At 73.0% G+C, this 115,343-nt stretch carries 99 protein-coding genes, 1 tRNA gene and 5 pseudogenes (1 of these 105 running past the window's edge); 69 read left to right on the top strand and 36 right to left on the bottom strand.

The window, feature by feature from the left end; genetic code table 11:
* Positions 1–202 precede the first annotated feature (202 nt).
* The 3 genes from QSK45_RS00795 to QSK45_RS00785 all read left to right on the top strand — a co-directional run bounded on the left by QSK45_RS00795 (position 203) and on the right by QSK45_RS00785 (position 3,160).
* Positions 203–1,540, top strand: coding sequence for a 6-phospho-beta-glucosidase (locus QSK45_RS00795; RefSeq protein WP_285552160.1), 1,338 nt, complete (start codon positions 203–205; stop codon positions 1,538–1,540).
* 83 nt (positions 1,541–1,623) lie between these two features.
* The gene (locus tag QSK45_RS00790; protein WP_285552157.1) at positions 1,624–2,529 is read left to right on the top strand and encodes a metallophosphoesterase family protein; all 906 of its coding nucleotides are present in this window, start codon (positions 1,624–1,626) and stop codon (positions 2,527–2,529) included.
* On the top strand, positions 2,477–3,160 hold the full coding sequence (locus QSK45_RS00785) for a 4'-phosphopantetheinyl transferase family protein (RefSeq protein WP_285552156.1): 684 nt from the start codon (positions 2,477–2,479) through the stop codon (positions 3,158–3,160). Before QSK45_RS00790 ends, QSK45_RS00785 begins: the two co-directional genes overlap by 53 nt.
* Positions 3,161–3,900: 740 nt before the next feature.
* On the opposite strand, the gene QSK45_RS00780 is transcribed toward QSK45_RS00785, so the two are convergent.
* The gene (locus QSK45_RS00780) at positions 3,901–4,131 is read right to left on the bottom strand and encodes a hypothetical protein (protein WP_285552153.1); all 231 of its coding nucleotides are present in this window, start codon (positions 4,129–4,131) and stop codon (positions 3,901–3,903) included.
* Between the two features lie 119 nt (positions 4,132–4,250).
* A complete protein-coding gene (locus QSK45_RS00775; protein ID WP_285552152.1) occupies positions 4,251–4,907 on the bottom strand; it encodes a helix-turn-helix domain-containing protein in 657 nt (218 codons plus the stop codon).
* A gap of 257 nt (positions 4,908–5,164) precedes the next feature.
* Here QSK45_RS00775 and QSK45_RS00770 point away from each other — a divergent pair, with 257 nt between their 5' ends.
* From QSK45_RS00770 to QSK45_RS00760, 3 genes are all read left to right on the top strand, one after another.
* A complete protein-coding gene (locus tag QSK45_RS00770) occupies positions 5,165–5,836 on the top strand; it encodes an MmyB family transcriptional regulator (RefSeq protein ID WP_285552151.1) in 672 nt (223 codons plus the stop codon).
* Positions 5,837–5,951: 115 nt separating this feature from the next.
* A complete protein-coding gene (locus QSK45_RS00765; protein WP_285552149.1) occupies positions 5,952–8,000 on the top strand; it encodes a phosphocholine-specific phospholipase C in 2,049 nt (682 codons plus the stop codon).
* Between the two features lie 66 nt (positions 8,001–8,066).
* Positions 8,067–8,939 carry an LURP-one-related family protein gene (locus tag QSK45_RS00760; RefSeq protein ID WP_285552147.1) on the top strand — a complete coding sequence of 291 codons (873 nt, stop codon included), beginning with the start codon at positions 8,067–8,069 and terminating at the stop codon, positions 8,937–8,939.
* Positions 8,940–9,071: 132 nt separating this feature from the next.
* Here the strand turns inward: QSK45_RS00760 and QSK45_RS00755 are convergent, their stop codons facing one another.
* Both QSK45_RS00755 and QSK45_RS00750 read right to left on the bottom strand, forming a co-directional pair.
* Positions 9,072–10,031, bottom strand: coding sequence for a DMT family protein (locus tag QSK45_RS00755; protein WP_285552145.1), 960 nt, complete (start codon positions 10,029–10,031; stop codon positions 9,072–9,074).
* Positions 10,028–10,828, bottom strand: coding sequence for a phosphatase PAP2 family protein (locus QSK45_RS00750; RefSeq protein ID WP_285552143.1), 801 nt, complete (start codon positions 10,826–10,828; stop codon positions 10,028–10,030). The genes QSK45_RS00755 and QSK45_RS00750 overlap by 4 nt, the downstream gene beginning before the upstream one ends.
* A gap of 233 nt (positions 10,829–11,061) precedes the next feature.
* Between QSK45_RS00750 and QSK45_RS00745 the strand changes: the two genes are divergently transcribed.
* Positions 11,062–11,676: a TetR/AcrR family transcriptional regulator gene (locus tag QSK45_RS00745; RefSeq protein WP_285552141.1), complete on the top strand. Its 615-nt coding sequence runs from the start codon at positions 11,062–11,064 to the stop codon at positions 11,674–11,676.
* A 169-nt stretch (positions 11,677–11,845) separates the two neighbouring features.
* On the opposite strand, the gene QSK45_RS38275 is transcribed toward QSK45_RS00745, so the two are convergent.
* The 4 genes and pseudogenes from QSK45_RS38275 to QSK45_RS00730 all read right to left on the bottom strand — a co-directional run bounded on the left by QSK45_RS38275 (position 11,846) and on the right by QSK45_RS00730 (position 15,661).
* Positions 11,846–12,601: a hypothetical protein gene (locus tag QSK45_RS38275; RefSeq protein ID WP_490993489.1), complete on the bottom strand. Its 756-nt coding sequence runs from the start codon at positions 12,599–12,601 to the stop codon at positions 11,846–11,848.
* Between the two features lie 370 nt (positions 12,602–12,971).
* A pseudogene (locus tag QSK45_RS38270) lies at positions 12,972–13,115 on the bottom strand (DUF2510 domain-containing protein); the annotation flags it as partial.
* 93 nt (positions 13,116–13,208) lie between these two features.
* Positions 13,209–14,375 (bottom strand): anhydro-N-acetylmuramic acid kinase, encoded by a 1,167-nt coding sequence (locus tag QSK45_RS00735; RefSeq protein ID WP_285552139.1) that lies wholly within the window; start codon positions 14,373–14,375, stop codon positions 13,209–13,211.
* Complete coding sequence (locus QSK45_RS00730; RefSeq protein WP_285552137.1) at positions 14,366–15,661, bottom strand: MFS transporter; 1,296 nt, start codon at positions 15,659–15,661, stop codon at positions 14,366–14,368. The genes QSK45_RS00735 and QSK45_RS00730 overlap by 10 nt, the downstream gene beginning before the upstream one ends.
* A 20-nt stretch (positions 15,662–15,681) precedes the next feature.
* Here QSK45_RS00730 and QSK45_RS00725 point away from each other — a divergent pair.
* Positions 15,682–18,246: pseudogene (locus QSK45_RS00725) on the top strand (ATP-binding protein); the annotation flags it as partial.
* Between the two features lie 13 nt (positions 18,247–18,259).
* Here QSK45_RS00725 and QSK45_RS00720 read toward each other — a convergent pair.
* Positions 18,260–19,183, bottom strand: coding sequence for a DUF3048 domain-containing protein (locus tag QSK45_RS00720; protein WP_285552136.1), 924 nt, complete (start codon positions 19,181–19,183; stop codon positions 18,260–18,262).
* A gap of 267 nt (positions 19,184–19,450) precedes the next feature.
* Between QSK45_RS00720 and QSK45_RS00715 the strand changes: the two genes are divergently transcribed.
* Positions 19,451–20,641: a zinc-dependent alcohol dehydrogenase gene (locus tag QSK45_RS00715; RefSeq protein ID WP_285552134.1), complete on the top strand. Its 1,191-nt coding sequence runs from the start codon at positions 19,451–19,453 to the stop codon at positions 20,639–20,641.
* A gap of 1 nt (position 20,642) precedes the next feature.
* Here QSK45_RS00715 and QSK45_RS00710 read toward each other — a convergent pair whose 3' ends face one another.
* Entirely contained in the window at positions 20,643–21,719 is a 1,077-nt protein-coding gene (locus QSK45_RS00710) for an ATP-dependent DNA ligase (RefSeq protein ID WP_285552132.1), read from the bottom strand.
* A 74-nt stretch (positions 21,720–21,793) separates the two neighbouring features.
* On the opposite strand from QSK45_RS00710, the gene ligD reads away from it, so the two are divergent.
* Entirely contained in the window at positions 21,794–22,813 is a 1,020-nt protein-coding gene (ligD, locus tag QSK45_RS00705) for a non-homologous end-joining DNA ligase (protein ID WP_285552130.1), read from the top strand.
* Between the two features lie 64 nt (positions 22,814–22,877).
* Positions 22,878–23,969 (top strand): LacI family DNA-binding transcriptional regulator, encoded by a 1,092-nt coding sequence (locus tag QSK45_RS00700; protein ID WP_285552128.1) that lies wholly within the window; start codon positions 22,878–22,880, stop codon positions 23,967–23,969.
* Between the two features lie 49 nt (positions 23,970–24,018).
* On the opposite strand, the gene QSK45_RS00695 is transcribed toward QSK45_RS00700, so the two are convergent.
* A complete protein-coding gene (locus tag QSK45_RS00695; protein ID WP_285552126.1) occupies positions 24,019–24,798 on the bottom strand; it encodes a VOC family protein in 780 nt (259 codons plus the stop codon).
* A gap of 255 nt (positions 24,799–25,053) precedes the next feature.
* Between QSK45_RS00695 and QSK45_RS00690 the strand changes: the two genes are divergently transcribed.
* The gene (locus QSK45_RS00690) at positions 25,054–25,299 is read left to right on the top strand and encodes a WhiB family transcriptional regulator (RefSeq protein WP_285552125.1); all 246 of its coding nucleotides are present in this window, start codon (positions 25,054–25,056) and stop codon (positions 25,297–25,299) included.
* 90 nt (positions 25,300–25,389) lie between these two features.
* On the opposite strand, the gene QSK45_RS00685 is transcribed toward QSK45_RS00690, so the two are convergent.
* The 4 genes from QSK45_RS00685 to ssgD form a co-directional block, all read right to left on the bottom strand.
* The gene (locus QSK45_RS00685; RefSeq protein WP_285552124.1) at positions 25,390–26,367 is read right to left on the bottom strand and encodes an acyl-ACP desaturase; all 978 of its coding nucleotides are present in this window, start codon (positions 26,365–26,367) and stop codon (positions 25,390–25,392) included.
* A gap of 231 nt (positions 26,368–26,598) precedes the next feature.
* On the bottom strand, positions 26,599–27,375 hold the full coding sequence (ddaH, locus tag QSK45_RS00680; RefSeq protein ID WP_285552123.1) for a dimethylargininase: 777 nt from the start codon (positions 27,373–27,375) through the stop codon (positions 26,599–26,601).
* A gap of 98 nt (positions 27,376–27,473) precedes the next feature.
* Positions 27,474–29,138, bottom strand: coding sequence for an ABC-F family ATP-binding cassette domain-containing protein (locus QSK45_RS00675; RefSeq protein ID WP_285552122.1), 1,665 nt, complete (start codon positions 29,136–29,138; stop codon positions 27,474–27,476).
* A 738-nt stretch (positions 29,139–29,876) separates the two neighbouring features.
* The gene (gene ssgD / locus QSK45_RS00670) at positions 29,877–30,290 is read right to left on the bottom strand and encodes a spore wall synthesis regulator SsgD (protein WP_285552120.1); all 414 of its coding nucleotides are present in this window, start codon (positions 30,288–30,290) and stop codon (positions 29,877–29,879) included.
* A 286-nt stretch (positions 30,291–30,576) separates the two neighbouring features.
* Here ssgD and QSK45_RS00665 point away from each other — a divergent pair, with 286 nt between their 5' ends.
* From QSK45_RS00665 to QSK45_RS00655, 3 genes are all read left to right on the top strand, one after another.
* Complete coding sequence (locus QSK45_RS00665; protein ID WP_285553351.1) at positions 30,577–31,635, top strand: WD40/YVTN/BNR-like repeat-containing protein; 1,059 nt, start codon at positions 30,577–30,579, stop codon at positions 31,633–31,635.
* A gap of 77 nt (positions 31,636–31,712) precedes the next feature.
* Positions 31,713–32,051: a plasmid stabilization protein gene (locus QSK45_RS00660; protein ID WP_285552118.1), complete on the top strand. Its 339-nt coding sequence runs from the start codon at positions 31,713–31,715 to the stop codon at positions 32,049–32,051.
* A gap of 65 nt (positions 32,052–32,116) precedes the next feature.
* On the top strand, positions 32,117–32,851 hold the full coding sequence (locus QSK45_RS00655; RefSeq protein ID WP_285552116.1) for an endonuclease V: 735 nt from the start codon (positions 32,117–32,119) through the stop codon (positions 32,849–32,851).
* A gap of 99 nt (positions 32,852–32,950) precedes the next feature.
* Here QSK45_RS00655 and QSK45_RS00650 read toward each other — a convergent pair whose 3' ends face one another.
* A complete protein-coding gene (locus QSK45_RS00650; RefSeq protein WP_285552114.1) occupies positions 32,951–34,120 on the bottom strand; it encodes a saccharopine dehydrogenase family protein in 1,170 nt (389 codons plus the stop codon).
* A 217-nt stretch (positions 34,121–34,337) separates the two neighbouring features.
* On the opposite strand from QSK45_RS00650, the gene QSK45_RS00645 reads away from it, so the two are divergent.
* The 3 genes from QSK45_RS00645 (at position 34,338) to QSK45_RS00635 (ending at position 38,995) form a co-directional block, all read left to right on the top strand.
* Positions 34,338–35,492 (top strand): CaiB/BaiF CoA transferase family protein, encoded by a 1,155-nt coding sequence (locus QSK45_RS00645; protein WP_285552110.1) that lies wholly within the window; start codon positions 34,338–34,340, stop codon positions 35,490–35,492.
* Between the two features lie 63 nt (positions 35,493–35,555).
* On the top strand, positions 35,556–36,770 hold the full coding sequence (locus QSK45_RS00640; protein ID WP_285552109.1) for an acetyl-CoA C-acetyltransferase: 1,215 nt from the start codon (positions 35,556–35,558) through the stop codon (positions 36,768–36,770).
* Positions 36,771–36,811: 41 nt separating this feature from the next.
* Positions 36,812–38,995 (top strand): 3-hydroxyacyl-CoA dehydrogenase NAD-binding domain-containing protein, encoded by a 2,184-nt coding sequence (locus tag QSK45_RS00635; protein WP_285552108.1) that lies wholly within the window; start codon positions 36,812–36,814, stop codon positions 38,993–38,995.
* Here the strand turns inward: QSK45_RS00635 and QSK45_RS00630 are convergent.
* The gene (locus QSK45_RS00630) at positions 38,981–39,700 is read right to left on the bottom strand and encodes a MerR family transcriptional regulator (RefSeq protein ID WP_285553350.1); all 720 of its coding nucleotides are present in this window, start codon (positions 39,698–39,700) and stop codon (positions 38,981–38,983) included. The two genes, QSK45_RS00635 and QSK45_RS00630, sit on opposite strands and share 15 nt — an antisense overlap.
* A gap of 314 nt (positions 39,701–40,014) precedes the next feature.
* On the opposite strand from QSK45_RS00630, the gene QSK45_RS00625 reads away from it, so the two are divergent.
* Positions 40,015–41,481: an amino acid permease gene (locus tag QSK45_RS00625; protein WP_285552107.1), complete on the top strand. Its 1,467-nt coding sequence runs from the start codon at positions 40,015–40,017 to the stop codon at positions 41,479–41,481.
* A gap of 99 nt (positions 41,482–41,580) precedes the next feature.
* Here the strand turns inward: QSK45_RS00625 and QSK45_RS00620 are convergent, their stop codons facing one another.
* Both QSK45_RS00620 and QSK45_RS00615 read right to left on the bottom strand, forming a co-directional pair.
* On the bottom strand, positions 41,581–42,294 hold the full coding sequence (locus tag QSK45_RS00620; protein WP_285552105.1) for a sirohydrochlorin chelatase: 714 nt from the start codon (positions 42,292–42,294) through the stop codon (positions 41,581–41,583).
* A gap of 239 nt (positions 42,295–42,533) precedes the next feature.
* Positions 42,534–43,682, bottom strand: a complete 1,149-nt coding sequence (locus tag QSK45_RS00615) for a uroporphyrinogen-III synthase (RefSeq protein ID WP_285552103.1) — start codon at positions 43,680–43,682, stop codon at positions 42,534–42,536.
* Between the two features lie 191 nt (positions 43,683–43,873).
* Here QSK45_RS00615 and QSK45_RS00610 point away from each other — a divergent pair, with 191 nt between their 5' ends.
* Genes QSK45_RS00610 through QSK45_RS00590 form a run of 5 tightly spaced genes read left to right on the top strand, consistent with a single transcriptional unit; the run spans position 43,874 to position 51,682 of the window.
* On the top strand, positions 43,874–45,976 hold the full coding sequence (locus QSK45_RS00610; RefSeq protein WP_285552100.1) for a molybdopterin oxidoreductase family protein: 2,103 nt from the start codon (positions 43,874–43,876) through the stop codon (positions 45,974–45,976).
* Entirely contained in the window at positions 45,973–47,190 is a 1,218-nt protein-coding gene (locus tag QSK45_RS00605) for an NAD(P)/FAD-dependent oxidoreductase (RefSeq protein WP_285552098.1), read from the top strand. The genes QSK45_RS00610 and QSK45_RS00605 overlap by 4 nt, the downstream gene beginning before the upstream one ends.
* The gene (gene nirB, locus QSK45_RS00600; RefSeq protein WP_285552096.1) at positions 47,190–49,721 is read left to right on the top strand and encodes a nitrite reductase large subunit NirB; all 2,532 of its coding nucleotides are present in this window, start codon (positions 47,190–47,192) and stop codon (positions 49,719–49,721) included. The genes QSK45_RS00605 and nirB overlap by 1 nt, the downstream gene beginning before the upstream one ends.
* Positions 49,721–50,101 carry a nitrite reductase small subunit NirD gene (gene nirD / locus QSK45_RS00595; RefSeq protein WP_285553348.1) on the top strand — a complete coding sequence of 127 codons (381 nt, stop codon included), beginning with the start codon at positions 49,721–49,723 and terminating at the stop codon, positions 50,099–50,101. Before nirB ends, nirD begins: the two co-directional genes overlap by 1 nt.
* Positions 50,102–50,152: 51 nt before the next feature.
* Positions 50,153–51,682 carry an MFS transporter gene (locus QSK45_RS00590; protein WP_285552094.1) on the top strand — a complete coding sequence of 510 codons (1,530 nt, stop codon included), beginning with the start codon at positions 50,153–50,155 and terminating at the stop codon, positions 51,680–51,682.
* Between the two features lie 559 nt (positions 51,683–52,241).
* Here the strand turns inward: QSK45_RS00590 and QSK45_RS00585 are convergent.
* Positions 52,242–53,738 carry a M1 family metallopeptidase gene (locus QSK45_RS00585; RefSeq protein ID WP_285552090.1) on the bottom strand — a complete coding sequence of 499 codons (1,497 nt, stop codon included), beginning with the start codon at positions 53,736–53,738 and terminating at the stop codon, positions 52,242–52,244.
* Between the two features lie 228 nt (positions 53,739–53,966).
* On the opposite strand from QSK45_RS00585, the gene QSK45_RS00580 reads away from it, so the two are divergent.
* Positions 53,967–55,940, top strand: a complete 1,974-nt coding sequence (locus QSK45_RS00580; protein WP_285552088.1) for a Xaa-Pro dipeptidyl-peptidase — start codon at positions 53,967–53,969, stop codon at positions 55,938–55,940.
* A 96-nt stretch (positions 55,941–56,036) separates the two neighbouring features.
* On the opposite strand, the gene QSK45_RS00575 is transcribed toward QSK45_RS00580, so the two are convergent.
* Positions 56,037–56,987, bottom strand: a complete 951-nt coding sequence (locus QSK45_RS00575; protein WP_285552085.1) for an FAD-dependent oxidoreductase — start codon at positions 56,985–56,987, stop codon at positions 56,037–56,039.
* A gap of 70 nt (positions 56,988–57,057) precedes the next feature.
* Between QSK45_RS00575 and QSK45_RS00570 the strand changes: the two genes are divergently transcribed.
* The gene (locus QSK45_RS00570; protein WP_285552084.1) at positions 57,058–58,698 is read left to right on the top strand and encodes an ABC-F family ATP-binding cassette domain-containing protein; all 1,641 of its coding nucleotides are present in this window, start codon (positions 57,058–57,060) and stop codon (positions 58,696–58,698) included.
* Positions 58,699–58,752: 54 nt separating this feature from the next.
* Here the strand turns inward: QSK45_RS00570 and QSK45_RS00565 are convergent, their stop codons facing one another.
* Entirely contained in the window at positions 58,753–59,424 is a 672-nt protein-coding gene (locus tag QSK45_RS00565; RefSeq protein ID WP_285552083.1) for a hypothetical protein, read from the bottom strand.
* Positions 59,425–59,644: 220 nt separating this feature from the next.
* Positions 59,645–62,083, bottom strand: a complete 2,439-nt coding sequence (locus QSK45_RS00560) for a Tex family protein (protein WP_285552082.1) — start codon at positions 62,081–62,083, stop codon at positions 59,645–59,647.
* Between the two features lie 1,196 nt (positions 62,084–63,279).
* On the opposite strand from QSK45_RS00560, the gene QSK45_RS00550 reads away from it, so the two are divergent.
* Together QSK45_RS00550 and QSK45_RS00545 are read left to right on the top strand one after the other, a co-directional pair.
* Positions 63,280–63,600 (top strand): hypothetical protein, encoded by a 321-nt coding sequence (locus QSK45_RS00550; RefSeq protein ID WP_285552078.1) that lies wholly within the window; start codon positions 63,280–63,282, stop codon positions 63,598–63,600.
* A 193-nt stretch (positions 63,601–63,793) separates the two neighbouring features.
* Positions 63,794–64,000 carry a hypothetical protein gene (locus tag QSK45_RS00545; RefSeq protein WP_285552076.1) on the top strand — a complete coding sequence of 69 codons (207 nt, stop codon included), beginning with the start codon at positions 63,794–63,796 and terminating at the stop codon, positions 63,998–64,000.
* Positions 64,001–64,070: 70 nt separating this feature from the next.
* On the opposite strand, the gene QSK45_RS00540 is transcribed toward QSK45_RS00545, so the two are convergent.
* Positions 64,071–64,262: a hypothetical protein gene (locus QSK45_RS00540; RefSeq protein WP_285552073.1), complete on the bottom strand. Its 192-nt coding sequence runs from the start codon at positions 64,260–64,262 to the stop codon at positions 64,071–64,073.
* Between the two features lie 92 nt (positions 64,263–64,354).
* Here QSK45_RS00540 and QSK45_RS00535 point away from each other — a divergent pair, with 92 nt between their 5' ends.
* The 4 genes and pseudogenes from QSK45_RS00535 to QSK45_RS00520 all read left to right on the top strand — a co-directional run bounded on the left by QSK45_RS00535 (position 64,355) and on the right by QSK45_RS00520 (position 67,625).
* Entirely contained in the window at positions 64,355–65,464 is a 1,110-nt protein-coding gene (locus QSK45_RS00535; protein WP_285552072.1) for a hypothetical protein, read from the top strand.
* A 97-nt stretch (positions 65,465–65,561) separates the two neighbouring features.
* Positions 65,562–65,630, top strand: a pseudogene (locus QSK45_RS38265) (hypothetical protein); the annotation flags it as partial.
* A gap of 368 nt (positions 65,631–65,998) precedes the next feature.
* Positions 65,999–66,958, top strand: coding sequence for a GlxA family transcriptional regulator (locus QSK45_RS00525; protein ID WP_285552068.1), 960 nt, complete (start codon positions 65,999–66,001; stop codon positions 66,956–66,958).
* A gap of 31 nt (positions 66,959–66,989) precedes the next feature.
* Entirely contained in the window at positions 66,990–67,625 is a 636-nt protein-coding gene (locus QSK45_RS00520; RefSeq protein WP_285552066.1) for a DJ-1/PfpI family protein, read from the top strand.
* A 123-nt stretch (positions 67,626–67,748) separates the two neighbouring features.
* Here QSK45_RS00520 and QSK45_RS00515 read toward each other — a convergent pair whose 3' ends face one another.
* From QSK45_RS00515 to QSK45_RS00505, 3 genes are all read right to left on the bottom strand, one after another.
* On the bottom strand, positions 67,749–68,036 hold the full coding sequence (locus QSK45_RS00515; protein ID WP_285552064.1) for a hypothetical protein: 288 nt from the start codon (positions 68,034–68,036) through the stop codon (positions 67,749–67,751).
* 279 nt (positions 68,037–68,315) lie between these two features.
* Positions 68,316–68,852, bottom strand: coding sequence for an AAA family ATPase (locus tag QSK45_RS00510; protein ID WP_285552062.1), 537 nt, complete (start codon positions 68,850–68,852; stop codon positions 68,316–68,318).
* A 26-nt stretch (positions 68,853–68,878) separates the two neighbouring features.
* Complete coding sequence (locus tag QSK45_RS00505) at positions 68,879–69,628, bottom strand: enoyl-CoA hydratase/isomerase family protein (RefSeq protein WP_285552061.1); 750 nt, start codon at positions 69,626–69,628, stop codon at positions 68,879–68,881.
* A 127-nt stretch (positions 69,629–69,755) separates the two neighbouring features.
* Between QSK45_RS00505 and QSK45_RS00500 the strand changes: the two genes are divergently transcribed.
* Positions 69,756–70,331: an HdeD family acid-resistance protein gene (locus QSK45_RS00500; protein ID WP_285552060.1), complete on the top strand. Its 576-nt coding sequence runs from the start codon at positions 69,756–69,758 to the stop codon at positions 70,329–70,331.
* Positions 70,332–70,485: 154 nt separating this feature from the next.
* A complete protein-coding gene (locus tag QSK45_RS00495) occupies positions 70,486–70,977 on the top strand; it encodes an ATP-binding protein (RefSeq protein WP_285553347.1) in 492 nt (163 codons plus the stop codon).
* A gap of 19 nt (positions 70,978–70,996) precedes the next feature.
* On the opposite strand, the gene idi is transcribed toward QSK45_RS00495, so the two are convergent.
* The 3 genes and pseudogenes from idi to galE all read right to left on the bottom strand — a co-directional run bounded on the left by idi (position 70,997) and on the right by galE (position 73,886).
* Positions 70,997–71,590: an isopentenyl-diphosphate Delta-isomerase gene (idi, locus tag QSK45_RS00490; protein ID WP_285552058.1), complete on the bottom strand. Its 594-nt coding sequence runs from the start codon at positions 71,588–71,590 to the stop codon at positions 70,997–70,999.
* A 229-nt stretch (positions 71,591–71,819) separates the two neighbouring features.
* The gene (locus QSK45_RS00485) at positions 71,820–72,761 is read right to left on the bottom strand and encodes a cation diffusion facilitator family transporter (protein WP_285552057.1); all 942 of its coding nucleotides are present in this window, start codon (positions 72,759–72,761) and stop codon (positions 71,820–71,822) included.
* Positions 72,762–72,912: 151 nt separating this feature from the next.
* A pseudogene (gene galE, locus QSK45_RS00480) lies at positions 72,913–73,886 on the bottom strand (UDP-glucose 4-epimerase GalE).
* A 358-nt stretch (positions 73,887–74,244) separates the two neighbouring features.
* On the opposite strand from galE, the gene QSK45_RS00475 reads away from it, so the two are divergent.
* The 18 genes from QSK45_RS00475 (at position 74,245) to QSK45_RS00395 (ending at position 94,456) form a co-directional block, all read left to right on the top strand.
* On the top strand, positions 74,245–76,047 hold the full coding sequence (locus tag QSK45_RS00475) for a DUF5941 domain-containing protein (RefSeq protein WP_285552055.1): 1,803 nt from the start codon (positions 74,245–74,247) through the stop codon (positions 76,045–76,047).
* A complete protein-coding gene (locus QSK45_RS00470) occupies positions 76,044–76,796 on the top strand; it encodes a phosphocholine cytidylyltransferase family protein (protein WP_285552053.1) in 753 nt (250 codons plus the stop codon). Before QSK45_RS00475 ends, QSK45_RS00470 begins: the two co-directional genes overlap by 4 nt.
* Positions 76,784–77,845 carry an iron-containing alcohol dehydrogenase family protein gene (locus QSK45_RS00465; RefSeq protein WP_285552051.1) on the top strand — a complete coding sequence of 354 codons (1,062 nt, stop codon included), beginning with the start codon at positions 76,784–76,786 and terminating at the stop codon, positions 77,843–77,845. The genes QSK45_RS00470 and QSK45_RS00465 overlap by 13 nt, the downstream gene beginning before the upstream one ends.
* Positions 77,823–78,602, top strand: a complete 780-nt coding sequence (locus tag QSK45_RS00460) for a CDP-alcohol phosphatidyltransferase family protein (RefSeq protein WP_285552049.1) — start codon at positions 77,823–77,825, stop codon at positions 78,600–78,602. The genes QSK45_RS00465 and QSK45_RS00460 overlap by 23 nt, the downstream gene beginning before the upstream one ends.
* Before the next feature lie 8 nt (positions 78,603–78,610).
* Positions 78,611–79,483: a glycosyltransferase family 2 protein gene (locus QSK45_RS00455; RefSeq protein WP_285552047.1), complete on the top strand. Its 873-nt coding sequence runs from the start codon at positions 78,611–78,613 to the stop codon at positions 79,481–79,483.
* A 55-nt stretch (positions 79,484–79,538) separates the two neighbouring features.
* Positions 79,539–80,468, top strand: a complete 930-nt coding sequence (locus tag QSK45_RS00450; protein ID WP_285552046.1) for an ABC transporter permease — start codon at positions 79,539–79,541, stop codon at positions 80,466–80,468.
* On the top strand, positions 80,461–81,273 hold the full coding sequence (locus tag QSK45_RS00445; protein ID WP_395484424.1) for an ABC transporter ATP-binding protein: 813 nt from the start codon (positions 80,461–80,463) through the stop codon (positions 81,271–81,273). The genes QSK45_RS00450 and QSK45_RS00445 overlap by 8 nt, the downstream gene beginning before the upstream one ends.
* 361 nt (positions 81,274–81,634) lie before the next feature.
* Positions 81,635–82,531 carry a squalene synthase HpnC gene (gene hpnC, locus QSK45_RS00440; protein ID WP_285552045.1) on the top strand — a complete coding sequence of 299 codons (897 nt, stop codon included), beginning with the start codon at positions 81,635–81,637 and terminating at the stop codon, positions 82,529–82,531.
* The gene (gene hpnD, locus QSK45_RS00435; protein ID WP_285552044.1) at positions 82,528–83,490 is read left to right on the top strand and encodes a presqualene diphosphate synthase HpnD; all 963 of its coding nucleotides are present in this window, start codon (positions 82,528–82,530) and stop codon (positions 83,488–83,490) included. The genes hpnC and hpnD overlap by 4 nt, the downstream gene beginning before the upstream one ends.
* Entirely contained in the window at positions 83,490–83,618 is a 129-nt protein-coding gene (locus QSK45_RS38260) for a DUF6380 family protein (RefSeq protein WP_395484426.1), read from the top strand. Before hpnD ends, QSK45_RS38260 begins: the two co-directional genes overlap by 1 nt.
* The gene (gene hpnE, locus QSK45_RS00430; RefSeq protein ID WP_285552043.1) at positions 83,615–85,039 is read left to right on the top strand and encodes a hydroxysqualene dehydroxylase HpnE; all 1,425 of its coding nucleotides are present in this window, start codon (positions 83,615–83,617) and stop codon (positions 85,037–85,039) included. Before QSK45_RS38260 ends, hpnE begins: the two co-directional genes overlap by 4 nt.
* Positions 85,039–86,166, top strand: a complete 1,128-nt coding sequence (locus QSK45_RS00425; RefSeq protein WP_285552042.1) for a polyprenyl synthetase family protein — start codon at positions 85,039–85,041, stop codon at positions 86,164–86,166. The genes hpnE and QSK45_RS00425 overlap by 1 nt, the downstream gene beginning before the upstream one ends.
* Positions 86,167–86,282: 116 nt before the next feature.
* On the top strand, positions 86,283–88,346 hold the full coding sequence (gene shc / locus QSK45_RS00420; protein WP_285552041.1) for a squalene--hopene cyclase: 2,064 nt from the start codon (positions 86,283–86,285) through the stop codon (positions 88,344–88,346).
* 1 nt (position 88,347) lies between these two features.
* Entirely contained in the window at positions 88,348–88,989 is a 642-nt protein-coding gene (locus QSK45_RS00415) for a phosphorylase family protein (RefSeq protein ID WP_285552040.1), read from the top strand.
* 6 nt (positions 88,990–88,995) lie between these two features.
* Positions 88,996–90,018, top strand: coding sequence for an adenosyl-hopene transferase HpnH (hpnH, locus tag QSK45_RS00410; protein WP_285552039.1), 1,023 nt, complete (start codon positions 88,996–88,998; stop codon positions 90,016–90,018).
* 3 nt (positions 90,019–90,021) lie between these two features.
* Positions 90,022–91,137 carry a flavodoxin-dependent (E)-4-hydroxy-3-methylbut-2-enyl-diphosphate synthase gene (ispG, locus tag QSK45_RS00405; RefSeq protein WP_285552038.1) on the top strand — a complete coding sequence of 372 codons (1,116 nt, stop codon included), beginning with the start codon at positions 90,022–90,024 and terminating at the stop codon, positions 91,135–91,137.
* 38 nt (positions 91,138–91,175) lie between these two features.
* A complete protein-coding gene (dxs, locus tag QSK45_RS00400) occupies positions 91,176–93,074 on the top strand; it encodes a 1-deoxy-D-xylulose-5-phosphate synthase (protein ID WP_285552037.1) in 1,899 nt (632 codons plus the stop codon).
* Positions 93,071–94,456, top strand: coding sequence for an aspartate aminotransferase family protein (locus QSK45_RS00395; protein WP_285552036.1), 1,386 nt, complete (start codon positions 93,071–93,073; stop codon positions 94,454–94,456). Before dxs ends, QSK45_RS00395 begins: the two co-directional genes overlap by 4 nt.
* Positions 94,457–94,460: 4 nt before the next feature.
* Here QSK45_RS00395 and QSK45_RS00390 read toward each other — a convergent pair whose 3' ends face one another.
* On the bottom strand, positions 94,461–94,748 hold the full coding sequence (locus QSK45_RS00390) for a hypothetical protein (protein WP_285552035.1): 288 nt from the start codon (positions 94,746–94,748) through the stop codon (positions 94,461–94,463).
* Positions 94,749–94,864: 116 nt separating this feature from the next.
* Between QSK45_RS00390 and QSK45_RS00385 the strand changes: the two genes are divergently transcribed.
* Positions 94,865–95,491, top strand: a complete 627-nt coding sequence (locus QSK45_RS00385) for a helix-turn-helix domain-containing protein (protein ID WP_285552034.1) — start codon at positions 94,865–94,867, stop codon at positions 95,489–95,491.
* Positions 95,488–95,610: a DUF6126 family protein gene (locus QSK45_RS00380; protein WP_285552033.1), complete on the top strand. Its 123-nt coding sequence runs from the start codon at positions 95,488–95,490 to the stop codon at positions 95,608–95,610. Before QSK45_RS00385 ends, QSK45_RS00380 begins: the two co-directional genes overlap by 4 nt.
* A gap of 43 nt (positions 95,611–95,653) precedes the next feature.
* On the opposite strand, the gene QSK45_RS00375 is transcribed toward QSK45_RS00380, so the two are convergent.
* Positions 95,654–96,451, bottom strand: coding sequence for a tyrosine-protein phosphatase (locus QSK45_RS00375; protein ID WP_285552032.1), 798 nt, complete (start codon positions 96,449–96,451; stop codon positions 95,654–95,656).
* A 170-nt stretch (positions 96,452–96,621) separates the two neighbouring features.
* Between QSK45_RS00375 and QSK45_RS00370 the strand changes: the two are divergent.
* From QSK45_RS00370 to QSK45_RS00320, 11 genes and pseudogenes are all read left to right on the top strand, one after another.
* Positions 96,622–98,768, top strand: a pseudogene (locus tag QSK45_RS00370) (alpha-galactosidase).
* A 161-nt stretch (positions 98,769–98,929) separates the two neighbouring features.
* On the top strand, positions 98,930–99,715 hold the full coding sequence (locus tag QSK45_RS00365) for an SGNH/GDSL hydrolase family protein (protein WP_285553344.1): 786 nt from the start codon (positions 98,930–98,932) through the stop codon (positions 99,713–99,715).
* Between the two features lie 506 nt (positions 99,716–100,221).
* The gene (locus tag QSK45_RS00360) at positions 100,222–101,388 is read left to right on the top strand and encodes an MBL fold metallo-hydrolase (protein WP_285552031.1); all 1,167 of its coding nucleotides are present in this window, start codon (positions 100,222–100,224) and stop codon (positions 101,386–101,388) included.
* Between the two features lie 398 nt (positions 101,389–101,786).
* Positions 101,787–103,664 carry a sensor histidine kinase gene (locus tag QSK45_RS00355; RefSeq protein ID WP_285552030.1) on the top strand — a complete coding sequence of 626 codons (1,878 nt, stop codon included), beginning with the start codon at positions 101,787–101,789 and terminating at the stop codon, positions 103,662–103,664.
* Between the two features lie 72 nt (positions 103,665–103,736).
* Positions 103,737–104,171: a roadblock/LC7 domain-containing protein gene (locus QSK45_RS00350; RefSeq protein ID WP_285552029.1), complete on the top strand. Its 435-nt coding sequence runs from the start codon at positions 103,737–103,739 to the stop codon at positions 104,169–104,171.
* A 2-nt stretch (positions 104,172–104,173) separates the two neighbouring features.
* Positions 104,174–104,545, top strand: a complete 372-nt coding sequence (locus tag QSK45_RS00345) for a DUF742 domain-containing protein (RefSeq protein ID WP_285553341.1) — start codon at positions 104,174–104,176, stop codon at positions 104,543–104,545.
* Positions 104,523–105,125, top strand: coding sequence for a GTP-binding protein (locus QSK45_RS00340; protein WP_285552028.1), 603 nt, complete (start codon positions 104,523–104,525; stop codon positions 105,123–105,125). The genes QSK45_RS00345 and QSK45_RS00340 overlap by 23 nt, the downstream gene beginning before the upstream one ends.
* A gap of 62 nt (positions 105,126–105,187) precedes the next feature.
* The gene (locus QSK45_RS00335) at positions 105,188–105,763 is read left to right on the top strand and encodes a GAF domain-containing protein (protein ID WP_285552027.1); all 576 of its coding nucleotides are present in this window, start codon (positions 105,188–105,190) and stop codon (positions 105,761–105,763) included.
* A 175-nt stretch (positions 105,764–105,938) separates the two neighbouring features.
* A complete protein-coding gene (gene tdh, locus QSK45_RS00330) occupies positions 105,939–106,967 on the top strand; it encodes an L-threonine 3-dehydrogenase (RefSeq protein ID WP_285552026.1) in 1,029 nt (342 codons plus the stop codon).
* Positions 106,968–107,014: 47 nt separating this feature from the next.
* Positions 107,015–108,208, top strand: coding sequence for a glycine C-acetyltransferase (locus QSK45_RS00325; protein ID WP_285552025.1), 1,194 nt, complete (start codon positions 107,015–107,017; stop codon positions 108,206–108,208).
* 31 nt (positions 108,209–108,239) lie between these two features.
* Positions 108,240–109,142, top strand: a complete 903-nt coding sequence (locus tag QSK45_RS00320; RefSeq protein ID WP_285552024.1) for a LysR family transcriptional regulator — start codon at positions 108,240–108,242, stop codon at positions 109,140–109,142.
* Here the strand turns inward: QSK45_RS00320 and QSK45_RS00315 are convergent.
* Positions 109,099–109,332 (bottom strand): hypothetical protein, encoded by a 234-nt coding sequence (locus QSK45_RS00315; protein ID WP_285552022.1) that lies wholly within the window; start codon positions 109,330–109,332, stop codon positions 109,099–109,101. The genes QSK45_RS00320 and QSK45_RS00315 overlap by 44 nt on opposite strands.
* Positions 109,333–109,624: 292 nt before the next feature.
* Between QSK45_RS00315 and QSK45_RS00310 the strand changes: the two genes are divergently transcribed.
* Together QSK45_RS00310 and QSK45_RS00305 are read left to right on the top strand one after the other, a co-directional pair.
* A complete protein-coding gene (locus QSK45_RS00310) occupies positions 109,625–109,984 on the top strand; it encodes an MmcQ/YjbR family DNA-binding protein (RefSeq protein ID WP_285552021.1) in 360 nt (119 codons plus the stop codon).
* A 497-nt stretch (positions 109,985–110,481) separates the two neighbouring features.
* Complete coding sequence (locus QSK45_RS00305) at positions 110,482–111,648, top strand: MFS transporter (protein WP_490993488.1); 1,167 nt, start codon at positions 110,482–110,484, stop codon at positions 111,646–111,648.
* Between the two features lie 69 nt (positions 111,649–111,717).
* On the opposite strand, the gene QSK45_RS00300 is transcribed toward QSK45_RS00305, so the two are convergent.
* Both QSK45_RS00300 and QSK45_RS00295 read right to left on the bottom strand, forming a co-directional pair.
* Entirely contained in the window at positions 111,718–112,641 is a 924-nt protein-coding gene (locus QSK45_RS00300; RefSeq protein WP_285552020.1) for a transketolase family protein, read from the bottom strand.
* Between the two features lie 44 nt (positions 112,642–112,685).
* Complete coding sequence (locus tag QSK45_RS00295; RefSeq protein ID WP_285552018.1) at positions 112,686–113,393, bottom strand: thiamine pyrophosphate-binding protein; 708 nt, start codon at positions 113,391–113,393, stop codon at positions 112,686–112,688.
* A 126-nt stretch (positions 113,394–113,519) separates the two neighbouring features.
* Here QSK45_RS00295 and QSK45_RS00290 point away from each other — a divergent pair.
* A tRNA-Pro gene (locus QSK45_RS00290) sits at positions 113,520–113,593 on the top strand.
* A gap of 528 nt (positions 113,594–114,121) precedes the next feature.
* On the opposite strand, the gene QSK45_RS00285 is transcribed toward QSK45_RS00290, so the two are convergent.
* Entirely contained in the window at positions 114,122–114,634 is a 513-nt protein-coding gene (locus tag QSK45_RS00285) for a TspO/MBR family protein (protein WP_285552017.1), read from the bottom strand.
* Positions 114,635–115,061: 427 nt separating this feature from the next.
* Between QSK45_RS00285 and QSK45_RS00280 the strand changes: the two genes are divergently transcribed.
* Positions 115,062–115,343, top strand: partial view of a SpoIIE family protein phosphatase gene (locus tag QSK45_RS00280; protein ID WP_285552015.1) — the start only. 1,263 nt of this gene lie beyond the right edge of the window; only the first 282 of its 1,545 coding nucleotides appear in the window; its start codon is at positions 115,062–115,064; its stop codon lies beyond the right edge, outside the window.

Raw genomic sequence — 115,343 nt, 5'->3', positions numbered from 1 at the left:
CCTGTCACGGCTGTCGAGTCGGGGTCCGCATGCAACCACGGATCGGCGGACGGCGGGTTGCGGCCACGCGTCCGGAGCGCCGGTTCCGGCCGATGCCCGGGTGCTTCCGCGAGACAGGAGGGTCGGGAGCGTGCGCCGGGCGGCGGTGCCGGGGATGATGGGGGCGACGGCCGGTCGGGACTCGGGGAAAGGCGCGTGGGACGTGAGGCTGACGATTCTGGGCGGTGGCGGCTTCCGCGTGCCGCTCGTGTACGGCGCGCTGCTGACCGACCGGGGCGAGGGCCGGGTCACCGAGGTCGTCCTGCACGACCTGGACGCCGACCGGCTGCACGCGGTCTCCCGGGTGCTGGCCGAGCAGGCCGCCGGGACCCCCGACGCACCCCGGGTGAGCACCACCACCGACCTCGACGAGGCCCTCGGCGGCGCCGACTTCGTCTTCTCCGCGATCCGTGTCGGCGGCCTCTCGGGGCGGGCGGACGACGAGCGGATCGCGCTGGCCGAGGGCGTCCTCGGCCAGGAGACGGTCGGCGCGGGCGGCATCGCCTACGGGCTGCGCACCGTGCCCGTCGCGACCGACATCGCCCGCCGCGTGGCCCGCCTCGCCCCCGACGCGTGGGTCATCAACTTCACCAACCCGGCCGGCCTGGTCACCGAGGCGATGTCCCGGCACCTCGGCGACCGCGTCATCGGCATCTGCGACTCGCCGGTCGGCCTCGGCCGGCGCCTCGCCCGCGTCCTCGGCGCCGATCCCCGGGAGGCCTTCGTGGACTACGTCGGCCTCAACCACCTCGGCTGGGTGCGCGGTCTGCGCGTCGCCGGGCGCGACGAACTCCCGCGGCTGCTCGCCGATCCCGCGCTGCTCGGCTCCTTCGAGGAGGGCCGGCTCTTCGGCCCCGACTGGCTCCGCTCGCTCGGCGCGATCCCCAACGAGTACCTGCACTACTACTACTTCAACCGCGAGACCGTCCGCGCCTACCAGGAGGCCGAGCGGACCCGCGGCGCCTTCCTGCGCGACCAGCAGGCCCGCTTCTACGAGGAGGCCCTGCGCCCGGACGTCTCCGCGCTCGACGCCTGGGACCGCACCCGCGCCGAGCGCGAGGCGACGTACATGTCGGAGAACCGCGAGACGGCGGGGGCCGGCGAACGCGAGGCCGAGGACCTCTCCGGCGGCTACGAGAAGGTGGCCCTGGCCCTGATGCGCGCCATCGCCCGCGACGAACGTACGACGCTCATCCTCAACGTCCGCAACAGCGGCACCCTCCCCACCCTCGACGCCGACGCCGTCGTCGAGGTCCCCTGCATGGTCGACGCGAACGGCGCCCATCCGCTGGCCACCGACCCCCTGCCCGCCCACGCGGCGGGCCTGGTCGGCGCGGTCAAGGCGGTGGAACGCGAGGTCCTCTCCGCCGCCGAGTCCGCCTCCCGGGCGACGGCGGTCAAGGCCTTCGCCCTGCACCCCCTGGTCGACTCGGTGAACGTGGCCGGCAGGCTGACGGACGGCTACATCGCGGCCCACCCGGGCTTGGCCTACCTCAAGTAGGCGCGGGCGAGAAGCCCTTGAACGCCGCTCGCAATTATGTTCTTGTGGATCCGACGAATCGCTGATCGGAAGGGGGACACGGGGTGGAGCCCACGGCCGGTACCGGCCAGTTGCTGGCCATCAGCGATCTGCACATCTCCTATCCGGAGAACCGCGCCCTGGTCGAGCAGCTGCACCCGACCGACGACGAGGACTGGCTGATCGTCGCGGGCGACGTCGCGGAGACCGTCGAGGACATCCGCTGGACCCTCTCCACCCTCGCCGACCGCTTCCGCAAGGTGCTGTGGGCGCCGGGCAACCACGACCTGTGGACCCATCCGAAGGATCCCGTACAACTGCGCGGCGTCGCCCGTTACGAGCACCTGGTCGAGGTCTGCCGCGGCCTCGGTGTCCTCACCCCCGAGGACCCCTACCCGGTGTGGCACGGCCCCGGCGGCCCGGCCGTCGTCGCCCCGCTGTTCCTCGGCTACGACTACACCTTCCTGCCCGCCGGCTGCTCCACCAAGGCCGAGGGCCTCGCCTACGCCGAGGGCACCGGCATCGTCTGCAACGACGAGTACCTGCTGCATCCGGACCCGTACCCGAGCCGTGAGGCATGGTGCCGCGACCGGGTCGCGGAGACCGAGGCGAGGCTCGCCGCGCTGCCCGGTGACCTGCCGACCGTGCTGGCCAACCACTACCCGCTGGACCGGCACCCCACCGAGGTGCTGTGGCACCCCGAGTTCGCCATGTGGTGCGGCACCGAGCTGACCGCCGACTGGCACCGCCGGTTCCGCGTCGCCACCATGGTCTACGGCCATCTGCACATCCCCCGCACCACCTGGCACGACGGAGTCCGCTTCACCGAGGTCTCCGTGGGCTACCCCCGTGAGTGGCGCAAGCGTCCGGAGACCCCGGGAAGGGCGCGCCGCGTTCTGCCGATGGAGGTGGAAGCCGGTGATCGAGGAACTGCTCCCGGAGTCGGTCGTGGCCGTGGAGGCACTCCGTGACGACCCGTTGTGGGACACCCCGCTCCACCCGGAGGAGGAGGTGCTCGTCGCCCGCGCCGTGGCCAAGCGGCGCCGAGAGTTCGCCGCCGTACGCGGCTGCGCCCGGCGCGCCATGGAGAAGCTCGGCATCCCGGCGCGGCCCGTGGTCAGCGGGGAGCGCGGCGCCCCGCAGTGGCCGGCGGGCATCGTCGGCAGCATGACCCACTGCGACGGCTACTGCGCCGCCGCGCTGGTCCGCGCCACCGACCTGGTCTCCCTCGGCATCGACGCCGAACCGCACGGCCCGCTGCCCGACGGCGTCGGCGCGTCCGTCTTCCTGCCCGCCGAGGCGGCACGCCTGGAGCGACTCGCGGGGCAGCGGCCCGAGGTGCACTGGGACCGGATCCTGTTCAGCGCCAAGGAGTCCGTGTACAAGGCGTGGTTCCCGCTCACCCGGGAGTGGCTGGACTTCTCCGAGGCCGACATCACCCTGTGTCCGGCCCCGGACGGCGCCCCGCACGGCACGCTGCACGCCGAACTCCTGGTCCCCGGCCCCCTCGTCGGCGAGCGCCGCCTCCAGGTCTTCGACGGCCGCTGGGCCGTACGGGACGCCTTGGTGACCACCGCGGTCGTCATCCCGCACCCCGCCTGACCCACCCGCGAAGCCCCCGCCCGCGTCCCCGCTGGCGGGCTCACGCCGCCGCGCCCGCGTCCCGGCCGGCGGCCCCGCCGCCCCCGGAACCCGACGACGCCGCCGCGTCCTCGGTCGCGGGAGCCCCGGTCGCGTGGTGACCGGTGGTCCGCCGTCATCGTCCGTGTCCTGTGGCCGGTGGCTCGCCGTCGAGGTGCCCGTGTTCCGGGCGTGACGACCCGGTCGCCGTGTTCGTGTTCGGGTTGGGTGTTCTGGGCGTCGTGTCCGCGTAGTGGTCCGGCCGTCCTGTGGTCGCGTCCTCGGTCGCGGGAGCCCCGGTCGCGTGGTGACCGGTGGTCCGCCGTCATCGTCCGTGTCCTGTGGCCGGTGGGTCGCTGTCGAGGTGTCCGTGTTCCGGTCGTGACGACCCGGTCGCCTCGCCGGTGTCCCGGTTCGGTGTCGCGGTCGTCGTATCCGCCCAGCGGTCCCGCCGGCCCGCCCTCGCGGCGGCACCGCCGGCCCCTGGTCGTGCGGCTCCCGGGTGAGCGTGCCGGTTGCCGGTCCGGGCGTCCTGGTCGCTCCCGGAGCCTGGGGACGACGCGCGCCGGCACCGTCCCGGTCCGGCGGCCGGTGGGTCGCCGGCGCCGCGTCCGCGTTCCGGCCGCGGCGAGTCGTGCCACCGCATCCCCATGCCGGCGGCAGCCCCCGTCGCCGTACCCCCACACCGGCGACGGGGGCGCCGGGTTTCCGGTCCTGTCCGTTCACGCGGACGGCGGGCACCAGCCGCTCAGCATCCGGAAGAACTCCTCCTCGTTTCCCGCGAGGCCGGCCTCCGCGAGGGCCGTCTCCGCCTCGGCGAGCACGGAGGGCGGCACGAGGGCGGGCGGCGCTCCGTCCGGTGGACCGTCGAAGGCGGCGCGCACCGTGTGCAGCAACCGCAAGTAGGCCTGGACGGCAATGCGCTCATGGTCGGTCAGTACGGCGGTGGGCATCGGTCGGCTCTCCCCGAGTAGGCGTCACGGTCACGCGCGCTGCGGCGCACGCATCCAGCTTGCCGCCCACCACTGACAATCGGGCGAAACCGCACCCCGGCGGCCCGCCCGGTACACCGTCAGGCCTCGGGCCGCTTCACGCTCTCCAGCAGCATGTCCAGCCATTCCGCGACCTTGTCCCGGTGCTGGTCGGTCGGCAACTGCGCGGCCCGCCAGGCGATTCCGCGCACCCCGTGGTCCTGGAGCAGCCGCTCCAGCGGATCCTCGACGGGCCCGGCCGCGGCCCGCTCCCGGTCGGCGAGCTTCTGCAACAGCTCCTGCTCGGTGCGCTGGAGCGTGCCCGCCAGCGCCTCCGGGTCCTCCGCCGTCAGGAAACCGGCGTGCACCCGGAAGAAGCGCTGCAACGCGTCGCAGTGCTCCATGGTGGGCCGCCGGTCGCCGTTGATCAGCGCACCGGCCTGCTGCCGTGACATGCCCGCGCCGTCGGCTATCTCCTGCTGCGTGTACTTGCGGCCGTTCGGCTTCAGCCGGGTGCGCCGCAGCAGCCCGAGGCGCTGAAGGAACCGCGCCTGGACATCGGGCTCGCCCGCAGGGCGCCCGCTGAGCAGCGCCTTGACGACCGGCTCCGGCACCCCGCAGGCGACCGAGAGCCGCGCGACGTCGAAGACCTCGCCCTGGGGCACCCCGAGTCGCTCGGCGAGCGCGGTGACGCGGGCGACGACGGCCGGCAGCTGGGCGGTCGCCGCGGCGCCCGGATCCTCGTAGCCATCCGTCACCGACAGAACTCCTACGTCTCTCAAGGGCAACAGGTGCGTCCGTGCATCCCGCATGCTCGGTACCAGGACCGGCGGTCGCCGTGAACTTCCCGGAGATTAGCCGGTGCGTCGAACCCACATCCAGGTGTCGCCACAACTGTGGCGAATTTCAGCCGTCAACCGGCGTGGAATGCCACGATAGTTGACATCACTCCTCGTGGGGAAGCAGGATCGCATCGCCGCGTGAAGGCCGCAGAGGCAAGAGGGGTGACCTCCCGATGGCACATCAGGCAGGAGGGCAGTGGCCGGCGCCGCGGCCCGTCCCCGAGACCTCCGAGACCCAGTCGTACCTACAGGACTACGGCGCGCTGCTGGACGCCGTGCCCTTCCCGTCCCTGGTCGTCGACCACCGCTGGGACGTGGTGCTGGCGAACGACGCCTTCGCCACGCTCTTCGGCGGGGCGCGCCCGCACCCCACGGCCATGCCCGGGGACAACTTCCTGCGATTCGTGCTGTTCCACCCCGACGCGGGGCTCGTCCTCGGCGACCACGAGGCGGGCTGGTGCCTGCCGATGCTGGCCCAGCTCAAGGGCGCCCTGGACGCGTACGGCCACGATCCCGAACTCCAGTCGATCCGCCGTGACATCGGGCAGGACCCGCTCATGGAGGCCGCCTACCGGCAGGGCCTGCCGCACTGGATCGGCGCCGTCGGCGAGCGCGGCACCCGGCTCGACGGCGCCGTGCGGCTGCTGCTCCACCCCGATCCGCGTCGTGGCCCCACCGAGTGCCGGATCGTGGACGAGACCCCGCCCGCCCTGCGCGAGCTGGGCTGCCGACGGCTGACGCTGGTCCTGCGCGACTCCCGCCGGGCCACCGCGCCGGTCCGCCGCCCGCGGGGGCAGCGCGCCATGCCCGCGCACCTCACGGTCGTCCCGGCGCCCGAAGGCTGACCCCACACCAGTCCCGTAGTTTCACATCGGCGTCACCTCACCCTTCCCTGACGTTCGCCGCGCTTGGAACACTCGGCGCGGCAGCACGGACGTCAGACGAGAGGACCCACCCCCCATGCCCGAAGTCAACCGGCGGCACTTCCTTCGGATCGCGGGCGCCACCACGGCGTTCACGGCGCTGTCGAGCAGTGTCCAGCGCGCGGCGGCCCTGCCCGCGAACCATCGCACCGGATCGCTGGAGGACGTCGAGCACATCGTCGTCCTGATGCAGGAGAATCGTTCCTTCGATCACTACTTCGGCTCGCTGCGCGGTGTCCGCGGCTTCGGCGACCCGCGCCCGGTGAGCCAGAACGGCCGCTCCGTGTGGCAGCAGTCCGACGGCACCCGGGACGTCCTGCCCTTCCGGCCGGACGCCGACGACCTCGGCCTCGCGTTCATCCAGGACCTGCCGCACGGCTGGAACGACGGCCACGCCGCCTTCAACGGCGGCAGGTACGACAAGTGGGTTCCCGCCAAGTCCGCGACGACGATGGCGTACCTCACCCGCAAGGACATCCCGTTCCACTACGCCCTGGCGGACAGTTTCACCATCTGCGACGCCTACCACTGCTCGTTCATCGGCTCCACCGACCCCAACCGCTACTACATGTGGACGGGTCACACCGGCAACGACGGCAAGGGCGGCGGCCCGGTCCTCGGCAACGACGAGAAGGGCTACGGCTGGACGACGTACCCCGAGCGCCTGGAGCAGGCGGGCGTCTCCTGGAAGATCTACCAGGACGTCGGCGACGGCCTGGACGCGAACGGCGGCTGGGGCTGGATCGAGGACGCCTACCGGGGCAACTACGGCGACAACTCGCTGCTCTACTTCGACCAGTACCGGGGCGCCCAGCCCGGCGACCCGCTGTACGACAAGGCCCGTACCGGCACCGATGCCCGGCAGGGCGAGGGCTTCTTCGACCGGTTGAAGGCGGACGTCAAGGCCGGGACGCTCCCGCAGGTCTCCTGGATCGTCGCCCCCGAGGCCTTCACCGAGCACCCCAACTGGCCCGCGAACTACGGCGCCTGGTACGTCTCGCAGGTCCTCGACGCGCTCACCTCCGACCCCGAGGTGTGGTCGAGGACGGCCCTGTTCCTGACCTACGACGAGAACGACGGCTTCTTCGACCACGTCCTGCCGCCCTTCCCGGCCGCCTCCGGGGCCCAGGGCAAGTCCACGGTGGACGTCTCGGCCGACGTCTACCCGGGCGGCTCCGGGTACTCCGCGGGACCCTACGGCCTCGGCCAGCGGGTGCCGATGCTGGTCGTCTCGCCGTGGAGCAAGGGCGGGTACGTCTGCTCCGAGACCTTCGACCACACCTCGATCATCCGCTTCATCGAGCGCCGCTTCGGGGTGCGCGAGCCGAACATCTCGCCCTGGCGGCGGGCTGTGTGCGGCGACCTCACCAGCGCCTTCGACTTCTCCCGCAAGGACACCAAACCCGTCGCGCTGCCCTCGACGGCCGGTTACCGGCCGCCGGACCACGACCGGCACCCCGACTACGTGCCCAAGCCGCCCGCGAACCCCGAGCTGCCCCGGCAGGAGCGCGGCAGCAGGCCCACCCGCCCGCTGAAGTACGCGCCCGCGGTGGACGGTTCGGCGGACACCTCGGCCGGCACGTTCACGCTCGCCTTCGCCTCCGGGGCCAAGGCCGGCGCGGTCTTCCTCGTCACCTCCGGCAACCGCGCCGACGGACCCTGGACCTACACCACCGAGGCCGGCAAGTCCCTGTCCGACACCTGGAACTCGGCGTACTCCGGCGGTTCCTACGACCTCGCCGTGCACGGCCCCAACGGCTTCCTGCGCGTCTTCAAGGGCGGCAACAAGACGGCGGGTCCCGAGGTCACCGCCCGGCACACCGGCGACCGGGTCGAACTGGCCTTCACCAACAAGGGCTCGGGGACCGCCCGGCTGAAGCTGGTGAACGGCTACGGCGGCGCCCCGGTCACCGTGTCCGTACGCCCCGGCGCGACCGTACGGCGCACCGTGGACCTGACGCGCAGCCGGCTCTGGTACGACCTGACGGTGACCTCGGCCGACGACCCGGCCTTCCTGCGCGGCTTCGCCGGGCACGTGGAGAACGGGCGGCCCGGCGTGAGCGACCCGGCGCTCGCGACGGAGTGAGCGGGCGATGAACAGCGCCCCCGGCGGGCTGGTCAGGTACCGGTCAGGGCAGGGTAGTGTGCCCCGGTGACCACGCAATCAAACACTCCTCCAGGCTGGTACCCGGACCCGCACGGGGCGCCTCAGACGCTCCGTTACTGGGACGGCAGCCAGTGGACCGAGCACACGAACAACCAGGCCCAGCAGGGCCAGCAGACGCCGGGGGCCCAGCAGGGCATGCCGCAGCAGGCCCAGCAGGCGGCGCCGCAGCAGCAGTTCCCGCAGCAGCAGGCACCCGACGCCCGGGTGCAGCGCCAGGTGCAGCAGCAGGCCGGGGTCGTGGCAGGCGGCCCCGGCGGCGGCACCCTGTTCACCGAGCCGGTGCTGGTGGTGAACCAGAAGGCCAAGCTGATCGAGCTGACCAATGAGTACAAGGTCATGGATCAGAACGGCCGCGAGCTCGGCTCGGTCACCGAGGTCGGGCAGGGCGCGCTGCGCAAGATCCTGCGCTTCGTCTCCAGCTGGGACCAGTTCCTGACCCACAAGCTGGAGATCCGCGACGCCTACGGCCAGCCGCAGCTGCTGCTGACCCGGCCCGCGAAGATCTTCAAGTCCCGGGTGATCGTGTCCCGCCCGGACGGCTCGCAGGTCGGCGAGATCGTCCAGCAGAACATGATCGGCAAGATCAACTTCGCGATGAACGTGAACGGCCAGCAGGTCGGCGCGATCAAGGCGGAGAACTGGCGGGCGTGGAACTTCGCGATCGTCGACCACGCGGACAACGAGGTGGCCCGGATCACCAAGACCTGGGAGGGCCTCGCCAAGACGCTCTTCACCACCGCGGACAACTACGTCCTCCAGATCCACTACCAGCTGCCCGAGCCGCTGCTGAGCCTGGTGGTCGCGACGGCCCTGACCGTCGACACCGCGCTCAAGCAGGACTCGCGGGGCTGGAACTGAGCCCGTCCCGTACGGGGGCACGCAACCGCACGGTAGAGAAGGTAGAAAACGTAGAGAACACGGAGTACGGCGACGGCGGTCGGTGCGCGCGAAGGCGCGCGCACCGACCGCCGACGTCTGCGGGCACCGCGGTCACAGCGCCGTGAGATGCCCCGGCTGTTCGGGCTGCTCCGGCAGCCGGGACCGCAGGCACGGTTCGGCCGCCGCCGTCTCGGGTTCCAGGGCGAGTACCGCGGCCACCGGGTGGTCGTGCGGCTCCGCCCCGGCCGCTTTCGCGGTGACCCGGGTGAGCAGCGTCACGCCCCGGGCCGCGAGACCCGCGCCCGCCAGCGCCAGCAGCACACCGCCGGCGCCGCCGGTGAGGCCCTGCCCGAGCAGGGTGAGTCCGATCAGCGCGGCGGCCACCGGGTTGGCCAGCGTGACGACCGCCAACGGGGCGCCGAGGCCGCCGCGATAGGCGGTCTGCGACAGCAGCAGGCCGCCGACGGCGAACGCCGCGACCAGCACCGCGACCACGATCACCTCGGTGCTCGGCACCGGCCCCGAACGGTCGGTGGCGGCCACGGTCACGGTCTGGGTGAGCGCGGAGGCGACGCCCGACGCGAACCCCGAAGCGGTCGCGTGCCGCAGCCCTGGGCGGGCACCGGGCCAGGACAGGGCACCCACGAGCGCGGCCGTCGTACCGGCGACCGCGAGGGCCTCCGGCAGGCTGAGCACCCGGGAGGGCGCGGGTCCGGACGCGGTCACCAGCACCGCGCCGAGACCGAGCAGCGTGAGCGCCGTACCGCGCCACTCCACCGCGCTGACCCGTCGCCCGGCCGCCCGTGCGCCGAGCGGCACGGCCGCCACCAGCGTCAGCGCGCCGAGCGGCTGTACGACGGTCAGCGGACCGTACTTGAGGGACACGACGTGCAGCAGCGCGGCGGCGGCGTTCAGGCCCACCGCCGACCACCAGGCGCCCGTGCCGAGCAGCCGCAGCAGTCCGGCGCCGGTGTCGCGGGCGGCCAGTCGCTCCTGGGCGACGGCGGCCAGCGCGTAGGCCACGGCCGAGACGAGGGACAGCGCGACGGCGGCCGGGGCGGCGGCGCTCATCGGTTCGCTCCCGCCAGGACCCGCTGGCGCGGGACGACGGGGCCGGTGCCGCGGTCCGCCCTGCGGGCGGTCCGGCGCGGCGGATGGATCAGCGCGAGGGCGGTGCCGAGCATGGCGGTCGCGGCGAGCGCGTCGAGCCAGTAGTGGTTGGCCGTGCCCACGATCACCAGCAGGGTGAGCAGCGGGTGCAGCAGCCACAGGCCGCGCCAGCGGGAGCGGGTGGCGGTGATCAGGCCGATCGCCACCATCAGTGCCCAGCCGAAGTGCAGCGAGGGCATCGCCGCGAACTGGTTGGAGAGATGGTCGTGGGCCGGCGGGCCGTACACGGAGGGGCCGTAGATCCGGGCGGTGTCCTCCAGGCCGGTCCCGGCGAGCATGCGCGGCGGGGCCAGCGGGAACGTGAAGGGCAGTACCAGGGCGGCCGTGGTGACCACGGCGAGGACCCGGCGGGCCCAGACGTAGTGCGCGGGCCGTCTGACGTAGAGCCAGACCAGGAAGGCGAGCGTGGCCGGGAAGTGGACGGTCGCGTAGTAGGTGTTGGCCACGCGGACGAGGGTGTCGCCGTGCAGCAGCGCCGACTGGACGGCGGTCTCGGGGGGGAGGCGCAGGGCCCGTTCGAGGTCCCAGACGCGGTGGGCGTTGTGGTAGGCGCGCGTGGTGTGGCCGGTGGCCAGCTGACGGCCGAGCTTGTAGACGAGGAAGAGCCCCGCGACGAGCAGGAACTCGCGTATGAGACCCGGACGCGCGGACGCGTCCGGCTCCGTTTCTGCCTCGGCAGGCTCGGTGAGCGCAGTCATCCCCCGGCCCCTTCGCTGACGGTCTTGACGTGTGGCAGTGCTTCGGTGGTGCGTGGCGACGCCCCGGTACGGCACGGTCGTTGGAGTACGCGTCCGTACCGATACGTTTGTGTACCGATACGCCAGTGTACCGATACGATGGAGTACCGGTACACTGGCGTATCGATTGAAGTGCGACACACTGGAACCTGGGCACAGGGACGCCGGCGCCCACGAGCGAGGGGAAGCAGCACATGACGTCGCAGGCCGCGGAGGGACCGGAGACGGTCGTCGCCTCGCGCCGCTCCAAGATCACGCCGGAGCGTGAGCGGGAGTTCTTCGACGCCGTGCTGGAACAGATCCGCGAGTGCGGCTACGAGTCCGTGACCATGGAGGGCGTCGCCTCCAGCACCCGGTGCAGCAAATCCACGCTCTACCGGCAGTGGAAGAACAAACCCCAGTTCGTGGCCGCCGCGCTGCGCGCCCGCGGGCGGGTGCGCTTCGCCGGCATCGACACCGGATCGCTCGCCGAGGACCTGCGCCGTGCGGCGCGGGCCGCGGGCGATTGGTCCGGCAAGGACACCAAGCTGCTCCAGGCGCTCGGTTCCGCGGTCACCCAGGACGAGGAGCTGGCCCAGGCGCTCCGCGAGGCACTGGTGTACCCGGAGATCGCCGCGCTCCAGGAGATCCTCGACCGCGGCGTGGCGCGCGGCGAGATCGGCGCGGACCACCCCGCGCTGGAGTTCGTCCCCGCCATGATGTTCGGCGTGCTGCGCGTGCGGCCCGTGCTCAGCGGTCAGTACGCCGACGCCGACTACCTGGTCCGGTTCGTGGAGGCCGCCGTGCTGCCCGCACTCGGACTGGAGTGAGACCCAGGCCGCCGTTCACGGGATGACTGAACGGCGGTCTGCCCGCGCCGCACCGTGGGGACGGGGGCGGCGCGCACCCCCGGCCGGGCGGGGTCCCCCCTTGAGCGGAGGGGGACCCAGCCCGGCCGGACTCCTCGGGTCCGGGGGCGATACGGGTACCCGGGCCGGGTCAGACGTTCTGGCCGCTCCCGCCGCCGGCGAAGACCTTGATCCCCTTGAGGATCTCGTCGATGACCGACGGGTCCTGTCCCACGTCGATGCCGAAGCGCACGACGACCATCTGCCGGGCGTCGTTCGGCGAGGGGAAGGCGACCGACTCGACCAGACCGTCGGCGCCCTTGCTGGTGACCGCCTTCCAGCGCACCAGGTACCCCTTCTGCCCGGCCACGGTCACCGCCTGGGAAGCCACCTCCTGGTGCGAGGTGATGCTGCCGTACGTGCTGCCGCCGTACGACTCCTTCGCGTTCGCCGCGATGTCCGCCTTCGCGACCTGCTCCGCCGTGGCGCCGCCGGTGCCCAGCGCTGCGGCGGGCGCGGTGTAGGCGCCGCCGGCGGTGCAGGTCTGGGAGCTGTTCCCCGGGCACTTGTAGGAGTCGTCCGAGGTCACCTGCGCACCGACGCTGATCGCCTGCCCGGTCCAGCCCTTCGGCACGGGCAGGCTGATGCCGTCGATGGCGTCGGGTACGGTGCCACCGCCCTTGATCTTGGGCGCGGGCGAGCGCTCGGGCGAGGGCGACCGGCCGTCGGGTCCGCCCGAACCGCCCGGCCCGCCCTGTCCGCCGGAATCCCCGTCGGAGCCGCCGGGCCCTCCTGGCCCGCCGAAACCGCCGCCGTCCGGCCCGCCGCTCGCGCCGGGCCGGGCCCCGGCGCGTTCGCCGCCGTCATGGGTGAGCGCGTACACCCCGACCCCGATGCAGGCCAGCACCGCGACCGCCGCGGTGACGGCTATGCCGGTGCGCAGCCGGCTCCGGGCCGGGGGAGCGGGCGGGACGGGGTACGGGGGGTAGCCGGCATAGACCGGATGGCCGGGCTGCTGGGGAGGCGGCTGATGGCCCGGGTAGGCGCCGTACCCCGGGGTGGCGGGGGGGCTGACCGGGCACCTGGCCGACGGGGGGCAGGGGGGTGGTCTGCGGCGCCGCACCCGCCGGGGCGGCGTGGTCCGCGGGCGGCACGGGGCCGGACTGCGATGCCCGCGCCGCCTGGTCGGCCCGCGGAGCCGCGTCGGCCGGTGCCGCCGGTGCCGCCGGGGCCGACTGGCCGGCGCCCGCCGCCGGCCGATCCGCCGGAGGCACCTGCGCCGGGGGACCCCACGTGGCGGCCGTCCCGGCGGGGCGGATCCGGTCCGTCCAGGCCGTGCCGTCCCACCAGCGCTCGGTGGGCGGACCGTCATGCGTCTGCCCGGGGTCGGGGTACCACCCGGGAGGAGTCACCTGCGTCATGGCCCCACCGTATGAGGCAACAGTGAAAGCGCGATGAGAGGATCTGCCGCCAATCCCGTCGACCCGGGACATTTCACTCCGGGAATTCCTCGGCTATCTCCCTTCCCCGTCCTCCACCACCAACCGCGCCGGCGCGCCGGCCGCGGGCGCCGGCACCGGGAACCCGTCCCGCCCCGGCGTCACCGACCCCAGCACGCTCGGCCGCCGCGCCCCCGTGCTGCGCGGATCGGTGCCCGCCAGGCCGTGCGCGGTGAGGAAGCCGAGTACCGCGAAGGCGTACGCCTCCTTCGCGGCGGCGGGCAGCCCCCACTCGTCCGAGGAGCGCAGCGGGACCTCGCCGAGCAGTTCCCGGAGCAGGCGCACGAGCACCGGGTTGCGCACGCCGCCGCCGGACGCGATCACCTCCGTCGCGCCGACGGACCGCACCGCGTCCGCGACCGTCCGCGCCGTGAGCAGCGTGAGCGTGGCGAGGACGTCCTCCGGTCGGCCCCCGCCGAAGGCGCCGGCGGCCCGCAGGTACCCGGCGTGGAACAGCTCCTTGCCGGTGGTGCGGGGCGCCGGCAGGGAGTAGTACGGCTCCGCGAGCAGCCGTTCCAGCAGCCGCGGGTCGGGCCGGCCGCGCGCGGCGAGGGCGCCGTCCGCGTCGTAGGCCAGCCGCCCGCCGCTGAACTCCCGTGCCGCCGCGTCGAGGAGCGCGCATCCCGGCCCGGTGTCGAAGGCGGTGCCGTCCGGCGCGGTCAGGTTGGCGATGCCGCCGATGTTGAGCGCCACGGGGCGGCCCGGCCGGCCGCGCAGCCACAGCAGGTCGACCAGGCTGACCAGGGGCGCGCCCTGGCCGCCCGCCGCGACGTCCCGGGCCCGGAAGTCGGCCACCACCGGTAGCCCGGTCGCCTCGGCGATCCACGCGGGCTGCCCGAGCTGCAACGTCCCGTGCACCCGCCCGCCCGCGACCCAGTGATAGACCGTCTGCCCGTGCGAGGCCACCAACTCCGCCCGTCCGTCGCACAGTTCGCGGTCCGCCCGCACCGCCGCCGCGGCGAACGCCTGCCCGATCCCGGTGTCCAGCCGGCACACCGTGCCGAGCCCGGTCCGCGCGGGCGGCAGCGCCTTCGCGAGCTCCGCGCGCAGCGGCTCCTCGTACGGCGCGCCGACCATCCCGAGCGGCCGCAGCGCCAGCGTGTCCCCGTCCAGCCGCAGATCGCAGGCCGCCGCGTCGACGGCGTCGTACGACGTCCCGGACATCAACCCGATCACTCGCACCGTTTCCTCCGATTCCCTTCCCCCGGTGCCCTCTTCAGCAGCGCCAGCGCGCTCACCGCGCAGGCCCCCGCCGCGTAGTACCCGGGGACGTCCGGGTCCCCGGTCCGTCGTACCGCCTCCGTGACGATCAGGCCGGCGCAGCCCGAGAAGACCGCGTTGGACAGGGCGTAGGCGAGGCCGAGCCCCGTCCAGCGGACGTGGGAGGGGAACATCTCGGCGAGGAGGGCGGGGCCGGGGCCCGCCATCAGTCCCACCACTGCGCCGGCGCCCGCCAGCGCGCCCGCCTTCGCCGCCGGCGAGGTACCCGGGTCCCGGAGGAGGTCGAGCACCGGCAGCGCGGTCGCCACCACCAGCACCGCGCCCGCGATCAGCACCGGCCGGCGCCCCACCCGGTCGCTGAGTGCCCCCGCGGGCAGGATCGCCGCGGCGAATCCCGCGTTGGCCACCGCCGCGGCCGGCAGCGCCTGCCCGAAGCCCGCGTGCAGCGCGGTCTGGAGGTAGGACGGCAGCACCACGAGGAAGGTGTAACCGGCCGCCGCCCAGCCCATCACCCGTCCCGCCGCCAGCATGACCGCGCCCCGGCCCGGCCGTGTCCCGGACCGCGGCCGCTCCAGGAACTCCGGCGACTCCGCGAGACCGGTCCGCAGCCACAGCGCCAGCAGGCCCAACGGCACGGCCAGCAGGAACGGCAGCCGCCATCCCCACGCGGACAGCCGGTCCGTGCCCAGCACCGCGGCCGTCACCGCCGTGACGGCCGCACCGCCCAGCAGGCCCAGCGCCACCGTGAAGGACTGCCACGCCCCGTACAGCCCGCGCCGCCCCGGCGGGGCGAACTCCGTCAGCACCGCGACCGCGCCCCCGAACTCCCCTCCCGCGGCCAGCCCTTGGACGACCCGCAGGAAGGTGAGCAGCCACGGCGCGAGGGCGCCCACCGTGCCGTACGTCGGCAGCGCGCCGATCAGCGCCGTCGCGCCCGACATCAGCGCCACCACCCCGATCAGCACCGGCCGCCGCCCGTACCGGTCGCCCAGCCGGCCGAACAGGACCGCGCCGAGCGGCCGGAAGAAGAACGCGAGCGCGAAGGAGGCGTACGTCCGCACCAGCCCCTCCACCGCGCCGCCGCCCGCCGGGGTGAAGAAGCGCTCGGCGAGCACGGTGGCGAGAAAGCCGTAGACGGCGAACTCGTACCACTCCACGAAGTTCCCGACCGAACCCGCCGCCACCGCCCGCACCGCGGGGCCGCGCCGCGCCGTACGCCCCCGCGCGACCCGCCTCGTCCCGGTCACCGCTGACGCTCCGTCCGCCGGGCGGGCTGCTGGTCTTCCGCGGCGAGGCCGGCCTCGGCAAGACCGCGCTGCTGACCGAGATCCGCCGCATGGCCGAACGCAGCGGCTGCACCGTGTGGTACACCCGCGGCGCGGAGACCCTGAGGTCCGTGCCCTTCAACGTCGTGCGGCAGTTGCTCCAGCCCGCCCTGCTGTCGCTGCTGCCCGAGGAGGCCCGCGAGTACCTCGGCGACTGGTACGACATCGCCGGCCCCGCCCTCGGGATAGCCGAACCGCAGGAGGAGAGCGCCGACCCGCAGTACGTGTGCGACGGTCTCGTCGCCGCCGTGCGCCGGCTCGCCCGCCGCGAATGGCCGCTCGTGCTGCTGATCGACGACGCGCACTGGGCCGACCAGGAGACCCTGCGCTGGCTCGCCGCCTTCGCCGAACGCCTGCACGACCTGTCCGTGCTCGTCGTGGTCGCCCGCCGGCCCGGTGACGTCAGCGGGGAGAGCGCCCGCCACCTCGACGCGATCGCCGCCGCCGCGAGCCTGCCCGTCAACAACCTGCGCGCCCTCACCCCCGACGCCGCGGCCGGACTCACCCGTGCCACCCTCGGCCCGCACGCCGACGACGCGTTCTGCCGCGAGGTCTGGGCCGTGACCGCGGGCAACCCGTACGACGCCGTCGAACTCCTCGCCAAGGTGCAGGAGAGCGAACTGGCGCCGGTGGAGGCCCGCGCCGGGGAACTCCGCGCCCTCAACCGCGCCGCCCGCGGCGGCGGACTGGTCGACCGGATCAGGGAACTCGGCTTCCAGGCCACCCAGTTCGCCTGGGCCGCCGCCGTCCTCGGCACCGGCATCACCCTGGAGTCGGCCGCCCGCCTCGCCACCATGGACGACGACACCGCCCGGCACTGCGCCGGCCTGCTGCGCACCGCGCGCATCCTCACCACACCCGATTCCGCGGCCACCGAACACCGGGGCGGCGACCTGGAGTTCGTGCATCCGCTCATCGCCTCCGCCGTCTACAACTCCATCCCGCCGGGCGTGTGCACCGCCATGCACGGTGTCGCCGCCGAGATCGTCACCGAACTGGGCCGGGGCGCCGCCGAGGCCGCCCGGCACCTGCTCGAAGTGCACCCGGAGGCCGACGAGAGACTGGTCGAGCGGCTCCGCGAGGCCGCCCGCGAACACCTCGCCGTCGGCGCGCCCGACGCCGCCCGCGTCTGTCTCGAACGCGCACTGGAAGAGCCGCCCCGGCCCGACATCCACGCCCACGTCCTCTACGAACTCGGCTGCGCCACGCTGCTCACCGCGCCCGCCGTCACCGTCTGCCATCTGCGCAACGCACTCGGCATGCGCGGGCTCGACGGCCGCGACCGCGTCGACGCCGTGGTCCGCCTCTCCCAGGCCCTGCTCCACAACGACCAGTTGGAGGAGGCCGTCCGCACCATCGAGGCCGAGGCCGCCCGGCACGAGCCGGGGCCCGTGCGGATGCGGTTGCAGGCATTCCAGTACATGTGGGAGGGCATCCACGGCGAGACCGTCGCCCCGGCCCGCTCCCGCAGCCTCGCCGAACTCGCCGCCACCTGCGCCGGCCGGGACAACACCGAACGCGCGCTGCTGATCCTGCGCGGCTTCGACGCCATGGCGCACGGCGAGAGCGCCGCCGAGATCGTCGAACTGTGCGACCGGGCCCTCGTCAACGGCCGGCTCGCGCCCGGCCTCGGCTGGACCGACCGGGAGTGGGGCATCGAACTGCTGATGATGCTCGGCAGCGCCTACGTCTACACCGACCGGCTCGACCGCGCCGAAAGCCTGTTCTCCGAGGCGCTGCGCGTCTACACCGGCGCGGGCTGGCACGGCGGACACCTCTCGCTGGCCAACGCCTACCTGGGCCTCGCCTACCGCAGACAGGGCCGGCTCAGGGACGCCGAGGCGAATCTGCGCGAGGCCCTCGTCCTCGCCGAACGCGTGGGCCGCCGACTGCCGTTGCACTGGTCGGCCACGTGCGGACTGGTCGACACCCTGCTCGCCCGCGGCCGGGCCCAGGAGGCCTGGGCGGTCGCCGAGCAGTACGGCTTCGCACCGCCCTATCCCTCCACCATCGTGCTCCCCGACGTCCGCTCGGTGCGCGGCCGCCTGCTGCTCGCCGTCGGCCGCACCGAGGAGGGCGTCGACGAACTGGAGGCCGCGGAGAAGACCGCCGTCTCCCGGGGCGGCCACAACCCGGTCCTCGCACCCTGGTCGGTCGACCTCGCCAAGGCCCTCGCGGGCCAGGACCCGGCGCGCAGCCGGCGGCTCGCCGCCGACGCCCGCCGGCAGGCCGAGCGCTTCGGCACGGACACCGCGATCGGCGAGGCCCTGCGCTGTGCCGCCGCCCTCGAAACCGGCAGCCGCGCCCTCCAACTCGCGGGCCGCGCCGTCACCTACCTGGAGGCATCACCCTCCCAGTACGAACACGCCGCCGCCCGCATCGAGTACGGCATCCTCGCCCGCTCCGCCGCCGACCTGGACCGGGGCCTCGACCTGGCCCGCTTCTGCGGGGCGGACGGCCTGGTGGCACAGGCGCGCAAGGCGCTGGAGACGGGCAGGATGCTGTGACATCCGGTCCTGCTCACCGCGCCCGCGCGAACACCACCCACACCTGCCCGGCGGCGAAGTCCAGCGGCGCGCCGTCCGGCCCGGTGAACGCCGTACCGCCGTTCGCCGCCGGGCGTGACCAGGTGGCGGTGAAGGAACGTCCGTCGCGCAGCACCTCCGCCTTCCCGGAGCCGACCGTCTCGGTGTAGGGGGTGGGGTTGCCGAGGACGTCGTGGTACGGCGAGTCGCGGATGTCGACGTACTGGACGACGACCGTCGGCGGGGCCGGGCGGGGGCCGTCCGTCGTGACCGTGGGGGTGCCGTCCATCGCGATCAGCCAGCCGTGCCGGGCGGGCGACCAGGTGAAGGTGAAGCGGGCCGCCGGGTAGCGCACGGTGCGCGAGGTCACTGGGGTACCGCCGGCAGGGGCGGGGCCGTAGCGGAAACCCGTGGTCAGCGCGCCCTCGCCCGGGGCGGAGTGCAGTAGGCGCGCGGGGCGTACGAACAGGTTGTGCGGTGCGGCCCGCGCGCTGTCCCGGTAGTAGGCGCCGGGGTCCGTGTCGGGTGACTCGGGCCGCACCGGAGCCCGGTCGATCAGCGGCAGCAGCTTGCGCTGGGCGCCGGAGAAGGCCAGATACGGCCGGTCGAACTGGTTGAGCAGTTCCAGATCGGACTCGCGGGCGCTGCGCACCGGCCCGACGGCGCTCGGCAGCCGGCTCGCGTACACCGCCATCAGCCGGCTCAGACCGCCCTCGACCTGCTCCGCGTACACCACGTCGGCGGCGTCGAGGCCGGTCTGCGGGCGGGCCGCCGGCACGTTGTCGATCTTCACCGCGAGGGGGGAACCGCCCACGGGGGTGGAGGCCGGAGGCCGGGTCGGGACCGGGCCGGTGTCATGCCGCCCGCCGTGCCCGCCGCACCCGGCCGTCAGGGCGGCGGCCAGGACGACCGCCGTCATCAGACCTCTTCGCGGACCACGTCTCCCGGTCACACCCGCCACCTCGTTCGCCATTCGCTCGTGCGTTCACGCGGGTCATACCCCCTCCGCCCACGTCCCGCACCGCACCGCGCCCACCAGGTGGTTCGCGGCCCGGAGGCACGGGTACCCGGAGGCCACCGCGAAACGGACGCGCCAGGGCGGACAGGCGCACACGCGGCAGGCAGGAGCGGCCGTACGACCAGCGGGCGGACGCGACCAGTACACGCGAGCGAGGGAGCGCGACCCATGAAGGCAGTCACCTGGCAGGGCAGGCGGGACGTGCGGGTGGAGGACGTGCCCGACCCCAGGATCGAGGAACCCACCGACGCCGTCATCCGCGTGACGTCGAGCGGGCTGTGCGGCTCGGACCTGCACCTGTACGAGGTGCTCACGCCGTTCATGACCCCGGGCGACATCCTCGGCCACGAACCCATGGGCATCGTGGAGGAGGTCGGCTCGGAGGTGACCGGCCTGCGGCCCGGCGACCGGGTCGTGGTGCCGTTCCAGATCTCCTGCGGGCACTGCTTCATGTGCTCGGCCGGGCTCACCACCCAGTGCGAGACCACGCAGGTCACCGGCGAGGGCATGGGCGCGGCCCTGTTCGGTTACACCCGGCTGTACGGGGCGGTACCGGGCGCCCAGGCCGAGTATCTGCGCGTGCCGCAGGCGCAGTTCGGCCCGATGAAGGTGCCCGAGGGCCCGCCGGACGACCGCTTCGTCTACCTCTCCGACGTGCTGCCCACCGCCTGGCAGGCGGTCGAGTACGCGTCCGTCCCGCCCGGCGGCAGCGTCGCGGTGCTCGGCCTCGGTCCGATCGGCGACATGTCCTGCCGGATCGCCAGGGCACGCGGCGCGGAACAGGTCTTCGGTATCGACCTCGTGCCCGAACGGCTCGCGCGGGCGGGCCGGCTGGGCGTGAAGACGTACGACCTCAGGGCCTTCGACGACGAGAAGGCGCTGGTCCACGCGATCAAGGACGAGACCGGCGGCCGGGGCCCGGACGCGGTGATCGACGCCGTCGGCACCGAGGCCCACGGCAGCGCCGCCGCCCGACTCGCCCAGCAGGCCACGGCCCTCATGCCGCGCGCGATCGGCGCGCCCCTGGCGGAACGCTTCAGCGTCGACCGGCTCGGCGCGCTGTACATGGCGATCGACCTGGTGCGCCGGGGCGGCACCATCTCGCTGAGCGGCGTGTACGGCGGCATGGCCGACCCGATCCCGCTGCTCACCCTGTTCGACAAGCAGATCCAGATGCGCATGGGCCAGGCCAACGTCCGCCGCTGGAGCGATCAGGTCATGCCGTACCTGACCGACGAGGACCCCCTCGGCGTGGAGGACTTCGCCACCCACCGGCTGCCGCTGTCCGAGGCACCGCACGCCTACGAGATGTTCCAGCGCAAGGAGGACGGCGCGATCAAGATCCTCATGAAGCCCTAGCTCATTCCCGGTCCTTCTCGCCGAGGATCTCCGCGAGGTCGTAGCGCACCGGCTCCTCCAGCTGGGCGTAGGTGCAGCTCTCGGGGGTGCGGTCGGGGCGCCAGCGGCGGAAACGGGCGGTGTGCCTGAAGCGCTGCCCGTTCTCCATGTGGTCGTAGGCGACCTCGGCGACCCGCTCGGGGCGCAGCGGCACCCACGACAGGTCCTTCTTGCCGGACCAGCGGCTCGGCGCGCCGGGCAGCCGGGCGGTCTCGTGCGCGGCCTCCTCGGACCAGGCCGCCCACGGGTGTCCGGCGACATCGTCCATCCGCAGCGGTGCCAGCTCCTCGACCAGTTCGGCGCGCCGCTTCATGGGGAAGGCGGCCGACACGCCCACGTGCTGGAGCCCGCCGTGGTCGTCGTACAGGCCCAGCAGCAGCGAGCCCACCACCGGGCCGCTCTTGTGCAGCCGGTACCCGGCCACCACGACATCGGCCGTGCGCTCGTGCTTGATCTTGAACATGGCCCGTTCGTCCTGCCGGTAGCGCAGGTCGAGCGGCTTGGCCACGATCCCGTCGAGCCCGGCGCCCTCGAACTGGTCGAACCACCGCTCGGCCACCGAGAGGTCCGTCGTCGCGGGTGCCAGGTGCACCGGCGGGGTGGCGTCGGCGAGGGCCCGGTCCAGCAGGGCCCGGCGGTCGGTGAGCGGCACGTCGAGCAGGGCGTGGTCGTCCAGCGCGAGCAGGTCGAAGGCGACGAAGGACGCCGGGGTCTTCTCCGCGAGCATGCGCACCCGGGAGGCGGCCGGATGGATCCGCTCGGTCAGCGCGTCGAAGTCCAGCCGCCCGGCCCGCGCGATCACGATCTCCCCGTCGAGCACGCACCGCTGCGGCAGCCGCTGTGCGAGCGCCTCGACCAGCTCGGGGAAATACCTGGTCAGCGGCTTGCCGGTGCGGCTGCCCAGCTCGATCTCGGCGCCGTCGCGGAACACGATCGAACGGAACCCGTCCCACTTCGCCTCGTAGTGCATGCCCGGCGGGATCCTCGCCACCGACTTGGCGAGCATCGGCTTCACGGGCGGCATGACGGGCAGCTCCATGGCTCTGATTCTGCGCGTGCGCGCCCGTGCGCGCCCGGTGTGCGCGCCGCGCGGGGGGCGCCTACGGTGGCCGCATGGCCGAAGCGGTGGAACTGGAGGTGGCCGGGCGGACGGTACGACTGTCCAGCCCGGACAAGGTTTTCTTCCCGGAGCGTGGCTTCACCAAGCTGGACCTCGCGCGGTACTACACGGCGGTCGGCCCCGGCATCCTGCGCGCCCTGCGGAACCGCCCCACCACCCTGGAACGCTACCCGGACGGCATCGAGGGCGAGTGGTTCTTCCAGAAACGCGCCCCGAAGGGCATGCCCGACTGGATCCCGACCGCCCACATCACCTTCCCCAGCGGTCGCAGCGCCGACGAGATGTGCCCCACCGAGGAGGCCGCCGTGGTGTGGGCCGCCCAGTACGGCACCCTCACCTTCCACCCCTGGCCCGTGCGCGCCGACGACGTCGACCACCCCGACGAACTGCGCATCGACCTCGACCCGCAGCCCGGCACCGACTACACCGACGCCGTCCGCGCCGCCGATGAACTGCGCGCCGTGCTCGACGAGTTCGGCGGGCTGCGCGGCTGGCCGAAGACATCCGGCGGCCGGGGCCTGCACGTCTTCGTGCCCATCGAGCCGCGCTGGACCTTCAGCCAGGTGCGGCGCGCCGCCATCGCCCTCGGCCGGGAGATGGAACGCCGGATGCCCGAGCAGGTCACCATCAAGTGGTGGAAGGAGGAGCGCGGCGCCCGGATCTTCCTCGACTACAACCAGACCGCCCGCGACCGCACCATCGCCTCCGCCTACTCGGTACGGCCCCGCCCGGACGCCACCGTCTCCGCGCCGCTGAGCTGGGACGAGGTGCCCTCCGCCCGGCCAGGCGACTTCGACCTGGCCACCATGCCGGCCCGGTACGCCGAACTCGGCGACGTGCACGCCGACATGGACGACCACGCCTACTCCCTGGAAGCCCTGCTCGACCTGGCCCGCCGCGACGAGCACGACCACGGGCTCGGCGATCTGCCGTACCCGCCGGAATACCCGAAGATGCCCGGCGAACCCAAACGCGTCCAGCCGAGCCGGGCCCGGCGTAACCCGGCGTCCTGACCGCGCCCTGCCCCGCCGCACCCTCGTTATCCTGGGCGGCAACCGCCCGATGAGGAGTCCCCTGGTGTCCGAGGCAGTGTCGCGTCCCACGCTGGAGGCCGTGGCCGCGCGCGCCGGGGTGTCCAGGGCCACCGTGTCCCGGGTGGTCAACGGCGGGTACGGCGTGCGGGAGCCGCTGGCCGAGCGGGTGCGGCGGGCCGTGGCGGAACTCGGCTATGTGCCCAACCAGGCCGCGCGCAGCCTCGTCACCAGACGGCACGACGCGGTCGCCGTCGTCATCGCCGAACCGGAGACCCGGGTCTTCACCGACCCCTTCTTCGCCCTCCAGTTGCGCGGCATCAGCAAGGAACTGACCTCCCACGACAACCAGTTGGTGCTGCTGCTCACGGAGGGCCGGGACGACCACGCGCGCGTGGCCCGGTATCTCGCCGGAGGCCACGTCGACGGGGCGCTGGTCTTCTCCCTGCACCTGGACGATCCGCTGCCCGGACTCATCCACGACGCGGGCGTGCCCACGGTGTTCGGCGGCCGGCCGGGCTGGCGTGATCGCACCGGCACCCCGGTGTACGTGGACAGTGACAACCGGGGCGGCGCGCGCACCGCCGTGCGCCATCTCGTCTCGCTCGGCCGGACCCGGATCGCGCACCTCACCGGCGCCCTCGACCAGACGTCGGCGGTGGACCGGCTCGACGGCTACCGGGACGTCATGGGCGAAGGGGCCGGCGCGGGCGGTCCCGGCAGGGCCGGCGATCCCGCCCTGGTCGTGGAGAGCGACTTCACCCCGGCCGGCGGCGAGCGGGCCATGCGGGAACTCCTCGACCGCCGCCCCGACGTGGACGCCGTGTTCGCCGCGAACGACCTCACCGCGCTGGGCGCGCTGCGCGTGCTGCGGGAGCGGGGGCTGAGGGTGCCCGAGGACGTGGCCGTGGTCGGCTTCGACGACATGCTGCCGCTGGCCGAGCAGTCCGACCCGCCGCTGACCACGGTCCGTCAGGACATCGAGCGGATGGGCCGTCTGATGGCCCGCCTCCTGCTGCACGGCACCGCGGCCCCGGACGACGCCGGGCAGGCCCCGGACGACGCGGGCCCGGTGGCGGACGCCCCGGGGCCCGGCCTGATCCTGCCGACCACGCTGATACGCCGGGCATCCGCCTGACCAGCCCCCGGCCAGGCCGGTGTCGTCCCGGCCGGCCCCTGACACCGTTTCACGCCTGCCCGGACGCGCTCCTGATCACGCCGAACCGCGCCCCGTACGGATCGGTCAGCCGGGCGATGCGCCCCACGCCCTCGACCGTCATGGCCGGGGCGCTCACCGCACCGCCGAGTTCCTCGGCGCCGGCCACCACCGCGTCGGTGTCCTCGACCTCGAAGTACGGCAGCCAGTACGGCTCGTCCCCCGGGCGGGCCAGCGGCACCATCCCGCCGAACATCGCGTCCTCACCGGCGCCCTCGGGGTTGACGCACGTGTACGTGCCGCCCGGGAAGGACACGCCGGAGGTCTCCAGGCCCAGCACCCGGTGGTAGAAGGCGGCGGCCGCCGCGATGTCGGCGGTGTGCAGCTCGGCCCAGCACAGCGCGCCCGGCGCGTTCACCACGTCCACGCCCTGGGTGCGGCCGGGCTGCCAGACCCCGAACCTCACGCCCGCCCGGTCGGCCAGGACCGCCATGTGCCCCTGCCCCAGCACGTCGACCGGCCCGAACAGCACCCGGCCGCGGGCCTGCTCGACCGCCTTGGCGGTGGCCGCCGCGTCCTCGCTGCGGAAGTACAGCGTCCAGGCCGGCGGCCCCTGCTCGGGCCCGCACCGCATGCCGCCCGCGACGGTCCTCCCGTCCAGCCGGAAGAAGCCGTAGCCCCCGGAGTCCGGCCCCGCGGACTCGAAGCGCCAGCCGAGGAGACCGCCGTAGAAGGCGCGCGCCCCGTCGAGGTCCGGCGCGCCGACGTCGAGCCAGTTCGGAGCGCCGTTGACGAAATCGGTGGTGAGCATGGCCGCCCTCCTCGAAGGGTCCCGTCCCGTGCACTGCCGAGTCTGGCACCGCCCACCGACGACCGCCGCCGGAGCACCGCCGGGCGCGCCCTCACCTTCGGTGACGCGGCATGCCCGTTGAGTTTTCGAAAGTTCCGCGCGCCGCCGTGCAACCGGCGGGACCCCGGGCGCACCATCGAGGTGGCCGGAGGCCCCGAGGACGGCGTTGAGCGCGCGTTGATCGAACGTTTTTCGCCGGACGGCACGATCCTGGCCATGCACTTGGACACCATCACCCCGGCCGACCGGACCTGGCAGGCGCAGGCCCTGTGCGCGCAGACGGGGCCGGACTTCTTCTTCCCCGAGCCGGGCAGCTCGGTGCGCGAGGCGAAGCGCATCTGCGGGATGTGCGAGCTGCGCCCGGCCTGCCTGGAGTACGCGCTCGCCAACGACGAGCGCTTCGGCGTCTGGGGCGGGCTGTCCGAAAAGGAACGCCTCGCCCTGCGCCGCACCTCCGGCTGACCGGCCGCCCGCCCGATCGAGGGCCGGTCGCGCGCCGACCCCGCGTACGACGGCCTCACCCGGGGCCCCGCCCCGTGCCGACCGCCTCGCTCAGCGGCCGGCGGCCCGCGCCGCCATCCGTGCCTTGCGCGCCGCCAGCTTCTCGTCGAAGCGCGCGGCCTCCGTGTCCAGACCGTCCAGGAACAGGCCGAGTTCCTCCTGCGCCTGGCGTCCCTCGGGCCCGAGGCCGTCGAGCTGCATGATCTTCAGGAAGCGCAGCACCGGCTGGAGCACGTCGTCGTGGTGGATGCGCAGGTTGTAGACCTCGCCGATCGCCATCTGCGCCGCGGCCCGCTCGAAGCCGGGGATGCCGTGTCCGGGCATCCGGAAGTTGACGACGACGTCCCGCACCGCCTGCATCGTCGGGTCCGGCGCCAGCTCGAACGCCGCCTTGAGCAGGTTGCGGTAGAAGACCATGTGCAGGTTCTCGTCGGTCGCGATCCGGGCGAGCATGCGGTCGCACACCGGGTCACCGGACTGATGGCCGGCGTTGCGGTGCGAGATCCGGGTGGCCAGCTCCTGGAAGGCGACATAGGCGACCGAGTGCAGCATCGAGTGCCGGTTGTCGGACTCGAAGCCCTCGCTCATGTGCGCCATGCGGAACTGCTCCAGCTTGTCCGGGTCCACCGCGCGCGAGGCGAGCAGGTAGTCCCGCATGACGATGCTGTGCCGGCCCTCCTCGGCCGTCCAGCGGTGCACCCACGTGCCCCAGGCGCCGTCGCGGCCGAACAGGCTGGCGATCTCGTGGTGGTAGCTGGGCAGGTTGTCCTCGGTCAGCAGGTTGACCACCAGGGCGGTGCGGCCCAGCTCGGTCACCTTGGACTGGTCCTTGTCCCAGGCCTCCCCGTCCTCGAACAGCGCCGGGAAGTTGCGGCCGTCGCCCCAGGGCACGTACTCGTGCGGCATCCAGTCCTTGGAGACCTTCAGATGCCGGTTCAACTCCCCCTCCACCACTTCCTCCAGCGCGTACAGCAGCCGGGCGTCGGTCCAGGCGGACGTGCTGCCGAGATGGGGAGAGGTGATCGTCACGGGAACTCCAGGGGGACGCGCCGAACTGGGGAGAGCACACAGGGGTGGTACCGGCGAGCGGTGCCGGAAACCTACGTGATCGTAAGCTACGAGTCCGTAGGTTACGAAACCGTAGGTTAAGGCCGCCGTAAGAGAGCCCCAGATCAGCCCCTGCGACAGGGCCGTTCGGGCATGCGGTGAGGCCCCGGGACGCAGCGGTCCCGGGGCCTTCGGAGGGAGGGGGTCACCCGGTCAGGCGTACAGCTCCCGCAGGCGTACGGACAGGCACGTCACCGAGCCCTCCAGCTTCTCGAACTCGCCGATGTCCACCGTGACCACCTCGTGGCCGAGGTCGGTCAGCAGTTCGGCGGTCTTCGGGGCGCTCGCCGCCATCAGCAGCTTGTGCCCGCCGAGCAGCACCACCTGCGCGCCGGACTCCTCGGGCACGGAGAGGAAACCGGGGAACAGCGAGGGCCGGTCCACCTTCGGGATGTGACCGATGACGGTGCCGTCCGGCAGCGCGGTCACCGCCGACTTCAGGTGCAGCACCTTGCTCACGGGTACGGCCACCACCCGGGCGCCCAGCGGCTCGAACGCGGCCCGGACCTGCTGCACCCCCGCCGCGTCCGTGCGCCCGCCGCGGCCGACGTAGACCGTGTCGCCGACCTTGAGGACGTCGCCGCCGTCCAGGGTGCCCGGCTCCCAGATCCAGTTCACCGAGCAGCCGAGGCTCGCCACGGCCTCCTCCACGCCGGCGGTCTCGGCGCGGCGCGATCCGCTGCCCGGCCGGGTGATCAGCGCGACGTTGCGGAACATGACGACGGTGTCCTCCACGAACACCGAGTCAGGGCAGTCGTCGGCCGGTTCGACCTCGAACGTCTCCCAGCCGTGCGCGCGCAGCGCCTCGACGTACGCCTCCCACTGCTCGGTGGCGAGACCGACGTCGACCTTCTGCCGCTCGATGTGCGTCACCAGGCCCTCGGCGAGACGTGGGCTCGGGCGGCGGACGAGGGCCTTCTTGCTGGGCACGACGGGCCTTTCCGGTCGGGGATGGGGTGCCTGCGCCGCATTTGCGGCGCTGGTCCGCCATCATGCAGTCCGACGTGGCCTGGGTAAAACCCTCGGCATCAGGCTGTGCCCCTCCTGAGATGCTCCGTCGTGCCCCCGGCCGGCCGCACCACCTCCTCCGGCGCCACCTCCTTCAGCTCCCCGTCCGCCATCAGCAGCCAGCGGGTGACGCCGATCGACTCCAGGAAGGGCAGGTCGTGGCCGGCCACCAGCAGCGCGCCCTCGTACGACTCCAGGGCCGAGGTGAGCTGCCGTACGCTCGCCAGGTCGAGGTTGTTGGTCGGCTCGTCCAGCAGGAGCAGCTGGGGCGCCGGTTCGGCCAGCATCAGCGCGGCCAGCGCGGCCCGGAAGCGTTCGCCGCCGGACAGGGTGGCCGCCCGCTGGTCGGCGCGCGCGCCCCGGAACAGGAAGCGGGCGAGGCGCGCCCGGACCCGGTTGTCGGTGGCGCCCGGCGCGAACCGGGCCACGTTCTGGGCGACCGTCAGCTCGTCGTCCAGCACGTCGAGGCGCTGCGGCAGAAAACGCAGGGGCACATGCGCCGTGGCCGTGCCCGCCACCGGCGCCAGTTCCCCGGCGACCGTACGCAGCAGCGTCGTCTTGCCCGCGCCGTTGCGTCCGACCAGCGCGATCCGCTCCGGCCCGCGCAGATCGAGCACCCCCGCGATGCGCGCCCCGTACGCCGTCTCCAGATTCTCCAGGGTGAGCACCTGCCGGCCCGGCGGTACGGCGGTGTACGGCAGGTCGACGCGGATCTCGTCCTCGTCGCGCACCGCCTCCACCGCGTCGTCCAGGCGCTCCTTGGCCTCGGCGAGCCGTTCCTCGTGCATGACGCGGTGCTTGCCCGCCGACTCCTGGGCGGCGCGTTTGCGGTTGCCCATCACGATCTTCGGCTCGCGCTTGGAGTCCCACATCTTCTGCCCGTAGCGCTTGCGCCGGGCCAACTTGACCCGTGCATCGGCCAGTTCGCGCTTCTGCTTGCGCACGTCGGCCTCGGCGACCCGCACCATCCGTTCGGCCGCGTCCTGCTCGACGGCCAGCGCCTCCTCGTAGGCCGAGAAGTTGCCGCCGTACCAGGCGACCTCACCGGCGCGCAGTTCCGCGATCTGGTCGACCAGGTCGAGCAGTTCACGATCGTGGCTGACCACGACCAGCACGCCGGACCAGGCGGCGACCGCCTGGTGGAGGCGGCGGCGCGCGTACAGGTCGAGATTGTTGGTGGGTTCGTCCAGGAGCAGCACGTCCGGGCGGCGCAGCAGCAGCGCGGCCAGCCGGAGCAGCACCGACTCGCCGCCGGACACCTCGCCGACGGTGCGGTCCAGCCCGATGTGCCCGAGACCGAGTTCGCCGAGCGTGACCCGGGCGCGCTCCTCGACGTCCCAGTCGTCGCCGACCGTCTCGAAGTGGCGCTCCGCCGCGTCGCCCGCCTCGATGGCGTGCAGCGCGGCCCGCCGCTCGGCGATGCCGAGGGCCTGGTCGACGCGGAGTGCGGTGTCCAGGGTGACGTTCTGCGGGAGGTGGCCGACGTCTCCGGTGACCTTCACCGTACCGCCGGCCGGGGCGAGTTCGCCCGCCAGCAGCTTCAACAGGGTCGACTTCCCCGACCCGTTGACGCCGACGAGCCCGGTCCGGCCGGGGCCGAAGGAGAGGTCGAGTCCGTCGAACACGGTGGTGCCGTCGGGCCAGGCGAAGGACAGGGACGTACAGGTGAGGGAGAAAGATGACATGGAGGCCTCGCGGGGGAGTGGGTGCGGTTTCGCGGACGCGTCTCGAGACACCGCGGGGCGGGGGAACCGGAGGACCACCCGGAGGCCGTGAGAAGAAGAAGGGCCTGTGCCGGAGGACGGCTCGGACGCCGAGGGTCGTACGCCACGCACACACCTCACCGGTGTGATGACGCGGTGTCTCCGAACCTCAGACGAGCAACGTCCTTCTCCGATCGACGGCAACAGAACCGGGACCAACGCTAGGAGCACCGCCGGCGGGAGTCAAAGCATTTGTCGGCGGCGCGTCCGACCACGCCGGTGCCGGATCGCTCCCCGCGTCCCGCCGCCCCGGGTGCCCGGCCGGGGCCGCGACGCCCCGGCGTCCCCCGTACGACACCGCCGCCTTCCGCGCCCCGTACGTCCGGTGCGCGTGCCCACCGCCGGCGCCGGGGGCGCCGGGTACGAGCCGGGAGGCGAGCCGCTGCGTGCCGTCGTCCGTCACCGCGCGCATCGACGGCGTGTTCGTGCCCCGGACCGTCGGTCAGGAGACGGTGAAGGAGTCGGTCGCGGGCGTCGGCGGCCCGCTGGACGTGGTGGTCCTCCCCGGAGCGCGGAGCGGCGCGTCGTCGGGGAGCCGGCCGTGCTCGGCGTCGCCCGGACCGGCGCGGGCGACGGACCCGCCGAGGCCGCCCGCTCCCGGTGCGCCGGACCGCGCGGGAGCTGCCGGAGGGGAGGTACGCCCTCCCGGCCGCCGGGGCGTCAGGCGCCGCGCATCAGTTCGGCGAGACCGTGGTCCAGGTCGAGCTGGAGGTGTTCGAGCCCCACGGGCACCAGCTCGGCGGCCGCCTCCAGGAAGCGCCGTACCTCGCCCGCGCGCACATGGACGACGGCGGTGCCCTCCGGGGCGTGGAACTCCAGCACGATGCGGTCGTAGCCGTACGGCCGCACGTGCACGTCGCCCTGGCCCTCGGGGGCCAGGAGTCCGGCGGCGAGCAGTTCGCGGGCGAAGGTCCAGCAGACCTCGACGCCCTCCAGGGTGGCCGGGGCCGGGAAGGTCATCCGTACGGCGAACGGGTCGCAGCGGTCGTAGCGCAGCGTGGCGGGAATGCTCGGCATGCGCGGTGCGGCGGCGACGAGGCGGGCCTCTACGGGCTGCTCGATGACGGTGGACAACGCCTTGCTCCCTCGTGACGGCTGGACTGCGGCCCGGTGACTCCCGGCACCGGATGAGACGGCGAAACGGGCCGGGGCGTGCACCTGGGGAACGAGTGACCTCGGTCACCGCGTTCATGCGCGCGCGGCCTCCCTCGTCCGGTACGGGAGTTGGCGCTCTGGACGGCGACCGGGCGGTCGGCTAGCTTCGCCCGCCATGAGGCGCATGGGGAGCATGGGGAGCACGGGGAGCACGCCGAGCACGCCGAGCACGCGCGGGACGGGCCGCACGCGCCGTGCGGGCAGGCTGGCGGCGGCGGGCGTCGCGTGCGGAGCGGCGCTGGCCGCGCTGACCGTCCCGTCGGCCGCGGCGCCCGGCGGGCGGCAGGAGGGCGTGCACTGGGCCGCGAAGGACCCGGGCACCCCGCAGGTCCGCTTCCGGGGCCTCGCGGCGGTGGACCGGCGCACCGCCTGGCTGGCCGGCACCGGCGGCACCGTGCTGCTCACCCGGGACGGCGGCGCGTCCTGGCGCGACGTCTCCCCGCCCGGCGCGGCCGGTCTGGAGTTCCGGGACGTCGAGGCCTTCGACGCACGGCGCGCGGTGGTGCTGGCCGTAGGCGAGGGCGACGCGTCCCGGGTGTACCGCACCGAGGACGGCGGGGCTACCTGGGCGGAGTCCTTCCGCAACACCGACCCGCGCGCGTTCTACGACTGCCTGGCCTTCTTCGACCGCCGCCACGGCCTCGCGATGGGCGATCCCGTGGACGGCGCCTTCCGCGTCCTGTCCACGAGCGACGGCGGCCGCTCCTGGCGTCCGCTGCCGGCGAAGGGGATGCCGCCCGCCCTGGACGGCGAGGCGGGCTTCGCGGCGAGCGGGCAGTGCCTGGTCACCTCCGGGTCCGAGGACGTGTGGCTGGCCACCGGCGGCGGCGCCCGCGCGCGCGTCCTGCACTCCGCCGACCGCGGGCTCACCTGGAGCGCCAGCGACACCCCGGTCCCGGCCGGGGACCCGGCCCGTGGCGTCTTCGCCCTCGCCTTCCGCGACCGCGCCCACGGCCTCGCCGTCGGCGGCGACTACCGTGCCGGCCGCCCCTCGCCCCGGGCCGCGGCCGTCACCTCGGACGGCGGCCGCACCTGGCAGCCCGCCGCCACGCCCCCGCCCGCGTACCGCTCCGGCGCCGCCTGGCTGCCGCACAGCCGCACCGCCGCGCTCGCCGTCGGCCCCACCGGCACCGATCTGACCACGGACGGCGGCCGCACCTGGCGCACCATCGACACCGGCTCGTACGACACCGTGTCCTGCACACCCGACCTCGGCTGCTGGGCGGCCGGCGAACAGGGGCGGGTGGCCCGGCTGGAACGGTGAGGTAGGCGCGGCGGGAGCCGGGTACTCGTGCCCTGCCGTGAAGGAGACGTACCGCCTTCGCGGGGAAAGGAGCGATCATGCCAGCCGGTTCCAGCCCCAAGCGCGAACGCCAGTACGAGCACATCAAGGAGAGCGCGCAGGACCGGGGCGAGAGCGAGGGACGCGCCAAGGAGATCGCCGCGCGCACCGTCAACAAGGAGCGCGCCCGCTCCGGCGAGTCGAAGACCGCGAGCCGCAGTTCCACCGAGGACATGTCGTCCGGCAGGCGCGGCGGGCAGCGGTCGGGCAACCGGACCGGTCCCCAGGGGCCGACCCGCGACCAGTTGTACAACGAGGCGAGGCAGCGGGGCATCGAGGGCCGCTCGCACATGAACAAGGACGAGTTGCAGCGCGCGCTGAACGCCAAGAAGGGCTGACCGTACGGGCCTTCGCCGACCCCGCGAGCGGCGTGGTCCGGCGCGGGCACGTACAGTCGGCCGTCATGACGACCGTAGGCGTACCGGCGGGCTGGCCCACCAGCGAGGAGGAGGCCCGCGCGGTCCAGGACGAGCTGCGCGGCCGGGTGGTGCTCGACGAGCCGGGACCGCCGCCGGGGACGGGCCGTGTGACGGGGGTCGACGTGGCCTACGACGACGAACGCGACCTGGTCGCCGCCGCGGCCGTCGTCCTGGACGCCGCCACCCTGGAGGTCGTCGCCGAGTCGACCGCCGTCGGGCGGGTGTCCTTCCCCTACGTCCCCGGCCTGCTCGCCTTCCGCGAACTGCCCGCGGTACTGGCCGCGCTGGCCGCCCTGCCCGGTCCGCCCGGCCTGGTGGTGTGCGACGGCTACGGCCTGGCCCACCCCCGCCGCTTCGGCCTCGCGAGCCACCTGGGCGTCCTCACCGGCCTGCCCGCCATCGGCGTCGCCAAGAACCCCTTCACCTTCACCTACGACGCCCCCGCCCCGGCCCGCGGCAGCTCCACCCCGCTGCTCGCCGGCGCCGAGGAGGTCGGCCGCGCCCTGCGCACCCGCGACGCCGTCAAACCCGTCTTCGTCTCCGTCGGCCACCGGGTGTCCCTCGCCGGCGCCCTCGCCCACACCCTGGCCCTCACCCCCGCCTACCGCCTTCCCGAGACCACCCGCCACGCGGACGGCCTGTGCCGCAGGGCGCTCAAGGAGGCGGCGCGGGGGACGGCCGCCGAGGCGCCGACGAGCCGCCGGGCACCGACTCCCTGACCCGCGGAGCCGCGGACGCGCCGGAACCGGGCGGCGGCTCGGGCCGCCGCCCGGCGAGCGCGGAGTGCGGCCCGGTCCCGCGCCGACACGTTCCGGGAACTACCTCCGCGCCGCCACCCGGAACGTGATCCCCGCCGCGCGCAGCCGTTCCGTCAGCGCCTCGCCCATCGCCTGGGCCGTCGTCACCTGGCCGGAAGCCTGCGGCAGGTCGTCGAAGGCGAGGCAGAGAGCGGCCTCGGCGAACATCTTGGCGGTCTCGTCGTAGCCGGGATCACCGCCCGCGACCTCGGTGTACACGCGGCGGCCGCCGCCCTCGCCGACGAAGCGGACCGTGAACCAGCTCCTGGCCCGCCTCTGCGCGTCGGGTCCCTCGCCCGGCCGGAGCCGGTCGGACAGCCGGCGGCGGACGGGCGGCAGCTGGGCGGCGGCCACCGTCGCGCCGACCGCGGCCATCCCGCCGAGGGCGACGGGCAGACGCCGGACCGCGGCGAAGTGCCGGTAGCGGAAGTCCGGACCGTACCGCTCCAGGGCCCGCGCCGAGCGGCTCACGATCTGCGGGTCGATGGTGGGCAGCGGCACCGCCCACGCGCCGACCTCCCGGGCGAACCGCGGCAGACCCGCGGGCGCGCTCACCCGGCGCCCGTGCAGCCGCGGCTCGTGCCGGGCCCGGTCGCGTGCGGCGGCCAGCATCCGCCGCCCCCGGGCGAACTGGTCGAGCGCCGAGGCGAGCGTGCCGCCGGAGAAGGACGCGTCGGCCGTCACGTAGCCGTCCACCCGCAGCGGCACGTCCCGTGGCAGCTGCCGGACGGTGAAGTACACGCCGAGGTCGTGCGGCACGGAGTCGAACCCGCACGCGTGCACCAGGCGCGCGCCGGTCTCCCGGGCGCGGGCGTCGTGCCGCACGTACATCAGGTCCACGAACTCCGGCTCACCGGTGAGGTCCAGGTAGTCCGTCCCGGCGTCCGCGCAGGCGGCGACGAGTTCCTCGCCGTGCCTGAGGTACGGTCCCACGGTCGTGGCCACCACCCGGGCCTGCCCGGCGAGCTCGCGCAGCCCGGCCGGCTCGGCCGCGTCGGCACGCAGGACGCCGACGGCCGCGCCCCCGGGCAGCCGCTCGCGCAGTCGTCGCAGCTTCGTCTCGTCGCGCCCGGCGATCGCCCAGCGCAGTCCCTCCGGCGCGTGCGCCGCCAGGTACTCCGCGGTCAGGGTGCCGACGAAGCCCGTCGCTCCGTAGAGCACCACGTCGTAGGGACGGTCCAGCCTGCTCATGACCCACCTCGCCTGCTCATGACACCCCCGGGGGCGCAGCCCGCGCCGCTGTCGGTCGCCGAGGCTAGCGTGAGGAGTGGCCGCCCACGGGACCGGGTGATTTTCGGCCGGATGGGCACTTGGCTAAGCGCTTGCTCGTTCAGGTCTTGTGCCGGATGGAGCGCGTTCATAGCATCACCGGTGTTACATCAGTTGTGTCACACGCTTGGGGGACGGCATGAGCACGGCGGCACCAGCAGAGCGGGGCCCGCTCGGCGGCGTGCGCGTGGTGGAGCTGGCCGGTATCGGGCCCGGCCCGTTCGCCGCCATGCTGCTCGCCGACCTCGGCGCCGACGTGGTCCGGGTGGACCGCCCCGGCGGCCCCGGTCTCGGCATCGACCCCGCCCACGACATCACCAACCGCAACAAGCGTTCGATCGTGGTCGACCTCAAGTCACCGGACGGCGCCGCCCGCGTACGGGACCTCGCCGCGCGCGCCGACATCATCCTGGAGGGGTACCGGCCGGGCGTCGCCGAGCGCCTCGGCGTCGGCCCCGCCGACTGCCACGCCCGCAACCCCCGCCTGGTCTACGGCCGGATGACCGGCTGGGGCCAGGACGGCCCCCTCGCCGAGCGCGCGGGCCACGACGTGTCGTACATCGCGCTCACCGGCGCGCTCGGCCTGATCGGCCGCCCCGGCGAACCGCCGGCCGTCCCCGCCAACCTCCTCGGCGACTACGCGGGCGGCTCGCTCTACCTGGTCGTCGGCGTGCTCGCCGCCCTGCACCACGCGCGCGCCACCGGCACCGGCCAGGTCGTGGACGCCGCCATCGTGGACGGCACCGCCCACCTGTCCGCGATGATCCACGGCATGCTGTCCGCCGGCGCCTGGCAGGACCGGCGCGCCGCCAACCTGCTGGACGGCGGCTGCCCCTACTACGGCACCTACGAGACCGCCGACGGCGGATACATGGCGGTCGGCGCCCTGGAGGAGCGGTTCTCGGCCCAGTTCCTGCGCCTGCTCGGCCTGGACGACCTCCTGGACGCCCGCGCCGACCTCCGCCGCTGGCCGGAACTGCGCGCCCGGATCGCCGAACGCTTCCGGGACCGTACCCGCGAGGAGTGGACCGTCGTGTTCGAGGACTCCGACGCCTGTGTGGCCCCCGTCCTGTCGCTGCGCGAGGCCCCGCGCCACCCGCACCTGGCCGCCCGCGGCACCTTCACCGACCACCGCGGCATCACCCAGCCCGCCCCCGCACCCCGCTTCTCCGCCACCCCCACCGCCGTGCGCACCGGACCCGCGCTGCCCGGCGCCGACACCGAGGCCGTGGCCCGGGACTGGGACATACCCGCGCTCCTCGACGGCGACCGGCCGACCACGGCCGCCGACTGAGCCCAACCGACCCCTCCGCCGCGCAACCGAACCGCCCGGCCGACCCTCCCGAAAGGCATCCCAGTGAGCACCGAAGCGTACGTGTACGACGCGATCCGCACCCCGCGCGGCCGCGGCAAGGCGAACGGCGCCCTGCACGGCACGAAGCCCATCGACCTGGTCGTCGGCCTCATCCACGAGATCCGCGACCGCTTCCCGAACCTCGACCCGGCCGCCATCGACGACATCGTGCTCGGCGTCGTCGGTCCCGTCGGCGACCAGGGCTCCGACATCGCCCGCATCGCCGCCATCGCCGCCGGACTGCCGGACACCGTCGCGGGCGTGCAGGAGAACCGCTTCTGTGCCTCGGGCCTGGAGGCCGTCAACCTGGCCGCGTCCAAGGTCCGTTCCGGCTGGGAGGACCTGGTCCTCGCGGGCGGCGTCGAGTCGATGTCCCGGGTCCCGATGGCCTCGGACGGCGGCGCCTGGTTCAACGACCCGATGACCAACCTCGCCGTCAACTTCGTGCCCCAGGGCATCGGCGCCGACCTGATCGCCACCATCGGCGGCTTCACCCGCCGGGACGTGGACGAGTTCGCGGCCCTGTCGCAGGAGCGCGCCGTCAACGCCTGGAAGGAGGGGCGCTTCGCGCGCTCGGTCGTCCCGGTCAAGGACCGCGCAGGACTGGTCGTCCTGGACCGGGACGAGCACCCTCGCCCCGGCACCACCGCCGACACCCTCGCCAAGCTCAAGCCGTCCTTCGCGGACATCGGCGAACTCGGCGGTTTCGACGCCGTGGCGCTGCAGAAGTACCACTGGGTGGAGAAGATCGACCACGTCCACCACGCGGGCAACTCCTCCGGCATCGTGGACGGCGCCTCGCTCGTCGCGATCGGCTCCAAGGAGGTCGGCGAGCGCTACGGCCTCACCCCGCGCGCGCGGATCGTCTCCGCCGCCGTCTCCGGCTCCGAGCCCACCATCATGCTCACCGGCCCCGCGCCCGCCACCCGCAAGGCCCTCGCCAAGGCCGGCCTGACCATCGACGACATCGACCTGGTCGAGATCAACGAGGCGTTCGCCGCCGTCGTCCTGCGCTTCGTGCAGGAGATGGGCCTGTCGCTGGACAAGGTCAACGTCAACGGCGGCGCCATCGCCCTCGGCCACCCGCTCGGCGCGACCGGCGCCATGATCCTCGGCACCCTCATCGACGAACTGGAGCGCCAGGACAAGCGCTACGGCCTCGTCACCCTGTGCGTGGGCGGCGGCATGGGTATCGCCACCATCATCGAGCGCATCTGAACTCCCCGCGGAACCAAGCGACTTCAACGGAGACGACTGTCATGACCGAGAGCACCACCATCCGCTGGGAGCAGGACGACACCGGTGTCGTCACGCTGGTCCTGGACGACCCCAACCAGTCCGCGAACACGATGAACCAGGCGTTCAAGGCCTCCATCGAGGCCGTCGCGGACCGCGCCGTGGCCGAGAAGGACTCCATCCGGGGCATCATCTACACCTCCGCCAAGAAGACCTTCTTCGCGGGCGGCGACCTCAAGGAGATGATCCAGGCCGGCCCCGAGGACGCCCAGACCGTCTTCGACACGGCGACGGCGATCAAGGACGCGCTGCGCCGCATCGAGACCCTCGGCAAGCCGGTCGTCGCGGCCATCAACGGCGCGGCCCTGGGCGGCGGCTACGAGATCGCGCTCGCCTCCCACCACCGCGTCGCCCTGGACGCCCCCGGCTCCAAGATCGGCCTGCCCGAGGTCACCCTCGGCCTGCTGCCGGCGGGCGGCGGCGTCACCCGCACCGTGCGCCTGATGGGCATCACCGACGCGCTGCTCAAGGTGCTGCTCCAGGGCACCCAGTACAACCCGCGGCGCGCCCTGGAGAACGGCCTGGTGCACGAGGTGGCCGAGACGCCGGAGGAGATGCTGGCCAAGGCCCGCGCCTTCATCGACGCCCACCCCGAGTCCCAGCAGCCCTGGGACGCCCCCGGCTACCGGATCCCGGGCGGCACCCCGGCCAACCCGAAGTTCGCCGCCAACCTGCCCGCGTTCCCGGCCAACCTGCGCAAGCAGACGGGCGGCGCGCCCTACCCGGCGCCGCGCAACATCATGGCCGCGGCGGTCGAGGGCTCCCAGGTCGACTTCGCGACCGCGAGCACCATCGAGACCCGCTACTTCACCGAGCTGGTCACCGGGCAGACCGCGAAGAACATGATCCAGGCGTTCTTCTTCGACCTCCAGGCGGTCAACTCCGGTGCCAACCGGCCCAAGGACATCGCGTCCCGCCAGGTCCGCAAGGTGGCCGTGCTCGGCGCCGGCATGATGGGCGCGGGCATCGCCTACTCGTGCGCCCGCGCCGGCATCGAGGTCGTCCTCAAGGACGTCTCCCTGGAGGCCGCGCTCAAGGGCAAGGGGTACTCCGAGAAGCTGTGCGCCAAGGCCGTCTCCCGGGGCCGTACCACCCAGGAGAAGGCGGACGCGCTGCTCGCCCGGATCACGCCCACCGGGGACGCCGCGGACGTGGCCGGCTGCGACGCGGTGATCGAGGCCGTCTTCGAGGACACCGCGCTCAAGCACAAGGTGTTCCAGGAGATCGAGTCCGTGGTCGCGCCCGACGCGCTGCTGTGCTCCAACACCTCCACGCTGCCCATCACCACCCTCGCCGAGGGCGTGCAGCGCCAGGCCGACTTCGTCGGTCTGCACTTCTTCTCGCCGGTCGACAAGATGCCGCTGGTCGAGATCATCAAGGGCGAGCGCACCGGCGACGAGGCCCTCGCCCGAGCCTTCGACCTGGTCCGGCAGATCAGCAAGACGCCGATCGTCGTCAACGACTCGCGCGGCTTCTTCACCTCCCGGGTGATCGGCCACTTCATCAACGAGGGCGTCGCCATGGTCGGCGAGGGCATCGAGCCCGCCTCCGTGGAGCAGGCCGCCGCCCAGGCCGGCTACCCGGCCAAGGTCCTCTCCCTGATGGACGAGCTGACCCTCACCCTGCCCCGCAAGATCCGGGGCGAGACGAAGCGGGCCGTCGAGGAGGCCGGCGGCACCTGGACCGCGCACCCGGCCGAGGCCGTCATCGACCGCATGGTCGACGAGTTCGGCCGTCCCGGCCGCAGCGGCGGCGCCGGGTTCTACGACTACGCCGAGGACGGCAAGCGCGCCGGACTGTGGCCGGGCCTGCGCGAGCACTTCACCAAGGCCGGGTACGAGATCCCGTTCAAGGACATGCAGGAGCGGATGCTCTTCGCCGAGGCGCTCGACACCGTGCGCCTGGTGGAGGAGGGCGTGCTGACCTCGGTGGCCGACGCCAACATCGGCTCCATCCTGGGCATCGGCTTCCCGGCCTGGACCGGCGGCGTGCTCCAGTACATCAACGGGTACGACGGTGGGCCGGCCGGCTTCGTGGCCCGCGCCCGGGAACTCGCCGAGACCTACGGCGAGCGGTTCCAGCCGCCCGCGCTGCTGGTGGAGAAGGCGGAGAAGGGCGAGACCTTCACGGACTCAGCCGCGTCCTGACCCTCCCCCGCCGAGCAGTTCGCTCAGCTCTTCCCGCAGCGAGCGCTGGAACGTGGTCAGCAGCGCCTGCACCACCAGCGGGTGGATGTGTGCCGACAGGTCCCGCACATCGCGGGTGTCCCGCTCGGCCACCTCGCCGCGGAAGAGCCGGGCCAGCTCACGGGCCGCGGCGCGCGAGTGCTCCATGAGCACCTCGCGCGCCGCGAGGATCGTGCCCCGCGACAACGGCACGTCGAGCAGTTCGAGACCGAGCCGCAGCAGCCCGGAGTCGACCCGGAAGCCGTCCTCCTCGTCCTCGCCGGCGACCAGGACGCCCGACGCCTTCAGCCGCGCCAGCTCCTCGTCGGCCAGCTCCCGCCCCGCCCGCCGCTCCAGTTCGGCGCGCGAGACCGTCTCCACCGCGTCCGGCGCCCAGGAGGCGACCACGGCGCGGTGGATGGCCAGGTCGTAGGCGGACAGATCGGACGGCAGCTGCCGTAGGTAGCGCTCGATCGCCGCGAGCGTCATCCCCTGCCGCTGCAACTCCTCGATCAACGCCAACCGCGCCACGTGCGTCGCCCCGTACCGCCCCACCCGCCGCGGCCCGATCACCGGCGGCGGCAGCAGCCCCTTGCTCCCGTAGAACCGCACGGTCCGCACCGTCACCCCCGCCCGCGCGGCCAGCTCGTCGACGGTGAGGCTCATCTCCCCGGCATCGGTCGTCATGTGCAGCAGTATCGCTGTCACACCACTACTGTGAAACCCGTCGGCCGCCGTCGCGCGGCCCGCCGGACCCACTGTCCGGCCCCTCGCCCGGGGCGGTCCCGGCCGTCGTGCACGCAGCGTGGTGAACGTCATGTGGACACTGGGCAGATCGTGTGAGAAGTAACGCTCTGTGACCTGGGTCACCGCGTAAGGGCGGAACCGTCTGGGAAGCTGCTTGCTTGGTCTGTACCGCGACTCACCGGGGTGGTGCGGGCCAAGCCCTGCACGACCCCCGGGCTCACGAGGCTCGGGCGCACCAGGAAGTGGTAACACCCGTGAGCAAGGACGCCGTGGAATCGGCACAGCCCGTCGCGACCGAACAGGCGGCGCGCACGCCCGCCGACGCGGGCGACGCCGGCTACAGCAAGGACCTCAAGGCCCGCCACGTCAACATGATCGCCATCGGCGGGGCCATCGGCACCGGCCTGTTCCTCGGCGCCGGAGGGCGCCTGCACAACGCGGGCCCCGCGCTCGCCCTGGCCTACCTGGTCTGCGGTGTCTTCGCCTTCTTCGTCGTGCGCGCGCTGGGCGAGCTGGTCCTGTACCGGCCCTCCTCCGGCTCCTTCGTGTCGTACGCGCGCGAGTTCCTCGGCGAGAAGGGCGCCTACGTCGCCGGCTGGATGTACTTCCTGAACTGGTCGACCACTGGCATCGCCGACATCACGGCGATCGCGCTGTACACGCACTACTGGAGCTTCTTCACGCCGATCCCGCAGTGGGTGCTGGCACTGGTCGCGCTCGCGGTGGTGCTCACCGTGAACCTGATCTCGGTGAAGATCTTCGGCGAGATGGAGTTCTGGTTCGCGATCATCAAGGTCGCCACACTCGTGGGCTTCATGTTCATCGGCATCTTCCTGCTGGCCACCCAGCACCACGTCGACGGCTACACACCCGGCATGAGCCTCATCAGCGACCACGGCGGCGTCTTCCCGCACGGCATGATGCCGGTCGTCCTCGTGATGCAGGGCGTGATCTTCGCGTACGCCGCCCTCGAACTGGTCGGCGTCGCCGCCGGCGAGACCGAGCAGCCGGAGAAGGTCGTGCCGCGCGCGGTGAACTCGATCATGTGGCGCGTGGGCCTGTTCTACGTCGGCTCGGTCGTCCTTCTCGCCCTGCTGCTGCCCGGCTCGGTGTACTCCGCCGGCCAGAGCCCGTTCGTGACGGTCCTGTCCAAGATCGGCGTGCCCGCGGCGGGCGACGTGATGAACCTCGTGGTCCTCACCGCCGCCATGTCCTCGCTGAACTCCGGCCTGTACTCCACCGGCCGCATCCTGCGCTCCATGGCCATGGCGGGCTCCGCGCCCAGGTTCACCCGCGTCATGAGCCGGAGCCAGGTGCCCTACGGCGGCATCCTGCTGACCTGCGGCATCTGCGTCCTCGGCGTCGGCCTGAACTACCTGATGCCCAGCCAGGCCTTCGAGATCGTGCTGAACGTCGCCTCGCTCGGCATCATCAGCACGTGGGTGATCATCATGGTCTGCCACATGATCTTCGTCCGCCGCGCCCGCGCGGGCCTGGTGGCCCGGCCGCACTTCCAGCTGAAGTTCTCCCCGGTCACCGAGATCGCCACGATCGTCTTCCTGCTGGTCTGCCTCGGCATGATGTGGGACGACCACGAGGTGGGCCGCAAGACCCTGCTGCTCATCCCGGTGATCGCCGTCATGCTCGTCGCCGGCTGGTTCGGCGTCCGCCGCCGGGTGAACGCGAGCACCGACCGGGAGCTGTCCGGGCTGACGGACTAGCCGTCACCGGAGACCGGGGAGGACGGACCAGCCGTCACCGGAGACAGGGCAGAGGGCCGCGTCCCGCGCATGGGGACGCGGCCCTCACCGCTGTGCGGATCACCGGGCCGGCGGCGCGGTCGCCGCGGCCTCGCGCACCGCGTCGTCGTAGCGGCGCAGCACCAGCCGGGCGACCGACTCGTGGGCGCCGAGCGGTGGCGCGGTGACACAGGCGCCCGCCGCGGCGGCCCGGCCGCCGAAGAAACCGGGAGCCATCAGATACCGGGCCACCGCGACCCGGCCGTGCCCGCGCCGCCGCAGCTCGGCCACCGCCTCGGCGGGAGTGGGCGCGCCGGCGCACAGGTACGACGGCACCACGGGGTCGCCGAGCCGCCGGGCCAGCAGCCGGGCCATCCGCGCGGTGTCCGCGTTGGCGCCCGGGTCCGTCGACCCGGCCGCGGCCAGTACGACCGCGCCGCCCGGGGTCCAGCCCGCCTCCGCCAGCCGGTCGCACAGGGCGTCGGCGAGCAGCGGGTGCGGGCCGAGGGCGCGGGCCACCCGGGCCCTGGTGCCCGGCGCGGCGGCGGCCACGGCGGGGATGTCGACGCGCACGTGGTAACCGGCGCCGAGCAGCAGCGGCACCAGGACCGCGGGGGAGTCGAGGCCCGCCAGCACCTCCGCGAGCGGCGGCCGCACCAGATCGAGCCACCCGGTCTCCACGCGCAGCCCCGGCCGCAGCCGCCGCACGACGTCGAGGAGCCGGCCGATCGTCCGCTCGTGGTGCGGGCCCCTGCTGCCGTGGCCCACGGCGACGAGGACCGGGTTGTCGCTCACCGCGTTCTCTCCGTTCGCTTCGTCGTCCGCCGGCGTGTCGTCCGGGCGGGTGGTGGTCGCGGGGGACTGCCGGCGGGGAGGGGCTTCGGGTGGTTCTCCGCGGGCGTGCCGCGGGCGTCCGTTCGCTTCCCCGCCCGCTCCTGCGTTCCGGGAGGCGGCCGTCGTACCCGGGGCCCGTCGGCCGGCCGGAGGGCCGGCCCGTCCCTCCCGGGCCCCGCACGGGTGAGCCCCCATCGCGTTCACACCGCCACCGCCAGCCGGTAGCCGCGTTTGGGCACCGTGCGGATCAGGCCGGAATGGGGGCCGAGGGCGGCGCGGAGGCGGGCGACGGCGGCTTCCACGGCGTGCTCGTCGGTGCGGTCCGCCAGCCAGACGCGGCGCAGCAGCTCGGCGCGGCTGAGCACATGGCCCGGCTGGTCGGACAGGGCCCGCAGCACCGCGGCGAGCACCGGCGGCAGCGTGACCTGGACGTCGTCGGCGAGCACCGCGCTGCCCTGGAGCACCACCCGCCGCCCCTCGTACACCAGTTCCCTGCGCATCCTGGCCGGCAGTGCCTCGGCGAGCGTGCGCACCAGCGCGCCGAGCCGGCCGCGCTCCGGCCAGACCGGCTCGATGCCGAGGTCGCGCAGCGGCCGGGCGCACACCGGCCCCACGCACACCGCGAGCACGTCACCGCGCAGGGCGGCGAGCACCTCGGCGCGCCGGTCGAAGCCGTCCGCGCTGGCCAGCAGCGCCTCGATCGCCTGCGCGCTGGTGAACGCGAGGGCGTGCAGCTCGCGCCTGACGGTCAGCTCGACCAGCCGGCGCACCGCCTCCGGGTCGTCCGGCGGGCCCCAGCGGTAGACCGGCACCTCGATCACCTCGGCGCCGCGTTCGCGCAGCGCGGCGGCGAAGCCGTCCAGCGGCACCCCGTGCTCCTGCACGGCGATCCGGCGCCCCTGGAGCGGACGGGCCAGCAGCCAGGTGAGCAGTTCGTCGTTGGCCTCGGAACGCGGCGAGAACGCCTCGTCCAGGCCGCTCGCCCGCACCGCGCCGGTGGCCTTCGGACCCCGGGTCAGCACCACCGCCGCGCCGCAGGCCGCGGCGAGCCGCCCGCCGGTGCCCCAGCCGTCGGCGGCGCTCATCCAGCCGCGCCAGCCCACGCCGGTGGTGGCGACGACGTAGTCGAGCGGCCCGGCGAGGCACCGCTCGGTGGCTCTGCGCAGCGCGGTGTCGTCGCCGAGCGGGACGATGCGCATCGTGGGCGCCTCGACCACCCGGGCGCCGCGCCGTTCCAGCAGCGCCGTGAGCTCCTCGCGGCGGCGCGTGGCGGTCACGCCGACCGTGAATCCGGTCAGCGGTTCGGTCCGCCGCGCGGCCGTGGTGCCTGTCTCGGTGCCCGTTGCCATGCCCATCAAAGTCCGTCAGCCACGTTGCGGGCCGATTGCCCGCGCGTCACGGCGGCGTAAGCGGGTGTCCGGCTCACGTTACGGAAGATGTCGGTGACGTCACCCCGTACCCCCGACGTTGTGAGACAGCCTTACCGCGGGCGCAATACGACCGACCCGGTCGTGAAACACGCGCTGGCGACGCTCCCGGCATGACGACGACCACCACCTCGGCCGTGGACACCCACTGTCCGTACTGCGCGTTGCAGTGCGGGATGCGGCTGGCGCGCACCGGCGGGCCGGACGGCGCTCCGGTCGATGTGCTGGAGCGGCCCGCGTTCCCGGTCAACCAGGGCGCGCTGTGCGGCAAGGGACGTACCGCGGCACAGCTGCTCGCACCCGGCGCGCGGCTGACGGCGCCGTTGGTACGGGACGCGGGCGGGCTGCGCGAGGCGACCTGGGAAGAGGCGCTCGACCGGGTGGCCGCGGGACTCGCGGACGCCGGGCGGCGCCACGGCCGTGACGCGGCCGGCGTGTTCGGCGGCGGCGGGCTCACCAACGAGAAGGCATATCTGCTGGGCAAGTTCGCCCGCGTGGTGCTGCGCACCGCGAACATCGACTACAACGGCCGTTTCTGCATGTCCTCGGCGGCCGCGGCGCTCAAGGCCGCCTTCGGGCTCGACCGCGGCCTGCCGTTCCCACTCGCCGACATCGCCCGCGCGAAGTGCGTGCTGCTGGTCGGCGGCAACCCGGCCGAGACGATGCCGCCGGCCGTCCGCTACCTGCGCGAACTCAAGGAGAACGGCGGCCGGTTGATCGTCGTCGACCCGCGCCGCACCCGCACCGCCGAGCTCGCCGACCTGCATGTGCAGCCGGTGCCCGGCACCGATCTGGCGCTCGCGCTCGGCCTGTTGCACCTGGTGATCGCCGACGGGCTGCTCGACGAGGCGTTCATCGCCTCGCGCACCACCGGGTTCGAGCAGGCCAGGGCGGCCGCGATGGCCCACTGGCCGGAGCGGGTCGAGCGGCTGACCGGCGTCCCGGTGCCGGTGCTGCGCGACATCGCCGGGCAGTTCGCACGGGCGGCCACCGGCATCGTGCTCACCGCGCGCGGGGCCGAGCAGCACAGCAAGGGCACCGACACCGTCGCCGCCTGGATCAACCTGTGCCTCGCCACCGGCAAGGCGGGCCGCCCCGGCTCCGGCTTCGGCTGCCTGACCGGCCAGGGCAACGGCCAGGGCGGCCGCGAACACGGCCAGAAGGCCGACCAGTTGCCCGGCTACCGCTCCCTCACCGACCCCGCCGCCCGCGCCCATGTCGCCGCCGTGTGGGGCGTCGACCCGGACTCCCTGCCCGGACCCGGCCGCTCGGCCTACGAGATGCTCGACGGCCTCGGGCGCCCCGGCGAGGTGCGCGCCCTGCTGCTGATGGGCTCCAACCCCGTGGTCTCGGCGCCGAACGCGGCCCATGTCACCGCCCGGCTGCGGGAGCTGGACTTCCTCGCCGTCAGCGACGTGGTGCTCTCCGAGACCGCCGAACTGGCCGACGTCGTCCTGCCGGTCGCCCAGTGGGCGGAGGAGACCGGCACGGTGACCAACCTGGAGGGCCGCGTCCTGCTGCGCGAGGCGGCGCTCGCCCCGCCCGAGGGCGTGCGCACCGACCTGCACGTGCTGCGCGAACTGGCCGCCCGTCTCGGCGTGCGGCGCGGCTTCCCCGAGGACCCGCGGGAGGCGTTCGACGAGCTGCGCGCCGCCTCGTCGGGCGGCCCCGCCGACTACGCGGGCATCACCTACGAACGCGTCCGCGCGGAGGACGGCGTCTTCTGGCCGTGCCCGGCCGAGGACCACCCCGGCACCCCCCGGCCGTTCCTCGACCGCTTCGCAACGCCCGACGGGCGGGCCCGGTTCGCCGCCGTCTCGCACCGGCCGGCCGCGGAGGAGCCGGACGCCGACTATCCGCTGCGGCTGACGACCGGGCGGGTGCTCGCCCAGTACCAGAGCGGCGCGCAGACCCGGCGCGTGCCGGAGCTGACCCGGGCCGCGCCCGCGCCCTTCGTGGAACTGCACCCCCGCCTCGCCGAGCGGCTCGGCGTCGCCGACGGCGACCGGCTCACCCTGACCACCCGCCGCGGCCGCGCCACCGCGCCGGCGCGCGTCACCCGGGGCATCCGCCCCGACACGGTCTTCGTGCCCTTCCACTGGCCGGGGCTCGGCCGCGTCAACTCCCTCACCAACCCCGCCCTCGACCCGGTGTCGCGGATGCCGGAGTTCAAGGTGTGCGCGGTCAGGGTCGAGCGCGCCGAGGACGCCCGGTGAGCGGGCGGATCGCCGTCGTGGGCGCCGGGATGGCCGCCGCCCGCCTGGCCCAGCAACTGGTCGAGCGGGGGCGGGGGGACGACGTGACGCTGTACGGCGCGGAGCCGCACCGCCCTTACAACCGCACACTCCTCGCCGACGTGCTCACCGGCCGCCTCGACGCCGCCGCCGTCGCGCTGCCGTGCGGCGCGCCGCGGGTCGCCGTGCGCACCGGGTGCGAGGTCGTGGCCGTCGACGTGCGCTCCCGCACGCTGACGCTGGCGGGCGGCGAGGAGGCCGGCTACGACGAACTGGTGCTGGCGACCGGAGCCAACCCGGTGCTGCCGCCGATCCGGGGCCTGCGCACCGCCGGCGGCGGGCTGAAGGCCGGGGTGCACGCCTTCCGGGGCCTCGCCGACTGCGCGCGGCTCGCCGAGGACGCGGCGCGGGCCACCCGCGCGGTGGTGATCGGCGGCGGGGTGCTTGGCGTGAGCGCCGCACGGGCGCTCGCCGCGGTCGGCCTGCCCACCGAGATCGTCCACCAGGCCCCGTACCTGATCGAACGCCACCTCGACGAGGGGGCGGGCCACGCGCTGCGCCGTGCCCTCGAACGGCTGGGCGTGCACACCTACCCCGGCAACCGCGCCCGCGCCCTCACCGGCGACACCCGTGTCACCGGCGTCCGCCTCGCCACCGGCTACCTGCTCGACGCCGACCTGGTGGTGCTCGCCTGCGGGGTGCGCCCCCGCACCGGGCTCGCGCACGCCGCCGGGATCGCGGTGCGGGCCGGCGTCGTGGTGGACGACCGGCTCGCCACCCGCGCCCCGCACGTCTTCGCGATCGGCGACTGCGCCGAGCACGCCGGCGTCACGCACGGCCTCGCCGGACCCGCCTGGGACCAGGCCGACGTGCTCGCCGCGCGGCTCTCCGGCGCCGGTCCGGACGCCGTCTACGGCGGCTCGCGGCCGCTCGTCCGGCTGACCGCGGGCCCGCTGGAGTACGCAGCGTTCGGCGAGACGGGCGACGCGGCCGGTACGGACGTGCTGCGCATCGCCGACGCCACCCGCGGGCCCTACGGCTCGTACAAGAAGCTCGTGCTGCGCGGCGACCGGCTCGTCGGCGGCATCCTCCTCGGCGACCTCACGACGGTCGGCGACCTCACCCGTGCCTACGAGTGCGACGAAGCGCTCCTTGACGACCCGCTCCACCTGCTCACCACCGAAGGAGCCGCGTGATGCACCCCGCGACCGCACCACACCGCCACCTGGTCCTCGTCGGCCACGGCATGGTCGGCCAGCGTTTCCTCGAGACGTTCCACGAACAGGCCGGGCCCGGCTGGCGGGTGACCGTCCTCGCCGAGGAGCCCCGCCCCGCCTACGACCGGGTCCACCTCACCTCGTGGTTCTCCGGCACCACCGACGAAGAACTCGCCATGTGCACCCCGGAGTTCATCGCCGAGCACGGCATCGACCTGCGCCTCGGCGAACCGGCCACCGCCATCGACCGGGAGCGCCGGGAGGTCACCACGTCGGCCGGACGCACCCTCCGCTACGACGCCCTCGTGCTCGCCACCGGTTCCTACCCCTTCGTGCCGCCGGTGCCCGGCCACGACGCCGACGGCTGCCATGTCTACCGGACCCTCGACGACCTCGCCGCGATCAAGGCGGAGGCGGCCACGGCGCGGACCGGCGCCGTGGTCGGCGGCGGGCTGCTCGGCCTGGAGGCGGCCGGCGCGCTGCGCGCGCTGGGCGTGCGCACACACGTCGTCGAGTTCGCCCCGCGGCTGATGGCGCTCCAGGTCGACGACGCCGGCGGACACCTGCTGCGCCGCAAGATCGAGGAGCTGGGGGTCACGGTCCACACCGGCGCCGGCACCGAGGCGATCAGCGCGGGACCCGACGGCCGGGTGCGGTCGATGGCCCTGTCCGACGGCACCGAACTCGATGTCGACCTGGTCGTCTTCTCCGCCGGCGTGCGCCCCCGCGACCAGCTCGCGCGCGCGTGCGGCCTGCCCGTCGGCGCCCGCGGCGGCATCGTCGTGGACGCGGCCTGCCGCACCGAGGACCCGCACATCCTCGCCATCGGCGAGTGCGCCCAGGCCGCCGACGGCAGGGTCTACGGACTGGTCGCCCCCGGCTACGCCATGGCCGAGACAGCGGCCCGCCAACTCGTCGCACAGGAAGGTGAGTTCACCGGCGGCGACACCTCGACCAAGCTCAAGCTGCTCGGCGTCGACGTCGCCAGCTTCGGCGACGCGCACGGCACCACCGACGGCGCCCTCGACGTGGTGTACGCCAACAGCCGCGCCGGGATCTACAAGAAGCTGGTCGTCGGCTCGGACGGCCGGCTCCTCGGCGGCGTCCTCGTCGGCGACACCGACGACTACGCCACCCTGCGCCCGCTGCTCGCCGGCGCCCCGCTCGCCGTACCGCCCGAACGCCTGCTGCTGCCCGCCGCGGCCGGGGCGGGGGGCCCGGCCCCGCTGCCCGACGAGGCGGTCGTCTGCTCCTGCCACAACGTCAGCAAGGCCGTCGTCCGCCAAGCGGTCGCCGACGGCAACACCTCCGTGCCCCAGGTGAAGAAGTGCACCAAGGCCGGTACGGGCTGCGGCAGTTGCGAGAAGCTGCTCGGCACCATCGTCTCCGAGGAGCTGGCCGCCCGGGGCGTCGCCACCGACCGCGGCCTGTGCGAGCACTTCACCCACACCCGCGCCGAGCTGTACGAGATCATCCGGGTCAAGGGGATCACCGAGTTCTCCCGGCTGATCGACGAGCACGGCAGCGGCGAGGGCTGCCAGATCTGCAAGCCGGCGGTCGCCTCGATCCTCGCCGGCCTGGCCAACGGCCACATCCTCGACGGCGAGCAGGCCGCGCTCCAGGACACCAACGACCACTTCCTCGCCAACATCCAGCGCGGCGGCTCGTACTCGGTGGTGCCGCGCATCCCCGGCGGCGAGATCACTCCCGAAGGGCTGATCACCATCGGTGAGATCGCCCGCGACTTCGGCCTCTACACCAAGATCACCGGAGGTCAGCGCATCGACATGTTCGGCGCCCGCGTCGACGACCTGCCGCGCATCTGGCGCCGCCTGGTCGACGCCGGCTTCGAGTCCGGCCACGCCTACGGCAAGTCGCTGCGCACCGTGAAGTCGTGCGTGGGGGAGACCTGGTGCCGTTACGGCGTGCAGGACTCGGTCGGCCTCGCCGTCGAACTGGAGCTGCGCTACCGCGGCCTGCGCTCCCCGCACAAGATCAAGGCGGCGGTCTCCGGCTGCGCCCGCGAGTGCGCCGAGGCGCAGAGCAAGGACTTCGGGGTGATCGCCACCGCCGAGGGCTGGAACCTCTACGTCGGCGGCAACGGCGGCACGAGCCCGCGCCACGCCGATCTGCTCGCCGCCGATCTGGACCGCCCCACGCTGATCCGCACCATCGACCGCTTCCTGATGTTCTACATCCGCACCGCCGACCGGCTGGAGCGCACCGCCCCCTGGGTGGCGCGGCTCGACGGTGGCCTGGACCGGCTGCGCGACGTCATCATGAACGACTCCCTCGGCATCTGCGCCGACCTCGACGAGCTGATGCGGCGCCACATAGCCGCCTACGAGGACGAATGGGCCGCCACCCTCGCCGACCCCGACCGGCTGCGCCGCTTCGTCTCGTTCGTCAACGCCCCCGGTGTCCCCGACCCCGCCGTGCGCTTCACCCCCGAGCGCGGCCAGATCCGCCCGGTCCGCGTCGCCGGTCCGCGGCTGGAGGTGCGCGCATGATGCCCGCCGACGAGATCCGAGTCGCCCACGAGATCCAGCTCGCCCACGACGGCGCGTGGCACACGGTCTGCCGCTACGGCGATCTGCTTCCCGGCCGCGGCGTGGCCGTACTCCTGCGCGGCGAGCAGGTCGCGCTCTTCCGGGACCGTGCGGGCGAACTCTACGCCGTCCAGAACTACGACCCCTTCGGCGGCGCCTACGTCCTCTCCCGCGGTCTCACCGGCAGCCGTGGCGATGTGCCGGTGGTCTTCTCACCCATGTACAAGCAGGCATTCGACCTGCGCACCGGTGTGTGCCTGGACGAGGAGACCGCCCCGGACGGCACCCCGGCGCGGCTGCTGGTCTGGCCGGTGCGGGTCGCCCCGCCCGCCACCCGCTGAACCCCCTCGCCCGCACGGCCCCACCCTCCACCGTCCCCGCGGGAGCCCACCATGCCCTCGTCCCCCTCGTCCCCCTCGTCCCCCTCCTTCGGCGTCGCGTTCCGTCGGCTCGGAGCGCTGGCGTCCGTCCGCGGCCGTTACCGCGTCCTGCACCTGACCACGCTGGCGTTCTTCCTCAGCTTCCTCGTCTGGTTCGACATGGCGCCGTTCGCCCAGCAGATCGGCAGCGAACTCCACCTGACCAAGGGGCAGTTGCTCACCCTCTCGCTGTGCAACCTGGCGCTGACCGTCCCCGCGCGGATCGGCGTGGGAATGCTCCTGGACCGCTTCGGCCCCCGCCGGGTGTACGCGTCGATCCTGATCTTCGCGGCCGTCCCCAACACGCTCTTCGCGACCGCGTCGAGCTTCCCCGCCCTGGTCCTCAGCCGTCTGCTGCTCGGCGTCGTCGGCGCCGGGTTCGTGGTCGGCATCCGCATGGTCGCCGAATGGTTCGGCCGCGAGGAGATCGGCACGGCCGAGGGCTTCTACGGCGGCTGGGGCAACTTCGGCTCGGCCGCGGCCTCCCTCGTCCTGCCCGGTCTCTCCGTGCTGCTCGCCGGACACGCCGGCGGCTGGCGCTGGGGCATCGGCCTCGTCGGCGTGCTGTCCGCGCTCTACGGCGTCGTCTACCTCTTCGCCGTGCGCGACACCCCGGAGGGCTCCGCCTACCAGCGGCCGCGCCGGCAGGGCGCCCTGGAGGTCACCAGCCGGGGGGCGGTGTTCGGACTGCTGGCGGTGCAGCTGCCGCCGATCGCCGTCCTCGGCCTCGTCGCCTACCGCATCCGCGCGGCCGGGGTGCTCCCCGAGTCCGGTTTCGTCGCCGTCCTCGTCGTGCTGGTGGCCGGCTACGCGGTACAGGCGGTGCGCACCCTGTCGGTGAACCGCCCGGCGCTCGCGAACGCCCACCCGCCCGCCGACCGCTACCCCTTCCGGCTGGTGGCGCTGCTGTCGCTGGCGTACTTCGTGACGTTCGGCACCGAACTGACGGTGGTCTCCCTGCTCCCCACCTACTTCGCCGACACCTTCGGCCTCGGCGTCGCGGCCGCGGCCGCCGCGGGCAGCGCATTCGCCTGCACCAACCTGATCACGCGCCCCGCGGGCGGGCTGCTGTCCGACGCGCTTCCCCAGCGGCGGACGGCCCTGCGGATCCTGCTCGTCGGCGCCGTCGTCGTCTTCCTCGTCCTCTCCCGGATGACCAGCGGCTGGGGGATGTGGGCGGGCGTCGCGCTGGTCGCGCTGGCGTCGGTCTTCATCCAGGGCGGCAACGGCGCGGTCTACGCGATGGTCCCGCTGGTCAACCGCCGCTCCGGCGGCCAGATCGCCGGCCTGGCGGGTGCGTACGGCAACGTCGGCGGGCTCGTGTTCACGTCGGTCCTCGTCCTCGACGGCGGCGACGTGCCCCTGCTGTTCCTCGTCATCGCGCTGTGCGCGGGGGCGATGGCCCTGCTGACCCTGTGGCTGCCGGAACCGCGGGGAACCACGGGCACGACCCCGCCCGCCACGTCCTCACAGCGGTCGTCCCCCGTCGCCACGCACGGCTGAACCCGGCACGACCACCCAGTCCTCCGGGCGGCCGGCACTCGCTTCGCCGAGTGCCGGCCGCCCGGCCATGCCCGCCGCCGAGGAATTCACACCACGGCGAAGAGGCCACCCCGCCACCGGCCCGCCTGCCCGGCCTACCCGCCCGCCCTCCGGCCCGCCCGACCGACCCGGCCGGACGACCGTCCTGCGCACGTCCGTCGTCTTCCGCCGCCGGTCCCGGCCGCATGCTTCCCGGCCCCGCGCGCGCCCGGAGCGAACCGGGGTCGGGGCGCCTGCGGTTATGCCGGGCGGTCGCGTCGCAGCGGCTCGGCGGTCGTGTCCGTCGGCCTGTCTGCCATGGCGTGTCCGCCCCTCCGCCGCGCCTGTCCGGTCGGTCGAGCGGCGCGATCGCCCCGCGGTGTCCCCGCGCGTGTTCCCCGTCCTGCGGCACCGATCCCGGCCGCGTGCCCCGGGCCCCGCACGCCCCGTCCCGCCCCCCGGCCCTCCCGGTCCATCGCGCGGGCGCGATGAACCGGGACGCTGTCACCCGGGGAACGCCGGGCCGATCGCACGCAGCGGCTCAGCGGCTCAGCGTGCCGTGGCCCCCGTGGGCCGCCTCGATCTGGTTCCAGGACTTCGGCAGCGGCGCCGCCGCGTCCGTCGCCGTGAAGGACCGCGCCGCGCCCGCCGACGGCTTCGTCGGCTCGTACAGCCATGTGTCGAAGAGCCCCGCGAGCGGCTTGCCGGAGATCTTCTCGGCGTACTTCTCGAAGTCGGCCACGGAGGCGTTGCCGTAGGCGTGCGCCTTCGGCCAGCCCTTCAGGATGCGGAAGAAGGCGCCGTCGCCGATCTCGTCGCGCAGCGCCTGGAGCGCGGCCGCGCCCCGGTCGTAGACGGCGTCGTCGAACTGGTCGTCCGGCCCGGGATCACCGGGCTTGACGGTCCAGAAGGGGTCGTCGGCCGCGTGCGAGGAGTACACGTGGTCGGCGAGCTGCTGTGCCGTGCCCTCGCCCTCGTGCTCGGACCACAGCCACTGCGCGTACGTCGCGAAGCCCTCGTTGAGCCAGATGTCCTTCCAGCCCTTCAGCGACACGTCGTCGCCGTACCACTGGTGGGCCAGCTCGTGCACGACCAACGACGGGTTGGAGCCCTTCGCGAACTGCTTGGGGCTGTAGTAGACACGGGTCTGCGTCTCCAGCGCGTACCCGGTGGTCGTGTTCGGCACGTAACCGCCCGCCGTGGCGAACGGATACGGCCCGAAGTAGTCGCTGAGCCAGTCGACGATCTCGCCGGTGCGCTCCACGCTCGCCCGCGCGGCCCCGGCGCCGGCGCCCAGGTCCTTGCTGTAGGCGTTGATCACCGGAACCCCGCGCTCCGAACGGCTCGTGGTGATGTCGAACTTGCCGATCGCGAGAGTGGCCAGATAGGTCGCCTGCGGCCGGTCCTGCCGCCAGGAGTAGCGGGTCCAGCCCCGCTTCGCATCGGTGGACCGCAACGTGCCGTTGGATACCGCCTGGGTGCCGTCCGGCACGGCCACCGAGACGTCGTACGTCGCCTTGTCGCTCGGGTGGTCGTTGCTCGGGAACCACCACCACGCCGACTCGGGCTCGTCCGCCGCGACCGCGCCGTCCGGCGTGCGGTGCCAGGTGGTGAAGCCGTAGGCGCTCTTCGTGGACGGCACCCCGCGGTAGCGGACCACGACCGTGAGCGGCGTGCCCTCGGGCAGCGGCCTCTTCGGCGTGACCACCAGCTCGTGCTGCTCGGCACGGGCGAAGGAGGCCCTCTCGCCGTTGACCCGCACCTCGCTCACGTCCAGCAGGAAGTCCAGGTCGAAACGGGACAGGTCCTGCGTGGTGCGCGCCTGGATCGTCGCGGTGCCCTGCAACTCGTCCGTCGTCGGCTGGTAGCGCAGCCGCAGGTCGTAGTGCGAGACGTCGTAGCCACCGTTGCCGTAGTACGGGTAGTAGGGGTCGCCGATGCCCGGCGCGCCGGGGGAGTAGCTCGCGGCCGATGCCGGGATCGCCAGCAGGAGGGAGGCCGCCGCCAGTGCGCCCGGCGCGATGATTCTGCGGTGCACGTCAGCTCCAAGTCGTCGGGACTGCGGGTCCGTTCGTAAGACCTCGGCGTGAAGGACGCGTGCGGAGCACTCCGCGCGGAGATCTCTGTCCGGAGCCTATTCACGCCCTGTGCCCCTCGCGCTGTCCATGCCCCCCGCTGTCACACGATCGCCATTCGGCCGCAACGAGCCACCCGGGTGCCGTAACGCGCTCTTCTGCACGGGAGTTGGCGGGAGTACCGTCCGCGCATGCCGAAGAGCACACCTGTCCGGGCGCCGCTGCACACGCGCCGCATCCCCTGGCGAGCGCTCGCGACGGCGGCCGTCGCCGCCCTGCTCGCCGCCTTCCTCGCCCCGGCCGCCGCCCAGGCCGCGCCGCCCCGGGAAAGCCGGCCGATCTACTCCTACGCCCACGCCGTCCGCGAGTCCGTATGGGTGGACACCGGCCTCGACGAGGACGGCGACGGCACGTCCGACCGCGTCGCCGCCGACATCGTCCGTCCCGCGGAACCGGCCCGCGAGGGCCGCAAGGTGCCGGTCGTCATGGACGCCAGCCCCTACTACTCCTGCTGCGGGCGCGGCAACGAGAGCCAGGTCAAGACGTACGACGCGAGCGGCCACGTCGTCCGGATGCCGCTGTTCTACGACAACTACTTCGTGCCCCGCGGCTACGCCTTCGTCGGCGTCGACCTCGCCGGCACCAACCGCTCCGACGGCTGCGTCGACGTCGGCGGTCGCTTTGACATCCAGTCCGCGAAGGCCGTGATCGACTGGCTCAACGGCCGCGCCAGGGCGTACACGAGTCGCACCGGCACCCGGACCGTCAAGGCCACGTGGACCAACGGCAGGACCGGCATGATCGGCAAGAGCTGGGACGGCACCATCGCCAACGGCGTCGCCGCCACCGGCGTGAAGGGCCTGAGGACCATCGTGCCGATCAGCGCCATCTCCTCCTGGTACGACTACTACTTCGCCCAGGGCGCCCCGCTCTACGACGGCGGTCCCGACGACCTCGCCGGTTACGTCGAGAGCGACGCGGCGCGCGCCCACTGCGCGGCCGAGCAGAGGAGACTCGCCGACGGCAGCCCGCGCAGCGGCGACTGGACCCCGCTGTGGACCGAGCGGGACTACGTCAAGGACGCGGCCAAGGTGCGCGCCAGCGTGTTCGTGGCGCAGGGCATGCAGGACCTCAACGTCCGCACCAAGCACTTCGGCCAGTGGTGGGACGCGCTGGCGAAGAACGGTGTCGAGCGCAAGCTGTGGCTGTCCCAGACCGGCCACGTCGACCCCTTCGACTACCGGCGCGGCGCCTGGGTCGACACCCTGCACCGCTGGTTCGACCACGAACTCCTCGGCTACGACAACGGCATCGACCGCGAGCCGACCGCCGACATCGAGCGCCACCCCGACCAGTGGGTCACCTCCGCCACCTGGCCGCCCACCGGCACCCGTGCCACCACCCTCCACCCGGCCACCGGCGCCGTATCCGGCGTCGGCACCCTCGGCCCGCGCCCGGCCGCCGGCACCGAGACCTTCACCGACGACCCGAAGCTCGGCGAGACCGACTGGGCGGCACACCTGATCACGCCCACCTCGGAGAAGACCGGCTTCCTCACCGCACCGCTCACCCACGACCTGCGCGTGTCCGGCATGTCCCAGGTGACGGTCACCGCCACCCCGACCACCGCCTCGGCCCACCTCTCCGCCGTCCTGGTCGACGTCGGTCCGGACACCATCCGCGACTACGCCGACGACGCCGAGGGCATCACCACGCTGGAGAACCGCACCTGCTGGGGTGCGAGCACGCCCGGCGACAGCGCCTGCTACCTGGAGACCGCCGCGAAGACCGCCGACGTCGACTACACGGTCTTCAGCCGGGGCTGGGCCGACCTCGGCCACTACGCCTCCCTCGCCAAGGGCGTCCCGCTCACCCCGGGCAGGTCCTACACCATGACCCTCACCCTGGCCGCCACCGACCACGTCGTCCCCCGGGGCCACCGCCTCGCCCTGATCATCGCGGGCACGGACCGGGGCCTGATCGACCCGCCGTCCACGAAGCCGACGGTGGCGGTCGAACTCGCGGGCACCTCGGCCCGGTTGCCCCTGGTGGGCGGGGCGCAGGCGTTCGCCCGCGCGACGACGGGCACGACGACGACTCCCGTCCCGAGCCGCCTGAAGGGCGTGGGCGCCCCGCGGACGACCAGCCACGTCCCCGGTGACTGACGACTGAGGTCCGCGCGGTTCCCCCGGGCGCGGGGAACCGCGCGACCAGCCCGCGGAACCCCGGGGTCCCCCGACGTCCGCACGTCCCCCGAACGCTTACGCGCTCGTCCCCGGAACCAGCCCGGCCGCCTCCCGAGCGCACCCCCAGGCCACCGTGACACCCGCGCCGCCGTGGCCGTACGAGTGCACCACCGTGCGCCCGCCCGGCAGCGGCTGCCGTTCCAGCCGCACCACGTCCCGGTACGGCCGCAAGCCCACCCTGTGCCCCAGCACCCGCGCCCCCGCGATCTCCGGCCGCACCCGCGCGCACCGGGCGATGATCTCCTCGGCCGTGGCGGGGTCCGGCTCCAGGGACCAGTCGTCCTCCTGCGCCGTCCCGCCGAGGATCAACCCGTACGGCTGCGGAATGAAATACGCGGCGACCGGCGACGCATGGTCCACGGACGTGCAGTACGTGTCGATCCCGGGATTCTCGACCAGCACCAGCTGCCCCCGCACCGGCCGCAGGGTGGCGTCCCCGGTCAGCGAACGCGCCCCGAGTCCCGTGCAGTTGACCACCACATCGGCGGGCACCTCGGCGAGATCCGCGACCTCGCGCAGCGACACCGTGCCGCCGGCCTTCACGAGCCGCTCGCGCAGCCACGCCAGATGCGTCGGCATGTCGATCACCGGCAGCCGCGCCGCCACCCCGTCCGGCACGGCCCGCAGCCCCGGCACCCGGGCCGCCCAGCCGCCCAGCTCGTCGAGCCGCGCCCCCTGGTGGACGCCGTCGACAAGGCGTACGCCCGTCTCCTCGGGCCGCGCCGCCAGCTCCTCGTACACGGCGAGGGTCTCCAGCGCCCACTCGCCGACGAGCGGCTCCGGCTCGATGCGATAGGGCCACCACAGGCCGCCGGCGACCGCCGACGTGGTCCGCTCGGCGGGCTCGCGCGTCCACACCTGGACCCGCCGCCCGGCCTCGGCCAGCACCACGGCCGTGGTGAGCCCGACGACCCCGCCGCCGACCACGATCACTTCGTCATCCGTCCCACGGTTCACGCTGTCCATGCTGTGCACGCTGTTCACATCCGGACCATAGGCCCTGACCGGCGGCGGGCGCACTAGGATCGTCCTCCTGATGACTGCCACCCTCGTCGCCAAGAACCTCGCCGCCGGGCACGGCGACCGCTCGCTCTTCTCCGGGCTCGACCTCGTCGTGGCGCCCGGCGACGTGATCGGGCTGGTCGGCGCCAACGGCGCGGGCAAGTCCACGCTGCTGCGGATGCTCGCCGGACTCGTCGCGCCCGAGCAGGGCGAACTGCGGCTGTCGCCGCCCGCCGCGACGGTCGGCCATCTGCCGCAGGAGCCCGAGCGCCGGCCGGGGGAGACCGTGCGGGAGTTCCTGGCCCGGCGCACCGGCGTCGCCGAGGCGCAGCGCCTCATGGACGACGCGACGCAGGCGCTGGTCGACGGCGCGCCCGGCGCGGACGACGCCTACGCGGCGAGTCTGGAGCGCTGGCTCGGCCTCGGCGGCGCCGACCTGGACGAGCGGGCGGAGGAGGTCGCCGACTCCCTCGGCCTCGCCGTCGGCCTGGACCAGCCGATGACCTCCCTCTCCGGCGGCCAGGCGGCCCGCGCGGGCCTCGCCTCCCTGCTGCTCTCCCGCTACGACGTCTTCCTCCTGGACGAGCCCACCAACGACCTCGACCTCGACGGTCTGGAGCGCCTGGAGCGGTTCGTCACCGGGCTGCGCGCCGGCACCGTCGTCGTCAGCCACGACCGCGAGTTCCTCACCCGCACCGTCACCAAGGTCCTCGAACTCGACCTGGCACAGCGGCGGATCAACCTCTACGGCGGCGGCTACGAGGCGTACCTGGAGGAGCGCGAGACGGGCCGGCGGCACGCCCGCGAGGAGTACGAGGAGTTCGCCGACAAGAAGGCGGCCCTCCAGGACCGGGCGCAGATGCAGCGGTCCTGGATGGACAAGGGCGTCAAGAACGCCCGGCGCAAGGCGGGCAACGACAACGACAAGATCGGCCGCAAGTTCCGCAGCGAGGCCAGCGAGAAGCAGGCGGCCAAGGCCCGGCAGACCCAGCGGATGATCGAGCGCCTGGAGGTGGTCGAGGAGCCGCGCAAGGAGTGGGAGCTGCGCATGGAGATCGCGGCCGCCCCGCGCTCGGGCGCCGTGGTGGCCACGCTGCGGGACGCCGAGATCCGGCGCGGCGACTTCACCTTCGGGCCGGTCAGCCTCCAGATCGACTGGGCCGACCGGATCGCGGTCACCGGGGCCAACGGCGCGGGGAAGTCGACCCTGCTGGCCGCCCTGCTCGGCCGCGTCCCGCTGGACGCGGGGCACGCGGTCCTCGGCTCGGGCGTGCTGGTCGGCGAGGTCGACCAGGCCCGGGGCGTGTTCCACGGCCCAGAGACCCTGCTCGACGCCTTCTGCGCGGCCGTTCCCGACACCGAACCGGTGGAGGTCCGCACCCTCCTCGCCAAGTTCGGTCTCAAGTCGGACCATGTGCTGCGCCCGGCCGCGACCCTCTCCCCGGGCGAACGCACCCGTGCCGCCCTCGCCCTGCTCCAGGGCCGGGGCGTCAACCTCCTCGTCCTGGACGAGCCGACGAACCACCTCGACCTGCCCGCCATCGAGCAACTGGAGTCCGCCCTGGACGCCTACGCGGGCACCCTCCTGCTGGTGACCCACGACCGCCGCATGCTGGACGCGGTGCGCGTGACCCGGCGCTGGGAGGTCGCGGCGGGCAAGGTGACCGAACACTGAGACGCCGCGCCCCGGGAAGTCCCCGCTCCCCGGGGCACGGCGTGTGACGGGTGGTCAGGAGGGCAGCACCTTCCAGGAGCCCGTGCCGGTGCCGCGGTCGCTGTACGGGCTGGTGGACACGCTGTACTTGGCGCCGCCGCCCTGGTGGGAGACGCCGTTGGTGTCGAGGAAGCCGCCGTTGGCGGAGCCGTAGTCGTTGAGCAGACGCACGATGTCGTCGGTGCGGATGTGTCCGTCGTTCGGCGAGGACCGCACGCCGAAGATGTGCCACTTGCCGGTCCCCGGACCGCGGTCCTTGGTCGTGGTGGCGGAGACCTTGTACTTGGCGCCCGCCTGGCCGGAGACGCCGTTGGTGTCGAGGTAGGTGTGGTGGCTGCCGTACTGGTTGATGAGGTAGACGACGTCACCGCTGAGCACGCGGGAGCCGGTGGCCTTCCCGGTGGCGGAGACGACCCGCCACTCCGAGGTGGCCGGACCGCGGCTGTTGGGCCGGTTGTTGGTGCTCACGTTGTAGGTGGCGCCCGGCTGGGTGGAGACACCGTTGGTGTCGAGGTAGCCGCCGTCGCCGCCGTACTGGTTCTGGAGCAGGATGATGCTGCCGTACGTCAGCTCACCGCGGACCGCGGCACCGGTGGCCGCCGTCGGAGCGGCGAACGAGGCCGCCGCGGCGGCGAGTGCCGCGGCGGTCGTGCAGGCCGCCAGGCGCTGCTTCGTGGTGCGGAACACAGAGTCCTCCCCATCGCTTCGCGTGCACCGTCAACGTGCACAGAAGCGAGTGTGGAGGCGGCGGGTGGGCGGTGTGCCCGCTTCATGTGTTTCCTGGCGCCAAACCCCTCGATACGGGGAAAAGTCTGTTTCTGTCGATGTCCACCGGTGCACGGGACGCGCAAGGGCCGGAGCCGCGGCTCCGGCCCTTCACCCGGAACGGGTGTGCTCCGTGCGCGGGTCAGCGCTGCTTCGGGTCCAGCAGGCCCGCGCGGCGCAGCGCGTCCGCCATGGCGCTGTTGGCCGGGGCCGGCGCCTGCCGTCCGCCCCGGTCGCCCCCGCCGCGGCCCTGCCGCTGACCCTGCCCCTGGCCGCCCTGGCCGCCCTGGCCGCCCTGGCGCTGGCCCTGCCCGCCCTGCCGCTGCTGGGGCGGCCGGGCGCCGCCGCGCTGGCGCTTGCCGCCGGGCTGCGCCCCCGGGGCCGCCTCGTCGTCCAGGCGCAGGGTCAGACCGATCCGCTTGCGCGGGATGTCCACGTCCAGAACCTTCACCTTGACGATGTCACCCGGCTTCACCACGTCCCGCGGGTCCTTGACGAACGTCCGGGACATCGCCGACACATGCACCAGGCCGTCCTGGTGGACGCCGATGTCCACGAACGCGCCGAAGGCCGCCACGTTCGTCACCACGCCCTCCAGGACCATCCCGGCGGACAGGTCGGAGATCTTCTCCACGCCCTCCTTGAAGGTGGCCGTCTTGAAGGCCGGACGCGGGTCGCGGCCCGGCTTCTCCAGCTCCTTGAGGATGTCCGAGACGGTCGGCAGGCCGAAGGTGTCGTCCACGAAGTCGGCCGGCCGCAGCGAGCGCAGCACGCCCGTGTTGCCGATGAGGGAGGCCACCTCCTGGCCGGTGGTCTTCACCATCCGCCGCACCACCGGGTACGACTCCGGGTGCACGCTGGAGGCGTCCAGCGGGTCGACGCCGTCACGGATGCGCAGGAAGCCCGCGCACTGCTCGTACGCCTTCGGGCCGAGCCGCGCCACCTTCTTCAGCTCCGAACGGGAGGTGAAGGGCCCGTTGGCGTCCCGGTGCGCCACGATGTTCTCCGCGAGCCCGGCCGAGACGCCCGACACGCGGGCCAGCAGCGGCACGGACGCGGTGTTGACGTCCACGCCCACGCCGTTCACGCAGTCCTCGACCACCGCGTCCAGCGAGCGGGACAGCTTCACCTCGGACAGGTCGTGCTGGTACTGGCCGACGCCGATGGACTTCGGGTCGATCTTCACCAGCTCGGCCAGCGGGTCCTGCAGCCGCCGGGCGATGGAGACCGCGCCGCGCAAGGACACGTCCATGTCCGGCAGCTCCCGGGAGGCGTACGCCGATGCCGAGTACACCGAGGCACCGGCCTCCGAGACCATCACCTTGGTGAGCTTCAGCTCCGGGTGCCTCGCGATGAGTTCGGCGGCGAGCTTGTCGGTCTCGCGGGACGCGGTGCCATTGCCGATCGCGACCAGCTCGACCGCGTGCTCCTTCGCGAGCCGGGCCAGCTTGGCGAGCGCCTCGTCCCACTTGTTGGCCGGGACGTGCGGGTAGATCACGTCCGTGGCGACGACCTTGCCCGTGGCGTCGACCACGGCGACCTTCACCCCGGTGCGGAAACCGGGGTCCAGGCCCAGCGTGGCGCGGGTGCCGGCCGGGGCGGCGAGCAGCAGGTCGCGCAGGTTGGCCGCGAACACGTTCACCGCCTCGTCCTCGGCGGCCGTGCGCAGCCGCAGCCGCAGGTCGATGCCGAGGTGCACCAGGATGCGGGTGCGCCAGGCCCAGCGGACCGTGTCCGTCAGCCACTTGTCGGCGGGGCGGCCGCGATCGGCGATGCCGAAGCGGTGCGCGACGATGCCCTCGTACGACGACGGGACCGACGGGGAGTCGGCGGGCTCCTCCGGCTCCAGGACGAGGTCGAGCACCTCCTCCTTCTCCCCGCGCAGCATCGCCAGCACCCGGTGCGAGGGCAGTTCGGTGAACGGCTCGGCGAAGTCGAAGTAGTCGGCGAACTTGGCGCCCGCCTCCTCCTTGCCCTCCCGCACCTTCGCGGCGAGGCGCCCGCGCACCCACATGCGTTCGCGCAGCTCGCCGATCAGGTCGGCGTCCTCGGAGAACCGCTCGGCGAGGATCGCCCGCGCGCCCTCCAGGGCGGCCCCCGGATCGGCGGCGCCCTTGTCCGCGTCCACGAACGCGGCGGCCGCCGACAGCGGTTCGACCGTCGGGTCGCCCAGCAGGCCCTCGGCCAGCGGCTCCAGGCCGGCCTCACGCGCGATCTGCGCCTTGGTGCGCCGCTTGGGCTTGTACGGGAGGTAGATGTCCTCCAGGCGCGCCTTGGTCTCGGCGCCGCGGATGCGGGCCTCCAGCTCCCCGGTGAGCTTGCCCTGCTCGCGCACCGACTCCAGGATCGCGGTCCGCCGCTCCTCCAGCTCCCGCAGGTAGCGCAGCCGCTCCTCGATCGTGCGCAGCTGCGCGTCGTCGAGCATCTCGGTCGCTTCCTTGCGGTAGCGGGCGATGAAGGGCACGGTCGAACCGCCGTCGAGCAGTTCCACCGCGGCCGTCACCTGCCGCTCCCGTACGCCGAGTTCCTCGGCGATCCTGCCTTCGATGGATCCTGCTTCGATGGACCCGGGTGTCGTCACGATCCCGTACCGCCTTCTCCACTGAGGTTGCGCGGCAATTGTGGCAGGTGACACCGACGACCGGGGATCAGGGCACCACGTGGCGCCCCGCGATCCGAAGCGTCCCGCCCGGGGCGGCCGACACCCCGCCGGACGACCGGACGGGCGCCCGGAACGCCGGTGCCAGGGTCCTAGGGAGCGGATCCGGTCCTGGCGGCTTCCGCGATCGCCTTCCGCGCTCCAGGCCGTGAGCAGCCCCGAAGCCGTCGAACGGGCCCCCGCCGACCTCGCCTCCCTCCAGGTCGGCGAAGTCCCCGGCCCCCGCCTTGTTCTCCCTGACCGAGCGTCATTCTGATTACAGAGAGCTACTTGCCGGACTCGCCCGCGTACGCCACCCGGCTCCGCCTGATCACCGAGCGGATCGTCGCCACGGCCAACGAGTCGGCTGGCGCCGACGCGGTGCGCACCGTGCGGGTCCTGCCCCCGGGTTCCGCGCCCCGCAACGGGCTTCCAGGGAAACCTGACGCCGCATCCCGGAGCTGCGCTAAGTGACCATGATCAACCTCAGCGCCGACCACGGCTCGATTGATCCTCAAGGCCGTTTCCCAGCCCAGAGCACCCGCAGCCGCGCACGCTGCGGGCCACGGAGGATTACGGACTCTGGGCGCCCTCCCTCACCCGGGGGATCGCCGAGGTAAGCCCGGAAGCCGCCAGTAGTTGATCTTGAGTTCGGCTGTCATCGGCCGTCACCCATTCAGCTCTGTGTCGTTGGGGTGCTGGTAAAAACCCTGTCGCCAGCCGCAAACGGCGGTGTACTTCAGGTGACGGCTCACTGATCCGGCGCTGGCCCGGTCAGCCTCCGGCCTGTGCTCCTTGGCCCGAGATCAACGGCTCGGCGTCAGCCGTTGTCCCCGCTCCGGCTCCGTGATCGTTCTCGCCGATGATCACGGTTCCATTGATCCCCGAAGCCGGATAGCCCCGGCCTTCGGGCCCGGGTCGGCGCGCTGACCGGAGCCGCCCGCCGTTTCGGGCGGGTCCGCCCGAAACGGCGCCGGGCCGACGGCGCCGATGAGCAGTCCGGCGTGTACGGGCGGCGTCCGTTCTGCCTCGCGCCACCGTCGTGATCCCGCGCGCCCCGTCGTACTCCTGTATGCCCTCGCGGGTTACGCCAACCGCTTCTAGGTTCAGGTTCAGCGCTACTGCAAGGAGGAATACGCGTGATCCGTAAGGCTGCTGCTGCCACGCTCGTCGGCATGGCACTGCTCTTGTCCTTTGCCGGGCCGTCGACCGCCGGCGCGCAGGGCAAGGAACTCACCTGTAACACCGGGGTCGCCAATGAGGGAACGTATGGCTTCGCTCACTGCGTGAACCACACCAACCGAGCTGTCGCCTTCCGCGCCAAGGTGGTCTGCGGCTGGGAGGCCGACCATAACGGTGACTGGGTGACGTTGAATCCCGGTCAGGAGGGCTGGTCCGGCGCCTGGTGCAACGGTCCGATCGGCACGGGTGTGGGCAGCGTGGACTGGGAAGAGGGCTGAGGCTGCTGTTCCCGGGCCCGGTGTTCGTGTTGCTGCCGCTGTGTCTGTCGGGGGGAGCGTACGAGCACCGGGCCTTCGGTTTGTTGCCAAGATCAACTACTGGCGGCTTCCGGGCTTACCTCGGCGATCCCCCCACCCGGGCCGGACAGCACAGTGCGCCGGGACCGGGGTGGTCTGCCGGCACACCGATGACATGGCCCTGGCCGTCGGCGAACTGCGCGGCGCCGGCCGCGAGGTGGACGCCGAGGTCCTGGCGCACATCTCCCCGTCCCGCAGCTCGGTGGTCAACTACGACGGCTCCATCACCGTCGACGACGAACACGAACTGGCCCGGCTCGACGACCATGGCCACCGGCCGCCGCGGGCCGCAGGCATGGAGGATCCCGGAGCCGGGCTGTAGCGGCCCGGTCGCGATGGCAGGCTGCGGCGGTCACCGGGGCGGGCCCGTGAAGCCGGCGAGTTGCTTCTCCTCACCCCAGCTGTTCGGCATCGATACGGGAGAGGACCGGGTCGGTCATCTCGGTGGCCGACCCTCGCCAGCGCACCGGCGGGGCCGGCTTGCGCAGGGCGGCGGGGTAGCCGGCCGGGTCGTAGTCGCCGGCGAACTGGTAGACGTGGAATCTGTGCCCGTTCGGTGTCCGTGAGGATCTGGGGCAACGCATTCCAGGGGCTGGATTCAGCTGACTCGCTTCGCTCATCGGTAAGTTGCCTCGGAGGAGGCCACCGCCGGTCTTAGCATGTACACAGCTGACTCATGGGGGAAACGATGGACCCGACGGAGCTCGTGTCACAGACCGTGCGAGTAGTAACAGAGTTAGCCGGGGGCGCGGCCACCGCGGCGGCCACCGGAGTCGGGCAGGCCGTCTCCGACCTCGTACGGCAGCGGCTCAGCGGTACGCCATCGGGACAGGCGGCCTTGGCAGCTGTGGACGCGCGGCCCGATGACCCGGCTGCCGTCGCAGGGCTGCGCAACGAGCTCAACGCCGGAGTCGCGGCCGACCAGGACTTTGCCGCCGCACTGGCCGCGGCCCTTGCTCCGGTCCTTGCCGGGCCGCCGCCCGAGGAGCCGCCCATGCAGACCATCCAGAACAGTGTGGTGATCGACGGTGGGTCGCGGGTGCGCGGCAACACCATTTCGCTCGGGCCGGTGACCTTCAACAACACTCCTGCGGGACGCACCGCCTTCGGTACGATCTGTGTCGCGCTGGCGACCGTGGTGGCGCTCTTGGTCTACGGCAGTATCCAAGCCCTGGACGGTGACTCTCCAGGCTCCCAGACCACAGGCAGGCCGGAGCCGGGGCAGGGCCGACAGAAGACCGGGACCGACACCAACGAAACGGGCAACGGCACAGCAGGCACCGGCAACGCGGACCGCGCGATGCCACTCGCCGATGCAGAGGCCGTCCGCAACGTACTGCCGGACGCGACAAGCCTGCCGTCGGGCTGGACCGAGGTCTCAGCAGCCACCGCAGACGTCTCCTCGCAGGATGACGGCTCCACCTTCGAAGGCGACGCCGAGTATCAGGGGAGCTTCAGCATGGAGACCCAGTTCCTGGTGTTCTCCTACCCGGACGAGGACACGGCACAGACGGCCTTCGACGCGAAAACCTTCAAGGCGCGGGAGCAAGGAGCAAGGACACTGACCATGGCGAAGATCGGGGACCAGGTCGCAGCGTTCTCGATCTCGACGAGCCGGGGAGACGCTTACGTCACCCACACCAGCCGCAGCACCGTGGTCCGCACCGGAACGGTACTCACCATCGTCGTCGGCAACGACAGCGAAGGCCGCAGCTACAGCAGCGAAGACCTCGAAAGCCTCACCCGACTCCTCTCCGACCGCGCCCGAACGGCCCAGACGGGCTGACAACCCGCGGCACAACCCGCGGCCCGCCCTGAGACCGACCCGGTCAGAAGCCATCCGGACCGCGTGACACCGACTCGTCGAGTCGCACGCCTGCCCGATGTCCACCTGTCAGGCCCCCGCGGGCTCGCCCTGCTGCACCACCCCCGGCAAGGTCGCGCTCAAGTACCACACCGCCCGCTTCCAGCTCGCCCCCGCGCTCCCGTCCGAGCTGCACGTCGCCACCCCCGCCGTACGCCATCCCGGCTCGCCGCCCTGGCAGAGGCCGAGCGCGACTACATCCGTGACGAAACCGCCCTGCGCCTGCGTGACGACGAACACCTCTCGCTGCGCGAGACCGCCGCTCGCCCCGTCCTCCGCACCGGCAAGAAGCGCGGCCGGCACCCAGCCACCGGCCACCGTCATGCGCATGCTGCGCGAGCACGATTCGGCGAGAACCACTGGGGACCCTGCCCCCAGCCCCCGCCGTGCGGTATGGCAGAAAAGGTGGGGAACACGTCATTGCGGCCATCCGCCCGCGCCCGAAGAATCGACGACATGCCGCAGCGCACGCTCCTCTTCGTCGTCTTCGACGGGGTCCAGAGCCTGGACGTCACCGGGCCCCTCGAAGTGTTCTCCGGTGCCGAGCGGCACGCGCCCGGCACGTACCGGATCCGCACGGCGTCCCTGGACGGCGGCCCGGTGCGGACGACCAGTGGACTGACGCTCGTCCCGGACGAGGCGCTCACCGCGGCAAAGGAGCCGCACACCCTGCTGGTCCCCGGCGGTGAGGGCACCCGCGATCCCGACCCCCGGCTGGTCGGCTGGCTGCGCGCCCACGGCCCGCGTCCCGCCCGTCTGGTCTCGGTGTGCACCGGTGCCTTCCTGCTCGCCGCCGCGGGACTGCTCGACGGCCGCCGGGCCACCACGCACTGGGCCTACTGCGACCGGCTCGCGCGCGAGCGTCCGGCCGTCCGCGTGGAGCCCGAGCCCATCTACGTCCGCGACGGACGCGTCGCCACCTCGGCGGGTGTGACCGCGGGCATCGACCTCGCGCTCGCCCTGGTGGAGGAGGACCTGGACCGGGACGTCGCCCTCTCCCTCGCCCGGCACCTCGTGGTCTTCCTGCGCCGGCCGGGCAACCAGGCCCAGTTCAGCGCCCAGCTGGCCGCCCAGACCGCCCTGCGCGAGCCGCTGCGGGACGTACAGCGGTGGATCACCGAGCACCCGGACACCGATCTCGGCGTCGAGGCCCTGGCCGCCCGCGCCGCCCTCTCTCCACGCCACTTCGCCCGCGCCTTCCGCGCCGAGACCGGCATGACACCCGGCCGGTACGTCGACCGGGTCCGCCTGGAACACGCCCGCAGGCTGCTGGAGGACACCCCCGGAGGCATCGAGGAGATCTCCCGGGCCAGCGGCTACGGCACTCCCGAGGCCATGCGCCGGGCCTTCCTCAAGGCGTTCGGCACCGCGCCGGCCGAGTACCGGCGCCGGTTCCGCCCCGCCGCCGTCGACTGAGCACCGTCGCCGTCACCCGAAAGGACACACCGTGCAGATCGCCGTGGTCGTCTACGACCGCTTCACCGCCCTCGACGCCGTGGGCCCCTACGAGATCCTCAGCCGCGTCCCGGACGCACGCCTCACCTTCGTCGCCGAGCAGGCCGGACCCGTCCGCACCGACACGGGCTTTCTCGCCGTCACCGCGGACCGGGCTCTGCGCGAGATGCCCGACCCGGACGTCGTCGTCGTCTCCGGCGGCCCTGGCACCCTGGCCCAGCTGGAGAACCCGGCCCTGCTGGAGTGGCTGCGCGCCGCCGACGCGACGAGCACCTGGACGACCTCGGTGTGCTCGGGCTCGCTGCTGCTCGCCGCCGCCGGGCTGCTCGACGGCCGCCGCGCCACCAGCCACTGGACCGCGCTGCCGATGCTCGAGAAGTACGGCGCCCGGCCCACCGGAGAGCGGGTGGTGACCGAGGGCAAGTACGTCACCGCGGCCGGGGTCTCCTCCGGTATCGACATGGCCCTCACCCTGGTCGGCCGGATCGCGGGCGACGAACACGCCCAGGCCGTCCAGCTGCTGACCGAGTACGACCCGCAGCCGCCCTACGACGCCGGGTCCCCGCGAAAGGCGCCGGCCCACCTGGTCGAGGAACTGCGCACGGGCGGCCGCTTCAGCCTGACGTAGCCGCGTGCCACCCGCTCGCCGCGACCGCCGCGGCGCACCGGCGCGTGCCCTCGGACGGCCGCGCCCGCGGCGGGGCCGGGCAGGACGTGCCCTGCCCGGCCCCGGCGGGTCCCGATGCCGCGATCAGTGCCAGCGGTGGCCGCGGCGGTCGTGGTCGCCGAAGCGGCCGTCCCAGTCGTGCCAGTGGCCGTAGCGCCGGCCGTCGTGACGGTGGTCGTGGTCGTACCGGTGGTCACGGCCCCAGCGGTCACCGGGGTGAGGGAAGTGCCGTGCGTCGTCGGCGGAGACCGCCTGGTGCGGGCGGGCGGCGGGCTGTCCCGCGGCGGCGGCCGGGAGGGCGGCCGCGCCCACGACGGCGGCGGCCAGGACACCGGCGGCGGTCAGTTTGCGGACAGGGGCGAGAACGGACACGAGGTCCCCCTTCACAAGGGTGTGGTGTGCGTTTGTGGCGACCGGTCGGCCGCACGCCCCCACCGTGCGACCCGCGCGCCGGTCGACCGCGGGGACACACGACTTCATTACGGATATAAGAGACTTCTGTAACGGTCGCCTGTAGCAACCATTAATGCCCTGAATGCGCCCTCTTCCTGCGCTTTCGCGCCCTCGGGCGCCTCCGCGCTCACCCGAAAGTGAGTAACGGTCCGTGCGCCGCCCGGCCGCCCCCGCCGGGTTCCCGGCGGCCGGGGGCCCTCAGCGGTCGAGTGCCGGAAGGCCCGCGAGTCCGGTCTCCTCCAGAATCCGGTCCACCGTCTCCGCCAGCCCGCTCCCGGCCCCGATGACCGTCTCCACCCCGCCGGGCAGCAGGTCGCGCGTCCGGTACCACTCCCGCAGCCGCTCCTCGCCGACCTCGCCGGCGATCGGCTTCGTCGCGTGCCGGGCCAGGGTCTCCTCGAAGGGCACGTCCAGGTAGTAGCCGTACGTCGGCCCGCGGTGGTCGGCGCGCAACCGCGCGAGCATCGCCCCGTAGTGGTCGGCGTACAGGATGCCCTCGACGACGACGTGGTACCCGGCGTCCAGCGCGTAACGGGCGGTCAGCTCGATCAGCCCGATGTTCGCCGCCCCCGGCCGGTCCCGCTCCCGCAGCACGGTCCGGCGCAGGTTGTCCTGCCCGACCAGCGCGAGGCCCCGTCCGAACCGGTCCCGCAGCCCGGCCGCGACCGACGACTTGCCCGATGCGCTGTTGCCGCGCAGCACGATCAGCCGCGTCCGTTCGCTCCCCGCCCGCACACCGCCAGGTTAGCGGCGCGGACGCGTCAGGCGGGCGGTGTCCACGTGAAGTGGGGGGTCCGGCGCTCCAGGAAGGCGGCCACGCCCTCCGCGGTGTCGGCGCCGGCGCGGGCCTGCTCCGCCCAGTGGCCGTCCCGGTCCTCGCGGCCGTTCGCGAACTCCTTGGCGGCGGCCTGGGTCAGCTGGGAGCGGGAGACGAGCGTACGGGTCAACTCGGCCACCCGCTTGTCGAGTTCGCCCTCGGGCAGCACCTCGTCCACCAGGCCGGTGCGCAGCGCGCGTTCCGTGTCGATCAACTCGGCGGTGAACAGCAGGTACTTGGCGGTGGCCGGGCCCACCAGCGACACCAGTCGGCGGGTCGAGGAGGAGGGGTAGACGATGCCGAGCCGCGCCGGGGTCACCCCGAACAGGGCGCCGTCCTCGGCCAGTCGGAGATCGCACGCCGCCGCGAGCTGCACCCCGCCGCCCACGCAGTGCCCCCGCACCGCGGCCACCGTCGGCTTCGGGAACGCGGCCAGCGCCTCCTCCGCCGCCACCGCGAGCCCCTGCGCCGGACCGGCCGACCCCTGGAGCGTGGAGATGTCCGCGCCCGCGCAGAAGGTCCGGCCCTCACCGGTCAGCACCAGCGCCCGTACGCCGGGATCGCGGGCGAGCCCCGCCAGCAGCGGCGGCAGCGCACGCCACATGTCGGCCGTCATGGCGTTGCGCTTGGCCGGATTGCGGATCACGACCGTGGCGACGGAGTCGGTGACCTGGTGGGACAGCTGGGGCTCCATGTGCCGGATGCTATCCGCACGCCCCCGGAGTTACGACACCGCCCCCGAGGGGGACAAAAGTGAAGGAAGGTTCATAAAAGGGTGAGATCGACCGGGTTCGTACGGCGAGCCAGTCGAGGAGGCGGCGATGACCGGGGCACGCAAGCCCAAGGACAGGGCGACGTCGATGCGCCAGGGGTTCGGCCTGCTCGCGGTGCTCGGTGTGATCCTCGTCCTCGCCGGACTCGTCGGCCTCGTCTACACCGGGGTGGCCACGCTCACCTCGATGCTGCTGTTCGGCTGGCTGCTGCTGATCGGCGGGATCGTCGGCCTGGCGCACGCGATCCAGGCCCGCGGCACCAACTACTTCTGGCTCGGCGTGATCGTCGCCGCCCTGAACATCGCGGCCGGCGTCGTCGTCATCCGGGTGCCCCACGCGGCCGCCGCCGCGCTGACCATGTTCGCCGCGCTGCTGTTCCTGTCCGCCGGTCTCTTCCGGATGGTCGGCAGCATCGTCGTGCGCGGCCCGCAGTTCGGCTGGACGCTGCTGCTCGGCGTCTTCGACCTGCTGCTCGGCATCCTGGTCCTCGCCCACTGGCCCAGCAGCAGTCAGTACGTCATCGGCGCCTTCTTCTCGCTCGCCCTGCTCTTCGACGGGCTCGGCCTGATCGCCACCGGCTACGGCGGCCGCCGGATCGTCGGCCTCGTCAGCGAGCAGCGGTAGGTGCGCAAACGGTCCGACACGTGACGTCGTCATAAGCAGTCGGTCGGAAAGCGCTCGATACCCGGCGAGTTCTGGTCAGGTGCGTGGACCGGTGCCGATCGTTACCAACACTCGACGGGTGGTGACAATCGAGCGCGAGGATGACGACCGGACGATGGACGACCACGGGCGCGGGGACGGCCCGCGCCCTCCGGGGGGCGCCGAGCGGACGCCCCACCCGCTGCCGTACGAGGGCGTCTGGCGGTACACCGCGGCCGCGGTGGACGCCTCGGTCCCGCAGGCCCGGCACGCCGTACGGGACCTGCTGCTGCGCCAGGGCGTGCCGGTCCCCGAGGAGCTGGTGCAGGGCCTGCTGCTGATCGTCTCCGAGCTGGTCACGAACGCCGTGAAGCACGCGGCCCTCCTGTCGCCCATGCTGGCCGTGGAGGTCGCGGTCGGCGCGGAGTGGGTGCGGGTGTCCGTGGAGGACGACCACCCGTACCGCCCGACGGCCCTGGAGGCCGATCACGGCCGGACCGGTGGGCGGGGGCTGCTCCTGGTGCGCGAGGTGGCCCGGGAGGCGGGCGGGGTGGTCGACGTGGAGCACACGGCGAGCGGCGGCAAGGTGATCTGGGCCGCCCTGCCGCTCAAGCCCGCCTGCCCCTGAGGCGTACGCCCGCGAGGCGTCACCAGCCCGCGGACGGACCCGTCAGCTCCCGGACCGCGGGGCGGGCCGCGTCCAGCACCGTCATGAACCAGGCGGAGAAGGTGTCCCTGGCGTGCCGCTCGGTCAGCTCGTCCGCGGTCACGAAGGCGGTCGCGGCGACCTCCCCCGGGTCCGGCGCGAGCGGCGTCTGCACCAGGCCGACGAACAGGTGGTTGAACTCCTGCTCCACCAGGCCCGAGGCGGGGTCCGGGTGGTTGTAGCGCACGGTGCCGGCCTCCGCCAGCAGCGAGGGGGACACGCCCAGCTCCTCGTACGTGCGCCGCGCGGCCGCCGCGAACGGGGCCTCGCCGGGGTAGGGATGGCCGCAGCAGGTGTTGGACCACACACCGGGGGAGTGGTACTTGCCGAGCGCCCGCTGCTGGAGCAGCAGCCGGCCCTGCTCGTCGAAGAGGAACACCGAGAACGCGCGGTGCAGCTGTCCCGGCGGCTGATGGGCGGCGAGCTTCTCCTCGGTGCCGATCGTCACGCCCTTCTCGTCGACGAGTTCCAGCAGGATCGCCTGTGCGACGCCGTTCGACGAGCTGTGCGTCTCGGTGGCAGGTGTGATCGGCATACCCATCCTTCGCCTCGTTCTTCGCACCCCAAGTCTGCCGTACGAATCCGGCACTCCCGGCACTTCCCGGCACACCCGCATGTCAGAGCGTGCAACGGCACCGGAAGGGGGACCTGATAAATCATCGTGCCCTGCGGCCGCCGGGGGGAACCGTCCCCGTGCTGTCGAACGGATGAACGGCTTCGGTGACCGGCCGAACGGCTTCCGCGGTGGGCCGGACACCGCCGGCTCAGTGGCAGAGCCGCGCCTCGTGCTCCGCGTGTCCGCCCGGCTCCAGTTGGAAGGTGCAGTGCTCGACGTCGAAGTGGGTGCCGATGCAGCCCTGCAACTCGTGCAGCATCTTCTCGTTCCCGATGGCGTTCAGCACCTCCGAGCTGACCACCACGTGCGCGGACAGCACCGGCATGCCGGAGGTGATCGTCCAGGCGTGCAGGTCGTGCACGTCCTCCACGCCGTCCAGCGCCAGGATGTGCGCCCGGACCTCCGCCATGTCGACGTTCTTGGGGGCCGCCTCCAGGAGCACGTCCAGCGTCTCCCGCAGCAGCTTGAGGGTCCTCGGTACGATCATCAGCCCGATGATCAGCGAGGCGATCGGGTCGGCCGCCTTGAAGCCGGTGAGAAGGATCACGGCGGCCGAGATCATCACCGCGACGGAGCCCAGCGCGTCGGCGGCGACCTCCAGGAAGGCGCCGCGCACGTTCAGGCTCTCCTGCTGTCCGCGCATCAGCAGGGTGAGCGAGATGGAGTTGGCCACCAGGCCGATCGCACCGAACACGATCATCAGACCGCCGTGGGTGTCCGCGGGGGTGACGAACCGCTGGACCGCCTCGTACAGGACGTAGCCGCCGACGCCGAGCAGCAGCAGGCAGTTGGCCAGGGCGGCGAGGATCTCGGCGCGGGCGTAACCGAAGGTGCGGTTGGTGCTCGCCGGGCGGTTGGCGAAGTGGATCGCGAGCAGCGCCATGCCGAGGCCCACCGCGTCGGTCGCCATGTGCGCGGCGTCCGCGATCAGGGCGAGGGAGTCCGCGAGGAGCCCGCCGGTGATCTCCACCACCATGATCGTGAGGGTGATGCCCAGGGCGATCCGCAGCCGGCCCCGGTAGGCGGCCGCGGCCGTGCCCGTGGGCGGCGCGTGGGTGTGCGCGTGCCCGTGATCGTGCCCAGCCCCCATGGCAGAACCGTCCTTCCGCGTCGTCCGGAGGCCAAGTGAACTACGGGCGGGGGGTATGGGGCAACGCGGTAGTGAACACCGTTGTCATGTGCCCTGACCTGCGGAAACGATCCGCTGGTCAGGGCGTTGCGGCCTGCCCGGGGAGGCCGGTCTACCCGGCGTGGTGCAGCCGCCAGCCCTCCCACGCCGAGCGCACCATCTCGCGCACGTCATGGCGGGCCCGCCAGCCCAGCTCCCGGGCGGCGCGCTCGGCCGAGGCCACGGCGCGCGGCGCGTCGCCCGGCCTGCGGGGCTCCACGACGGGCTCCCGGCGGTCGCCGGTGACCTCGCCGATGACCGTGATCAGCTCCCGGACCGAGACGCCCTGGCCGCGGCCGATGTTCAGCGTCAGATCGCCGGCCGGGGCGTCGTCAGCGAGGCGGCGCGCCGCGGCGAGGTGGGCCTCGGCGAGGTCGGCCACGTGGATGTAGTCCCGTACGCAGGTGCCGTCCGGGGTCGGGTAGTCGGCGCCGAAGATCCGGGGGGCCTCGTCGCGGGTGAGCCGGTCGAAGATCATCGGCACGATGTTGAACACGCCGGTGTCCGCGAGTTCCGGCGCCGCGGCGCCCGCGCCACGTTGAAGTAGCGCAGGCACGCGGTGGAGATGCCGTGCGCCCGGCCGGCCGCCCTGACCAGCCACTCGCCGGCCAGCTTGGTCTCCCCGTAGGGGTTGACCGGGGCGCAGGGGGTGTCCTCGGTGATCAGGTCGACCTCCGGGTTGCCGTACACCGCGGCGGAGGAGGAGAACAGCAGCCGGCGGACGTCCGACGCGGCCATGGCGTCCAGGAGGTTCGCGAGGCCGCCGATGTTCTCCCGGTAGTAGCGGGTGGGCTCGGCGACCGACTCCCCGACCTGCTTGCGGGCGGCGAGGTGGACGACGCCGGTGACGCCGTACTCCGTGAGCACCTCGCTGAGGCGGGTGGCGTCGAGGGTGGAGCCGGTGACGAGCGGCACGTCGGAGGGGAGCCGCGCGGGTACGGCGGCGGACAGGTCGTCCAGTACGACGACTTTCTCTCCGGCGCCGGCCATGGCGCGTGCCACGTGCGCCCCGATGTATCCGGCACCGCCGGTGATCAGCCACGTCATGTTTCCCCACCCTATGCTCCGCGGGCCCGCCCGCTCCGGTTGGCGCCCGGTGTCGGGCGACCGGCCCGCCCACCGCAGAGGTAGCGGTAGGCGACCGTTCGCGTACCCCTCGTCGCCTCGCGTGTCCCGGTTGCCCGGGTCTGGGGCTGCGGTTTGTGGGGGCGGGGGCGGATCGCCCATGATGATCGCGGCAAAGGGCGGGGCAGCGGGTGCGGGACGGGCCGTGAACGGCCGGTGAACACGGGCTTCCGTTCATCCGATACCCTCTGCCGACATGCCGCCGGGCGCCGCAGGCAAGGCGCGCCCCACCACGCAGAAGACCGGTGCCGACGCGCCGGCACCCAGGGAGTGAGTTCGGTTGCCGACCGCCATCGTCACCGGTCAGCCGGTCCCCGGATCGTCGCTCGAGAGCGATCTGCGGTCCCTCGGCTTCGACGTCCGGACGGCGGAGAGCACCGCCGAGGCCGAGACCCTGCTCGCCGCCGCCCCCGCCGGTGACCGCGTCGCCGTGGTCGACGCCGGGTTCGTTGGTCATGTGCACGCCCTGCGCCTCGGTCTGACCGACCCCCGCTTCCCGCTCGCCGCCGTCCCCGGCGCCGTCACCGCCCAGCCGGTCGCCCGGCAGGCGCTGACCCGGGCCGTGGCCCGCGAGACCTCCTCGGGCGGCGGCACCGCGGTCGCCGTCGGCAGCCTCGCCGACCGCATCGTCACCGAGCTGGACGCCGACGGCAGCGAGGTGCACCGCCCCGAGCTGGGCAGCCTCGTCGCCGTCGTGCCCACCGACCCGCAGGCCCGCAACGAGGCCCGGCAGGCCGTCGCCGCCGTGGACGACGAGGCCGTACGCCTGAAGTCGGCCGTGAAGTCCCGCGACGGCTTCTTCACCACGCACTGCGTCAGCCCGTACTCGCGCTACATCGCCCGCTGGTGCGCCCGTCGCGGTCTGACCCCGAACCAGGTCACCACCGCCTCGCTGCTCACCGCGCTGATCGCGGCCGGCTGCGCGGCCACCGGCAGCCGCGGCGGTTTCATAGCCGCCGGCGTGCTGCTGATCGCCTCCTTCGTGCTGGACTGCACCGACGGCCAGCTCGCCCGCTACGCCCTGAAGTACTCCACCCTCGGCGCCTGGCTCGACGCCACCTTCGACCGGGCCAAGGAGTACGCCTACTACGCCGGTCTCGCCCTGGGCGCGGCCCGCGGCGGCCATGACGACGTATGGGCCCTCGCGCTCGGCGCGATGGTCCTCCAGACCTGCCGGCACGTGGTCGACTTCTCCTTCAACGAGGCCAACCACGACGCCACCGCCAACACCAGCCCCACCGCCGCCCTCTCCGACAAGCTGGACAGCGTCGGCTGGACGGTCTGGGTGCGCCGGATGATCGTGCTGCCGATCGGCGAGCGCTGGGCGATGATCGCGGTCCTGACCGCCTTCACCACCCCCCGGATCACCTTCTACGCCCTGCTCGTCGGCTGCGCCTTCGCCGCCGCGTACACCACCGCGGGCCGGGTGCTGCGGTCCCTGACCCGCAGGGCGCGCCGCACCGACCGCGCCGCGCAGGCGCTCGCGGACCTCGCCGACTCCGGCCCGCTCACCGAGGCGGTCGGGCGTGTCGCCCGGCGGGGACTGCCCGGACTCGCCGTCCCCGCCGTCGCCCTCCTCGGCGGCGCCGCGGTCGTCGCCTGCTCGGCCTTCTCCCCCTACGGCTCGGTGGTGCCGGTGATCGGCGCCCTCGGCTACGTCCTCGCCTCGGCCCTCGCTGTCGCCCGCCCCCTCAAGGGCGCCCTCGACTGGCTGGTCCCCCCGTTCTTCCGCGCCGCCGAGTACGGCACCGTCCTCGCTCTCGCCGGCAAAGCGGGCGTGAACGGGGCGCTTCCGGCGGCTTTCGGGCTGGTGGCGGCCGTCGCCTACCATCACTACGACACGGTGTACCGCATCCGCGGCAACGCCGGAGCGTCCCCGGCCTGGCTGGTGCGCTCCATCGGGGGGCACGACGGGCGCACCCTGCTCGTCACCGTCCTGGCCGCGGCACTCACCGCCGCGCAGTTCAAGGCCGCGCTCACGGTGCTCGCCGTGGTCGTCGCCCTGCTGGTGCTCGTGGAGAGCATCCGCTTCTGGGTGTCCGCAGGGGCGCCCGCCGTACACGATGAAGGAGAAACCGCATGATCGGCCTCGTGCTGGCGGCCGGCGCCGGACGGCGTCTGCGCCCCTACACGGACACCCTGCCCAAGGCGCTGGTGCCGGTGGGGCCCGCGGGCATGGAGGGCGAGCCCACGGTTCTCGACCTCACCCTCGGCAACTTCGCGGAGATCGGCCTGACCGAGGTCGCGGTCATCGTCGGCTACCGCAAGGAGGCCGTCTACGCGCGCAAGGCCGCCCTGGAGGAGAAGTACGGCCTCACGCTCACCCTGATCGACAACGACAAGGCCGAGGAGTGGAACAACGCCTACTCCCTGTGGTGCGGCCGGGACGCGCTCAAGGACGGCGTGATCCTCGCCAACGGCGACACCGTGCACCCGGTCTCGGTCGAGAAGACGCTGCTGGCCGCCCGCGGCGACGGCAAGAAGATCATCCTCGCGCTGGACACCGTGAAGTCCCTCGCGGACGAGGAGATGAAGGTCGTCGTCGACCCGGCCAAGGGCATGACGAAGATCACCAAGCTGATGGACCCGGCCGAGGCGACCGGTGAGTACATCGGCGTGACCCTGATCGAGGGCGACGCCGCGCTCGAACTGGCCGACGCGCTGAAGACGGTCTGGGAGACCGACCCGCAGCAGTTCTACGAGCACGGCTACCAGGAGCTGGTCGACCGCGGCTTCCGGATCGACGTGGCGCCGATCGGCGACGTCGACTGGGTCGAGATCGACAACCACGACGACCTGGCCAAGGGACGGGAGATCGCGTGCCGCTACTGACCCGGCTGATCCCGTCGCCGGTCGTCGTGGACATCCGCCCGGGTGCCCTCGACGACCTGGCCGGTGTCCTCGCCGACGAGCGCATCTCCCAGTCGGGCCGGCTCGCCGTCGCCGTCAGCGGCGGCTCCGGCGCCCAGCTGCGCGAGCGCCTCGCCCCCTCGCTTCCCGGCGCGTCCTGGTACGAGGTGGGCGGCGGCACCCTGGACGACGCGATCCGACTGGCCGGAGAGATGAAGTCGGGCCACTACGACGCCGTGGTCGGACTCGGCGGCGGCAAGATCATCGACTGCGCCAAGTTCGCCGCCGCCCGCATCGGCCTGCCCCTGGTCGCCGTGCCCACGAACCTCGCGCACGACGGCCTGTGCTCGCCTGTCGCCACGCTCGACAACGACGCGGGCCGCGGCTCCTACGGCGTGCCCAACCCGATCGCGGTGGTCATCGACCTGGACATCATCCGCGAGGCCCCGGCCCGCTTCGTCCGGGCCGGCATCGGCGACGCCATCTCCAACATCAACGCGATCGCGGACTGGGAGCTGTCCCACCGGGTCAACGGCGAGAAGATCGACGGGCTCGCCGCGGCCATGGCCCGCCAGGCCGGCGAGGCGGTGCTCAGGCACCCGGGCGGCATCGGCGACAACGGCTTCCTCCAGGTGCTCGCCGAGGCGCTGGTCCTCAGCGGCATCTCGATGTCGATCTCCGGGGACTCCCGGCCGTCCTCCGGCTCCTGCCACGAGATCAACCACGCCTTCGACCTGCTGTTCCCGAAGCGCGCGGCCGCCCACGGCGAGCAGTGCGGCCTCGGCGCGGCCTTCGCCATGTACCTGCGCGGGGCCCACGAGGAGGCCGCGCACACGGCTCAGGTGCTGCGCCGGCACGGTCTTCCGGTGCTGCCGGAGGAGATCGGCTTCACCGTGGACGAGTTCGTCCGCGCCGTGGAGTTCGCCCCGGAGACCCGGCCCGGCCGCTACACCATCCTCGAACACCTCGACCTCAAGCCGAACCAGATCAAGGACATCTACGCCGACTATGTCAAGGCCATCGGTAGCTGAACTCCGTCCGGTCGTCCACCCCGCAGGGGTGAAGGACCGGCGCAGCGGTGAGCACTGGGCGGGACGCCTCTACATGCGTGAGGTCTCCCTGCGCGTCGACCGCTACCTGGTGAACACCAGGGTCACGCCCAACCAGCTCACGTACCTGATGACCGTCTGCGGTGTGCTCGCGGCCCCGGCCCTGCTGGTGCCGGGGATCCCGGGCGCGATCCTCGGCGTGGTCGCCACGCAGCTGTATCTGCTGCTGGACTGCGTCGACGGCGAGATCGCCCGCTGGCGCAAGCAGTACTCCCTCGCCGGTGTCTACCTGGACCGCGTCGGCGCCTATCTGACCGACGCGGCCGTGCTGGTCGGCCTCGGGCTGCGCGCCGCCGACCTGTGGGGCACCGGCCGTATCGACTGGCTGTGGGCCTTCCTCGGCACCCTGGCCGCGCTCGGCGCGATCCTGATCAAGGCGGAGACCGACCTGGTCGGCGTGGCCCGGCACCAGACGGGCAGGCCGCCGGTGCAGGAGGCCGCCGCCGAGCCCCGTTCCTCCGGCATGGCGCTGGCCCGCCGCGCCGCCTCGGCGCTCAAGTTCCACCGGCTCATCCTCGGCATCGAGGCCTCGCTGCTGATCGTGCTCCTCGCCGTCGCCGACCAGATCCGCGGCGACCTGTTCTTCACCCGGCTCGGCACCGCCGTCCTCGCCGGCATCGCCCTGCTGCAGACCCTGCTGCACCTGGTGTCCATCCTCGCCTCCAGCAGGCTGAAGTGAGCGCGGCCATGCGGGTCGGCGCCGTCATCATCACCATGGGCAACCGGCCCGAGGAACTGCGCGCCCTGCTGGACTCGGTCGCCAAGCAGGACGGCGACCCGGTCGAGGTGGTCGTCGTCGGCAACGGCTCGCCGGTGCCCGACGTCCCCGAGGGCGTGCGCACCATCGAGCTGCCGGAGAACCTGGGCATCCCGGGCGGCCGCAACGTCGGCATAGAGGCGTTCGGCCCCGGCGGCCGGGATGTCGACATCCTGCTCTTCCTGGACGACGACGGCCTGCTCGCCCGGCACGACACCGCCGAGCTGTGCCGCGCGGCCTTCGCGGCCGACCCGGAGCTGGGCATCGTCAGCTTCCGCATCGCCGACCCCGAGACGGGCGAGACCCAGCGCCGCCATGTGCCCCGGCTGCGCGCCTCCGACCCGATGCGCTCCTCGCGGGTCACCACGTTCCTGGGCGGCGCCAACGCCGTGCGCACCCGGGTGTTCGCCGAGGTCGGCGGGCTGCCGGACGAGTTCTTCTACGCCCATGAGGAGACCGATCTGGCCTGGCGGGCGCTGGACGCCGGCTGGCTGATCGACTACCGCTCCGACATGGTGCTGTACCACCCGACGACCGCGCCCTCGCGGCACGCCGTCTACCACCGCATGGTGGCCCGCAACCGCGTCTGGCTCGCCCGGCGCAACCTGCCCGCCCTGCTGGTCCCCGTGTACCTGGGCGTCTGGCTGCTGCTCACGTTGGCGCGCCGGCCCTCGCGCCCGGCCCTCGCGGCCTGGTTCGGCGGCTTCAAGGAGGGCTGGACGACGCCCTGCGGCCCGCGCCGGCCGATGCGCTGGCGCACGGTCTGGCGGCTCACCCGGCTGGGCCGTCCTCCGGTCATCTGAGAAGCTTCTTACCTGAACAGCAAGCTTCTTACCGAGAGAGTCCGGGTTCTTACTCGTGAGTCACACAACGCATGACGGCGGTGTCGCGGTGAGCGCGATACCGTCGCCCGACGAGGGGCTGACGCCGGCCGAGCTGGCCGCCAGGTACGGGCTCGCCGTCAGCGGCGCCCGCCCCTCGCTGGTGGAGTACGTCCGTCAGCTGTGGAGCCGGCGCCACTTCATCCTCGCCTTCTCGCAGGCGAAGCTGACGGCGCAGTACAGCCAGGCCAAGCTCGGCCAGCTGTGGCAGGTCGCCACCCCGCTGCTGAACGCGGCCGTGTACTACTTCATCTTCGGCATCATCCTGCACGCCAGCCGCGGCATGTCCCACGACGTGTACATCCCGTTCCTGGTCACCGGCGTGTTCGTGTTCACCTTCACGCAGAGCTCGGTCATGTCGGGCGTGCGCGCCATCTCGGGGAACCTGGGCCTCGTGCGTGCCCTGCACTTCCCGCGCGCCTCGCTGCCCGTCTCCTTCTCGCTCCAGCAGCTCCAGCAGCTGCTGTTCTCGATGATCGTGCTGTTCCTCGTGGCGATCGGCTTCGGCAGCTACCCCGGCATGTCCTGGCTGCTGATCGTGCCGGTGCTGGTGCTCCAGTTCCTCTTCAACACCGGTCTCGCGCTGATCGTGGCCCGCATGGGCGCCAAGACGCCGGACCTGGCCCAGCTGATGCCGTTCGTGCTGCGCACCTGGATGTACACCTCGGGCGTGATGTTCTCCATCAGCAAGATGATGGCGGACCGCCCGGAGTGGGCCGTGCGGCTGCTCCAGGTCAACCCGGCCGCGATCTACATGGACCTGATGCGCTTCGCGCTGATCGACGGCTACGGCGCCTCGAACCTGCCCCCGCACGTGTGGGCGATCGCGGTGTTCTGGGCCGTGGCGGTCTTCGCGGGCGGCTTCGTGTACTTCTGGAAGGCGGAGGAGCGGTACGGCCGTGGCTGAGCAGAACGCGGAGCACACCGCCCGGCAGGACACCGCGGGCACCGGCGAGCGCCGCCCGACGGTCATCGCGGACGACCTGCACATCGTCTACCGGGTCAACGGCGCCAAGACCGGCAAGGGCAGCGCGACCGCCGCCCTCAGCCGCATCCTCAAGCGGGGCGAGGAGCGGGGCGTGCGCAAGGTGCACGCCGTGCGCGGGGTCTCCTTCGTCTCCTACCGGGGCGAGGCCATCGGTCTGATCGGTTCCAACGGTTCCGGCAAGTCCACCCTGCTGCGCGCCATCGCCGGCCTGTTGCCCGCGGAGAAGGGCAAGGTCTACACCGACGGCCAGCCCTCCCTGCTGGGCGTGAACGCGGCGCTGATGAACGACCTGACCGGCGAGCGCAACGTCATCCTGGGCGGCCTCGCCATGGGCATGTCGCGCGAGCAGATCAAGGAGCGCTACCAGGAGATCGTCGACTTCTCCGGGATCAACGAGAAGGGCGACTTCATCACCCTTCCGATGCGCACCTACTCCTCCGGTATGGCCGCGCGACTGCGTTTCTCCATCGCCGCCGCCAAGGACCACGACGTCCTCATGATCGACGAGGCCCTCGCCACCGGTGACCGCAAGTTCCAGAAGCGCTCCGAGGAACGCATCCGTGAACTGCGCAAGGAGGCCGGCACGGTCTTTCTGGTCAGCCACAACAACAAGTCCATCCGTGACACCTGCAACCGTGTCCTGTGGTTGGAACGCGGTGAGCTGCGCATGGACGGCCCGACCGAAGAGGTGCTCAAGGAGTACGAGAAGTTCACGGGCAAGTGAACTGTTTCGGCCAGGGCCCCGCCGGCAACCTCCCGGCGGGGCCCCGCGTCTGCAAAGGAAGCGTCAACTCCCAAGGCTGTCAGGAATCTTGACGCCAATCGGTGTGTTGTTGTGATGTGCAGGACACCCCCTCGAACCTCGATGCGTTGTACAACGTAAGCTGTACCGGTGCCGGAAAGCGGCAAGTGGGGCGATAACGTGCGACACCCTGCGCCAGGTCACGCCCCGCGAATTGCCGGGCGGCGTGTCCGAAATAGTGTGTATTGGGTAGGCAGTGTAGAACGGGAGATGTGACGGCAATGGCTACGGAAACTCCCCAGCTCAACGCAGCATGTGCCGTCCTCCCCCCGGGCGCCGCCCGATGACGGCCACCACACCGGCGCCCGACCTGGAACGCGCCACCCTCGACAAGGCCACGAGTGAGAACTTCCCCGTGGCCCCCTTCTTCCTGCCCCGCGACTGGCGCGACGACCTCATGGCGGTCTACGGCTTCGCCCGCCTGGTCGACGACATCGGCGACGGCGACCTCGCACCCGGCGGAGCCGATGCCGAACTGCTCGGCGTGTCGGCCACCGACGCCGAGGACCGCCTGCTCCTGCTCGACGCCTTCGAGGCCGACCTGCGCCGCGTCTTCGACGCCACCCCGCACCACCCCCTGCTGCGCCGGCTCCAGCCCGTCGTGCGACGCCGGGGACTCACCCCCGAGCCGTTCCTCGGCCTGATCGCCGCCAACCGCCAGGACCAGCTCGTCTCCCGCTACGAGACGTACGACGACCTCCTCGCCTACTGCGAACTCTCCGCCAACCCCGTCGGCCGCCTCGTCCTCGCCGTCACCGGTACCTCGACCCCCGAGCGGATCCGCCTGTCCGACGCGATCTGCACCGCGTTGCAGATCGTGGAGCACCTCCAGGACGTCGCCGAGGACCTCGCCCGCGACCGGATCTACCTCCCGGCCGAGGACATGAAGCGCTTCCACGTCCGGGAATCGGATCTTTCCGCGAAAACCGCGGGCGCATCGGTGCGCGCCCTGGTTGCATACGAAGCACAACGCGCCCGCGATCTGCTGAATGAAGGCGCCCCCCTGGTGGGTAGCGTCCACGGCAGGTTGAAGCTGCTGCTCGCAGGGTTCGTGGCGGGGGGAAGGGCGGCGGTCCGCGCGATCGCCGCCGCCGAATACGACGTACTTCCCGGCCCGCCCAAGCCAGGCAAGGTCCAGTTGCTGCGTGAGGCGGGCGTGATCCTGCGAGGAGAGGGGTGAACCGGACCGTGGAGTCTGCGTCGCACGTGTCCGCACCGGTGCTCGCCGCCTACCGCTACTGCGAGACGGTGACCGGACAGCAGGCCCGTAACTTCGCGTACGGCATCCGGCTGCTGCCCACACCGAAGCGGCGCGCCATGTCCGCGCTGTACGCGTTCTCGCGGCGCGTGGACGACATCGGCGACGGCGACCTGGCCGACGACGTGAAGGCGGCACGGCTCCAGGACACCCGGGCCCTGCTCGCCCGGGTCCGGGAGGGCGGCGTCAAGGAGGACGACACCGATCCGGTGGCCGTCGCGCTCACCCATGCCGCCGACGCCTTCCCGATCCCGCTCGGCGGTCTCGACGAGCTGATCGACGGCGTCGAGATGGACGTGCGCGGTGAGGCCTACGAGACCTGGGACGACCTGAAGGTCTACTGCCGGTGTGTCGCCGGTGCCATCGGACGCCTCTCGCTCGGCGTGTTCGGCACCGAACCGGGCGCCCGCGGCGCCGAGCGAGCCGCCGAGTACGCCGACACGCTCGGTCTCGCGCTGCAGCTCACCAACATCCTCAGGGACGTCCGCGAGGACGCCCAGGGCGGTCGCACCTATCTGCCCGCCGACGACCTGGCCAAGTTCGGCTGCTCGGCCGGGTTCGCGGGGCCGACGCCGCCGGACGACTCCGACTTCGCGGGGCTCGTGCACTTCGAGGTCCGTCGCGCCCGCGCGCTCTTCGCCGAGGGCTACCAGCTGCTGCCCATGCTCGACCGGCGCAGCGGTGCCTGCGTGGCCGCCATGGCCGGCATCTACCGCCGCCTCCTCGACCGCATCGCGCGCGACCCCGAGGCCGTGCTGCGCGGCCGTGTCTCGCTGCCCGGACACGAGAAGGCATACGTCGCCGTGCGCGGCCTGTCCGGCCTCGACACCCGGCAGGTCACCCGCCACGGCGCCGGGCGCCCCGTCGGAAGGCGCGCCTGATGGACCTCACCGAACCAGCGGACTTCCACCGGGCAACCCCGCGCCCCGGCGTGGCGTCCCTGACTGCGACGACCGTGCGTGCACCGTTCAACCAGCACGGTCGGCACGCATGGAAGGACGCACCATGAGCGACGGCGCACGCCCCGCACCACGCCCGCGCACCCCACAAGGCGCGGCACGCAGCGCCGTCGTGATCGGCGGCGGCCTCGCCGGCATCACCGCGGCGCTCGCCCTCGCCGACGCGGGCGTCCGCGTCACCCTGCTCGAAGGCAGGCCCAGGCTGGGCGGCCTCGCCTTCTCCTTCCAGCGCGGCGAACTGACCGTCGACAACGGCCAGCACGTGTACCTGCGCTGCTGCACCGCCTACCGCTGGTTCCTCGACCGGATCGAGGGCACGGCGCTGGCACCGCTGCAGGACCGCCTGGACGTGCCCGTCGTGGACGTCGCCAAGCCCGAGGGCCGGCGGCTCGGCCGGTTGCGGCGCGACCCGCTGCCCGTCCCCCTGCACCTGGGACGCAGCCTGGCCGCCTATCCGCACCTCTCGCTCGCCGAGCGCGCCGCCGTCGGGCGTGCCGCGCTCGCGCTGAAGGGGCTCGACCTCGCCGATCCGGCCCTGGACACCCAGGACTTCGGCAGCTGGCTGGCCGACCACGGCCAGTCGGCGCGTGCCGTCGAGGCCCTGTGGGACCTGGTCGGGGTCGCCACCCTCAACGCGGTCGCGGGCGACACCTCGCTGGGGCTCGCCGCGATGGTGTTCAAGACCGGTCTGCTGTCCGACCCGGGCGCGGCCGACATCGGCTGGGCCCATGTCCCGCTGGGCGAACTGCACGACCGGCTGGCCCGCAGGGCGCTCGACTCCGCGGGCGTGCGTACCGAGGTCCGTTCACGCGTCACCTCCGTCTCTGCCATGGAGAACGGCGGCTGGGGCGTCGAGGTTCCCGGCGAGCGCATCGAAACCGACGCCGTCGTCCTCGCCGTACCCCAGCGCGAGGCGTACGAACTGCTGCCGCCCGGCGCCCTCGACGCCCCCGAGCGGCTGCTCGGCATCGGCACCGCCCCCATCCTCAACGTGCACGTGGTGTACGACCGCAAGGTGCTCGCGCGGCCCTTCTTCGCCGCCCTCGGCACGCCCGTGCAGTGGGTCTTCGACCGCACCCGCGCCTCCGGACTGCGCTCGGGCCAGTACCTCGCGCTGTCCCAGTCGGCCGCGCAGGACGACATCGACCTTCCCGTCGCGCGGCTGCGGGCGCGCTACGTCCCGGAGTTGGAGAGGCTCATCCCGGGTACGCGCGGCGCCGTGATCGAGGACTTCTTCGTGACCCGGGAGCGCACGGCCACGTTCGCGCCCACCCCCGGCGTCGGGCGTCTGCGGCCCGGCGCCCGCACCAAGGCACCCGGCCTGTACCTGGCCGGAGCGTGGACCGCCACCGGGTGGCCCGCGACCATGGAGAGTGCGGTCCGCAGCGGAGTGAGCGCGGCCGACGCCGCGCTCCGCGCCCTGGGCCGGCCCCGTCCGAGCCGTCTCTTCGCGTTCGAGGAGGCGGCCTGATGCCCCATCGGCAGCCGGCGGCAGGCCCCCGCACCTTCGGTACCGCAACAAGAGGAGAGACTGTGCCCACTGTGCCCCCGGCCTCGACGGAGACCGCGGCGGACGTCACCGCGCTGCTGGAGCGCGGCCGGACCCTGGCCACACCGGTCCTGCGTGCGGCCGTCGACCGCCTCGCTCCTCCCATGGACACCGTCGCCGCCTACCACTTCGGCTGGATCGACGCGGCCGGCAACCCGGCCGCCGGAGACGGCGGCAAGGCCGTGCGTCCCGCGCTCGCCGTGCTCTCCGCCGAGGTCACCGGCAGCGCGCCCGAGACCGGTGTCCCGGGTGCCGTCGCCGTCGAACTGGTCCACAACTTCTCGCTGCTGCACGACGACCTGATGGACGGCGACGAGCAGCGCCGCCACCGCGACACCGTCTGGAAGGTGCACGGCCCCGCCCAGGCCATCCTGGTCGGCGACGCCCTGTTCGCGCTGGCCAACGAGGTGCTGCTGGAACTCGGCTCGGTCGAGGCCGGCCGCGCCACCCGCCGGCTGACCACCGCCACCCGGGCCCTGATCGACGGTCAGGCCCAGGACATCTCCTACGAGCACCGCGACCGCGTCAGCGTCGAGGAGTGCCTGGAGATGGAGGGCAACAAGACCGGCGCGCTGCTCGCCTGCGCCTCCTCCATCGGCGCCGTCCTCGGCGGCGCCGACGACGCCACCGCCGACGCGCTGGAGCGCTACGGCTACCACCTCGGCCTCGCCTTCCAGGCCGTGGACGACCTGCTCGGCATCTGGGGAGACCCGGAGGCCACCGGCAAGCAGACCTGGAGCGACCTGCGCCAGCGCAAGAAGTCGCTGCCCGTGGTCGCGGCTCTCGCCGCCGGCGGCCCCGCCTCCGAGCGGCTCGGCGAGATCCTCGCCGCGGACGCCAAGAGCAGCGACTTCGAGAACTTCTCGGAGGAGGAGTTCGCGGCCCGTGCCGCCCTCATCGAGGAGGCCGGCGGCCGCGAGTGGACGGCCGAGGAAGCGCGCCGTCAGCACACCATCGCCGTCGGCGCCCTCGACGCGGTCACCATGCCGGACCGGGTACGGGCCGCCTTCGCGGCGCTCGCCGACTTCGTCGTCGTACGAAAGAGATGATCACTATCGGTCGAAACAGCCTCGCGTAGTCGCCGGCCGGTGTCGCGATAGGACGCACACCGGCCGACGGCGGACCCACAGCAGCACGACTCGCACGACTGCACGAAGGGGAAGCCATGACAGCGACGACCGACGGAAGCACCGGGGCCACCTTGCCGTCCCGCGCTGCCGCGGCCAGCGACACCACCCTCACGACCCCCGAGGCGGCCGGGGCACCGGAAGCCGCCGCCCTGGCCGCCCGGCGTGCCACCGAGTTCCTGCTGTCCCGGCAGGACACCGAGGGCTGGTGGAAGGGCGACCTGGAGACCAACGTCACCATGGATGCCGAGGACCTGCTGCTCCGCCAGTTCCTCGGCATCCAGGACGAGAGGACCACGCAGGCCGCCGCGAAGTTCATCCGCGGCGAGCAGCGCGAGGACGGCACCTGGGCGACCTTCTGGGGCGGGCCCGGCGAACTGTCCACCACCATCGAGGCGTACGTCGCCCTGCGTCTGGCCGGCGACGCGCCCGACGCCCCGCACATGGCGCGGGCCTCCGCCTGGATCCGCGAGCGCGGCGGGGTCGCCGCCTCCCGGGTCTTCACCCGCATCTGGCTCGCCCTGTTCGGCTGGTGGAAGTGGGAGGACCTGCCGGAGATGCCGCCGGAGCTGATCTGGTTCCCCGGCTGGATGCCGCTGAACATCTACGACTTCGGGTGCTGGGCCCGGCAGACGATCGTGCCGCTCACCATCGTCTCGGCCAAGCGCCCGGTGCGCCCCGCGCCCTTCGCGCTGGACGAGCTGCACACCGACCCGGCGCACCCCAACCCGGCCAGGCCCCTCGATCCGGCGAACACGTGGGACGGTGCCTTCCAGCGCCTGGACAAGGCGCTGCAGCAGCTGCGCAAGGTCGTCCCGCGCCGGGTGCGCAAGGCCGCGATGAACGCCGCCGCCCGCTGGATCATCGAGCGGCAGGAGAACGACGGCTGCTGGGGCGGTATCCAGCCCCCGGCCGTGTATTCGGTCATCGCCCTGCATCTGCTCGGTTACGACCTCGAACACCCGGTCCTGCGCGAGGGTCTGGCCTCCTTGGACCGGTTCGCCGTATGGCGCGAGGACGGTGCCCGGATGATCGAGGCCTGCCAGTCCCCGGTGTGGGACACCTGCCTCGCGGCCATCGCCCTGGTCGACGCCGGACTGCCCGCCGACCATCCGCAACTCGTCAAGGCCGCCGACTGGTTGCTCGGGGAGGAGATCGTCCGGCCCGGCGACTGGGCCGTCAAGAGGCCCCAACTCCCGCCGGGCGGATGGGCGTTCGAGTTCCACAACGACAACTACCCGGACATCGACGACACCGCCGAGGTCTCCCTCGCGCTGCGCCGGATCCGCCACCACGACCCCGAGCGGGTGGACCGGGCGATCGGGCGCGCGGTGCGCTGGAACCTCGGCATGCAGTCGAAGAACGGCGCGTGGGGCGCCTTCGACGTCGACAACACCAGCCCGTTCCCCAACCGGCTGCCCTTCTGCGACTTCGGCGAGGTCATCGACCCGCCGTCCGCGGACGTCACCGCGCACGTGGTGGAGATGCTCGCCGCCGAGGGCCTGGCCCACGACCCGCGCACCCGGCGCGGCATCGCCTGGCTGCTCGCCGAACAGGAGCAGAACGGGGCGTGGTTCGGCCGCTGGGGCGTCAACTACATCTACGGCACCGGGTCCGTGGTCCCCGCGCTGACCGCGGCCGGGCTCCCCGGCTCGCACCCCGCGATCCGGCGGGCGGTCGCCTGGCTGGAGTCGGTCCAGAACGACGACGGCGGCTGGGGCGAGGACCTGCGCTCCTACAAGTACGTCAAGGAATGGAGCGGCCGGGGCGCCTCCACCCCCTCGCAGACCGCGTGGGCGCTGATGGCGCTGCTCGCGGCGGGGGAGAGGGACTCCAAGGCCGTGGAGCGGGGCATCCAGTGGCTCGCCACCACCCAGCGGGAGGACGGCACCTGGGACGAGCCGTACTTCACCGGCACCGGCTTCCCCTGGGACTTCTCCATCAACTACCACCTGTACCGGCAGGTGTTCCCGCTCACGGCACTCGGCCGGTATCTGCACGGCGATCCCTTCGAGCGGCAGCTGCTGGCCAAGGCCGTGCGGCCGCGGCCGGAGGAGGCCAAGGCCGCCGGGTCGCCGCTCTCCGAGGCCAAGGGGAGCTGATGTGAACGTCCAGCCCGCTCCGGCCCCGCTGCTGATCGCCTGCGCGCTCGGCATCGAGCACCTCGCCCTGCGCTCGGGTGACCGCGGCGGGGCCGACGGGCCGGTCATGTTCGTCCGTACCGGGATGGGGCCGCGGGCGGCGCAGCGCTCCCTCACCCGGCACCTGGCCCGGCCGGCGCTCACCGGGGCCGCGGTGGTGGCCACCGGTTTCTGCGCCGGCCTCGCCCCCGGCATGCACCCCGGCGACCTGGTGGTCGCCGAGGAGACCCGGGACCCGCACGGGACCGTCCCGTGCGCCGGCACCGAACTGCTGGTGAAGGAACTCGCGCGGCTGCTGCCCGGCCGCACGGTCCACACCGGACCGCTCACCGGCTCCGACCATGTCGTGCGCGGCCCCGAACGGTCCGCCCTGCGCGCGACCGGCGCGATCGCGGTCGACATGGAGTCCGCGGCCACCCTGCTCAGCGCCGTGACCGCGGGCGAGCGCCCGGTCGCGGCCGTGCGGGTGGTCGTGGACGCGCCCGAACACGAACTCGTGCGGATCGGCACGGTCCGCGGTGGAATATCAGCCTTCCGCGTTCTTCGTTCCGTACTTCCCGCTTTTTTCGAATGGCACCGTTCTTTGCTGCTCCCCCGGAGGTGAGCCCAGATGGCCATGCCGTTGCGTCAGTCCATCAAGGTCGCTACATACCTGGCCGAACAGAAGCTCCGCAAGCGGGACAAGTTCCCGCTCATCGTCGAGCTGGAACCCCTGTTCGCGTGCAATCTCAAGTGCGAGGGCTGCGGCAAGATCCAGCACCCGGCCGGTGTGCTCAAGCAGCGCATGCCGGTCGCCCAGGCGGTGGGCGCGGTGCTGGAGTCGGGCGCGCCGATGGTCTCCATCGCCGGCGGCGAACCCCTGATGCACCCTCAGATCGACGAGATCGTGCGGCAGTTGGTGGCCAGGAGGAAGTACGTCTTCCTGTGCACCAACGCGATGCTGCTGCGCAAGAAGATGGACAAGTTCACGCCCTCTCCCTACTTCGCCTTCGCGGTGCACATCGACGGGCTGCGCGAGCGGCACGACGAGTCCGTCGCGAAGGAGGGCGTGTTCGACGAGGCGGTGGCGGCCATCAAGGAGGCCAAGCGGCGCGGCTTCCGGGTGACCACCAACTCCACCTTCTTCAACACCGACACCCCGCAGACCGTCGTCGAGGTGCTCAACTTCCTCAACGACGACCTCCAGGTGGACGAGATGATGATCTCGCCCGCCTACGCCTACGAGAAGGCCCCGGACCAGGAGCACTTCCTCGGCGTGGAGCAGACCCGCGAGCTGTTCAGGAAGGCCTTCTCCGGCGGCAACCGCAGGAAGTGGCGGCTCAACCACTCCCCGCTCTTCCTGGACTTCCTGGAGGGCAAGGTCGACTTCCCGTGCACCGCGTGGGCGATCCCGAACTACTCGCTCTTCGGCTGGCAGCGCCCCTGCTACCTGATGAGCGACGGGTACGTGCCGACGTACCGGGAGCTGGTCGAGGACACCGACTGGGACAAGTACGGCCGCGGCAAGGACCCGCGCTGCGCCAACTGCATGGCGCACTGCGGCTACGAGCCCACCGCCGTGCTCGCCACCATGGGCTCGCTGAAGGAGTCGCTGCGGGCCATGCGCGAGACGGTCTCGGGAAACCGGGAGTAGGCGGTGACCGCCGTACCCCTGGGCGTTCCCGAGGTACCGGCCCGGCAGGTGGCCCCGCGGCGGCGGTCGCGGCGGATCCAGGTCGGGCCGGTGGCGGTCGGGGGCGGGGCCCCGGTGTCCGTGCAGTCGATGACGACGACCCGTACGTCGGACATCGGCGCCACCCTCCAGCAGATCGCCGAGCTGACCGCGTCGGGCTGCCAGATCGTCCGCGTCGCCTGCCCCACGCAGGACGACGCGGACGCCCTCGCCACCATCGCGCGGAAGTCGCGGATCCCGGTGATCGCGGACATCCACTTCCAGCCCAAGTACGTCTTCGCGGCCATCGAGGCCGGCTGCGCGGCGGTCCGCGTGAACCCGGGCAACATCAAGAAGTTCGACGACCAGGTCAAGGAGATCGCCGAGGCCGCCAAGGAGCACGGCACCCCGATCCGCATCGGCGTGAACGCGGGCTCCCTGGACCGGCGCCTGCTCCGGAAGTACGGCAAGGCCACCCCGGAGGCGCTGGTCGAGAGCGCCCTGTGGGAGGCGTCCCTCTTCGAGGAGCACGACTTCCGCGACATCAAGATCTCGGTCAAGCACAACGACCCGGTCGTGATGATCGAGGCATACCGCCAGCTCGTCGCGCAGTGCGACTACCCCCTCCACCTCGGCGTCACCGAGGCCGGACCCTCCTTCCAGGGCACCATCAAGTCGGCTGTGGCGTTCGGGGCGTTGCTGTCCCAGGGCATCGGCGACACCATCCGCGTCTCGCTGTCCGCGCCGCCCGTCGAGGAGGTCAAGGTCGGCACCCAGATCCTGGAGTCGCTGAACCTGCGCCGGCGCGGCCTGGAGATCGTCTCCTGCCCCTCCTGCGGGCGCGCCCAGGTCGACGTCTACAAGCTCGCCGAAGAGGTCACGGCGGGGCTGGACGGTCTCGAAGTGCCCCTGCGGGTGGCGGTGATGGGCTGTGTGGTCAACGGCCCTGGGGAGGCCCGTGAGGCCGATCTGGGAGTTGCCTCAGGCAACGGAAAGGGACAGATCTTCGTCAAGGGGGAGGTCGTCAAGACCGTCCCCGAGTCACGGATCGTCGAGACCCTGATCGAGGAGGCGCAGCGGCTCGCCGAGCGGATGAAGTGAGTCCACGTAACTGCACGGAGCGAGAGGGGGCCACGAACGTGACGATTCTGGAGACGATCCGGCGACCGCGGGACCTGAAGGGGCTGTCCGGGGACGAACTCGGCGTACTGGCCGAGGAGATACGCGAGTTCCTGGTGCACGCGGTCGCACGCACCGGCGGTCACCTCGGACCCAACCTGGGTGTGGTGGAACTGACCATCGCCCTGCACCGGGTCTTCGAGTCGCCGGTCGACCGGATCCTGTGGGACACCGGCCATCAGTCGTACGTCCACAAGCTTCTGACAGGACGTCAGGACTTCTCCAAGTTGCGGGGCAAGGGCGGCTTGTCCGGCTACCCCTCCCGCGAGGAGTCCGAGCACGACGTCATCGAGAACAGCCACGCCTCCGCCGCGCTCGGCTGGGCCGACGGCCTCGCCAAGGCCCGTCAGGTGAAGGGGGAGCGGGGCCATGTGGTCGCGGTCGTGGGGGACGGCGCGCTGACCGGCGGCATGGCCTGGGAGGCGCTGAACAACATCGCGGACGCGCCGGACCGCCCGCTGATCATCGTCGTCAACGACAACGCGCGCTCCTACGCCCCCACCATAGGCGGCCTCGCCGACCATCTGGCCACCCTGCGCACCACCGACGGCTACGAGAAGTTCCTCGCCTGGGGCAAGGAGATGCTCCAGCGGACCCCCGTCGTCGGCGCCACCCTCTACGAGTCCCTGCACGGCGCGAAGAAGGGCCTCAAGGACGCCTTCGCCCCGCAGGGACTCTTCGAGGACCTGGGCCTCAAGTACATCGGCCCGGTCGACGGACACGACATCGGGGCCGTCGAGTCCGCGCTGCGCCGCGCCAAGCGCTTCCACGGCCCGGTCCTCGTGCACTGCCTGACCGAGAAGGGCCGCGGATACGAGCCCGCGCTCGCCGACGAGCTGGACCGCTTCCACACCGTCGGCGTGATGGACCCGCTGACCTGCGAACCGCTCTCCTCCTCCGGCGCTCCGTCCTGGACCTCGGTGTTCGGCGAGGAGATCGCCCGGCTCGGCGAGGAGCGGGAGGACGTCGTCGCGCTCACCGCCGCCATGCTGCACCCGGTCGGCCTCGGCGCCTTCGCCGAGCGCTTCCCGGACCGGGTGTGGGACGTGGGCATCGCCGAACAGCACGCGGTCGCCTCCGCCGCCGGGCTCGCCACCGCCGGACTGCATCCGGTCGTCGCCCTCTACGCCACCTTCCTCAACCGCGCCTTCGACCAGTTGCTGATGGACGTCGCCCTGCACCGCTGCGGGGTCACCTTCGTCCTCGACCGGGCCGGCGTCACCGGCCCCGACGGCGCCTCCCACAACGGGATGTGGGACATGTCGCTCCTCCAGGTGGTGCCTGGCCTGCGGATCGCCGCCCCGCGCGACGCCACGCAGCTGCGGACCCAGCTGCGCGAGGCGGTCGCCGTGGACGACGCGCCCACGGTGCTGCGGTTCCCGAAGGAGAGCGTCGGCCCGGACATCCCGGCCCTCGACCGGGTGGGCGGCATGGACGTGCTGCACCGGGCCGAGCGGCCGGCGGTGCTGCTGGTGGCCGTCGGGGTGATGGCACCGGTGTGCCTCAAGGCCGCCGAACTCCTCGCCGAGGGCGGCGCCGGGTGCACGGTGGTGGACCCCCGGTGGGTCAAACCCGTCGACCCGGACCTGCCTCGGCTGGCCGCCGAACACCGGCTGGTGGCCGTGGTCGAGGACAACAGCCGTGCCTCCGGCGTCGGTTCGGCCGTGGCGCAGGCCCTGAGGGACGCCGGGGTGGACGTGCCGGTGCGGCTGTTCGGCATCCCGGACCAGTTCCTGCCGCACGCCAAGCGCAGCGAAGTACTGGCCGACATCGGCCTCACGCCCGTGGAGATCGCCGGGCGGATCAGTGGGAGCCTGGCCGTCAAGGACGTCGCCGGCGCAGTCAAGGAGAGTGAATGACCACCGAGTTCGACCTCGGCGCCCTGCTCGCCGAGCGCGGAGCCGAGCGATACGAGCTGCACGCGAAGTACCTCAACCCACAGCTCCCGCGCATGTTGCACACCATCGGCTTCGACAAGGTCTACGAGCGTGCCGAGGGCGCCCACTTCTTCGACGCCGAGGGCAACGACTACCTGGACATGCTCGCCGGGTTCGGGGTGATGGGCCTCGGCCGCCACCACCCGGTCGTCCGCAAGGCGCTGCACGACGTCCTCGACCTCGACCTCGCCGACCTCACCCGGTTCGACTGTCAGCCGCTGCCCGGACTGCTCGCCGAGCGGCTGCTCGCGCACAGCCCGCACCTGGACCGGGTGTTCTTCGGCAACAGCGGGACCGAGGCGGTCGAGACGGCGCTGAAGTTCGCCCGCTACGCCACCGGCAGGCCCCGCGTCCTGTACTGCGCGCACGCCTTCCACGGACTGACCACCGGCTCGCTGTCCGTCAACGGTGAGACCGGTTTCCGCGACGGCTTCGCCCCGCTGCTGCCCGACACCGCCGTACCGCTCGGTGATCTCGACGCCCTGGCACGGGAGTTGAAGAAGGGCGACGTGGCCGCGCTGATCGTGGAGCCGATCCAGGGAAAGGGCGTGCACGAGGCGCCCCCCGGCTATCTGCGCGCCGCGCAGGAGCTGCTGCGCAAGCACAGGGCGCTCCTGATCGCCGACGAGGTGCAGACCGGCCTCGGCCGCACCGGCGACTTCTACGCCTACCAGCACGAGGACGGCGTGGAGCCGGACCTGGTGTGCGTCGCCAAGGCCCTGTCCGGCGGCTACGTCCCGGTCGGCGCCACCCTCGGCAAGGACTGGATCTTCAAGAAGGTCTACTCGTCCATGGACCGCGTCCTCGTCCACTCGGCGAGCTTCGGTTCCAACGCGCAGGCGATGGCGTGCGGGCTCGCCGTGCTGTCGGTGATGGAGAACGAGCAGATCGTCGCGGGCGTGCGCACCACGGGCGACCTGCTGAAGTCCCGCCTCACCGAGCTGATCGACAGGTACGAGCTGCTCGCCGACGTCCGCGGCCGGGGCCTGATGATCGGGATCGAGTTCGGCAGGCCGTCCTCGCTGAAGCTGCGCAGCCGCTGGGCCATGCTCCAGGCCGCCCGCAAGGGGCTGTTCGCCCAGATGGTCGTCGTGCCGCTGCTGCAACGGCACCGGATCCTGACCCAGGTCTCCGGCGACCACCTCGAAGTCATCAAGCTGATCCCGCCACTCGTCTTCGGCGAGGCGGACGTGGACCGGTTCATCGAGGGCTTCACCGCCGTCATGGACGACGCGCACAACGGCGGCGGCCTGATGTGGGACTTCGGCAAGACGCTGATCAAACAGGCGGTCGCCAACCGCTGATCGGTCAGAGCATGACCATGAGCAGCAGCCACGGGTAGACGAAGCCGGCCGCGCCGAGAACGGTTCCGGTGACGGCCGGCCACATCCGGCCGACCCCTCGTCTGGCGTAGTGGACGCCGGCGAGACCGAAGGTGACCGCGAGCGCGCCCGCGAGCAGCGTCAGCGGGAACAGCATGAGCGGCGGGCAGATGCCCAGGGCTCCCACGATCCCGAGAACGAGGGAGGTGGGGCCGAGCAGCGTGGCCGGTGAGTCGTCAGGGCCGGGCGTGGTGCGGTCGGACAGGTGGGACATGCGGAACCCCCATGCTTTGAACGCGTTCAAAAGCTGGGTCGATCGTAGCAGCGGAAGGCTTTTGCCTCAGAGGCAAGAAATTTGCCATAGGGGCAAAGTCGAGGCTGAATGGAGGCATGAACGCCTCAGATGCCGCGTCGCGGGCGGCGGGTCAGGGTGACGATCTGCCCGCCGTCGCGCCGCAGCTGCGCGCACTGCGCCGACGGGCCGGTCTCACCCTGGAGGCCGCGGCCCGGGACGCCGGGCTCTCGCCGGCCCATCTGTCCCGGCTGGAGACCGGGCAGCGACAGCCCTCGCTGCCGATGCTGCTCGCGCTCGCCCGTATCTACGGTACGACCGTCTCCGAACTCCTCGGCGAACGGGTCGCCGACCAGAACGCGATCGTCCGGGCCGCCGACATGGACCCGACGCGGGCCGCCGGCTGGACCTACTTCCAGGCCGGCGCCCCCGGCCGCGGGATGCAGGCCCTGCGGGTGCACGCGCCGTACGGCACGCAGAGCGACATCGTGCGTGTCCACCCCGGCGAGGAATGGCTCTATGTCCTCAAGGGACGGCTGCGGCTGCGCCTCGGCGACGGCACGCATCTGCTCGCCCCCGGCGACAGCGCCCACTTCGACTCGCTCACCCCGCACCGCCTCGCCGCCGAGGACCCCGACGGCGTGGAGCTGCTGTTCGTCCACACCCTGCTGCAGAGCCCCACGGCCGCACTGTGCCTGGGGCACCTGAACGGAGAGCTGCCATGAGCAACCTCGAGACCAAGTTCCCCCGTTCCCTGTGGATCCGGCTGATCATCTACATCGCCGCCGGGCACGTCCTCGCCGCGTTCCTCTACCTGCTGTTCGCGGTCGGGGGCAAGGGCTGAGCCCGCTTCCTCGACCGGAGCGGGCGCGCGCCGGACGAACGGGTCAGTCCACCAGGCGCGCCCGCAGCCGCTCCCGGGTCGCCGGGGTCAGCCGCAGACCCTTCTCCAGATAGCCGTCCACACTGCCCCAGGTCTCCTCGATGCTGTCGAAGGCGGCCGCCAGGTACTCGGCGCGCGCGTCGAAGAGCGGGCTGAGCAGTTCCATCACCTCGGGCGTGTACGCACTCTCCGCACTGCCGCTGCGCTGCACCTTGTAGCGGCGGTGCTTGGCGTTGGACTCCAGGTAGTCGGCCACGATCGCGTCACGCTCCACGCCCACGGCGAGGAGCGTGACGGCTATGGAGATCCCCGCGCGGTCCTTGCCGGCCGCGCAGTGCATGAGCGCGGGCACGCTGTCCTCGGCGATCGCGTGCAGCACCCGGGAGTGCTCGCTGGTGCGGTTGCGGACCGTCGACCGGTACGAGGCCACCATCCGGGCCGCGCCCTTGCCGTCGTCCAGGATCGAGCGCAGCTCGTCGAGGTCGCCGTCGCGGACCATCTTCCAGAACTCGGCGCCGTCCGCCGGGTCGCTCAGCGGCAGGTTCACATTGCGCACGCCGGGCAGCGCGACGTCCGGGCCCTCGAGCTTCTGGTCGGCCGCGTTGCGGAAGTCGAAGATGGTGTGCAGGCCCAGAGAGGAGAGGAAGGCCGCGTCCTGCGCGGTGGCGTGCGCCAGGTGGCCGCTGCGGAACAGCACGCCGTGGCGCAGCCGGCGGCCGTCCACGGTCGGCAGCCCGCCGACGTCACGGAAATTGCGCACACCGGCCAGCTCCGGCTCGGTCGACGGGACCTGCTGCGTCACGGGGGCTCCTCCCGATCGGTCCCCGCCGTCACGGCTCGCGGCGGGCGCTGCGTCGACCATACGGCATTGGTTTCGTGGGGCAATGAGTTGTCCACAGGCATTGTCACCGGGGGCGTACGGGCTGATGATGCGCGTACGTGAGCGTTTCCGTTGGCGACTGTGAGGTATTGATGACGGATGTCGCGGAGGACGGCCGCACCTGGCTGCTGTCGGGGCCCACCAGCGGCTACGCCCTGCGTCTCACCGACGCGGACGAGCTGGTGCATCTGCACTGGGGGCCGCGGATCACCCTCGCGGACGCCGAGGCCCTCGCCGCCCGTCCGCTGCCCGCGTACCGCCCCTTCGAGTCCCCGCTCGACGGCCGCGAGGAGTACCCCGTCGACGGCGGCCCGCGCTTCGTACGCCCCGCCCTGTCCGTGCGCACCGGCGAGCGGCGCGGCACCCAGTGGCGCTTCGTGTCGTACGACACCTCGTGCGCGGACTCCTACGGCCTCGCGTACGACACCCCGGGCGGCGCCGCGTGCGACGCCTCGCGCGAAGGGGGAGGCGAGGGCGGAGGGGGCGAGCTGCGGCTGCGGTTCGAGGACGGCGGGCTGGCCATCACTGCACTACCGGATGCGCGACGACGTCCTGGAGCGCTGGGTGAGCCTGCGCAACGGCGGGGACGCGTCCGTGGAACTGCTGCGCGCCGACGCGGCCACCTGGACGCTGCCCGACCGCGAGGGCCGGCGCCTGTCCCGGCTGCACGGCCGCTGGGCCGCCGAGTCCCGGCTCGCCACCGCGCTACGGCGAGCAGATCATCGGCAGCCGCCGCGGCCACACCGGCCACCAGCACCTGCCCTGGGTCGCCCTCGAGACCGACGCCACCGAGGAGCGGGGCGAGGTCTACGGCTGCGCGCTCGGCTGGTCCGGCTCCTGGCGCATCGCCGTCGCCCAACTCCCCGACGCGCGCGTGCAGATCACCGGCGGCGCCGGATACGACGACTCGGGCCTGCTGCTCCTCGCACCCGGGGAGTCGTACACCACCCCCGTCTTCGCCGGCCTCTTCGCCGACGGCGGCTTCGGCGGGGCGAGCCGCGCCTGGCACGCCTACCAGCGCGCGTACGTCGTCCCGGACGCCGGGCGGGACCGGCCGGTGCTCTTCAACTCCTGGGAGGCGACCGGCTTCGGCATCTCCGCCCGGCAGCAGTGGGGACTCGCCCGGCGGGCCGCCGCGATCGGCGTGGAGCTGTTCGTGGTGGACGACGGCTGGTTCGGCGCCCGCACCGACGACAGCGCCGGGCTCGGTGACTGGACCCCGAACCCCGACCGTTTCCCGGGCGGCCTCACGCCCCTCGCCGACCAGGTCCACGGGCTGGGCATGCGGTTCGGTATCTGGGTCGAACCGGAGATGGTCAACCCGGACAGCGACCTCTACCGCGCCCACCCGGACTGGGTGCAGCACCAGCACGGCCGCAGGCGCACCGAGTTCCGCGACCAGCTGGTCCTCAACCTCGCCCGGCACGATGTCCAGGAGTACCTGTGGGAGCGGCTCGACGCCCTGCTCTCCGGCACTCCGATCGACTTCGTGAAGTGGGACTTCAACCGGTGCTTCACCGACGCCGGCCGGCCCGGGGAGCCGTATCCGCAGCGGCTGTGGGTGGACCACGTCCGCGCCTTCCACGGTCTCCTCGACCGGTTGCGCGCCGCCCACCCCGGTGTCGCCTTCGAGTCCTGCTCGGGCGGCGGCGGCCGGATCGACCTCGGGGTGCTCGGCCGCACCGACCAGGTGTGGACCTCCGACAACACCGACCCGCTGGACCGGCTCGCCATCCAGCACGGCTTCAGCCAGCTGCACCCGGCCCGGGTCATGGCCGCGTGGGTCACCGACAGCCCGAACACCCAGCTCAACGGGCGGGTCAGCAGCCTGAGGTTCCGCTTCGTCAGCGCCATGGCGGGCGTCCTCGGCATCGGCGGAGACCTCGGCCGGTGGAGCGAGGAGGAACTGGCCGAGACCGCGCGGTGGGTGGGACTGTACAAGGAGATCCGGCCGCTGGTGCAGCACGGCGAGCTGTACCGGCTGCGGCCCCCGACGGGCGGACTCGGCGCGGTGCAGTACGTCCTGGGCGACGAGAGCGTGGTCCTCGCCCGGCTCCCGGCGCAGCGCTACGGCGAACCCGTGCCGGCGCTGCGGCTGCGCGGCCTCGACCCGACGGCGTCGTACGCGTGCCGGGAGACGGGCGAGGTGCATCGCGGGGCGGTCCTGCTGCACCACGGGCTGGCGGTGGGTCTGAAGGGCGACCTGGACGCCACGGTGATCCGGCGGCGGCGCATCTGAGGCCCGAACAGCGCCGACTGCGGCCGTATTCCTGGATCGGGGAATCTTCGGGAGTGGCTCATCTCACCGTTCGTCAACCCTTTCCTACGGTCGCGTAAGTCACACCCCGAGGTGAATCATGGTCCGACGTGGCAGACGATTCGAAGAATGACAGCAGATCAGTGATCGGGTCGTACGTGGCGGTGGGGGACAGCTTCACCGAGGGCGTCGGCGATCCCGGCCCCGACGGGGCGTTCGTGGGCTGGGCCGACCGGTTCGCGGTCCTGCTCGCCGATCGGCGGCCCGAGGGCGATTTCCAGTACACCAATCTCGCCGTGCGCGGGAAGCTGCTGGACCAGATCGTGGCCGACCAGGTTCCGCGGGCCGTGGCGCTCGCCCCGGACCTGGTCTCCCTCTGCGCGGGCGGCAACGACATCCTGCGGCCCGGCACCGACCCGGACGAGGTGGCCGAGCGCTTCGAGGCGGCCGTGGCCCGGCTCGCCGAGGCCGCCGGCACCGTGCTGGTGACCACCGGCTTCGACACCCGGGGCGTCCCCCTGCTCAAGCACCTGCGCGGCAAGATCGCCACGTACAACGGCCATGTCCGGGCCATCGCGGACCGGTACGGCTGCCCCGTGCTCGACCTGTGGTCGCTGAGGTCCGTGCAGGACCGCCGGGCCTGGGACAGCGACCGGCTGCACCTCTCGCCCGAGGGGCACACCCGCGTCGCGCTGCGCGCCGGGCAGGCGCTCGGCCTGGAGATCCCGGCCGACCCGGAGCAGCCGTGGCCGCCGCTGCCGCCCCGGGGCACCCTGGAGGTCCGCCGCGACGACGTCCACTGGGCCCGCGAGCACCTGGTGCCGTGGATCGGCCGCCGCCTGCGCGGCGAGTCCTCCGGTGACCACGTCACGGCGAAGGGCGCGTTGTCCCCCGAGGACATCCGGATGCGCATCGCCTCGGTGGCCTGATCCCTCCGGAACCCAACCGCCCCGCCCCGCACGCCACTTGGCGGGGCGGGGCGGGTCTCGCCGTGGGGCGACGGGGGCGGCCACGGCGGGCGGCCTGCCGTCGCTCGCCGGACGGAACCGCGCCGCCGCCGTCCGCACCGAGCCCGTCGCTCCCGCGCCTGACGGACCCGGCCCGTCACGTCCCCCGGCCGCACACCCGGTGTTGGACGGCGAGGCCGTCGAGGAGGGCGGTCGGGCGCGGGGCGGTGGCCGGGGGCGGGGCAGGTGAACTCGCCGGCGGTGACGCCCTCGGTGAGGGCCGTCTTCCATCGGTGGTCCAGGTCCCGGGTGACCTCGCGCAGGGCGGGTTCGCGCAGCGCCGTGCCCCGGGTCGGTGTCCGGCCGGATGCGCGGACTCCCGAAGCGCCGAACGGGGATTCAGTGACGCCGGGGTCTTCCCCGTCCCTGTCCGGACCGTTCGGGGCGCCGACCATAATGGAGGGCCCACCACTCCACCGGGAGGTACCGTGACCGGTCCGCGTTCCTCGACCCCAGGGCCCCGTGTGCCGCGCCCGGCGGCCTTCGGGGTGGACCCGGGCGGTGAGCGCCTGGCCCGCATCCGCCGCTCCCCGCACTTCAGGGACGGCGTCTTCCAGAACCCCGGCGGCGCCGCGCGCACCCGCCCCTCTGGCTCGGCACTGGACTTCGCGAAGGTCTTCTTCGACAAGGAGACCCGGCCGCTGCGCGCGCCCCGGGGCACGGTCCCGGTGCACCCCACGACCTTCGCCGACCTCGCCAAGCCGCCCGCCACCGGCCTGCGGCTGACCTGGATGGGACACTCCAGCGTGCTCGCCGAGATCGACGGCCGGCGGGTGCTGTTCGACCCGGTGTGGGGCGAGCGCTGTTCCCCGTTCCCGTTCGCCGGGCCCAAGCGGCTGCACCCCGTGCCGCTGCCGCTCGCCGCGCTCGGCGAGGTCGACGTGGTGGTGATCTCCCGCGACCACTACGACCACCTCGACCTGCCCACGGTCAAGGCGCTCGCCGGCACCGACACCCTCTTCGCCGTGCCGCTCGGTGTCGGCGCCCACCTGGAGCACTGGGGGGTCTCCCCGGACCGGCTGCGCGAACTCGACTGGCACGAGTCGACCCGGGTCGGCGGGCTCACCCTGACCGCCACCCCGGCCCGCCACTTCTGCGGTCGCGGGCTGCGCAACACCCAGCACACCCTGTGGGCCTCCTGGGCCGTCGCCGGCGAGGAGCACCGGATCTACCACAGCGGCGACACCGGCTACTTCGAGGGCTTCAAGGACATCGGCGCCGCCCACGGCCCGTTCGACGCCACGATGGTGCAGATCGGGGCGTACAGCGAGTTCTGGCCGGACATCCACATGCGTCCCGACGAGGGCCTGCGCGCCCACCTGGACCTCCAGGGCGGCGCCCCGCACGGTGTCCTCCTGCCGATCCACTGGGGCACCTTCAACCTGGCCCCGCACGCGTGGGCCGAGCCGGGGGAGTGGACGAAGGAGGCGGCCGAGGAAGCCGGCCAGGCCGTGGCCCTGCCCCACCCCGGCGAGCCCTTCGAGCCCGCCGGCAAGCTCCCGGCCGAGGCGTGGTGGCGGGGCGTGTCCGGCGAGGTCCGCCGCACCTGGGGATCGGTCGGCGCCCTGGTCGCGGAGCCGCCGAAGCGTGGCTGAGGCGTTTTCGCCCCGTTCCGGATCGGCGCCTGCCGCAAGGTCAGAGCGCCTGCCCAAGGCCAGAGAAGCACTCTCCGTGACATCCGGAAGGCGTCAGGAGTGCGGGGGCGCGGCGCGTGACAGGGGGACAAGTGCTGTGGACCGGGCCGGAGACGGGATCGGGGGCGGGGCGGCGCCTCCTCGACTCGCTCGTGCTTTCTGACCGCTTTTGATCGGGCGTTATCGATCTTTTTCGGGACGGTCGAAGCAGGCCGGCCCGGACATCGGTCTTTCGTACGGGGCCTCATACCAGAGCGGGACGCTTTGTGGGGGAGTTTGGCAACTGCCCTCACGTGTGAGACGGAGGCGACTACCGTGAGTGTCCGACCCAGGCCCGACGGACCAGTACGAGGACGCAGATGTCTCACCTTCGCGCACCGGCCGCCCGTGCCGACCGCCGGGAGGGCGGGCGGCACGGGCGGCCGGTCGCCCGACCCGCTCCCGCACTGCCCGAGACGCACATACGGCCCCACCTCATGCGGCTCGCCGTGCTGCCGCCGCTCGCGGTCGCCCTCGCCGCCACCGCCGCGGTCCTGTTCACCGTCCGCTCCACCGGCGCCCGCACCGGCCCCGTCCTGTGGGCCGTGCTCGGCGGCGCGGTGACCGTGACCGTCGCCGGCATCCTGATCGCCGCGGTGGCCGCCGACCGCGCCGCCCGCGCCGTCGCCGACCGCGTCGACGCCCTGCGCCGCACCGCCGCCCGCGGCGAGGCCGACCTGCACGAACTCGTCGACGCCCTGCGCCGGGGGGAGGAACCCCCGCGGCCCTCGTCGCGGCGTCGGCCGCCCACCGATGCCGACGACTTCGAACTGCTCGCCGCCGACCTGGCCCGCGCGCACGACGGCGCCGTCACCGCCGTCGTGCGGGCCGCCCAGCTCTCCAGCCACGCGGGCAGCGAGCAGAAGCTCGAGGTCTTCGTGAACCTCGCGCGCCGGCTCCAGTCCCTCGTGCACCGCGAGATCTCGATCCTGGACGACCTGGAACACGAGATCGAGGACCCCGACCTGCTCAAGGGCCTCTTCCACGTGGACCACCTGGCCACCCGCATCCGGCGGCACGCCGAGAACCTCGCCGTGCTCGGCGGCGCCGTCTCCCGGCGCCAGTGGAGCAACCCGGTGAGCATGACCGAGGTGCTGCGCTCCGCCATCGCCGAGGTCGAGCAGTACTCCCGGGTCAGGCTGGTGCCCCCGATCGACGGCGAACTGCGCGGCCACGCCGTCGCCGACGTCATCCACCTGCTCGCCGAACTCGTCGAGAACGCCACGGTGTTCTCCGCCCCGGGGACCCAGGTGCTGCTGCGCGCCAACCTCGTCACCTCCGGACTCGCCGTCGAGGTCGAGGACCGCGGACTCGGCATGCCCCTCGGCGAACAGGACCGGATGAACGCCCTGTTGGCCGACCCCGACCAGGTCAACGTCGCCAGCCTGCTGGCCGACGGCCGCATCGGTCTCTACGTCGTCTCCCAGTTGGCCCGCCGCCACGGCATCGGCGTACGGCTGCAGGGCAACATCTACGGCGGCGTCCAGGCCGTACTCGTCCTACCCCAGGCCCTGCTGGGCGCGCCCGCGCCCGCGGCGCCGCGGGAACGGCTCCCGGTCTTCACCCCCTCCGTGCCACCGGCCCTGACCGCGCAGGCGAGGGAAACCCCGGTATCCGCGAGGGACGCGCGGACGGACCTCGTCGAGACCGGCGCCCGGGGGCATGAGGAGGGCAGCCCTGGCGAGGCTCCGCCCCCGCCCCCCGTGCGCGGTGCCCACCACGAACGCCCCACCCCCGCCGAGGCCGCGCCCGGCATCCGGGCCCGCCACCGGGCGGCGGTCGAGGAGCACGAGGGCGTCCTGCCCGCCCCGCGCGCCGACACCGTGCGCGGCACCCCGGCCAAACCCCGGCTGCCGCGCCGCCGCGCCCAGGAGAACCTCGTCCCCCAGCTCCGCGGCGGCCCCGCACCTCGCCAGGACGGCGACACCCTCGGGGGCCACGACCCCGGACTGATGGCCGCCTTCCAGCGCGGGATCGGCCTCGCCGAGGCGCAACAGCCCAGGCAGGCGCGGCAGTCGAACGGCGGGCACGCGTGGCCCGCCGCCCTCCCGGGCGCCGAGCCCGCAGGCGTCCGCGTCGTCCACCCGGAGCGGGACGGTCACCAACGACCGCCCGCACAGGGCCACGTGGAGCACGCCCGCACCGAACACCCGCCCCGGCCCGCCGGCCCGACCGAGGGAAGCGCACCGGCCGGCTGACCCCCGTACGGGCGTCGTACCACCGACCCCGGCACTCCCGAAGACCTTCGTACCCCAAGGAGTCGATCCACCATGGCGAGCGATGCGCCGACCGCTCACGCATCCGACCTCGACTGGCTGCTCAGCGGCCTCGTGCAGCGCGTGCCGCACACCAGCAGCGCGGTGCTCCTGTCCTGCGACGGGCTGGTCAAGTCCGTGCACGGCCTCGACCCCGACAGCGCCGACCACATGGCCGCCCTCGCCTCCGGCCTGTACTCGCTCGGCCGCAGCGCGGGCGTCCGGTTCGGGGACGGCGGCGACGTACGGCAGGTCGTGGTGGAACTCGCCTCGACCCTGCTGTTCGTCACCACCGCCGGTTCCGGCACCTGTCTCGCCGTGCTGGCGGGCCGCGAGGCCGACGCGGCCGTGCTCGGATACGAGATGGCGATGCTGGTCAAGAGCGTCCGCCCCTATCTGGTCACCGCCCCCCGGCACCACGCCGTCGGACCCACGGCGCCGGGGCATTGAGCGTGGCCGCGGCCGGCGACGGGCCCTGGCTGGACGCCGCGGCCGGACGGCTGGTGCGCCCGTTCACGGTCAGCGACGGCCGCACCGAACCCAGCGTCGCGCTCGACCTGATCTCGCAGGTGATGGCCACCGGGGTCACCCCACTCGGCTACCTCGGCCCCGAGCACGCCCAGGCGCTCGACCTGTGCCGGGCACCCGTCTCGGTCGCCGAGGTCGCCGCGCACCTCGCACTGCCCGCCGTGGTCACCAAGGTCCTGCTCGCGGACCTGGTCGACTGCGGGGCGCTCACCACCAAGCCCCCCGCGTTCCACCACACTCCCACCGACCGGTCCCTGCTGGAGGCAGTGCTCGATGGACTACGACGACAGCTCTGACCCGTTCCCCACCGCGCTCAAGATCCTCGTGGCGGGCGGGTTCGGGGTGGGCAAGACCACCTTCGTGGGCGCGGTCAGCGAGATCGCCCCGCTGAGCACGGAGGAGCTGCTCACCACGGTCAGTGCCGCGACCGACAGCCTCGAGGGCGTCGAGGACAAGACGGAGACCACGGTCGCCATGGACTTCGGCCGGATCTCCCTCGATCCGGACCATGTGCTGTACCTGTTCGGCACCCCCGGACAGGAGCGGTTCTGGTTCATGTGGGACGAGCTGTCCGAGGGCGCGCTCGGCGCGGTCGTCCTCGCCGACACCCGCCGGCTCCAGGACTGCTTCGCCGCCGTGGACTTCTTCGAGGAACGCGGACTCGGCTTCATCGTCGCCGTCAACGAGTTCGACGGCGGCCACCGCTACGGCACCGAGGAGGTGCGCGCCGCCATCGATCTCGACCCCGAGGTCCCGGTCGTGCGCTGCGACGCCCGGATCTCCAGCTCGGGGGTGCAGACCCTGCTCGCCCTCGTGCGCCATCTGCTCGCCCACACCCCGCAACCGGCGTCGAGCCACGGCGCCGCGCACCGGTGATCCCGCCCGACCGCCCACGGAGTTCCCCAGATGAGGTCCCCGCACAGCGACGGAGCCCGGCCATGAGCTACGAGCCGCCCCGGCCGGTCCGCGGTCTGCTGCTCACCCCCGAGGACAAGGAGGCCCCCGCCCGCGTCCGGCGGCTGCGGGCGCTCGGCCTCGGCGAGCGTCCCGAACCCGCGCTCGACGCCTTCGCGGACCATCTCGCCCTGCTCACCGGCGCGCCGTACGCCATGGTCAACTTCATCGGCGAGGAACGGCAGTTCTTCGCGGGGCTGCGCGTCCCGGCCGTCGCGCCCGTCCTGCGGGAGGACGGCGGCAGGGCGGAGTGGGGCCGGACGCTGCCCCGCGACCACGGGTTCTGCCCCCATGCGGTGGTCCGCCGCAAGGCGCTGGTCCTGGAGGACGTGCGCGACTATCCGCGGTTCGCGGGCAATCCGGTCGTGGACGAGTACGGCATCCACTCCTACCTCGGCGCCCCGCTCCTGGACGGCACCGGAATGGCGCTCGGCACCGTGTGCGCCGCCGACACCGGGCCGCGCGCCTGGGGCCGGGAGGGCCTGGAGACCATCAAGGCGCTCGCCGCCGAACTCGTCGTCCGCATCGAACGGAGCGCGCGGGACGGGCTGCCCATCTGACAGCCGGCTCATGTGACGGGTGGGGCCTGAAGGAAAGCTGAGGCGGCGGTTAAGAAAAGCTCGATGGACCCCGGCCCGCGCGTAGGGCAGATTGCAGGGTGATTCCACCCCTCTGACCCGGTGCGGGCGCTTCGGCATGCCCGTTTCCGGGACCTCACCCACAGGAGCCGCACGCGTGAAGGCGCTGGTCAAGGACAAGGCGGAGCCCGGACTCTGGCTGACGGACGTCCCGGAGCCCGTGATGGGGCCGGGCGACGTACTGATCAAGGTCCTGCGGACCGGCATCTGCGGCACCGACCTGCACATCCGGGCCTGGGACGGCTGGGCGCGGCAGGCGATCAGCACCCCGCTGGTGGTCGGGCACGAGTTCGTCGGCGAGGTCGTGGCGGTCGGCCGGGACGTCACGGACGTCGGCGTCGGCGACCGGGTCAGCGGCGAGGGCCACCTGGTGTGCGGCAAGTGCCGCAACTGCCTGGCCGGGCGCCGCCATCTGTGCCGCGCCACCGTCGGCCTCGGCGTGGGACGCGACGGCGCGTTCGCCGAGTACGTCGCCCTGCCCGCGACCAACGTCTGGGTGCACCGCGTCCCGGTCGACCTCGATGTCGCCGCGATCTTCGACCCGTTCGGCAACGCCGTGCACACCGCGCTGTCCTTCCCGCTGGTCGGCGAGGACGTCCTGATCACCGGGGCGGGCCCGATCGGCCTGATGGCCGCCGCCGTCGCCCGGCACGCGGGCGCCCGCAACGTCGTCGTCACCGACGTCAGCGAGGAGCGCCTGGAGCTGGCCCGCAAGATCGGCGTGAGCCTCGCGCTGAACGTCGCCGAGGCCACCATCGCCGACGGACAGCGGGAGCTGGGGCTGCGCGAGGGCTTCGACATCGGGCTGGAGATGTCCGGCCGTCCCGAGGCCATGCGCGACATGATCGCCAACATGACGCACGGCGGCCGCATCGCCATGCTCGGCCTGCCGTCCGAGGAGTTCCCCGTCGACTGGGCCCGCGTCGTCACCTCGATGATCACGATCAAGGGCATCTACGGCCGGGAGATGTTCGAGACCTGGTACGCGATGTCGGTGCTGCTGGAGGGCGGCCTCGACCTCGCCCCCGTGATCACCGGCCGGTACGGCTACCGCGACTTCGAGGCGGCCTTCGCGGACGCCGCGAGCGGCAGGGGCGGCAAGATCATCCTCGACTGGACCGCGTGAGCCATCCGCCAGGCGTACGCCAACCGCATCACCTAGGAGCTTCCGTCATGTTCGACACCGTCCGCGACGACCTGCGCGCCACCCTCGACGAGATCCGCGCCGCCGGGCTGCACAAGCCCGAACGGGTCATCGGCAGCCCCCAGTCCGCGACCGTCGAGGTCACCGCCGGCGGCCGCCCCGGCGAGGTCCTCAACTTCTGCGCCAACAACTACCTCGGCCTCGCCGACCACCCCGAGGTGATCGCCGCCGCCCACGAGGCCCTGGACCGCTGGGGCTACGGCATGGCCTCCGTGCGCTTCATCTGCGGCACCCAGGAGGTGCACAAGGAGCTGGAGGCGCGCCTGTCCGCGTTCCTCGGCCAGGAGGACACGATCCTCTACTCCTCCTGCTTCGACGCCAACGGCGGTGTCTTCGAGACCCTGCTCGGCGAGGAGGACGCGGTGATCTCCGACGCCCTCAACCACGCCTCCATCATCGACGGCATCCGGCTGTCCAAGGCCCGCCGCCTCCGGTACGCCAACCGCGACCTCGCCGACCTGGAGAAGCAGCTCAAGGAGGCGTCCGGCGCCCGGCGGCGGCTGATCGTCACCGACGGCGTGTTCTCCATGGACGGCTACGTCGCCCCGCTGCGCGAGATCTGCGACCTCGCCGACCGCTACGACGCGATGGTCATGGTCGACGACTCGCACGCCGTCGGCTTCGTCGGCCCCTCCGGCCGCGGCACCCCCGAGCTGCACGGCGTGACGGACCGCGTGGACATCATCACCGGCACCCTCGGCAAGGCCCTCGGCGGCGCCTCCGGCGGCTACGTCGCCGCGCGCGCCGAGATCGTCGCCCTGCTGCGCCAGCGGTCCCGCCCGTACCTGTTCTCCAACACCCTCGCCCCGGTGATCGCCGCCGCCTCCCTCAAGGTCCTCGACCTGCTGGAGTCCGCCGACGACCTGCGGGTGCGGCTCGCCGAGAACACCGCGCTGTTCCGCTCCCGGATGACCGAGGAGGGCTTCGACATCCTCCCCGGCGACCACGCCATCGCCCCCGTGATGATCGGTGACGCGGCGAAGGCGGGCCGCATGGCCGAGCTGCTCCTGGAGCGGGGCGTGTACGTGATCGGGTTCTCCTACCCGGTCGTCCCGCAGGACCAGGCCCGCATCCGCGTCCAGTTGTCCGCCGCGCACTCCACGGCGGACGTCGACCGCGCGGTGGACGCCTTCGTCGCGGCGCGCGCGGAGCTGGGGGCCTGACCAGGCGATATCGCCTGGGATAATCGGGGGCATGATCGAGGCACGGCGGCTCCACATCCTCCGTGCGGTGGCCGACCACCGCACGGTCACCGCGGCGGCCGCCGCGCTCTATCTCACCCCCTCGGCCGTCTCCCAGCAGCTGACGGCCCTGGAGCAGGAGACCGGCCACCGGCTCGTCGAGCGGGGCGCCAAAGGCGTACGGCTCACACCGGCCGGGGAGATCCTGCTCGGCCACACCAACGCGGTCCTCGCCCAGCTGGAGCGCGCCGAGGCGGAACTCGCGGCGTACGGCTCGGGAGAGGCCGGCACGGTCACCGTGGCGGCCTTCGCGACCGGCATCGCCCAGGTCGTGGCTCCCGCCGTGGCCCGCCTCGCCACCACCGCGCCCGGCATACGCATCCGCGTGCGGGACGCGGAGGGCGACGCCAGCCTGCCGATGGTGCTCGACCGGCAGGTGGACGTGGCGGTGGCCGTCGAGTACCGGGGCGCACCGCCCGCGGACGACCCCCGTCTCACCCATGTCCCGCTCTACGCCGAGCCGTTCGACGCCGTCGTCCCCGTCGGCCACCGCCTCGCCGGCTCGGCCGAGGTCCCGCTCGCGGAGCTGGCGAAGGACCCCTGGATCGGGCCCTACCCCGGCAACCCCTGCCACGACGTCGTCGTCCTCGCCTGCGAGAGCGCCGGCTTCCAGCCCCGCCTCGAACACTCCTCCGACGACTTCCGCGCCGTCGTCGCCCTCGCCTCCGCCGACGCGGGCGTCGCCCTCGTGCCCCGCTCCGCCCTGCGCGGCATGGACCTCACCGACGTGATCGTCCGGCCCGTCGACGGCGTGGCCCCCACCCGCCGTGTCTTCGCCGCGGTGCGCCGGGGCGCGGAGGGACATCCGCTGATCAGGCCGGTGCTGGAGGCGCTGGGGTCGGCGGCCCGGACGTGAGCGTGCCGTAGCGGGCGAGGCCGTCGGCGAGGTGGCCGGCGCCTGATCGACGGGCGGCGGGGACCGGCGTCTCGTCGCTGCCCTGGGCGAGCCCCCGCCGGGGCTGCCGTGGCGGCGCCCCGGCGGTCCGCACGAGCAGCTCGCCGATGTACGCGCCGGCCCGGTCGCGGACCTCGGCGTCGGCGGGCACCGACGGTCTTCTCCCGGGCGTCCGGTCCGGTGGGCGTCGGCCGACGGGCGCGAGACCGGCCGGTCCGCTCCGGTCGTCCGCGCGGCCGGCCGGTCCGCTCCGGTCGTTCGCGCGGCTCGACCGCGCCGGGGAAACCCGACCGGGAGGACGTGGCCCCGGCACGGCGCGTCCGGAGGCGTGCGACGGACGGGCGCCGGCGCAGACACGGGGTCCGGGCTCGTCGTCCGGGGCCCGCCGCCGGCCGGTCCGACCGGCCGGGTGACTGTCAGTGGCAGGCGCTACGGTGCGTGGCATGCCGGATGCCGAAGATGTACGACGTGTCGCGCTGTCCTTCCCGGACACCACGGAGAAGACCGCCTGGAACATGCCCACGTTCCGGGTGGCCGGGAAGATGTTCGCGACCTTGACCGAGGACGAGACGTCCGTCGCCGTGCGCTGTCCGAAGGAGGAGCGGGACGAACTGGTGCTGGCCGAACCGGAGAAGTTCTGGATCGCCGGGCACGAGGCGCAGTTCGCCTGGATCAGAGCGCGGCTCGCGTCTCTGGAGGACGAGGCCGAACTCCGCGACATCCTCGCCGACTCCTGGCGCCAGGCCGCCCCGCCCCGACTCCTCGACTCCCACCCCGAGTTGGGCCTCCCGCCCACTCCGTGAGAACTCCGGTGGCCGGGAAGGGGACGTGGGATGATGCCGCGCGGTCGAGAGAGGGGAACGGGGTGAGCGGGGTGGCGGGGCCGGACCGGGACTGTGCCCTTGACGGGGGTGTGCCGGGTCGTGACGACCAGCGGACCGGGCCGGGAGGACGGCCGGACGTGGCGTCGGGGGCTGGCGTGGAGCGGGGCGGGCCGTCGGGTGCCGGGTCGGTGGGGCGGTCGGCCGGGGGGATGGATGGCGGCGAGGCCCTGGGCCCGGTGGGCGGGCGGTCGGGCGTGGGGAGCGGCGGGCGGTTGGAGGCCGGGGCGGGCGGGCCGTCCGGTGCGGGGCCGGACCGCGGGGCGGTGGCACGGTCGGGCGGGCGGGTGGATGCCCGGGTGCGGGGCCGGGCGGGCGTGCGGCCGGGGGATGCTCGGGCTCGGCGGGTCTGGTCGCGGGACTTCGGACTGTTCTTCGTGGCTCGGGCCGTGGCCCGGCTCGGCGACACGATGTTGCCCGTGGCACTGGCCGCCGGGTTGCTGGAGCACGGGTACGGCGCGGGCGCGGTGGGGCTCGCCATGGCGGCGTCGACCGCGGCCTTCGCCGGGCTGGTCGTCTTCGGCGGGGTGATCGCCGACCGGTTCAGTACGCGGCGGCTGATGATCGGCGCCGACCTGACGCGGGTCTGTACCCAGTCCCTCGCCGCGGGGCTCTTCTTCGACGGGCATGTGGTGCTGTGGGAACTATGCGTCATCGGCTTCGTCAACGGCACGGCCGCCGCCGTGTTCCAGCCCGGCGTGGCCAGCACGGTGCCCCGGCTCGCCGCCGACGTCCAGGGCGCCAACGCCGCGATCCGCGTCGCCGAGTCCTCCTCCCAGCTCGCGGGCCCTGTCGTCGCCGGTCTCCTCGTCGGGTTCGCCTCGCCCGGCGGTGTCTTCGCCGCGCACGCCGGGACCTACGCGGTCAGCGCCCTGTGCCTGCTCCGGCTGCGGCCGCTGCCCCCGGGCACGCTCGCGGCCACCGGCCGGGGTCTGCGCGCGCTGCGGACTGATCTGGCGCAGGGCTGGCGCGAGTTCACGTCCCGGACCTGGCTGTGGGCCGTGATCGCCATCTGGTGTCTGTACATGATCGCGGTGTACGGCCCGACCGTCCCGCTGGTGGCCACCGAGGTGGTCCAGCACCACGGTGCCCGCGCCTACGGCCTCGTGAACTCGGCCCTCGGCGCGGGCACCGTCGTCGGCGGCCTGTTCGCCATGCGGCTGCGTCCCCGCCGCATGCTCAGGGCGGGCTCGCTGTTCCTGTGCCTCTACTTCACCTTCCCCGGCGCCGTGGGACTCGGCCTGGACGTGCCGGCCGTCGCGGCGGGCGCGGCGCTCGCCGGGGCGGGGATCTCCTTCTGGGGCGTGATGTGGGCGACGAGCGTACTGACGCAGGTCCCGGCCGAGGCCCTCAACCGCATCCACTCCTACGACGTCGCGGGCTCGCTGGCCATGATGCCGATCGGCCAGGCCCTCGCGGGCCCGGCGGCCGGCGTCCTGGGCGCCGACCACGTCCTGCTGGTCGCGTCGGCGACCAGCCTCGCCGTGGTCGCCTTCCTCCTCGCCGTCCCCGCGATACGCAACCTGGTACGGGCCGACGCCCACCCGGAACCGAAGGCCGGCGAGTACGCTCCGGCCCCGAGCTGACCGGCCTCCCCGACCGCGACCCCGCCGCCGAACCGCGACCACGCCCCCACGCCCCCGTGGCCCTGTGCCTCACACCCCCGAGCCCACTCCCGCCGCCGCTCCCAGGAACCCCCCGATCCGCTCCCGCAACCCCCGCGCGTCCAGGCCGTGCGCGGCCGTGTGCTCCTCGACCGTGCCGTAGCGGCGCAGTTCCCTGCGGTCGACGCCGAGGCCGAGGACGCGGTGGGGGAGGTCCGCGAGGGCGTCGTTCGCGGCGCCGGTCGACGTCCCGGCGAGATAGGGCTCGACCAGCACCACGTCCGTCCCCGCCGCCTCGCTCGCCCGGCGCAGCCCGGCCGTGTCGAACGGGCGTACGGTCGTCGCGTACAGCACGGTCGCGTCCATGCCCTCCGTCGCGTCGAGCACCGCGTCCAGCAGCGGCCCGACGGCGATGACGACACCGGCACGTCCCTCCCGTACGGTCAGGAACCGCGCGCCGTCGACCGGCCGCGCCTGCCGGTTGGACTGCACGGACAGGCGTACGTACACCCGGTCGTCGCCCGCGGCGACCGCGTGGCGCAGCAGGGTCTCGGCCTCGTCGGGGTGGCCCGGCACATGGACGGTCCAGCCGTCCAGGGTGTCCAGCAGGGCCACGTCGCCCGGCGCCATGTGCGTGAACCCGCCGGCCGGCCAGTCGAAGGAGGCGGCCGCGCTCACCAGCACCGCGCCCGTGCCCTGGTGCCCGAAGTCCAGTTTGACCTGCTCGAACGGCCGCTCCACCAGAAAGCTGGCGAAGGTGTGGACGACCGGCCGCAGACCGGTCAGGGCCATCCCGGCCGCCGCCCCCACCAGCAGTTGCTCGCGGATACCGACGTTGATCACCCGTGCGGGATGCCGGGCGACGGCCTCGTGGAAGGCGTCCTTGCCGATCTCGGCGAGGACCACCGCGACCCGCGGGTCCTCGTCGAGGAGCCGGGAGACGACGGGAGCGAAACGGTCACGCATGGTGTCCATAAAGATGCCGCCCTTTCGGAGCGTGAGGGAGAGTAAGACGTGTTTCAGGCGTTCTTCGGCTCGACCCGGGCCACGACCACGCGCGGGCGCCCCGGATGCGGCGCCGTGAACGCCTCGTACAGAGCCGCGTGATCCCGCCCGTCGACGGTCGCCGCCGACCAGCCCGCCGCCTCGAACCGCGCGGCGATACCGCCGGGCCGCGCATGGCTGGCGGAGGCGTTGTCCACCACCACGGTGTGCAGCCGGTCCAGCCCGGCGGGTCCCGCGAAGGCGATGGCCTCGTGGTTGCTGCCCTCGTCCAGTTCGGCGTCCCCGATCAGCACCCAGACCGCCGGATCGTGCAGGCCCTGCGCCCGCAGCCCCAGTGCGGTGCCCACACCGATCGGCAGCCCGTGCCCGAGCGACCCGCTGCCGATCTCGGCGCCCGGCACCAGCACCCGGTCCGGGTGGTGGCCGAGCGGGGAGTCGTACGAGCCGAAACCGGGCAGCCAGCCGACCGGCAGGAAGCCCTTGGCGGCCAGCACCGCGTAGTAGGCCATCGGACCGTGTCCCTTGCTCAGCAGGAACCGGTCCCGGCCCGGATCCTCCGCCCGCTCCGGCGTGACCCGCAGCACCCGGTCGTAGAGCACCCACAGCACGTCGAGCGTGGAGGTGGCCGCCGGGCCGTGTTTCTCGTCCCCCGTCATCAGGCTCATGAGACCAGGCAGGTCGGCGTACCCGTGGGTGCGGTGTTCGTCCGCTGTGATCGTCATGGACGACAGCCTGCAACCTCGACCAAACTTGAGGTCAACCCCCGGAAGTCGTGCGCGATCACCGAGCCGAGTGCGGTATTGTTTCCTTGCACGTTGTGACCGGGGAAACCGCAGGTCAAACGGCGCCGGGACGTGGCGCAGCTTGGTAGCGCACTTGACTGGGGGTCAAGGGGTCGCAGGTTCAAATCCTGTCGTCCCGACAAGGGTTTATCCCATTGTCGAAGGTCGGAGGCCGTTTTCTCGTTCGCGAGGAAGCGGCCTCCGGTGCGCTCCGGGTCCTGCCTCTCGCATTCGTCTCACGGTTTTCACGGTGAACAACCGGGCTGCGTGCTGCACGGTGCCCATGCCGTGAATTAATGTCCCATTTGCCCTTTGTATCTGACTTATTGATCACTGCAATGGGTTGGACGGTTGCTCTCCGCGATTGGCGATCCTTGCCGGCGGGTTCGCACTTGACGCCTCTGCCATCGATCGCGCGGCGTCAGGTGCCGGCCACGCGGAACGCGTAGTCCTCGGTGCAGGACGGGTGCCCCGGCCCGGGTGGGTCGCTGACTGGACGTCAGCCCAGCACCCACGGTGGCGGCCCTGGCGGCAGGAACAGGTGTACTCATGGGCTTTGGGTATGGCGGAGGGGCTTAGCGGTTGTCAATGAGCACCTCTGACAACGTCTGACTCTCGTCGCCTGGGCAGGGCATCAGCGACCGTCGCCGGCCGTCAGGCCGGAGGGCTTATCGGCAGCCGCCGTTCCGGCGGACGATGTCGGCGTTGAGGGTGGTGGCGAAGGCGCACCAGGCCGCATACGGGATCAGGGCCGCCGCGGCGGTCCGGTCGACACGGGCGGTCACCCGCAGGACGTCCAGAGTGCTCAGAGTGAGGAGGGCGGTGCCGACGAGACCGGTCCGGGGGCTCCTGGCGGTAAAGAACAGCCAGCTCCAGGACGCGTTCAGGGCCAGGTTCGCAGCCAGTGCCCCGACCAGCCGACGGCGCTCGCCGCCACCTGTCCGGTTCGCGGCGTGCCCGGCGGCGAAGGCGATGCTCCCGTACAAGGGGGTCCATACTGCACCGAACGCCCACGAGGGTGGCTGCCATGGCGGTTTGGACAAGGTTTCGTACCAGGCGCTGTGGGGATCCACGGCTCGCGCGCCGGTCACCGCCGTAGTCGTCACCGCGGCCGCAGCCAGCGCGTAAGCGGGCCAGCGGCGCTTCGTCTCACGGCGCCTGGAAGGTGCCAGAACTCGCATGACGGATACATGCCCCGTGACGTGCGCGGTAAGACCCGACCCGATTCCTCGCCGTCCGTCCGGGCGAGGGGAAGTCTGGTGCCGCTGCCCGCGCATCCGCCCGACCCTGACCCGCGGGACCCCACGACGGCCCTGTCGAGAGCGCGCTACCGTTGCTTCGGGGGGAGTCTTCGGACGATGCGAAGAGGGCGGTGATCCAGCTGATGGACAACCTGCCTTGCCATGCGGTAGGTCTCCCGTGCCCCGTGGCCGACGACAGCGTGAGCCGGCGGTGACCAGCGGCGGCCGCGAGACACCCCGGCGCAAGCAGGCGCCGGGTCTTTCGCTCCTGCGTTCGCCTGCTGCGTCGCGCCGACAGGAGGAGCCGCGTGCCACGCCGGCGACACCAGGACTGCCGGCCGGCGTGTCCGCGAGGTTGCTGGATCTAGTGGATCAGGCCGTCGTAGTCTGCGACGCGGCCGGGTTGCCGAGCTGGTGCAACGTCCAGGCGGAACGACTCTTCCCTCAGCTGCGCATCGGTGAGCCGCTCCGCGGGCCGCTGTCGCGTGCCATGGCCGAGGGTGTGGACTGCTTCGAGACAGTCTCCGACGGGCGGCGGTTGTCAGGGCACCGGGTGGTGTTGCAGGGCCACGGGACTCTAGCCGGTCACTGCGTGTGGTTGGTGCGCGACGACAGCGCGGCCCATGAGCGCCAGAACGAGCTGATGGCC

Origin of the sequence: Streptomyces hygroscopicus subsp. hygroscopicus (genome assembly GCF_030269125.1) — a bacterium.
Classification (GTDB): domain Bacteria; phylum Actinomycetota; class Actinomycetes; order Streptomycetales; family Streptomycetaceae; genus Streptomyces; species Streptomyces hygroscopicus_C.
The sequence above is the reverse complement of the archived record's forward strand: the minus strand, read 5'-3'. Positions and strand labels throughout refer to the sequence as shown.

Bases quoted from the DNA above. Each gene is read 5' to 3' on its own strand.
- QSK45_RS00780 (WP_285552153.1), bottom strand. From the start codon at position 4,131: ATGCCCACCGCCGTACTGACCGACCATGAGCGCATTGCCGTCCAGGCC.
- QSK45_RS00770 (WP_285552151.1), top strand. From the start codon at position 5,165: ATGGCACATCAGGCAGGAGGGCAGTGGCCGGCGCCGCGGCCCGTCCCC.
- QSK45_RS00765 (WP_285552149.1), top strand. From the start codon at position 5,952: ATGCCCGAAGTCAACCGGCGGCACTTCCTTCGGATCGCGGGCGCCACC.
- QSK45_RS00755 (WP_285552145.1), bottom strand. From the start codon at position 10,031: ATGAGCGCCGCCGCCCCGGCCGCCGTCGCGCTGTCCCTCGTCTCGGCC.
- QSK45_RS00750 (WP_285552143.1), bottom strand. From the start codon at position 10,828: ATGACTGCGCTCACCGAGCCTGCCGAGGCAGAAACGGAGCCGGACGCG.
- QSK45_RS00745 (WP_285552141.1), top strand. From the start codon at position 11,062: ATGACGTCGCAGGCCGCGGAGGGACCGGAGACGGTCGTCGCCTCGCGC.
- QSK45_RS00720 (WP_285552136.1), bottom strand. From the start codon at position 19,183: ATGACGGCGGTCGTCCTGGCCGCCGCCCTGACGGCCGGGTGCGGCGGG.
- QSK45_RS00715 (WP_285552134.1), top strand. From the start codon at position 19,451: ATGAAGGCAGTCACCTGGCAGGGCAGGCGGGACGTGCGGGTGGAGGAC.
- QSK45_RS00710 (WP_285552132.1), bottom strand. From the start codon at position 21,719: ATGGAGCTGCCCGTCATGCCGCCCGTGAAGCCGATGCTCGCCAAGTCG.
- ligD (WP_285552130.1), top strand. From the start codon at position 21,794: ATGGCCGAAGCGGTGGAACTGGAGGTGGCCGGGCGGACGGTACGACTG.
- QSK45_RS00695 (WP_285552126.1), bottom strand. From the start codon at position 24,798: ATGCTCACCACCGATTTCGTCAACGGCGCTCCGAACTGGCTCGACGTC.
- QSK45_RS00690 (WP_285552125.1), top strand. From the start codon at position 25,054: ATGCACTTGGACACCATCACCCCGGCCGACCGGACCTGGCAGGCGCAG.
- QSK45_RS00675 (WP_285552122.1), bottom strand. From the start codon at position 29,138: ATGTCATCTTTCTCCCTCACCTGTACGTCCCTGTCCTTCGCCTGGCCC.
- QSK45_RS00660 (WP_285552118.1), top strand. From the start codon at position 31,713: ATGCCAGCCGGTTCCAGCCCCAAGCGCGAACGCCAGTACGAGCACATC.
- QSK45_RS00655 (WP_285552116.1), top strand. From the start codon at position 32,117: ATGACGACCGTAGGCGTACCGGCGGGCTGGCCCACCAGCGAGGAGGAG.
- QSK45_RS00650 (WP_285552114.1), bottom strand. From the start codon at position 34,120: ATGAGCAGGCTGGACCGTCCCTACGACGTGGTGCTCTACGGAGCGACG.
- QSK45_RS00645 (WP_285552110.1), top strand. From the start codon at position 34,338: ATGAGCACGGCGGCACCAGCAGAGCGGGGCCCGCTCGGCGGCGTGCGC.
- QSK45_RS00635 (WP_285552108.1), top strand. From the start codon at position 36,812: ATGACCGAGAGCACCACCATCCGCTGGGAGCAGGACGACACCGGTGTC.
- QSK45_RS00630 (WP_285553350.1), bottom strand. From the start codon at position 39,700: ATGACGACCGATGCCGGGGAGATGAGCCTCACCGTCGACGAGCTGGCC.
- QSK45_RS00615 (WP_285552103.1), bottom strand. From the start codon at position 43,682: ATGGCAACGGGCACCGAGACAGGCACCACGGCCGCGCGGCGGACCGAA.
- QSK45_RS00610 (WP_285552100.1), top strand. From the start codon at position 43,874: ATGACGACGACCACCACCTCGGCCGTGGACACCCACTGTCCGTACTGC.
- nirB (WP_285552096.1), top strand. From the start codon at position 47,190: ATGCACCCCGCGACCGCACCACACCGCCACCTGGTCCTCGTCGGCCAC.
- nirD (WP_285553348.1), top strand. From the start codon at position 49,721: ATGCCCGCCGACGAGATCCGAGTCGCCCACGAGATCCAGCTCGCCCAC.
- QSK45_RS00590 (WP_285552094.1), top strand. From the start codon at position 50,153: ATGCCCTCGTCCCCCTCGTCCCCCTCGTCCCCCTCCTTCGGCGTCGCG.
- QSK45_RS00580 (WP_285552088.1), top strand. From the start codon at position 53,967: ATGCCGAAGAGCACACCTGTCCGGGCGCCGCTGCACACGCGCCGCATC.
- QSK45_RS00575 (WP_285552085.1), bottom strand. From the start codon at position 56,987: ATGGACAGCGTGAACCGTGGGACGGATGACGAAGTGATCGTGGTCGGC.
- QSK45_RS00570 (WP_285552084.1), top strand. From the start codon at position 57,058: ATGACTGCCACCCTCGTCGCCAAGAACCTCGCCGCCGGGCACGGCGAC.
- QSK45_RS00545 (WP_285552076.1), top strand. From the start codon at position 63,794: ATGGCCCTGGCCGTCGGCGAACTGCGCGGCGCCGGCCGCGAGGTGGAC.
- QSK45_RS00540 (WP_285552073.1), bottom strand. From the start codon at position 64,262: ATGCGTTGCCCCAGATCCTCACGGACACCGAACGGGCACAGATTCCAC.
- QSK45_RS00535 (WP_285552072.1), top strand. From the start codon at position 64,355: ATGGGGGAAACGATGGACCCGACGGAGCTCGTGTCACAGACCGTGCGA.
- QSK45_RS00525 (WP_285552068.1), top strand. From the start codon at position 65,999: ATGCCGCAGCGCACGCTCCTCTTCGTCGTCTTCGACGGGGTCCAGAGC.
- QSK45_RS00505 (WP_285552061.1), bottom strand. From the start codon at position 69,628: ATGGAGCCCCAGCTGTCCCACCAGGTCACCGACTCCGTCGCCACGGTC.
- QSK45_RS00500 (WP_285552060.1), top strand. From the start codon at position 69,756: ATGACCGGGGCACGCAAGCCCAAGGACAGGGCGACGTCGATGCGCCAG.
- QSK45_RS00495 (WP_285553347.1), top strand. From the start codon at position 70,486: ATGGACGACCACGGGCGCGGGGACGGCCCGCGCCCTCCGGGGGGCGCC.
- idi (WP_285552058.1), bottom strand. From the start codon at position 71,590: ATGCCGATCACACCTGCCACCGAGACGCACAGCTCGTCGAACGGCGTC.
- QSK45_RS00485 (WP_285552057.1), bottom strand. From the start codon at position 72,761: ATGGGGGCTGGGCACGATCACGGGCACGCGCACACCCACGCGCCGCCC.
- QSK45_RS00470 (WP_285552053.1), top strand. From the start codon at position 76,044: ATGATCGGCCTCGTGCTGGCGGCCGGCGCCGGACGGCGTCTGCGCCCC.
- QSK45_RS00460 (WP_285552049.1), top strand. From the start codon at position 77,823: ATGTCAAGGCCATCGGTAGCTGAACTCCGTCCGGTCGTCCACCCCGCA.
- QSK45_RS00455 (WP_285552047.1), top strand. From the start codon at position 78,611: ATGCGGGTCGGCGCCGTCATCATCACCATGGGCAACCGGCCCGAGGAA.
- hpnC (WP_285552045.1), top strand. From the start codon at position 81,635: ATGACGGCCACCACACCGGCGCCCGACCTGGAACGCGCCACCCTCGAC.
- QSK45_RS38260 (WP_395484426.1), top strand. From the start codon at position 83,490: ATGGACCTCACCGAACCAGCGGACTTCCACCGGGCAACCCCGCGCCCC.
- hpnE (WP_285552043.1), top strand. From the start codon at position 83,615: ATGAGCGACGGCGCACGCCCCGCACCACGCCCGCGCACCCCACAAGGC.
- QSK45_RS00425 (WP_285552042.1), top strand. From the start codon at position 85,039: ATGCCCCATCGGCAGCCGGCGGCAGGCCCCCGCACCTTCGGTACCGCA.
- shc (WP_285552041.1), top strand. From the start codon at position 86,283: ATGACAGCGACGACCGACGGAAGCACCGGGGCCACCTTGCCGTCCCGC.
- hpnH (WP_285552039.1), top strand. From the start codon at position 88,996: ATGGCCATGCCGTTGCGTCAGTCCATCAAGGTCGCTACATACCTGGCC.
- QSK45_RS00395 (WP_285552036.1), top strand. From the start codon at position 93,071: ATGACCACCGAGTTCGACCTCGGCGCCCTGCTCGCCGAGCGCGGAGCC.
- QSK45_RS00390 (WP_285552035.1), bottom strand. From the start codon at position 94,748: ATGTCCCACCTGTCCGACCGCACCACGCCCGGCCCTGACGACTCACCG.
- QSK45_RS00385 (WP_285552034.1), top strand. From the start codon at position 94,865: ATGAACGCCTCAGATGCCGCGTCGCGGGCGGCGGGTCAGGGTGACGAT.
- QSK45_RS00380 (WP_285552033.1), top strand. From the start codon at position 95,488: ATGAGCAACCTCGAGACCAAGTTCCCCCGTTCCCTGTGGATCCGGCTG.
- QSK45_RS00355 (WP_285552030.1), top strand. From the start codon at position 101,787: ATGTCTCACCTTCGCGCACCGGCCGCCCGTGCCGACCGCCGGGAGGGC.
- QSK45_RS00350 (WP_285552029.1), top strand. From the start codon at position 103,737: ATGGCGAGCGATGCGCCGACCGCTCACGCATCCGACCTCGACTGGCTG.
- QSK45_RS00340 (WP_285552028.1), top strand. From the start codon at position 104,523: ATGGACTACGACGACAGCTCTGACCCGTTCCCCACCGCGCTCAAGATC.
- QSK45_RS00335 (WP_285552027.1), top strand. From the start codon at position 105,188: ATGAGCTACGAGCCGCCCCGGCCGGTCCGCGGTCTGCTGCTCACCCCC.
- QSK45_RS00325 (WP_285552025.1), top strand. From the start codon at position 107,015: ATGTTCGACACCGTCCGCGACGACCTGCGCGCCACCCTCGACGAGATC.
- QSK45_RS00320 (WP_285552024.1), top strand. From the start codon at position 108,240: ATGATCGAGGCACGGCGGCTCCACATCCTCCGTGCGGTGGCCGACCAC.
- QSK45_RS00310 (WP_285552021.1), top strand. From the start codon at position 109,625: ATGCCGGATGCCGAAGATGTACGACGTGTCGCGCTGTCCTTCCCGGAC.
- QSK45_RS00300 (WP_285552020.1), bottom strand. From the start codon at position 112,641: ATGGACACCATGCGTGACCGTTTCGCTCCCGTCGTCTCCCGGCTCCTC.
- QSK45_RS00295 (WP_285552018.1), bottom strand. From the start codon at position 113,393: ATGACGATCACAGCGGACGAACACCGCACCCACGGGTACGCCGACCTG.
- QSK45_RS00285 (WP_285552017.1), bottom strand. From the start codon at position 114,634: ATGCGAGTTCTGGCACCTTCCAGGCGCCGTGAGACGAAGCGCCGCTGG.